Raw genomic sequence first — 113,578 nt, forward strand, 5'->3', positions numbered from 1 at the left:
ACTAAATTTACGCTTGGTTCGGTATTGCATACACTTCCTCACTCTGAAGAAGTGTCTACTTATTCGGGGCCATTCCAAGCAAAACACCGCGTTTGCAGGTTTGAGTATGGTTAACACTTAGCACCTTACGGTAATAATTTGCCGCTCAAAGCGCAAAGTGGTAGTGCTGGTTGGCTGCTATTTAGCTTGATGCTGAACGCTCGGCGCTATTATTGCCCCTCACATAATAATTATTAACAAGCGAGTAAAAAGAGATTTTCCACATTGCAAGATCTTAATGCTAGATCGAGTATTTTATTATAAGTGCATGATAAGTAAGATCTAATATTTTATTTTAGATCTTGCTCAGATCCGCTTTACACAGAGTTATCCACAGGCTAGGAAAGGCCTGCCGTGGTGTCAACGGCCTAGCTGTGGCATGCTATAGACAACGCATCAACGAGAACACACCATGGCTGCCCTTCCCAATAAACCCCTGATCCTAGTCGATGGATCTTCTTATCTTTATCGTGCCTATTTTGCCTCTTTAAAGGCGGATCTGCGCACCAGTGACGGCCGCCCCAGTGGCGCTATTCGTGTGGTCACTAATATGCTGCGTAGCCTGCACAAGCAGTTTCCCGACTCGCAAGTGACAGTGGTGTTTGATGCCAAGGGCAAGACCTTTCGTGATGATCTGTACTCGGAATATAAGGCCCAGCGGCCTTCAATGCCCGATGACTTACGCAGCCAAATAGAACCGATCCACAACATCATCAAAGCCATGGGCTTACCCCTGCTGATTGAGTCTGGCGTCGAAGCGGATGATGTAATAGGCACGCTCGCGCGCCAAGCGACAGAGCAGCAGTTGGACGTGGTGATCAGCACCGGCGATAAAGACATGGCGCAATTGGTGACCGATCATGTGTTGCTGATGGACACCATGAAAAATGAGTTTATGGACCGCGACGGCGTGATCGAAAAGTTTGGCGTGCCGCCCGAGCTGATTATCGACTTGTTGGCTTTAATCGGTGACAAGGTGGATAACATTCCGGGCATGCCGGGCGTAGGTGAAAAAACCGCGCTGGCCTTACTGCAAGGCTTGGGCTCGATTGAGCAGATTGGTACTCAGCTCGATAAAGTAGCGGCTCTTGGTTTTCGTGGATCTAAGAACTTTGCCGCTAAGTTCGTCGAACACAAGGAAATATTGGACTTATCTTACACCTTGGCGACCATTAAAACCGATGTGGAGCTGCACTGTGGCCCCGCCGATTTGCAGCAAACCCCGCCAGATACCGAAGCGTTGACAGCGCTTTATCAAGAATTTGAGTTTCGTAACCTGTTAGCCGAGCTGGATCCAGAGCTTGCCGATGTGCCAGCCAAGCCTGCTACACCGGCCATGGACGTGAACTATCAGACCATATTGACCGAAGTCGAGTTGCAAGATTGGGTAACACGCTTAGGCAAAGCGCCTTATTTCGCCTTCGATACCGAAACCACCAGCCTCAACTATCGCGATGCCCGAGTGGTCGGCGTGTCATTTGCCATAGAGGCGGGTGAAGCGGCTTATGTGCCCTTTGGTCACGACTACTTAGATGCGCCCGAGCAATTGAGTGAAGCCGTAGTGTTGGCGGCGTTAAAGCCGTTGCTAGAAGCAGAGCTACCAATAAAGCTCGGCCAAAATTTAAAGTACGATGCCAATGTGTTGAAAAACCACGGTATTCAGATGCGCGGCATGGGGCTGGATACCATGTTGGAATCGTATGTACTGAACTCGGTACAAACGCGCCACGACATGGACAGCATGGCCAACTTCTTCTTAAATCACGCCACTACGCCCTTTGAAGCCATTGCGGGTAAGGGCGCTAAGCAGCTGACCTTTAATCAAATTCCCCTAGAAGAAGCGGCTTTTTATGCGGCGGAAGACGCAGACATTACGCTGCGTTTACATCATCATTTAGCCGAGCAGCTGGCCGCCGAGCCGGTGCTGCAAAGTGTATTCACCGATATTGAAATGCCATTAGTGCCGATTTTGGCCGAAATGGAATACACGGGCGTGAAGATAGACAGCAAGCTGCTGGCCATTCAAAGCGATGAAATTGCCAAACGCCTTAAAGAGTTAGAGTTACAAGCTCATGAGTTAGCTGGCGAGCCCTTTAACTTAAGCTCGCCGAAGCAGTTGGGTGAAATCTTATTTACCAAGCTGGCTCTGCCCATTCTGAAGAAGACGCCTAAAGGTGCGCCTTCAACGGCCGAAGAAGTGTTGCAAGAGCTGGCGCTGGATTATCCACTGCCTAAATTACTGATGGAATATCGTGGTTTAAGTAAGCTCAAATCTACTTATACCGACAAGTTGCCGCTGATGGTGAATCAACACAGTGGCCGCATTCACACCTCTTATCATCAAGCCAATGCGGCCACGGGTCGCTTGTCATCCTCGGATCCTAACTTACAAAATATCCCGATCCGCACTCCAGAAGGGCGGCGCATTCGCCAAGCTTTTATCGCCGAGCCCGGTTATAAATTGGTGGCGGCGGATTACTCGCAAATTGAACTGCGCATCATGGCGCATCTTTCCAAAGATAAAGGCCTGCTCGACGCCTTCTCTAAAGGGTTAGATGTGCACAAAGCCACCGCCGCCGAGGTGTTTGGCGTGGCGTTGGACAGTGTGACCACAGAGCAGCGTCGTCGTGCCAAGGCCATTAACTTTGGCTTGATCTACGGCATGAGCGCCTTTGGTCTATCGCGCCAGTTAGGCATAGCGCGCCACGAGTCACAGACTTATATGGACATCTATTTTGAGCGCTATCCTGGTGTATTGAAATACATGGAAGACACCCGCGCGCAGGCCGCCGAAAAAGGCTACGTGGAGACCTTATTTGGTCGTCGTTTGTATCTTCCTGAGATTAACGCCAAAAATGGCGCGCGCCGCAAAGGTGCCGAACGTGCAGCCATCAACGCGCCTATGCAGGGAACCGCCGCAGATATCATCAAGAAGGCCATGATTAAGGTCGCCGCTTGGTTAAAGGATCAAGTAGACGGTGAAGTGCGCATGCTGATGCAAGTGCACGATGAATTGGTGTTTGAAATTCGCGAAGACAAGGTCGAAGAATTTAAGCTGAAAATCTGCGATTTAATGCAGCATGCCGCCAAGATCGATGTGCCATTACTGGTGGAAGCCGGTGAGGGCGATAACTGGAATCAAGCGCATTAGACATCGCTTTAAGTCGTAAACTGTAAACTGTAAGTTAAAGAAAAACCGGATTGAGAGATGCGGTTTTTTTATGGGTGATTTATAACTGATCGCTGACGGCTTACAGCTGACAGCTTTCCTTTCAAGAGTTAGCTCGCTATTATCGGATTTGTTAGTCGGGGAGCCTTAAGCAGGCTGAGACGGTAGATACCGGACCCGCTGTACCTGATCCAGTTAATACTGGCGTAGGAAACTAACAGGTAAATACCTATTTACCTGCAGGTCCTTCGCCCGAAGGAGCTTAATAAATGTCCACTCAGTTATCTGCTAATGCAGAACAGAATCAGCAACCTCAGCACCAAAAGCCCATCGTCCTCACCATAGCCGGCTCCGACAGCTGCGGTGGTGCTGGTATTCAAGCGGACATTAAAGCCATTTCTGCCACCGGCGGTTATGCTTGCTCCGTGATCACGGCACTGACTGCGCAAAATACCCAAGGCGTGACCGCCGTACATCCTACGCCGCAGACCATGATCCAAGCGCAATTAGATGCGGTATTTAGTGATCTCGCCATTACTTCGGTTAAAGTCGGCATGTTGGGCGACAGTGAAACCATTCGCACTGTGGTGGCGGCGCTGCGTCGTTATCAGCCTGCCCATTTAGTGGTAGATCCGGTCATGGTCACCGCCAATGGCGACATGTTGCTGGCGGAAGATGCGGTAAATTGTTTACGTGAAGAGTTGCTGCCGTTGGCGGATGTGATCACGCCAAACTTACCGGAAGCCGCAGCTTTATTAGGTGTGGCCATTCCTCGGCACTTGTCGGACGTAGAAGCCTTATTTGCTGGGTTACAGCAGTTAGATTGCAAGGCGGTACTGATCAAAGGCGGCTTCTTGCAACAAGAAGCGCGTAGCCCAGACTGGCTGTTGGTTGATGATCAAATACGCTACTTCGATACGCCGCGTATTATGACGTCAAATACCCATGGCACTGGCTGTACCTTGTCGGCGGCCTTGGCCAGTTATTTAGGTCAAGGCTTTAGCCTAGAAGAAGCGGTAGCGCGGGCTAAGCACTATATTGATCAGGCAATTTTGGCCGGCAGCCGAGTGCGAATCGGCCACGGCCGCGGCCCAGTAGAGCACTTCTTTAAGGCGCTAAGTAATTAAAGATATATCTGCAACGAAATCCGCACTCTTTGTTTACGATAAGCACGAAATTATAGTGATTAGGTCTGAAAGACATTATTGATAGTAAGAGCCAAATCCGAGCGCATGTGGGACAGCAATCTTACCCATTTTAAATCTTAATCATTTTCGATCTCATGTTCGTTTTTTGCGGGCTTAGTGGATTTCGTTGCAAAAATAGCTTTGGCTCTTTCTCGGTCGTAGGCTTCCGGCTTCAAGCTGACCGCTTACTGCTGCCTTCAGGGCTTTGATCCAGTTCGCGTTTTTTACATCTGGCGTGCTAAAAACGGTACCTTGCTTGCGTTTTACAAGGTCGACTTGTAGTATCTTCGAAAATAATAATATAAAAATAATCGATTAACTGTTTGATAAGCTAGATTAACTTTTCGAGAAGTTAATCGATAAATAAGCGAAATCATTCCTAACTATAGCCCCCGCACAGTGCCATTTCTCCCTCTATTTTTCGTTTATTCTATTGCCTGAACGGGCAAGGAAAGGAGACGTTTTTCCTATGCTTGTTGCCATTTTATTGGGCTTTGTTTTAGCCTTTTTGGTGCCACAACTATCCCGCGTTATGGGCGCGAAGATTGGTTGGTGCTTGTCGGTACTACCGGCGGCATTGTTTGGCTATTTTTTAACGTTTTGGTCAGCCGTGACGGGCGGCGAAGCCCTCTATTATCAATACGCTTGGATCCCGAGCCTAGATATTAACCTCAGTTTTATGGTTGACGGCCTGAGCTTAATGTTTGCCTTGTTGATCACGGGTATTGGTACTTTTATCTTTATTTATGCGGGCCGTTATCTGCATGGTCATAAAGATATACACAAACTATTGATGTATCTGTTGGCCTTTATGGCGGCCATGCTGGGCTTAGTATTATCCAGCAACTTGATTGCCATGTTTGTGTTTTGGGAGCTAACCAGCTTTACCTCTTATTTGCTGATCGGTTTTAATCACGAACAAGAAAAAGCGCGCAAGGCCGCCTTGCAGGGCTTTTTTATTACCGTGGCTGGCGGGCTGGCGCTAATGACGGGCTTAATTTTGCTCGGCACCATGGGTGGCAGTTTCGAGATGACAGAGCTGCTAGCTCAAGGCACTTCATTACAAGACAATCCATTATTTCTCGCCATGATGGGCCTGATTTTGCTGGGCGCCTTTACTAAATCCGCTCAAGCGCCATTTCATTTTTGGCTGCCTAACGCCATGGCGGCACCCACGCCTGTGAGTGCCTACTTGCACTCGGCGACTATGGTAAAAGCCGGTATTTATTTGATGGCGCGTTTGCAGCCTATGATGGCGGGCAATGAGGTGTGGATCATGACGCTGTCGTTATTTGGCGGCGTAACCATGACCTTGGGCGCCATTATGGCGGTGTGCAGCACAGATCTAAAACGTATTCTGGCTTATTCGACCGTGATGGCATTGGGCACGCTGACCATGCTGATTGGTGTGGGCACGCCTCATGCGTTAGAGGCGGCTATGGTGTTTTTGCTGGCTCATGCCTTATATAAAGGCGCGCTCTTTATGGCCGCTGGCACCTTGGATTACTCCACCGGCACCAAAGATGTACGGGATTTGTCGGGCTTGCGCATCTATATGCCGCACACTGCCATGTATACCAGTCTCGCGGCACTATCATTGGCGGGCATTCCGCCTTTGTTTGGCTTTATCGCCAAGGAGCTAATGTTTAGTGGTGCCTTAGGCAGTACTAAACTGGCTGGCTTATTAACCGTGCTGTGCGTTATTACCGCCATTTGCATAGTGGCGGCCAGTGCCCTAGTCGCCATTAAGCCCTTTTATGGGCCCTATAAAACCACACCCAGAATACCGGAAGAAGCGCACTGGGCGATGCGCTTAGGCTTTACCGTATTGGCGCTGCTCAGCTTGATCTTAGGCCTGGTGCCGAGTCTGGTCTCTCCACTATTACAAGCCGCGACGAATGCGATTCAAGGTTCTACAACACCAAGCGAATTAGATCTTGCCCTGTGGCACGGCTTTAATCTGCCGCTGTTACTGAGTGCGATAGCACTATTGTGTGGCGGCCTCTTATATAGCTACTGGAATCAGGTTCGCGAGCCGTTAACCAAGGCCATCGACTTCTTGGCTTATGGCCCCGAGCGTTGCTATGAGCGCATGATGCAAGGCTTGGTCTGGATTGCCGATAAGCAAACTCGTGTGCTGCAAAATGGCTACATGACTAATTATATTCTGACTATCTTGCTGACCACGATAGCGCTGCTTACCTATGTATTTTGGTCACGAGACGCCTTCGTCTATTCGCTCTCGTTTGCGGATGTGCACTTTTATGAGGTGGTGATAGCACTGTTAATGATGGTGTCGGCGATTTATGCCTGTGTCACCTGTTTGCGCTTAGGCTCGGTGGCGGCATTAGGCGTGTTGGGTTTCGTGATGGCCATGGTGTATGTGTTCTTTAGCGCGCCCGACTTAGCCATTACTCAGATCTTGGTGGAAACCCTAACCGTGATCATGCTGGTATTGGTCTTGTTCCGCCTGCCGCGCTTTCAAGAACTTTCTAGCCGCTGGGTGCGGGTGCGCGATGCAGCCGTGGCCGGTGCCTTTGGGGTGCTGGTGACTATGATGCTGCTGACGGTTAATCAAACAGCCATGCCTGGTGAGCGCATTTCAGATTATCTGGTTGCCAACAGCTATGTGCTGGCTCATGGCCGTAACATAGTGAACGTGATCTTGGTGGACTTTAGGGCGCTCGATACCTTAGGGGAAATTTTTGTGCTGGCGTTGGCGGCCATAGGCGTCAATGCCATGATCCGCTTTCGTGCGGAGGATCAGTCATGAGAACCGATACCTCGATAATCTTACAAACCGCCACCCGCATGCTGGTGCCGCTGTTATTGCTGTTCTCCATTTTCTTGCTGCTGCGCGGCCATAACGAGCCCGGTGGTGGTTTTATTGCCGGTCTGGTGGCGTCCTGTGCTTTTGGTCTGCATTTATTTGCCTTCGATGCGCGCAGTACTCGCGTGCTATTAAAGGTGGAAAGCCAGCATCTGATGGGCGTGGGCCTGTGTCTGGCACTGTTGAGCGGCATGGTGGGCGTACTTTTCAACGGTCAGCCGTTTCTCACCAGCCAATGGGTTCAGGTTTATCTGCCGGGCGTGGGTGAGCTCAGTTTAAGTACCCCCTTGTTGTTCGATATCGGCGTCTACTTGGTGGTAATCGGCGTGGTATCGACCATTTTACTGTCGCTCGATAAGTCGGAGGATTAATGGAAAACCTATTCGCATTTGTGATTGGCGGTCTGTATGCCACCGCCTTATTTATGATGCTCAGACGCAGCATAGTGAAATTGGTGATCGGGCTGATGATTTTATCTAACGCCGCTAATCTTTTGATCTTAACCGCCGGTGGCTTGGTGCGTGGCGCGCCCCCTTTGATCCCCGAGCATTTAGAGCGGGTGGCTGCGGCTATAGCTGACCCCTTGCCGCAGGCGCTGATCTTAACCGCTATCGTCATTAGCTTTGGGGTGCTGGCCTTCGCCGTGGTATTAATTCACCGCGCCTATGAGGTGATAGGCGCCGATGATTTGAATGAAATGAAGAGTACCGACTTGTGAATCTAGCCCTAGTGTTACCTATTTTTATTCCCATGCTGGCGGGTGCCTTAACGCTGGCCTGCTGGCAATGGCGCAACGTACAACGTTGGCTATCGGTGTTGTCTGGCGTGGGCCTGTTGCTGGCGGGTATTTCTCTGTTTAGCCAAGTGCGCGAGCAAGGCATCTTAGTCGCTTATATAGGCAACTGGGCCGCTCCTTATGGCATTACCTTAGTGGCGGATTTACTGAGCGCCATCATGGTATTGGTGACCGGTATTGTGGGTTTAAGCGTGGCCATCTATTCGCTGGCCACCATGAGCCGCAGGCATGAAGCCTTTGGTTATTATCCGCTGTTACATTTGATGCTGGCCGGCGTGGCCGGTGCCTTTTTAACCGGCGATATTTTTAATCTTTATGTGTGGTTTGAGATCATGTTGGTGGCCTCGTTTGGCCTAATGATCTTGGGTGGCGAACGGGCGCAAATGGAGGGGGCGGTCAAATACGTCACCTTAAATTTACTGTCTTCGGCCTTGTTCTTAACGGCGGTAGGTTTGCTCTACGGTTACGCGGGCACGCTGAATATGGCGGACTTGGCGGTTAAACTTGGCAGCGGCGAACAGCCGGGCTTAGTGACGGTCATCGCCATGCTGTTTATGGTGGCGTTTGGCATTAAGGCGGCGGCGTTTCCGCTGTTCTTCTGGCTGCCGGCGTCGTATCACACGCCACCGGTGGCGATTTCGGCGGTGTTTGCCGGCTTGCTGACTAAGGTGGGCGTTTACGCCCTGTATCGCGTGTTTAGCCTGATCTTCGTGCAAGATGTCGACTTAACCCACCACAACATTTTAATGGCCATGGGCATCTTTACCATGCTCACCGGCGTGCTGGGCGCGGCGGCGCAGTTTGAAGTGCGGCGTATTCTTTCGTTTCATATCGTCAGCCAAATTGGCTATATGCTGGTGGGTTTGGCGCTGTTTACGCCGCTGGCCATCGCCGGTGGCGTCTTCTATATTTTTCACCACATTATCGTGAAGACCAATCTGTTTCTGATAAGCGGCATCATGTATCGCTATCACGGCAGCTACGACTTAGCCAAGTTGGGTGGACTGTATCGCACCACGCCTTGGCTGGCCTTGTTATTCTTAATTCCTGCCATGTCGCTGGCGGGCATACCGCCGCTGTCGGGCTTTTTTGCTAAATATACGGTGATCAAAGCCGGCGTCTTAGAAGGCGCTTGGTGGATGGTGGGTATCGCCTTGTTAGTGGGCCTGCTGACCTTATATTCCATGGTGAAAATTTGGGCCGAGGCCTTTTGGAAGCCGCTACCCGATGAGGCGAAACCGCTGCGCGGCGGCGAAGACCCGCATCGTTATTTGTTGTATCTGCCGGTGGCAGTGTTGGCCGGCATGACGCTGACTATCGGCCTAAGCGCCGAGTGGTTTGTGCAATTAGCGCTCGATACCGCCGAGCAGTTATTAACGCCGAGCGGGTATATTGATGCGGTGTTAGGACCGCTTGAAACTAGGAGTCGCCCATGAAGGCCTTTGGCTGGAATATGATGTTGGCCCTGTGTTGGGTCATTTTATCGGGCAGTTACAGCATCACGAACTTGGTGGCCGGTATGGTGCTCAGTTATTTTGTGTTGGCCTATGTGGCGCGAGATAAGCCGGAATTTGCCAACTACTTTGGTAAGTTGCTGAATCTCATCGGCTTTGTCTTGTTTTTTATTTGGGATCTCACTAAAGCCAACGCTCGGGTTGCCTATGACGTACTTACGCCTACCCACTTGATGCGCCCCGCCGTGATTGCCATACCGCTGGATTTAAAAGACGATGCCGCTATTAGCTTATTTGCCAACTTGATTACGGTGACACCCGGCTCGTTGGCGCTGGACGTATCCAGCGATCGCAAGGTGTTGTATGTACATCTGATGTATCTGGATGACGAGGGTGCGCAGCTGGCGGAGCTAAAATCGTTAGAAGCCAGAGTGATGAATTTGTTGAGGTAAACCATGCTTGAGATTTCGATTACCATCTCTTTTATTTTTTTAAGTCTCGGTCTAGTGCTGGCCACCATACGCCTGTTACTTGGCCCCACACTGCCCGATCGGGTGGTGGCGTTGGAAGTGATCGCCTCCATGACTGTGGGTTTTATTGTGCTTTATAGCGTCAGCTATGGCGTGCCGGCGCTGATCGATGTGGCCTTGGTGCTGGCGCTGACCTCATTTTTAACGGCGGTGGCCTTTGCCCGTTATTTGGAGCGAGGAGCGCAACTGAATGATGACTGAACTCATAACCAGTTTCTTATTGTTGCTGGGCGCGTTTTTAATGCTGCTCTCAGGGATTGGCATTATACGCATGCCAGATTTATTAACCCGCATGCACGCCACCAGTAAGGCCGGTGCCTTAGGCATCGGCATTATGGCTTGTGGTTATATGGTGTTTTACAGTGCAGAAACCAGCTTAGTGGTACGCGCGCTTGCCATGATAGTGTTCGTAATAGTCACAGCACCCATAGCCGCGCATGTGTTGGCCCGCGCCGGTTATTTTGTGGGTATTGAGCTGTGGGATCGCACCGTTAAAGATGTGATCAAAGAACGCTACGACTTAAAAACACGCCGCTTAGGCAGCGCGCCTAAACTTAGGGATGATGAGGAAACTTATTAACAAGCTGGAAGCTTTAAGCGGTAAGCCGTAAGTGAACAGCTAAAAATAAGACATAGCGCCGAGCGCTAAGCAAAAAGCCGAACTCTATGAGTTCGGCTTTTTGCTTTCACTGACGGTCTTTCTGCGCTTGGTGCTCGGTGCTGTATTTTCCTCACGCCTCACTACTTACTGCTCTGCCAAATCGCTTTTACTTGCTCGGGCAACTTAATGGGATCGAAGGGTTTGGCGATGACATCTAGCGCCCCCAAGGCTTTGTAGGCGGCAATTTCTTGGGGCTGAATTTTTGCCGTCATAAAGGCGATGGGAATCTGAGCCAGCTCCGGATGTTGGCGAAGCGCGATTAAGGTGCTGGGGCCGTCCATACTGGGCATCATCACATCCAGCAAGATCAACTGGGGCGTAAAGGCGGGCGCTTGTAATAGCGCTTGCTCGCCACTGGTGCACAGTAACACCTCAAAGCCGCCGACCATTTCCAGTGCCAATTGGGCTATCTCGCGTATATCAGCATCATCTTCTACGTACAAAATTCGGCTTAGGGCTGGGTGGGGCATATTCGTTCCTAGTGGTCAGAAGATAAGGAAGGGGTCGTCAGTATGGGTTGATCTGGGGGGGCGGTGTCATTCGCTTTGGGCCACCATTTTTCTACTTCTAAGCCTGCTTGGCGCAGCATACGCAGCGCTTCTGGGGTATCTAAACGAGACGCCACTCTTAAGGCGGCCAAATGCATGATTAGTAAAGGTCGTTGCGTGGCATGGGTAGGCGCTTGGTGAATGGCGCCGATTAGCTCGCGCGTGGGCAATGGCAAGCCCCACTGTATTTTAAGTCGATTGCCATAATTCGGGCTCCATTCGGCAATTGCTAATGGCAGCTGTTCATCGGCTAACTTGCCGCCTTGGTTAATAAAATCTTGCAGGGCGCGCAGTACCGCTAGTTCCCCCACGCGACTTAAGAGGCCGGCGGTATAACAGCTGGCGCTGCTTAAGCCCACACTCATTGTCATGGCGCGCGCCAGACTGGCCACTTGTTCAGCCGTGGTGTGATAAAACTGTGCTTGCTCTAGCAGACGCGGGTCTTGCAGAGAGCCGCGAATATCCAGCGCCAGTGCCATGGCCGCCGCCAAAGCCATATCGATCCCTAGGGTGCTAATCGCCTCATCGACGCGACTAATGGGTTGGCCACTGCGTTTTAATGAGGCGCCATTGGCCAGATGCAGTAGGCGAGCCGTCAGCGGTATCTCATTTTGCCAAGCTCGCGCCAAGTCTTGTGCTGACAATTCAGCACTTTTCTCCAGCAAGGGCCATACGGCTTCCAGCGCTAGCTCGCTGGGTAAAGTCAGCTTGCCGGTTAACGTCTGGCTTAACCAAGAGCTTAAACAAACAGTGAGATCAGCTTGGCTCTGTTGTTGAATAAGGCGAGCTAACAGCGGCTCTAACCGTTGCTGCAACATCGACAGGTTTAACGGTTTGGCAATAAACTCGCTTACCCCACAGCGCGCCGCCGCGATCACCGCTTCTCGGTCGGAATGGGCACTGATCATGACAATTGGTAATTCAGGCGCTTGGCTGCGCACTAACTTTACCAAGTCTAGGCCTGAGCCATCCGTGAGCTGACGGTCGCAAATCAACAACTGCATGCTAGGTTGCCAGCTGGCTTTGGCCGCCGCCAAGGTGCTGCAGTGTTGCACTTGAGCATGGGGCACTAAATTGCCTAGTACCAATTCAATAAGCTCGGCCACTAGAGGGTCATCTTCTAACAGTAAAATATCCATGGTTAATCAGACGTATCCTGAGCTAAATTCGCGTCTCGGCCCAAGCGCGAGTGCTGATAACAAGTGACGCCATCGCGGCCGACACTTTTTTGCTGATACAGGGCCATATCTGCCGCGTTTAGAGCTTGTTCCTCATTGCTAAAATCATTGAGCTCGGCCAAGCCTACACTTACGGTCACGTTAAAGGTAGCGTCGCTGCCGATAAAGCTCAGCTGGGAAAAATGATAACAAATATCCTTAAACATCAGTTCGGCTTGGGCCAGTTTACAGTCGGGTAAGATCACCACAAATTCTTCGCCACCATAGCGGCCTAAATGGTCTGTGGTGCGTAGCCGTTGTTGTAATACTTGCGCCAAGGCCTTGATCACCAAGTCACCCACGCCATGGCCATGGTTATCGTTCACTTGCTTAAAATGATCTAAGTCTAAGATGGCGAGACTGGTGGGGTGGCCAATGCGCTGTACGCGTGCGTATTCATGAGTGAGCGCTTGCTTGATATGGGAGTGATTGAGTAGGCCAGTTAAGCCATCGCAAGATACTAACTTGGAGAGCTGGCGCGCGCGATAACAAAGGGTGCGTACCGTACGGATCAGCTGCTCATCGGAAATCGGCTTGGTGATAAATTCATCGGCGCCTTGGGCGAGGGCATTAATCTGTAAATCGCGGTCTTGCTCAGAAGATAAATAAATAATCGGTAAGCTTAGCCATTCGGGCTCTAGGCGGATCATGCGCGCCAAGGTTACGCCGGAATAAGGCGGCATATGCACATCTAACAGCACTATATCTGGGCGAAACTCTGCCAGCACAGTCAACAAACCTTCAGGCTCATGCATGACTCTGACATTCTTACCCGCGTGGCTGAGTACCAATCGATAGTGCTCGGTGAGCTCTTGATCGTCATCGAGCAGTAATACCTTACTGGCATGAGGTTTTTGTTGTTCGACTTTCAGTTGTTCTATGCGTTTGGCCAATTTAGGCACCTTGACCGGCTGCATAAATAGGCCATCGGCACCTTGTTCGGCCAAGGCATAACGAGCCTGAAAACTGTCGTCTTGGCCTATGCATAAAATGGGTGCCGGCGTGTGGTGTTGCTGCTGGGCTTGGTGCTTATTCCAGCTCACCACTTGGCTTAATAGCGCGGCAGGCGTGATGATAATGCTCGCTGGTAGCCAACACTGTTCACACTGGGTGGGTAGCTGCTCACAACGGCGTACCAGAAAACCATAGGTGACCAAGGCATCGGCGAGATCATTTAAAGCCGAGTCCAGCACTAATAATTGTGTTTTGTCACCTGTGGTGCCGGTTAAGTCCAAGCTTAGGTTTGCCGTGTTGGGAGCAGCTGCCGTGATTAACCATTGCGGTAGTTGGCCTAACCGTGCCAGCAGCTGCGGCGCAAGTGGGCTTGCATTAGCGGTATCATAGGAGGTTAATTCCTCTTTAATCAGTTGTGCTAAGGCTCCCGCTTCTTGGCCTAAAGCCTGAAAACCAAAGGTTCCGCTTGAGCCAGCTAAACGATGCAGTAACTGATCGAGAAACTGCAGCTCATCAAGAGGACACGGCTCTTGTTGCCATTTGGCTAATTTGGACACTAATTCCGCCAGTTGGGTCGCGGTGCGCCCAGCAAAGCGTTTTTTTAGTACTAGCAGATGGGTATCGAGAGCTGTGACTTCAGATGTCATGCCTATCCTCCAATAAAGTCGCGGCTAAGAGAAAGTTGCCAACCTGCAGTCACGCTCGTGGTGAACGAGACCCATATAAAAGGTCGATAATTAAAACCCAGTTTTATCGCTTAATGTTATCACGTTCCGTAATACACTAGCGGCTGCAATGTGCCATCACTAGGAAGAGTTGGATGCGCGTATCTCTCAAGGGGCGGATCGCCCTGATTATTTTAGTCGCCACTTTGGTGACCATACTCGCCGTACTACTCACTGGCTATCATATGTTGGTTAAGGACACCGAGCGTCAGTTGCGTGAACATCAAATGGCCGTTACCGAGCGGGCTGCTGAGCAAGTGGAGCATTTGCTGACGCTACGTTTGAACACCCTAGCCCATATCAGTGTGCAGTTGTCTAACGGTAAGCGTTTGCATTCTGCACCTGAGCTTAATCGAGAGCTGGCACGTCAACGCAGGCTTAATGGCTATGATATGTTTCCCGATGGCATAGTGGTGTTAGATAAAAACGCCGTAGCACAAGCTGAGAGCCTATTTGCAGCAGGTCGAGTGGGCACCAATTACGCGAACCTTCCTCATATACAGCAAGTGCTCCAAAGCAAGCAATTAGTTATTAGTCAGCCACTCATAGATCTGGTCACGGGCCAGCCCTTGATCAGCATGTTACAACCTATTCTTTCTGATGATGGTGAGCTGCAGGGTATTTTGCTGGGGGTTATTAATCTCACTCATGCTTCACTCTTACCCGAACAAAGTGTTGGGCAGGCGCGGCGCGAAGGCACACAGTTTAAGATTATTGACACTCATAACCAGCTGTATATCTACAATGGCGAGCATACTGAGCAATTAACTGAGCTAAAACCCTTACCAAAGCCATTAGTCGATCCCTTAGTAGACGCGGCTTTCTCTGGCTTCACCGTCGGTATTGCCGGTCAAGGCCCGAAAAAATGGGTATTTGCCAACACCCGACTCGATACTCTGGGTTGGGTGTTTGTCAGCGCCGTACCCTATGGCCAAGCCATAGCACCGGCGAAAGCCTTCTTTCTGCGCTTTGCCGGAATCAGCCTAGCAGTGGGGGTGCTCTTGTCGACCTTAGCATTTTGGTTGGTGTGGGCGGCAATAAGGCCGCTTGAAACCATGACCCAACAAATTCGCGACATGACCCGACAAGCGGGTGACAGTATGCCCTTATCGGAAACTGGCGTGAGTGAGGTGGCAAGCCTTGCCCAAGCTTTCAATCAGCTCACCAATGAGCGCAAGGCGCTGAGCGAAGTGAAAGATGATTTTGTGGCTGTGATAAGCCATGAGTTGCGCACACCCCTCACCTCCATTAACGGCGCCTTAAAGTTGCTGGGGTCAGGCTTAATCGGGCCGCTGCCGGAGAAGGCTGCACAGTTAGCCGGCTTAGCCTTACGTAACGGCGAGCGCTTACAGCTGATCATCAACGATTTATTAGACTTTAGTAAGCTGAGCTGCGGCAAGATGACGCTCACACCCATATCGCTTGAGCTGGGTGAGCTAATCGCGGAAGCCATAACCGCCAATCAGGTTATGGCCAGCCAGTATCAGGTGCAAACGCGCATGCGAGTGATTAAGCCATTAGCGGCGTGTTTGGATCCGCTGCGGGTGCGGCAAATCTTAGATAACTTGATCAGTAATGCCATTAAGTTTTCACCCCTACAGGGCAGGGTGACGGTACACGCCGAGCGCCTAAGCTCTGGAATGTTGCGTATCTGCGTGAGTGATCAAGGCCCGGGCATTCCCGCCGATTTTGCTCCCCAGCTCTTTGAGCGTTTTGTGCAAGCCGAGCATGGCACCATGCGCGCCAGCCAAGGTACAGGCCTGGGTTTAGCCATCTGTAAAGACTTGGTGAGCTTGATGCAGGGAGAAATCGGGTTTTATAACGAGGGGGGAGCCCATGTTTGGCTCGAACTGCCTTCAACACTTATGCCCACCGCCACAAATACCAGCTTAGACAAGGAGCCGCTTTAATGACGCCACCCCTGATCCCCGCTAATGAGTGGCAGCGCATGCAAGCGCTGTTAAAGACAGGCCTGCTCGATAGCCAGCCCGAAGCGGGCTTTGATCGGATAACCCGCATTGCTCAGCAGACCTTTGGGGTGGAGATCGCCTTAGTCTCTTTGATTGATACCGATCGGCAGTGGTTTAAATCTCGTCAAGGGTTGGCTGCCTGTGAAACCCACCGCAATCTCTCTTTTTGCGGTCATGCCATCTTAGATGAAGCGGTATTTATTGTGGAAGATGCGCTGCGTGACCCGCGCTTCGCCGATAATCCGCTGGTGCTCGATGCCCCTTATATTCGCTTCTACGCCGGTGCACCTTTGCATGACAGTGACGGCCACAGACTGGGCACCTTATGTATTATTGATCCCAAGCCGCGGGTGTTTAGCGAGCAAGATGCCCAGCTACTGCGTGAATTAGCGGATTGTGTAGAAGAGCAAATTCGCCAACGTCAATTGTTAGCGCTGAGTCAGGCGTTGGAAACAAGTGAAGCCAGAGCTCAGCTAGTTATTGCCAACGCCAGTGTCGGCACTTGGCAGTGGGATCTTCAGACTCAAGAGTGTGAGTTTAATGAGCGTTGGGCGCAGATGTTAGGCTATCAACTATTCGAGTTAACCCCCATCGACATCGAAACTTGGCGCAGTCGCTTGCATCCAAAAGATTCGCTTGAGTTGGCGAGTTTATTAACGCGCTATCTTGGTGGCCTTGAGCCCAAATATGAATACAAATATCGCATGCGCCATAAGGCTGGCCATTGGGTCTGGGTACAAAGCCATGGTCAAGTGGTAAGTCGAGACGCTCAAGGCCAAGCACTAAAAATGTATGGCTCGCACATGGATATTACTGCCGAACATCTGGCCTTGGTGCAGCTAGAGCGTAAAAACCAAGCGTTAGCGCTACTAAATTGCATCTCGTTTGAATTAACGGGCAGCCTAGATGAAAAAATTACGCAGGCGCTGACTTTAGGTTGTCATTTTTTAGCATTAGACATAGGGATTGCCAGCGAAATTATCGGTGATGTCTATGCCGTGCGCTGGGCCTCAGCCCCTCCTGAGATGGGCATAGTGCCAGGGCTGAACTTTGCGCTGGAGCAGACTTATTGCCAGTTATTGATGCAACAGACAGGGATATTGGGCATCAGTCACATGGGCGAGTCTGCTTTTAAGCATGAAGCTTGTTATCAGCAATTAGGGCTAGAAAGTTATCTGGCGATTCGCTTAGAGGTGGATGGTCAGTTGTTTGGCACCCTTAATTTCTCAGATACCCAAGTTCGAGAGCTGGCTTTTGATGACACCGACTCTATGTTTTTAGGGCTACTGGCACACTGGCTGGGCGAGATGCTGAGTACCAAGCTGCGTGAAGAACGCCTAACTAAGTTGCTCGATCAAATGCCCGGCATGTTGTTTCAGTACCGACAATGGCCAGATGGCCATATTAGCTTTCCTTATAGCAGCAGCGGCATTAAAAATTTTTATGGCACCACTCCCGCACAGGTGTTTCAAGATGCGGGTCAGATTTTTGACCGTGTCTATAAGCCTGATTTAGCACAAATACAGCAGTCGATTGCGCTGTCTGAACGCCAGCTCAGCACTTGGTATGACCAATATCGTATCGTGCAGACCGATGGCAGCTTGCGTTGGGTGGAGGGGCGTTCTCAACCGGAGCGCTTAGAAGATGGTAGCACCATCTGGCATGGTTATCTGGTCGACATTCAAGCCGAAAAAGAAGCCGAGCTGGCGCTGGCGGCGAGTGAGCAGCGGCTACGCAGTTTATTTGATCTGTCATCCATTGGTATCGCATTGAATGACTTTCAAACTGGCGACTTTATCGATGTAAATCAGGCGCTGCTCGACAGCTCGGGTTTTCAGAAAGAACAGTTGTTGGCCTTAGATTATCGGCAATTAACCCCAGTCGAGTATCAGTCTCAAGATAAACGCGCCTTAGCCGAGCTGCAGGTCTGTGGCCGTTGTACGCCTTACGAAAAAGAATATTTCCGTTGGGACGGCAGCCGCTTTCCAGTCCGCCAGCAAGGAGTCTTGGTCACCGAAGCCGATGGTCGCTCGTTATTATGGTCGTTGGTCGAAGATATTTCTGAACTGAAAAAAGTGGATCAGCTACAAAAAGAATTTGTGGCCACCGTTAGCCATGAATTGCGCACTCCCTTAACCTCTATCACCGGCTCCTTGGGGCTGTTAGTGCAAGGCGTGCTGGGCGAGTTGCCGGAGAAAGTGGTGCAATTATTGCGCGTGGCTTATCACAACAGTCAGCGCTTAAATTTATTGATCAATGACTTGCTCGATATTGAAAAACTGGCTGCCGGCAAGATGCCGTTTGATATGCAAAGCCATGATTTAACTAGTCTCGTAAACGCATCCATTCATTTGAATCAACCTTTAGGCAAGGAGCGATCTGTGCAATTGGCCCTTGTCGCCTATGTGCCCGGTGCTCGGGTACACACAGATAAAGACAGATTCTTACAAGCGCTCTCTAACCTACAGGCGAACGCCATTAAGTTTTCACCCAAAGGCGGGCACGTAACTGTGAGTATTGAACGCGCGGCTTTAGGTTATTGGCGAGTGCGAGTACAAGATGAAGGCGAGGGCGTGCCGTTGAGTTTTAAAGATCGAGTCTTTGAAAAGTTCGCCCAAGCCGATAGCTCAGACTCCCGTCAAAAAGGCGGCACCGGCTTAGGTCTTGCCATCACCAAGGAATTAATGGCGCGTATGCAGGGCCAAGTAGATTATGAATCCTTGCCCGGCCAAGGCGCTTGTTTTTGGTTGGAGGTACCTGCAGCGGGTGAGGCGTGAAGGGTGAGTGGTGAGGAGTAAAGAGCCATAAAAAAACCGAACCTGCTGGGTTCGGTTTTTTCTTGCGCTTGCCCTAAATGGATCGAGCAAATTTGTCAAACGACGCAGGTATAAGTAAAGGCGTTAGGCACCTCACTTTTTACACCTCATGCCTCACCCATAACTAAATCGACGCCACTTCTTCGGCAGTCAGGTAGCGCCATTGACCCTCGGGTAAGTCGCCCAGCACTATCTCAGCGACTTGCAGGCGGTGCAACGCCACCACAAAGTTACCGACGGCGGCAAACATACGCTTCACCTGATGATACTTACCTTCTTGTATGGTGAGTAACACACGAGTGGCAGTCACAGTCTCAAGCTGGGCAGGCAAGGTGGGCTTATCTTCGCCGTGTAGCATAATGCCCTCGGCAAACAGCGTCGCCACGTCCATGGCTAACGGCTCTGCTAAGTCTACCTGATAAACTTTTTTGCAAGCATGCTTAGGCGCACGCAAGCGATGGGACCATTGGCCATCGTCGGTCAGCAACAAGGCGCCGGTAGTGTCTACATCTAAGCGGCCGGCGCATTGAATGCCGCGGCATAGCTCGGGGGGCAGCAGTTGTAACACACAAGGATGAGCATCATCTTGGGTGGCACTAATAAAGCCTGCGGGTTTGTGTAATAACACATACCGCGCCTTAGGCTCGCCGAGTAAACGACCCTCTAAACACACTGCTTGACCATTAATTTGTTGGTCGCTTTTTTTTACTATTTCACCGTCTACGGTGACCTCGCCCCTGTGTAAGGCTTTTTTAACCACAGTACGGGTCTGGCCCGTGGCTTCCGCTAAGAATCGGTCGAGACGCATTAGGCCTTGTCACCTTGGTTAGCGAGAGTGTCACCTTGGTTAGCATCGGCATTATCTTCTGCAAATGCATCTTCGTTTAACCAGGCGTGGAGTACTTCTTTGGCTTTATCTACGCCTAAGCCTTTCAGTGAGCTAAAAGATTCGACGCGAATGTCGCCGCCAAACGCTTTTACCGCTTCACGCACGCGTAATACTTCGGAGTTACGCGGGCCGGGTTTGAGCTTGTCACTCTTGGTGAGCAGCGCCAGTACCGGTAAGTTACTTTCACTCGCCCACTGCAGCAGTTGTGTGTCTATGTCTTTTAGAGGGTGGCGAATATCCATCAGTACCACTAAGCCTTTGAGGCTATCGCGCTTTTGCAGATAAACGGATAAGGCCGCCTGCCATTTTAGCTTCATTTCTTGCGGTACTTTGGCGTAGCCGTAACCGGGCAAGTCGATTAAACGTTTACCTGGGCTAAGCTCAAACACGTTAATCAGCTGAGTACGTCCCGGTGTCTTACTGATGCGCGCCAAACTTTTCTGTTGGGTAATGGTATTTAAGGCCGATGATTTGCCCGCATTAGAGCGTCCTGCAAAGGCGATTTCTACGCCGGTATCGGCGGGCATTTGTGTAATATCAGGCGCACTGGTAATAAAGCGGGCGCTGTTAAAACTTATCTGTTTGTTATCCAATATGAATTCCTCTGGGTTCTGATGCCGCTTTACTTACTTTCTTGCAAATTAATTGTAGAATAGAGTCGTTTTTTGAATCGCATTGTAACATGCCCTTGTCGGTATGTGATCTGGAAGCTCTAACAACGAGAAGTCGCAACGTCATGAAAAAAATTGTTTTCACGCTAGTCTTAATGCTCGGAGTGGTTGGTGTCGCCCAAGCTCAGGGCGACGTAGAAGCAGGTAAAGCCAAGTCAGCCACCTGTGCTGCTTGTCATGGCCCTGATGGCAACAGCCCAATCGACATGTACCCTAAATTGGCGGGTCAGCACGCTTCTTATTTAGCTAAGCAATTAGCTAACTATAAGGCTGCTGCTACCGGTGGTGAAGGTCGTGCCAACGCCATCATGGGTGGTATGGCCATGCCTTTATCTGAACAAGATATGGCAGATTTAGCAGCTTACTTCGCCAGCCAAGCCATTACACCTATCGCAACCCCTGAAGACGTAGTAAAACAGGGTGCCGCGTTATACCAAGGTGGTGATATTGAACGCGGCGTAACTGCCTGTGTTGCTTGTCATGGCCCACGGGGCGAAGGCTTGGAAGCGGCTAAGTTTCCTAGTTTAACTGGCCAGCATCCTAAGTATATTGCTGAGCAGTTACATCTGTTTCGCACCGGTGAGCGTAATAACGATCCCAACGGTATGATGCGCAGCATAGCCGCTAAGCTGACCGATCAAGACATAGAAGTTTTGTCTAAGTACGTAGCTGGTCTGCATTAATAATGATATTTGGGGGCTTATGCCCCCAGTTTGCTTGGTTTCCTCCATGCCTGCCCTGTTGCACTACCTGAACCGCCTCTTTTGTTCTCATTCTGAATCGCCTTTATTTTGGCAAGATACCGTTGCGCTATGTTAGGTGAACGGGGTCGCGGCCTAATTTTTGTCGATCCTGACAAATGACAGAGGCAAGCGTCGCCGAATATGAGTAGGCTTGGTATACGCAGGCGGTAATCCAGCAGATAGGTGATCAAGGCGGCTTGGCTCACTGTTACTCACCACCAGATCCCTTTGAGTTCGCCTTTAGCCAGCTCATAAGACGACATAATTTTATACACCGGAGTCCATATGACACGCATTAAAAAAACCCGTACCCAGGGTCCAGCAGCTGGCTCTTCTCGCAAAGACAGCCGGGAAACGCCAGCGCAGGCTAAAGAGCGCCAGCGTAAGGCAGGACGTAAAGGGTTGGCAGCCGGTTCCCGCCAAAACGTACCCGAACTAAAAGCGCAGGCCAACGAACAGCAAGCGCCAAAAGATCCACGACATGGTTCTAAAAAGCCGGTGGCCTTAGGTGTGACTAACGAGCCGACCGCAGAGCAACTGCAAGCCGCCGCCGCTAAAAAAGCGGCTAAGGCCGCGAACAAAGCTGCGAATAAGGTTGCCGCTGAGCAAGCTAAGATAGCCAAAATTGAAGTAGTAGACGACGAAGCGCTGCCAGAGTTAACGCCTGAGCAAGAGTTAGAACAACTTGAGAACGACGACCGTTTAAATGGTTTGTTGGATCAAGTGGATGCAGGCAAAAAGCTTAGCAAAGCCGATGCCAGCTGGTTGGACAAAAGACTGGCTCGTCACCAACAATTGCTTGAGCAATTGGGCTTGCTGGACGACGAAGATGAAGAGTCGAACGAAGGCGATGACTTATGGACCCGCTTTATGGATGCAGAGTTTGATCCTGCGCAATATGAGGATAAGGAACATAAGTCATGATCCCAGCTTGGTTAATTGCCGCCCTAGTGGGCGGCCTTATCATCTTGGCCTTGGCCATTTACGCGGGTAAGTTACTGGCACAGGTGAAGTTACAACGCCTGCACCAAGCCCAAGCGGTGAGCGCACGCAACGAGCGTATTCTAGAAAGCATTCGCACCATAGCGCTGGCCGTTAGCCAAGAGCAGTGCAACGAATCAGAAGGCGCGATTCGCTTAACCAACCTGTTGAATGCGTTGCAATTTAGCGAGCCAAGAGACTTCGGTAGTGACTATCCGGCTTTGTATACGCTGTACGAAAAAGTAAAAGACATGCCGACCCATCAGGCTCGTCAAGAATTAAAGCGCAATGAAATCATGCGTTTAGATGTACAACGCGCCGGCTTTGAATTAGAGCTTGCAGCACAAATTAAAATAGAGGCAAAAGCGCTTGCGGGGTTAACACTGCCCGGCGCTTAAGCCGGGGAGAGTTTATGACAGCACAAATAGAGTGGGATCAGGCGCTGATCGAGAAATATAATTATTCTGGTCCGCGTTATACCTCGTATCCAACGGCGATGGAGTTTAGCGAAGACTTTGGTATGCCAGAGTTAGCAGTCGCCGCCGCGAGTTATCCTGAGCGCCCTTTGTCGCTTTATGTGCATATCCCGTTTTGCCATAAGCTCTGTTATTACTGTGGCTGCAATAAAGTCATTACGCGCCATCAGAGCAAAGCCGATCCTTATCTTGATTACCTAGAGCTAGAAATAAAACGCTTAGCGCCGCAGTTTGCTGGGCGTACCGTCACTCAGTTACATTGGGGCGGCGGCACACCGACATTTTTAACAGAGCCGCAAATTCGCCGTTTGAATAGCCTGTTGCGCGAGCACTTTAACTTTGCCGAGCAAGGCGAATACAGTCTCGAGATAGATCCGCGTAAAATTGAGCTGAGCCTATTAGACGTACTCAAAGACGTGGGTTTTAATCGTATTAGCTTAGGCGTACAAGACTTTAATAAAGCGGTGCAGCAAATGGTCAACCGGGACCAAGATAACGACTTTATTAAGGCACTCGTGTTGCGCGCCGCCGAGTTAGGTTTTAGCTCTACCAACCTCGATTTAATTTACGGCCTGCCACTGCAGACGCCGGAAAGTTTTCAGCACACCTTAAAAGAAATCGTGGCGCTAAAGCCTGCCCGTTTGTCGGTCTTTAATTATGCGCACCTGCCGAGCCGTTTTGCCGCCCAGCGTAAACTTAACACCGCCGATATGCCGAGTCCGGCCAATAAGCTGTTGATGCTGGAGCAAAGCATTAACTTCTTAACCGAGCAAGGCTATCAGTTTATCGGTATGGACCATTTCGCGCTGCCGGATGACAGCCTCGCCATTGCCCAGCGTGAGGGTAAATTGCATCGTAATTTCCAAGGCTACACCACCCAAGGCGAGTGCGATTTATTGGGCTTAGGCGTGTCGGCAATCAGTATGCTAGGTGATGCTTACTCACAAAATCACAAAGATTTAAAAGAGTATTACGCTCAGCTAGACAGCTTAGGCCATGCGCAAACAGTGGGTTACGCCTTAAATGAAGATGATTGTTTACGCCGCGACTTAATTAAAACGCTGATTTGTAACTTCGAGCTGGAATTTGCGCCACTCGAAGCCGAGTATCAGATTAGCTTTGCCGATTACTTCAGTGAGGACCTTAAGCTGCTACAAACCTTTATTGACGATGAACTGGTTACCATCAGCGATACGCACATTAAGGTGACGCTAAAAGGCGAGCTGCTGATCCGCAATATCTGTATGTGCTTTGACGTGCACTTACGCCGCGAAACCCGTATGCGTCAGTTTTCAAGAGTGATTTAAGAGCAGCGCCGAGCGCCCAGCACCAAGCTTAAACAAAAACACCGAGCCCAAAACTCGGTGTTTTTGTTTGGTAGGCCGTTTCAGCCAACCGGTTTTGCTTTTAGCTCGGCGCTTGGTGCGGGGCGCTGGGCGCTAATTTAGCTCTTTGCTCGTTACTGATAAACGCCATTGCTAGCGCATTTTCTTGGCAGCGGCGAAGGTGTGCGGGAGTTAAGCCGGCGGCTTTTGCGGCTTTGCCGTATTCGTGGCGCAGCTCTATGCCTTGCACCGCAGGATCGTCGGTATTCAAACAAACTCTAATATTGTGGGCCAAGAAGGCATGAATGGGGTGGTCGCTTAAATCAGAGACGGTACTGGTTTGCAGATTAGAGGTGAGGCAGGATTCTATGCCAATCTTATGCTCGGCTAAGTAATGCAGCAACGCTTGGTCGGTAATGGCGTTGACGCCGTGGCCGATGCGCTCGGCACCTAAGTCGTTAATGGCCTGCCAAATACTCTGACTGTCGGCGGCTTCGCCCGCATGCACGGTAATGCGCAGGCCTGCATCGCGCACTTTTTTAAAGTGCTCGACAAATAGCGCTCCCGGAAAACCCAACTCATCGCCGGCTAAGTCTATGGCCACTAATCTGTCTTTATGAGCCAAGCAGGCCGCCAGCTCTTGTTCACAAGCACCTTGGCCAAAGGTACGGCTCATAATGCCGATTAAATTCACCGGTATGCCAAAATCGCGGCTGCCCGCCGCCACGCCATCGAGCACGGCTTCCACTACGCCTTGTGGGTCTAGCTCGTGATGCATGGCCATATAAGCGGGGCTAAAGCGCAGCTCAGCATAATGAATACCGGCCAGATTCAAGTCTTCGACATTTTCATAAGCCAGCCGCCGACAGGCATCGTAATTACCTAATACCTTAACCCCCCAATCCAATTTGGCCAGAAAAGACAATAAGTCTGGTGCATTATCTTGCACCTGCACATGAGGTCGCAGCCCCGCCACGCTAGTGGCAGGCAGCGCCATATTAAATTGCCGACCCAGCTCTAAGATGGTGGCGGGGCGCACGTTGCCGTCTAAGTGGCGATGTAAGTCCAGTAACGGCAAGCTGTGGTCAATCATAACGGCAACTCCTTAAACAGATGAGGCGTGAATGGTGAGGAGTGAGGCGCAGCGCCAAGATCTGTAAACTCGGTGTTTAGCGCCTCACGCCTTTCGCTTCACTCTTCATCCTTCACATTCAATTTTCGCGTTAGCGTGTTGCGGCCCCAGCCCAATAATCTGGCGGCGTCTTGTTTATGGCCTTGGCTATGTTTGAGTGCACATTCGATCAACAGCTGCTCTACCTCAGGCAATACATCGGTTAACAGCGCCTCGCGACCTTGGCTAAATTCTTGCTCGGCCCAACGTTGTAAGTGTAAACGCCAATCTTGCACTTGCCCCTGTGATGCGGTTGCGGGAGTACTGGGTGACAATAAAGTAGGGGGTACGGCCTGTAACTCTTCGGGCAGATCGCCAAGTAGTACTTGTTGCGCCGATGCCATCACAGTCAACCAGCGGCAGAGATTTTCTAATTGGCGCACATTACCCGGCCAAGGTAGGGTTTGCAGGTACGCGACTGTGCTGGGATGTAAACTCTTTACCTCTACGTTTAGCTCACTCGCCGCTTGGGTGAGAAAATGCTGGGCTAACTGCGGAATATCTTGCGCGCGCTCCTTAAGTGCCGGCATCAAGATGCGGATCACATTGAGGCGATGGAATAGGTCTTCACGAAAATGATTCGCCGCCACCTTTAGCTCTAGGTCTTGATGGGTGGCGGCGATAATGCGCACATCGACTTTTAGCGCGGCTTGGCCACCGACCCGATAAAACTGACCGTCGGCCAGTACTCTTAATAAGCGGGTTTGCACCTCTAGCGGCATGTCGCCAATTTCATCGAGAAATAAGGTGCCGCCATGGGCTTGCTCGAAACGCCCTTGGCGCACACTGTTAGCGCCAGTAAAGGCGCCTTTCTCATGACCAAATAACTCTGACTCAATTAAATCTCTCGGAATGGCCGCCATGTTTAAGGCGATAAAAGGCCGGTTGGCTCGTGGGCTGTGTTTATGTAACGCCTTGGCTACCAGCTCTTTACCCGTGCCGCTTTGACCATTGATCAGTACCGCAATTGAGGAGCGAGCTAGGCGGCCAATGGCGCGAAACACCGCCTGCATAGCCGGAGCTTCGCCGATTATTTGCGGCGTCACGCTTTTTGCTGACTGCGGGGCCGAGTTAAAAGCGGGCGCTGGCTGGGCTTGAGCTTGGGCGATGGCTTTATGGGCTAGGCTAATCGCCTGATCGATGTCAAAGGGCTTGGGTAAGTATTCAAAGGCGCCCTGTTGGTAAGCCTGCACCGCGCTGTCGAGATCCGAATGGGCGGTCATAATAATCACCGGCAGATTAGGCGCTTGCTGGTTAATACGCGTTAACACAGCTAAACCATCTAAACCCGGCATGCGAATATCTGATATCACCACTTGCGGTGCATCTTGTACGAGTAGGGCTTGTTCGAGTGCTGCCAATAAGTTGTGGCCATCACTAAAACTTTTGCAGCTTAAACCGGCCGTGGCCATGGCTCGCTCCAATACCCAGCGAATGGCGCTGTCGTCATCCAGTATCCAGACTTGTTCCGTCATGAGCTCAGTTCCTAGTTCAATAAGGATCTAAATTAGTGCCGCAGGGGCAGGTAAATAATAAATTCTGTGTGTCCGGGGTGGCTCAAGGTTTCGATGCGGCCATTATGTTGCTGAATAATATCTTGAGCCAGCGATAGTCCTAGGCCAGTGCCGCCTTGGCGTCCCGTCACCATAGGATAAAATAAGGTCTCGCGTAGTAATTCCAGAATACCCGGGCCGTTGTCAATAATGCGGATCTCGGCGGTCTGGCGATAGAGTTTCCCTTGTAACAATACTTGGTGCGCGATACGAGTTTTTAGCACTATGCGTGCCGGCTCGTCGCTGAGCTCCCGTGTATCTTCGGTTAGCGCCTGTGCGGCGTTGCGCACTATATTGAGCAGCGCCTGCTCTATTTGCTCCGCATCCATCTCAAATTCGGGAATGCTGGGGTCATAGTCGCGCGCGAGCATTATTTGCGGTGGTAATTCGAGGGCCACGAGTTGGCGTACCCGCTCTAATACTGAGTGCACATTATCTGTTTGGCGCATGCCCAGTCGTTGTGGGCCTAATAAACGGTCGACCAAGTTAGAGAGTCGATCCGCTTGGGCAATAATTAACTGGGTAAATTCCTTAAGATCAGCGTGGTCTTGTTCTAGCTCTCGCTCCAATAATTGAGCCGCACCGCGTAGGCCACCCAGTGGATTTTTAATCTCATGAGCCAAGCCGCGCACCAGATCGCGCGCCACTTGCTGTTGGGTGCGCTGCTGCAATTCTTGGCTAATTTTTTTTTGCTGATCCACCAAATGCACTTCGACTAAGGCCAAGCCCGGATCGCCGGCTAACGGCGTCACGCTCACTTCTACCCAGTGCACTTGACCCTTGATGGCGAGCTGCACTTCACTGTCGGTAAAACTTTGCTCAGTGCTAATACAGTGACGAATACGTGCTAAATCCAGTGAGATATATAAGGCGAGATCGGCATCATGCAGATGCAGAGCGCCATTTTGTAAACGTCGAGGGCTGAGCGACAACAATTGCTTGGCGGCAGTATTGACAAAATGAACCAGCAGTTCGGCATCCACCACTAACACTCCTGTGAGTAAGTTATCCAAGATAGCTTGGGTCTCTAGTGGAAGCGGTACTGAAGTAGACGATGCAAAGAAGTGAGGCATAAGGTATTTTTTCGCTCGCGAGCCGGTTAGATAATTGCACCAGATTGGTGCGCTATTCTAAGCACATTTTCTACTGCTGTCGTCGTGCTATGGGCAAAAGGCGTATTTTTAGTCACGATAAAAAAGCCAAGAAAAAGTTTGTTCGATATAGATAGCAAGAATATAATTAGCATGCTAACTAATTTGGAGGTGCGAATGAAGACATTAGGCATGACGCTTTCTTGCTTAGTGCGCCAGTGGCGCGCGGTAAATGATGAAAGATTAAAACCCTTAGCGCTTACTCAAAGTCGATGGCTCACTTTGAGTCATCTAAAATATGAAGATGGCCTGTTACAGCACCAGCTGGCGCGCTTAGTGGGGGTGGAAAGTCCGTCTTTAGTGCGCACCCTAGATGGGTTAGAACAATTAGGCATGGTGGAACGTCGACCTTGTGAGAATGATAGACGCGGTAAAACTGTGCATTTAACCGAGCACGTCGGCGATATCATGAAGGAAATGGATAAGGTGTTAGACGCTACTCGCTCCCAAGTATTAGCCGGTTTAACCGAGCACGAGGTCGCCGAGTTTACCCGCTTGGCGGAGCATATTGCTGATAACCTACAGCGACTAACGGGCCATAAAGGTTAATTTACATTGAGGTACAAATGACACCAGAGCAAAGCTTTAGTCGTTGGGTAAAAATCGCATTAACCGCCTTTTTTGTGCTGTTTGGCTATTTTGTGATTGCCGATAACTACCTGCCCATGACCACGGAATCTCGAGTTCAGCGCTACGTTATTCCAGTATCGGCGCGGCTATCCGGCCAAGTAGACCAAGTTAAGGTGGTGAATAATCAAGAGGTGAAGCCGGGTCAGGTGTTGTTTACCTTAGATGATAAAGATTTTGCCTTAGCGGTACAGCGCGCTGAATTAACGCTCGCTCAAGCGAAATCCGAACAAATAAAATCTCATTCAGGTCTGGCGGAGCTAGAAGCCGAGCTGCATCAAAGTGAGCTGCAAGCCACTGAGCAAGGTCGAGAAGCGGCGCGAATTGCCCGACTATTTAAGCTGGGCCATGTGTCTAAGCAGCAACTGGAGCAGGTTAATACCAAAGTGAGCCTAGCCCGTGAAGCCAGCGCCGTGTCTCGCGCCCGACTGCAAGAGGTAAAGCAGGGGCAAAACGTGGCCAGCATCATGGTGCAGCAGGCCGCAGTGGCGCTGGAGCAGGCTAAGTTAAACTTAACGCGTACTCAAGTGCAGGCAGAAACTGCGGGTCGCATCGGTAACTTGCAGTTACGCCAAGGGCAGCATGCGAATGCCGGCCAGCCTTTGATGGCATTGATCTCAGAGCAAGGCTGGGTGAGTGCGGATTTACGCGAAAAAAGCCTGCGTCATGTTAAAACCGGCACGGCCGTTGACGTGGTGTTTGATGCGCTGCCCGGCCAAGTATTTAAAGGCCAGGTCACTAGCATCGAAAGCGGAGTGCGCGAAGGCCAAGAGTCGGCAGATGGCTTGTTGGCACAAACCGTGAGTTCGGATCGTTGGGTGCGTGATGCCCAGCGGCTGCGCGCCAATATTGAACTGGACCAAGCTTGGCCCGAATTGGCGACCGGTGCCAAAGCCACGGTACAGCTGTATCCGGTTGATAACTTCATACTGCATGCGTTGGCGGCGATGCAGATCCGTGTGGTCAGCGTGCTGCGCTACCTTTATTAGGCATAGTTGCACTACTTGTATTAAACAAGGGCTAAGCGTGAGCATCAAAAACCAAAACCAAAACCAAAACCAAAACTAAAACCAGCACACAGATTGTGTAGAGGCCGCTTTGAGCGCGCCGGTTTTGCTGCGCAAAACTTAAGTGCCGGGCGGAGAGCCAGCTATGGAGCTAACTCAGGACCAGTTATGGAATTGACCCAAGACAAGTTACGCATTTGTTTGCGTGTTGCCTTCGCCAGTGCCGCCGGCTTATTGCTGACTAAGGTACTGAATTTAAACTTTGGCGTATTTTTTACCGTTTACCCTATGTTGCTGCTGGGCATGATGCCCGTCTTAAACCGCTTTATCGCCTTGCAGTTTATTGGCTCCTCGGTACTGACTTCGCTTGAGATCATGATTTTGCCCAGCCTGCTGCATAACTGGCCACCGGCCTTTACTATTGTGGTGTTTTGTCTGTTTTTGGGCTTATTTTTGCTGATGGCTAAGGGGCCTATGCTGCTGTTTGGCGCGTCCGGCTGTGTAAGCTTAAGTATCATGCTGCACTTTTCCAGCTATGCGCACTTTAACCTCACCGACATGGCGGTCATGAATATTACCGCCTCGGTATTGTCGGTGGCCATGGCCTATATCGCCTATACTTTTTTGCCTAATAAAGAGCCACCCGTTGCGCGCGCAGCACCGGTAAAGAGCAATAACGTGATCCGCCATCAGGCCTTGCTGGGTGCCATAGTGGCGACCTTAAGCTTTACGGTATTTCAAACCGCAGACTTAGTGGACTCACTGTCGGCGCAAGTGGCCACCGTCTTGGTGTTATTCCCGATGAGTTTTATGGGGGCCGTGGAGTCAGGCCGTCAGCGCTGCATCGGCTGTTTATTAGGGTGCGCCTTAGGTCTTTCCACCCAGCTATTTTTATACAGCCATTACCATAATCTGGTGTTGCTCAGCCTGTCGTTTTGGCTGTGCGCCATGATATTTATGCGCTGGCATGTAAAAGAAGGCGTATCCGGTATCGGCTTTGCCGCGCTCACCACCACCGGCATCTTGTTCGGGCAATATATCTCGGCAGATCAAGACTTGGTGTATAGCGCCTTTTATCGCATGGGTTCTATGACCCTCGCCATCTTGGTCACCCTATGTTGCGTGTATTTGGTGCATAAAATCTTGAATCTGTTTCCCTCGACTAGGTATGAGATTGTGGGTTGATAAAAATATAACACCGAGCACCAAGCGCCTAGCTAAACAAAGAGCGCGCAAGAGAGACGGGATTAAAGATTTTTTGCCACGAAACGCACGGAAGAACACGGAAAAATAGTGATCAGATTTGAAAAAGCCAAAGCCTAGATAAAACTATTAAGGGGTAAGAGCCAAACACCCAGCCTGGACGAGGGGAGTCCTTACTATAAATAAGCCCTTAGGTTCTTGTCGCTTGTGAACTGTGTCCGTGCGTTCCGTGTTCTTCCGTGGCGAGAATAGCTTTTGTCAGTGGCTCTGCTCCTTGACCTGAAAATGCTCATTTTTACTTAGCGGGACATAAGTTGGTTCCCTTGATGACGAGCACTCAATAAAAAACCCCGAGCTTTTGGCTCGGGGTTTGTTTTTGTGCTCAGTTGCTCTTTAATTTCTAGCTTCTTAAACTGAATAGTAAAGATCATATTCCAGCGGATGCACAGCCATGTTCACGGTCTGAGCTTCGGCGCGCTTCAGTTTAACAAAGGCATCCAAAAATTCATCACTGAACACGCCGCCACGAGTTAAGAACTCACGGTCTGCATTTAGGCAATCCAACGCATTGTCCAATGACGTTGCCACGGTTGGAATTTCAGCCGCTTCCTCTGGTGGTAAGTCATACAAGTCTTTATCCATGGCATCGCCCGGATGGATCTTGTTTTGAATGCCGTCTAAGCCCGCCATTAACAGTGCAGAAAAGCACAGATAAGGATTGGCTGCCGGATCCGGGAAACGTGTCTCGATGCGGCGCGCTTTTGGCGAGTTCACCAAAGGAATACGAATGGACGCCGAGCGGTTACGGGCCGAATAAGCCAGCATTACTGGGGCTTCAAAGCCGGGTACCAAACGCTTATAGGAGTTAGTGGAGGGGTTGGTAATGGCGTTTAGCGCACGAGCATGTTTAATGATGCCGCCGATATAGAACAAGGCCATTTCTGAAAGACCGCCGTATAAGTCGCCGGCAAACAGGTTGACGCCGTTTTTGGCCAATGACTGATGTACGTGCATACCAGAGCCGTTATCACCTACAAGTGGCTTAGGCATAAAGGTGGCCGTTTTATTAAAGGCATGGGCCACGTTGTGCACTACGTATTTGTAGATTTGGATCTCATCGGCTTTCAGCGTCAGGCTGTTAAACTTACAGGCAATCTCGTTCTGACCGGCGGTGGCCACTTCATGGTGGTGGGCTTCAACCACTAAGCCCATTTCTTGCATTACTAAGCACATGGCAGAGCGAATATCTTGAGACGAGTCGATAGGAGACACTGGGAAGTAGCCGCCTTTCACGCCAGGACGATGCCCTTTATTGCCGCCCTCGTATTCTGTGCCTGAATTCCATTTGGCTTCAACGTCGTCAACCTTGAAGAAGCTGCCAGACATATCGGTGTGAAAACGCACGTCGTCGAATAAGAAGAACTCTGGCTCTGGGCCAATTAATACCGTATCGGCAATGCCAGTCGCTGTGAGGTATTCTTCGGCGCGGCGCGCAATAGAGCGCGGATCACGGTCGTAGCCGAGCATAGTGCCGGGTTCAAGCACGTCACAACGGATAATAAGTGTGGAATCGTCGGTAAAAGGATCTAAGACCGCAGTGCTAGGGTCGGGCATTAATAACATGTCTGACTCATGAATGGTTTTCCATGCAGCCATAGAGGAACCATCGAACATTTTTCCTTCTTCAAAGAAGTCGTCGTTTACCTGACCGACTGGAAAGCTGATATGCTGTTCCTTACCCTTGATGTCGGTAAAGCGTAAATCGATGAATTTAACATCGTGTTCCTTTATCATGTCCATTACGTTGTCTATTGACGCAGTCTTGTCGATTGACATGGATTTCGATCTCCAAAAATAATCATCTTATGATGTGATGGTGAGTTGAACCGACTCATTCATCCGTTGCCAGCTATAAATGAAACTTAGTGGCACAATTGAGTGCATAATCAGAACAAGCGAAATGTGTGCCACATTGTCAAACCCATAACATTATGTTGTTTACCCATTTTTGGGAGCAACCTAATGTGATTTTATGCACCAAACGGGTGCATGGTGGATCTTTTTAGTGCACTACACTGTGCTAAGGCGCACTCCCATCATGGTGTATTCGGCGTCACTTGGAAAGCGAGCTTAGAGTAATTTTCAATACTTCTAGGTAGATCAGCTGTTGCCGAGTAAAATGACAGACCATTTTTTACCCACTTCGGTATTTTGAGGCAGGAATGTTAGAAAATTTACGTAATATCGCAATCATAGCTCACGTTGACCATGGTAAGACTACTCTGGTAGACAAGCTGTTGCAGCAATCTGGAACCCTAGAGAGCCGCGGCGAAGCAGAAGACCGAGTCATGGACTCCAACGACATAGAGCGGGAGCGCGGCATTACTATTCTTGCCAAGAACACCGCTATTCGTTGGACTTCTCCTACCGACAATCAAGAATACCGCATCAACATAGTAGACACTCCAGGACACGCCGACTTCGGTGGTGAAGTAGAGCGCGTACTGTCTATGGTTGATTCCGTATTGTTGTTGGTTGATGCCCAAGAAGGCCCAATGCCGCAAACGCGCTTTGTAACTCAAAAAGCCTTTGCTCAAGGCCTGAAGCCTATCGTTATCATCAACAAAGTTGATAAGCCAGGCGCTCGTCCTGACTGGGTACTGGACCAAATTTTCGACTTGTTCGATAACTTAGGTGCGACCGACGATCAGCTGGATTTCCAAGTAATTTATGCTTCTGGTATCAACGGTTGGGCTTCCTTAGACGTGGACGCGCCAGAGCCAGACATGACCACGCTGTTCCAAACTGTTGTTGACCAAGTCCCGGTTCCTGATGCGAACCAAGACGGCACCCTGCAGATGCAAATCTCGCAAATCGATTACTCCTCTTATGTAGGCGTTATCGGCATCGGTCGTATCAAGCGCGGTACCGTTAAACCTAACCAGCAGGTCACCGTTATTGGTGCCGATGGCAAGACGCGTAATGGTAAAATCGGCTTGGTAATGGGCTATTTGGGCCTTGCACGCACCGAAGCGAGTGAAGGTACTGCCGGTGACATCATCGCCATTACCGGCTTGGGTGAGCTGAAAATCTCTGACACCGTATGTGCTGTGGGCGCCGTTGAAGCGCTGCCGCCATTGTCTGTAGATGAGCCGACCGTAACCATGACTTTCCAAGTAAACAACTCACCGTTTGCTGGTAAAGATGGTAAGTACGTGACTTCACGTAACATCATGGAGCGTTTGAACTCTGAGCTGGTACACAACGTAGCACTTCGCGTTGAGCAAGGTTCAGATCCAGATAAGTTCCGCGTATCTGGTCGTGGTGAGCTGCACTTAGGCATCTTGATCGAAAACATGCGTCGTGAAGGCTTCGAATTGGCAGTATCTCGCCCAGAAGTTATCTTGAAAACAGAGAACGGCGTCAAAATGGAACCGTTCGAAAACCTGACCGTTGATATCGAAGAAGGTAGCCAAGGCTCCGTAATGGAGAAGCTGGGCGAGCGTAAAGCTGAAATGACCGACATGGTGCCAGACGGTAAGGGTCGCGTGCGTATCGACTTTACTATTCCAGCCCGTGGTTTGATCGGTTTCCAAACCGAATTTATGACCCTGACCTCAGGTTCTGGTTTGATGAACCACAGCTTCGATCATTACGGCCCGCACAAAGGCGGCACCATTGGTGCTCGTACTAACGGCGTATTGATTTCTAACGCGACCGGCAAGGCATCTGCCTACTCATTGTTTAACATTCAGGAACGTGGCCGTTTGTTTATCGACCACGCTACCGAAGTGTACGAAGGCATGGTAATCGGTATTCACAGCCGTGCTAACGACCTGACTGTTAACTGCATTAAGGGTAAGCAGCTGACCAACGTACGTGCTTCTGGTACCGATGAAGCGCTGACGCTGGTTACGCCTATCAAGATGACCCTTGAGCAGTCTCTGGAATTCATCGGTGATGACGAGCTGGTTGAAGTGACGCCAAACTTCTTACGTATTCGTAAGCGCGGTTTGACTGAAAACGAGCGTAAGCGTTCTGGTCGCGATTAATTTCGACTTGTTTTAAGTTAAACTGGTTCAGCTAACGTAAAGGGCGCCTTAAGGGCGCCCTTTTTTATGCCCGAAGGGCAGCGGTACGCCATACGTTGAACGCCGTAAGTTAAAGACAAGCACCGCCCTTTGCAGTCTTACCGAACTTGCGACCGTATCTCGCACTGAAGCTTCAGGCCAAAAACGAGATCCTGATTTTCATCAGGAAGGCGGCTTAAATACAAAAAACACTAAGTTCTGTAGCCCTGCGCGTTAGCTGCAGGTGCTGCGCAGTAGATAGAATAGGGTGTTACGAACAACGTAAAGCGTACGGCGTACCGCGGTCTATTCACATAAACACATATCCGGCTGGCACTCATGATGTTTAATTTGCCACAATAAGAAACATTTACGGAAGAATTGAGGACCTTATGAGTCAAGTTATCGCGCAAATCCGGCATCGGTTGCACTTTATTCGCGATCATGGACTGGAGTTTGGTCGCTTCATGTTGCAGCGTATTCAACATGATCGCCTCCCCGTCACGGCCGGCTATTTAGCCTATATTACTTTGTTGTCTTTAGTGCCCATGCTGGCAGTGGTGTTTGCCATGATGTCGGCCTTTCCTATGTTTTCCGAGTTACGAGAAGTCATTCAGCAGTTCGTGTTTACCAACTTCGTGCCTGCCGCCGGCGACATAGTGCAAGAAAAAATCCAAGACTTTGTCGATAACGCCTCTAAAACGACGGCTATCGGTGTGGCCGCCTTGGCTGTTACTGCCATCTTACTGATTTCGGCTATCGATCAAAACTTCAATTACATCTGGCGGGTGAGTGACAAACGCCGCGCTTCCGTGGCGTTTGCTACTTACTGGATGATACTGACCTTAGGCCCTATTTTGGCTGGCGCCAGCTTAGTGCTGACCTCGTATATTACGACCATAAAACTGTTTAATAACGACTTACTAGGTATAGGATCGCACCTGTTATCTATGCTGCCGTTTATTCTATCGACCACGCTGTTTGTGGTGTTTTACATGGTGGTGCCGAACGTACGAGTGCGTTTTTCCTATGCCATCTGTGGCGCCATAGTGGCGGGTGTGCTGTTTGAAATTGCCAAGCGAGCCTTTGCGTTTTACATAGTGCAGTTCCCGTCTTACGAAGCGATTTATGGCACGCTCGCCACTATTCCCATTATTTTTGTCTGGGTCTATTTAAGCTGGATGGTGGCCTTGTTGGGTGCCGAAATTACCGCCGGGTTAGGCGAATTTGAGCGATTATTAGGTAAGCGTTTTAAAGACGTAAACTCAGAAGCCGCAGCGGCACAGGAGGATTAATGCGCACCTTGTATCCAAGCATAACGCCCTATCAAGAGCAAAGACTCGCGGTGTCAGAGCGCCATACCTTGCATGTGGAAGAGAGCGGCAATCCGTTAGGTATTCCCGTGCTACTGGTGCACGGTGGGCCGGGAGCGGGCACCAGTAGCGAACACAGACGATTTTTTGATCCCGAGTGCTATCGCATTATTTTGTTTGATCAGCGAGGCGCCGGTCGGTCTGAGCCTCATGCAGAATTAGCCGATAACAATACCCAGGCACTGATCGCCGATATGGAACAGATCCGTGTTGCCTTAGGGGTGGAGTCTTGGTTGGTGTTTGGTGGCTCTTGGGGCGCTACCTTAGCGCTGTGTTATGCCATAGAGCACAGCGAGCGAGTGTTAGGACTAGTGTTGCGAGGGCTGTTTTTAGGTCGCCAGCAAGACTTGGATTGGCTGTATCAGCCCGATGGTGGCGCGGCACAAGTTTTTGCCGATTATTATCAAGATTTTCTTAGCCCCCTAGAGGGTGAAACTCGCCACTTACTCAGCCACTATTATCGGCTGCTCACCGGTAGCAATGAGCTCGCCCGTCTTAATGCGGCGCGGGCGTGGGCGATTTGGGAAGGGCGTATTTCTACGCTTTTACCTCGCTCAGACGCGCTAGAGTATTACGGCCAAGCTCGCGATGCCTTGGCGCTGGCGCGCATTGAAAGTCATTATTTTATCAATCAGTGCTTTATCGAAGAAAACCACATTATTCGCCAAGTGGAGAAATTACGCGGTTTGCCTGCGGTATTAATCCACGGTCGCTATGATGTGATTTGTAAGCCAGCTGCCGCCTTTGAATTAGCGCACCATTGGCCTGAGTTAAATCTGCAAATCGTATCTGGATCAGGACATTCGGCCTTTGAACCGAGTAATATAGACGCCCTTATTAAAGCCACGGATCAGATGGCAAGGGAGTTGGCGAAAGTATGATAGCGCTTATTCAGCGAGTGAGTTCGGCGGCCGTTACGGTTGCGAATGAAGCTGTGGAACATGAAGCGGCGGAACATGAAACGGTAGGCGCCATAGGCCCAGGCCTGTTGGTGTTGCTTGGCATCGAAAAAGGTGACGACCAAGCCAAGGCCGACAAACTAGTGCGCAAAGTCTTAGCCTACCGGGTATTTAGTGACGCCGACGACAAGATGAATTTGAACGTGCAGCAAATTGGCGGCAGCTTGTTGGTGGTGTCGCAGTTCACCTTGGCGGCAGATACTAATACCGGCCTTAGACCCAGCTTTTCTAACGGTGCCAGCCATCAAGACGCCGAACACTGGTATCAGTATTTTGTGCAAGCCGCGCGTGCACAAGGCATGAATACTGAAACCGGCCGCTTTGCCGCCAACATGCAAGTGAGCTTGGTCAACGATGGGCCCGTCACCTTTTGGTTGCAGGCGTAATTTTTATCGATCTGAATTCTTAGCGTTTTTATCTTTCGCTTAGGGCTTATGCTGGGCTAGATTTGGCCAGCCAGCTTGGATTTAAGCGCATACCCACATTCATAAATATAGGAGCAGACCATGTATCATGTGGTCACCCCGCAAACGGAAGCGGAACTCGAGGCGTATTATCAGCTGCGTTGGCAATTATTGCGCAAGCCCTGGCAACAGCCTAGAGGCTCAGAGCGCGACGAATTTGATGAATATGCCCACCACAGAATGATGGTCGATAGCCAAGGCAAATTAGTGGCCGTGGGCCGCCTGTATGTAAGTGGCGACGAGGCGCAAATTCGCTTTATGGCGGTGGATGCAGATAACCGCGACCATGGCTTAGGTACGCGTATGGTACAGGCGTTAGAGCAGGTGGCTCGCCAGCAAGGCGTGCGGCGCTTGGTGATGAATGCCCGTGAAGAGGCGGTGTCGTTTTACAGTCGCTGCGGCTTTACCGTCGTCGGCGAAGGCCCCATTAGTTTTGGCAAAATTCCTCATCGGCAGATGATCAAGGCCCTAACCTCTATTCATCAAATTCGCCATTGCCCCGAGTTGTGTGATGCTTTGCAACGCGAGTGGCACAAACGCATCCCGATCACCGAAAAGATGGGCATTAAAATTATCCAATATACCGGCAGTCGGTTTAAGACCAAGGCGAATCTGACCGCCAATCTTAACCTGCATGATTCTATGTTTGCCGGCAGTATTTATAGCCAATGCGTACTCACCGGCTGGGGCTTGATCTGGTTACAAATGCAGGAGTTTGGTCTAACCGGCGACATAGTGCAGGGCAGCGGCGACATTAAATACCATAAGCCAGTATGGAACGAACCCACAGCTGAAGTGCGGGGCCGACTGCGCGAGCAATTATTGCCACTGCAAAGCGGCGAACGCGTCAGTGTGGCGCTGACGGTTACCTTATATAGCGGCGAACAAGCCGCCGCGACGTTTCACGGCCGCTATGTGATTTTGCCGCACTAGCGCCCGAAGCGCAGCATAAAAAAGCCGAGGCAGGATCTGCATCGGCTTATTCAATTTATTAGGCGTGACGCTCGCTAGCTATTACTGCTGGCGGTGGCGTAAAAAGGCCGGAATATCCAGCCCTTCGGGCATGGTTTCTTTATTCAGAGCCGATTCTGTCGCTTCAGGCTTAGCCTGTTGCGTAGGAGCTATGGTGGCTTGTTGCGGTTGTATGCCGGTCGCAATCATAGTGACTTGAATGGTGTCGACCAGATTAGGGTCTAAGCTGATACCAGAAACCACGGTGGCATATTCGCCAACGCACTCTGCAACCTGATCACCAATTTTTTGGAAATCGTCCAAGCCGATATCCATAGAGGCCACCACGTTGAGCAGCACACCACGGGCACGCTCTAATTCGACTCTTTCCAGTAACGGGTTATTTAGCGCCTGCTGGGTGGCGTCTTGTACTTTATTCTCGCCAGTGCCAATGCCAATGCCCATTACCGCCTTACCTTGCTGGCGCATAATAGTACGCACGTCGGCGAAGTCGATATTAATCAGGCCGGTTTGACCTATGATATCGGCTAAGCCCTTAACGGCGTTTTGGATCACTTTACTGCTTTCGGTAAACGCTTGCAGCAAGGGTGTTTTTGAGCCCAATACTTTCAGTAAGTAATCATTAGGTAACACCAAGAGCGCATCCGTATGCTCAGACAAGGCTTTAAGGCCGTCGTCGGCAGCCTTGGCGCGCAATTTACCTTCAAAACCAAAGGGGCGAGTGACGATAGCGACCGTCATTATGCCCAGTTCTCTGGCTGTTTTCGCGACTATAGGTGCCGCACCTGTGCCGGTGCCGCCACCCATACCCGCCGTTATAAAGCACAAATCCGCGCCTTGGAGTTGGGCACGGATTTCCTCAATACTTTCTTCTGCCGCTTGGCGGCCTACTTCTGCTTGCGCACCCGCACCTAGGCCACGGGTTAATAGCTTGCCCAATTGCAGTACATTCACGCGGCTTTGCTGCAGCGCTTTGGCGTCGGTATTCATGGCCACTATGTTGACGCGGTCGGGCAAGGCGCTATCTGCTAATAAATTGACGGTATTACCGCCGCAACCGCCTACACCGATAACGCCTATATTAATGACATCACATTCCGGCTCGGCAGGTTCAAAAAAGAGGTGGTCGCTCATCCGGGACTCCGTGGAAAAACAAAAGGGCTGAATAATCAGCCCTCGGATACAATATTTTACAAATAATATATTAGAAACAATATATCAGTATCGATAGGTTAACTGTTTTTCAATGATTCTGGGGCCAGTATTTCCACTTTTCCTGCCATATCTGTTAACCAGCGGCGAAATTCAGGCGAATCTTTGACTTCAGTTTCCACCATCATGCTCTGCTTGTCGTAACGGGTCAACCTAGGGTTGTTGCCCGGAATAGCCGTTTCAATCATGGCACGATTGGGGTTGGTAATTCGGCCCACAAATTGAATGGTGTCCGCTTCTTCGTGGTAGCCTTTTTCACGTATCAATTTATTGACGCTAAAGTCACGAGGCTGCGTCACAGGGCGACTGGTCAGCTCCACTTCTTTGATGTGCTCAAAAGAAATGCCGTAAACTTTTGGGTCCATATCAGACACTGTGCACAACAGCATGGTGCCGTCTTTACGTGCCACTATACCTAATGGATTCACTTGCTCGTAACGTAGCCACACGGTACGGCCTTTGATCACGCGGCGAATTTCGGCGCTAAATTTACGGCCACGCCACAGTGCATCACGAATAGTGGTCGCACGGCGAATTTCTGGGCTGCCGGCAAAGGGTTTAGGCAAGCTAACTACGTTTTCTACCCAGCGACTCGCCAGCTCGCTTTGGCTGTCTTTGATCACCTGATTGGCTTTATCAATAATAGGGTTTAGTTCGTTCAGCACACTGGCTGGCAGCAAATCAGCGGCCTGATCATTCCAGGTCTTAAGCGCCATCGCTAAGCCCAATGGCATAAAGTTAGCAAAGTCATTTAAGCCATTGCGTTCGAAGCACCAGCCGTGAGGTTTGCTGCGATCATCTGAGGTGAGATCAAACAGGCCCATGCCGGACATTTCTTCTAAGTCACGCTGTACGGTACGCAGACTTACCTGAATACCTTCTTCCTCTAACTTTTCTTGCAGCTGGCGCGCGGTCAGCTTATACGGACGGTATGGAACACAGCGCGCCAGGGTCAATTGTCTTAATAGCTTCTTACTCATGGTGATGCCCTCTTGCTTGGTATGATTCTATCCTAGTTTGAGGGTGTGACAACTTCTGTCGCAGCCTTTGTCGTCTAGAGTGTCGCTATTTTTCTACAACTTGGATTTTGTGGTCTGTTCCTGACGCGCATTAGTACTGGCTATGAGTGGTGTTATTAATATATAAGTAATTGAAATTAAAGTATCTTATTGGGATAATTATGAAAAAAATCATAATTTTTGTGCTGTTTTTTAGTGTGTTTGGTAGCGCACCAACCGTGTTTGCTGCGGCTTTAGCGTCAGAAAATAAACCGTTTTTAGCCAGTAGCGACACAATACATCAGCACTTATCTTCGCTTGCGACAGCCAATACCCAAGCCAAAATGGTCAATCTTGGCTATTCGGCCGGCGGTCGATCTATAGACGCGCTGCTGTTTTCCAATTCGCCGACCTTCTTAAGCAAGCCCTTGGCCCAAGCCGACAAAGTGACCGTAATGCTCTTAGGCGCACAACATGGCAATGAGCCTGCGGGCGCTGAGGCATTGTTACAATTAGCAAGTGAGCTGGCGGGCGGTCAGCATGAGGCGTTATTAGCGCGTCTTAATTTAGTGCTGGTGGTGCTGGCTAACCCTGATGGCCGTGATTTAGGGTCGCGCTATAACGCCGCTAAAGACAATACCAATATCGATTATGTGGCGCTGCAGGCTGGCGAAACGCAATTGTTGGTGGAGGCTTTGCAGCATTTTGATCCCGATGTGGTGTACGACGCCCATGAGTCGGGTATTTGGAAGCGCATTTTAACCAAAGAACAAGGCTGGATGACGGATGTAGAAGCCCAGTTTGATATGGGCAATAACCCCAATATAGATGCCAGCTTGCGCCAGTATACGGAGCTGCATTTATTGCCGACGTTGATTGAGCGGGTATCAAAGGCGGGTTTGCCGGCCAGTCGTTATCGCGGCGAAATCACTCGGCTTGGGCAAAGCGTCGCGCGCGGCGGTTTAGGTATTACTAATCTGCGTAACTATGCGGCGCTACAAGGGCGAGTGTCGATCTTGGTGGAAAATCGCTTAGACAATAAGCAAGGTGCTTATGCCACGCCGCGCAATATTGGTGAACGTACCCGTAAGCAACACTTAAGTATGCTGACTATGTTGCAGTTGGTGAGTGATGAAGCTGAATCCTTGTTGACCGTAGCACGCGCGGCACGCCAAGAGTGGCATTCTGGCGCTAATGGCGAGCAAGTGTTGGCCATGAAGGTAGGTTTTGACGTGAATCCCAATCAGCCGGTCGTCGAATTACCGCTGGTGCGCTTGGCTGATGGCCATCAAGCGTTACATAGCTTTGCTAATCACGAGGCCATAGTCCGCCAAGATCTGGTCGCCTTACCGGCAGCGTATGCGGTTACGCGTGAACGCGAGCGTATGGCTCGCTGGCTGACGCTGCATAATATCGATTTTATAACGCTGGCCGAGCCGAGCACGCTATTGGCTGCGCGCATTACTATCACTGAGTTAGCTCGCTTGCCTAAATCTCGGGTCGGAGTGCGAGAGAAAATCCAAGCTAAGGTAAAGGTAATTAAAACCGAAGCACATTTGCAGCCGGGTGACCTACTCGTACCCATGAGCCAGCCATTAGCGCCGTTGGCGGCGTTAATGTTGGATCCGCGCTCAGTAAATGCCGTGTACCAAGAACAGAACTGGGATTGGCTGGCGCTGGGTGAGTTTCCAGTCTTCCCTGTGCTTGAGTCCGAAATGACGTCTGCGGCCATACATCAGCCATAAAAAAACCGCCTTGCGTTGGCACGCGAGGCGGTTTAAAAGCGAACTCATTTAAGGCTGAGTTATAGCAGTATGCCTTACAGCGCCAGCCAAGATAGCGGCGACTTGCTGACGGCTGCGCCATAGATGTAGGCAAAAATCGCAATCGAGGCAAAGGTGGCGATCAAACGCTGATTGCGCGTCTTGCCGCGCTTGATAGCGATGGTGCCCACGACGATATACAGCACTAAGCCAATCACCTTGGCGGTGAGCCAAGGGCTGTTATCAAACGGGATCTGCTTACTTAACACCGCCAGCCATACGCCCATTGCCAGCAACAGGGTATCGATAATGTGGGGCAATATTTTTAGCAGCTTACTCTTGATGCGTTCTGGGGCGGGCAATGCCAGCCAAGCGCGCAGCATAAAGAGGGTAATACTGAGTAGCGCAAACATCATGTGCGCATGCTTAATGGCCACGTAAGGCATAATAACTCCAAGAAAGACGAACGAGACAACCATGATAGCAGGAACCGCTTTTGTGGTAGTGTGAAATACTGCTCTGCATCAAGGCGGTACGTTAAAAGCAGCGTTAAGTTAGCGGCCACCACACTCTTTAATTAGGAAAATACCCTTATTATGCTGAAAACTCTCATTTATGGCGGTTTTGCCGCACTATTGACCGGTCCGGTATTCGCCGCCTCGCTGACCGTTTACAAGTCTCCCACTTGTGGTTGCTGTGAAGATTGGGTTAGTCATATGCAAGAGTCGGGCTTTGAAGTAACAGTGATTGACCACGAGAATATGCAACCTATTAAACAGCGGGTCGGCGTAAAGCCAGAGCTGGCTTCTTGCCATACCGCTTTGATTGATGGCTACGTGATTGAAGGCCATGTGCCGGCTGCGGACGTGCGTCAGTTATTAGAACAAAAGTCCGCCGTGCGCGGTTTGACCATTCCCGGTATGCCACAAAGTGCACCCGGCATGGACATACCCGGTACGCCTTATGAAGTATTGAGTTTTGATAACGTCGGCAATACCCAGGTATTTAAGCGTTATCCTGGCTAGTTATTGGGTTGTTTTTGGGGTGTGGTGTTGGTGAGCGCTATCCGGTTCGAAAGCAATAAAGCGCGAGCCTTGAAAGACCAAGACACCGGTTTGCTCGGGCAGCAATTGTTCATAAAGAAGCCGGCTAACCTGAAACTCTTTTTCATCCGCCCCGGCTAGAGGCCGAAAAGTAACATAATAATTGACTCGGGGTGGTGGCGGCTCGGTTTGTTGTTGAGGGGGTAAGCCCATAAATTCCCGAGTCTGCTTAGCGGCGATTAATACCGGCAGGCTGTGCTGCGTTTGGGCATCATTAAAAAAATGCCCGCTCAAGCGCCGCCCCAGTACTAAGATGGCAATGAAAATAATTACCCAAAACACCAGTTTGCTCATCGCATTCCCCTTATGATGTCGTGCTGGTTAAGTGCCGCTTACTCTGGTTCAGTGCACTTCATTTGCGTCTGATGGAACATACGCCCATAAAGTAAATGAAGGTACATAAGCCCATGAAGTAAAGGAGGCCGTGAGTTAGCTAATGATACAAAGCATAGGTGTAGCGCTCGCTCTATTATTGTTGCTCAATAGTTCGGTTCATGCCTCGGCATGGTCGGAGGACGTTGTGTTTCAAAACGCGCTGTCTCAGGTAGAGATAAGCGTCGACCTGCATGCTGCGAGCGTCACCGCTTGCCCTAAAGAGCAGGCTAGTAAGCTCAGTCTCAGTCTGATTAACGGCCAAGTGCAGGGCCATTTGGCACAATTGAGTCTGGATTTAACCTGCTCCCAGAGTCGGCTGACCACTCGCCTTAATAGTAATGCCGAACCGGCCAATAAGGATGCTTTATCCTTACTGCTGACGCTGCCTGCCATCGACTTCACCATAGATACGCTGACCTTACAGTTACCAGAGGGGCGTTTTAGTGGGCCCGCCGAGCTTCACCATAAGGAGCAGCAATTAAATGTGGTTTGGCAGAGTAGTGCCGGTAATACCAAGCTTGCGATCACCCCCGACCGCCAAGGCTGGCGCTGGCAAGGTGAGCTGCCCGGGGCGTTATTTACCCCGAGTTTGCGCCAACCCTTTGGTATTAGCGGCGGCTGGCAACCCGAACAGCCGGTTACGCTTAATGTAAATGGCGCCTTACCTACGCCGTTAGTGGGAAATTGGCAGCTAGCCTTGATGGCTGAACAAGTCGGTGATGGCTGGCAGCTGTTACCCCGCTCTCGGCTCAGTGTGCCCAGCCTTAAATGGAAAGATCTGGTCCTTAATCAGCTCACGCTAACGCCAGAGCGTGCACTGGCACTCGATAAGCCGTGGCAGGCGAGCGTCAGTTGGCAGCCGGGAGTCTGGAAAAAACAGCCTGTTCCGGCGGCTAGCCTGCAACTGGAGGGCGCTAGCCTCGACAATTTACAAGGCCAAGTGCGAGCAGAGCTTGCGCCTGACCTGCAGTTAACTGGACATTGGCGTTATCACCAAGGCTTGGCGTTAACCGTGCCGGCGCAGAGTGTCTCTGCTGCCAGTACGTGGTCTTGGCTAACGACTTGGCTGAGACTGCCTGTGGCCTTAAACACAGAGGCAGGCCAATTACAGGTGTCCTTGAGCGCGGCCAATCTCTTAAATAATAAACAGCCGATTTTAGTCCACGCCCACCTCACCGACGGGCAGCTTAAGTATGGCGATATACAGCTCGAACAACTGGCGGCTAAGCTGAAACTTAGCTGGAATGGTCAACAGGGCTGGCGCAGCTTAGGCCCTCAGGCGATGTCAGCGGCTAAGTTAGCGCTGGGTGTGCCTGTTACCAATGTTCAGGGTGCATGGCGTTGGCAAGCAGAAGGCATAGAGCTTCAGGGGCTTACGGCACATTTACTGGGTGGTCAATTAGCGCTATCGCCCATGGCATTAACGCGTACTCCAACAGGGGAAGCTCACTTTAGTGATATTTCCCTCGAAAAACTGCTGAACTATGCCAGTGTGACTGGCCTGACCGGCAGTGGTCTACTTAAAGGACGGCTGCCTTTTGTGTATGACCAAGGGCTGAGCATAAAAAATGGCCGCGCCGAGAGCCATGATGGCTGGATCTCTTATCAAGCCAGCCCGCAGTTAATTGCGACCGGCGAGGCGAATATCTCCTTAGGCCTGACCTTAGGTTTGTTAAGTGACTTGCGCTACGACCGGCTCAGCGCCAATATTTCCATGGCCAAAACAGGTGAGGCCAACATTACAAGCCAGCTCATTGGACGCGCGCCTGTGAAGGGTAAATTACATGCCGTTAACTTCAATTATAACCATCAAGAAAACCTGTTACAGTTGCTGGCCAGTCTGCGTTTTGCTAAGGATTTAACTGAGCGATTGCCGGCTAACCTTCAGGGGGAGAGTGAGTAAATGATAAAATATGCGGCCATCGCTGGCCTGTTACTACTGAGTGGCTGCACGCCTCGGGTAGAAATAGTGGTGCCAGACAAGCCCATTACCGTGAATTTAAACGTCAAAGTCGACCATGAGATCCGCGTTAAAGTTGACAGAGAGCTGGAACAATTGTTTGAACAAGAAAAAGGCTTGTTCTAAGGAGTGACTATGCGTTGGTTAATTATCATGTTTGCGGCAGCGTTAAGCTTTTCAGCTTGGGCGCTCGACTTACAACAAGCTAAGCAGCAAGGGTTAGTGGGCGAGCAATTAAATGGACTAGTGGGCGTGGTGCGGGGCAGTGGTGAGGTGACGGCTGTCGCGAACGATATTAATCGTAAACGCTTGGCCAGTTATCAAGAGATTGCCCAGCGTACCGGCACTAGTTTGGCCATAGTGCAAAGCCGTGCCGGTCAGTACAACATAGAGCGCACTCAGGCGGGCTATTATATTCAGCTGGCAGACGGCAGTTGGCGCAAAAAGTAGCTGAAACAAGGTGAGGCGGGAGGGGTAATGGGTGAGGTGGACGAGAAAACCCCCGTCACCCGCCGCCCCTCTAGTCTGTGATCTTCTCTTTCTATCATGCTTCATCGGGTATTTATTTTTTAACTTGGCGCTCTGTTTTCGCCTCACTCCTCACGATTTACCCCTCCCGTATTCTCATAAAAAGGTTTTGATGTGTCTGTAACGCCACCATTTGCTCAAAAAATTCCTCATTTGTTGACTCAACATAACGACACTCGTATCGATCACTACCATTGGTTGCGTGATGACGAGCGCACCAGCCCCGAAGTGTTGGCTTATCTTGAGCAAGAAAACCACTATACAGAGCAGGCCTTAGCGCCGCTCGCAGCGTTGCAAGACACCTTGTACCAAGAAATGATTGCCCGGCTGCGCCCCGATGACAGCTCTGTGCCTTATCGTAAAAATGGCTACTGGTATCAGAGTCGCTATCAATCGGGCTTTGAGTATGCGCTGCTAGAGCGCTATCGGGATGGCCAGCCGGAGCAGGTAGAATTGCTGCTGGATGGCAACGAGCGAGCCGAGGGCCAAGATTATTACGATCAAGGCCAGTTAGCGGTTAGCCCTAATCAGCAACTGTTGGCCTTTGCCGAAGACTTTGTGTCGCGCCGTGAATATCAAATTCGTTTTAAACGCTTAAGCACAGGCGAGCTCTATGACGAAGTGCTAGAGCACACTTCGGGCAACTTGGTGTGGGCCAACGACAATCAGACGTTGTTTTATGTGCATCAAGACCCCGACACTCTGCTGCCGTATCGGGTCTATCGCCACACCTTAGGCACGCCGCAAAGCCAAGATGTCTTGGTGTATGAAGAAAGCGATCCCAGCTTTTATACCAGCATTTACAAGAGTCGCTCCACAGATTATGTGGTGATAGGTGCGTGGAGCACGCTGACTAGCGAAATTAGCTTAATCTCTGCCAACGAACCGACCCAAGCGGTACGGCTGTTTTTGGCGCGCCAACGGGGGCACGAATATGAAGTGGAGCACTATCAAGGCCAGTTTTATGTGCGTTCTAATAAAGACGGCGTGAATTTTGGTCTCTATCAAACGACAGCGAACGCCAGCTCTCCCGATCGTTGGCAAACGCGGGTGCCGGCTCGCGCCGAGGTGTTGTTCGAAAGTTTTACGCTGTTTAAAGATTGGTTGGTGTTAGAAGAACGCAGCCAAGGCTTAACCCAGCTGCGCCAATTGCATCACAGCCAAGATCTTGAACATCCGATAAGCTTTGATGACCCGACTTATGTTACTTGGCTGGATGTGAATGCTGAGGCCGACAGCCCTTGGCTGCGTTACGGCTATTCGTCTATGACGCAGCCCGTGACCTTGTATGAAGTCAATATGGATACTCAAGAACGCCGCGAGCTGAAGCAAGAATATGCCGGCGAGCAATTTAGCGGTGCAGATTATCGCAGTGAGCGCATCTGGGTACGCGCGCGCGACGGCGAGCAAGTGCCGGTCTCTTTGGTATACAAAGCTAACTTATTTAAGCGAGCGGCGAATAACACTACTAATCCCCTGCTGATCTATGGCTACGGCGCTTACGGTGCCAGCATGGACTCGGACTTTAGCGCCTCACGGTTGAGCCTATTAGATCGCGGCTTCGTCTATGCCATCGCCCACGTACGCGGCGGCGAAGAGCTGGGCCGAAACTGGTATGAGCAAGGTCGTTTACTCAGTAAGCAAAATAGCTTTAATGATTTTATCGATGTTACTCAAGCGCTAACGGCTCAGGGCTACGGGGATAAAAATAGGGTGTATGCGGCCGGTGGCAGTGCCGGTGGCCTGCTGGTGGCGGGTGTCGTCAATATGGCGCCGCAGTTATATCATGGCGTAGTGGCGGCGGTGCCGTTTGTAGATGTGGTCACGACTATGCTGGATGAGAGTCTTCCGCTCACCACAGGCGAGTTTGATGAATGGGGCAATCCGGCACAGGCGGAGTTTTATCATTACATTAAATCCTACAGCCCCTATGACCAAGTGCAGGCACAGGCTTATCCTCATCTATTGGTCACTACGGGTTTTCATGATTCTCAGGTGCAATACTGGGAGCCGGCCAAGTGGGTGGCCAAGCTGCGTGAGCTAAAAACTGACGACAATTTATTACTGCTGCATTGCGACATGGACACCGGCCACGGCGGTAAATCGGGGCGTTTTGAGGCCTATCACGAACTGGCTCGCGAATACGCCTTTTTGTTAGATTTGGCTAAACCGTAAGGGGTAAATAGTGAGGAGAGAGGCGATAGGCATCAGGCCGCAGTAGATGAGGTTTTTACCCATCACTCTTCACCCCTCCCGCCTCACATCCGTTAACTAAACGACTGCACTATCACCAGCAGCACTAATGCCGGGCAGACGAAGCGCACATACCAGGGCCAGATTTTCCAGAACAGGCCTTGGGCTAATTCTGGATTACCTTGTTGCATTTCGGTCAGTACCGCATTGCGTCGCCACACCCAACCGGCGTAAAGGGTAATACACATGCTCACCAAGGGCTGAGCATACTGAGTGGTAATGGTAATCACCAAACCAAACAAGCTGCCAAAGTTAAACACAATCACCACACTAAACAGCGTACACACGGCGGTCACCAACCAAGTGGCTTTAATGCGTGATAACGTTGACGACTCCAATACCAAGGATACTGGCGCCTCTAACATAGAAATCGCCGAGGTGAGCGCGGCCACTATCATGAGCATGAAAAAGGCGAAGGCGACCGGATATTGTGCCGCACCCATGGTGTTAAATAAGGCGGGCAATACAGAAAACACTAAGGTGTCTGAGCTCAGCAAGCTGCCGTCGTCGGCAAAAATAGTCACGCCGTTATGTTGTGCCACATACATAGCCGGTAAAATCAGCAAACCTGCCATAAAAGCCACGCCGGTATCGAGCAAGGTTACTTGCGCCGCCAGTGCAGGAATGTTCGCTTGGCGATTTAAGTAAGAACCATAAAGCATCATTACTGCAGCGCCTAAGGATAAGGAGAAAAAGCTTTGCCCCAGCGCGCCTATCAGCACCTCACGGCTGAGCACCCGATTAAAATCTGGCACTAAGTACACTTTTAAACCTTCGCTGGCGCCGGGTTGCAGCAACATATAGCCGGTGAGCACAAGCAACATTAAAAACAATAATGGCATCAGTCGCGTTGACCACTTCTCGATGCCTTGCTCAAGACCTCGGCTCACCACATACAGGCTAAGCAAGGCGAACAATAGAGTAAACAACAAGTTACGGGCGGTGGAAAATTCTGTCATCCACAAAGCTGAGCCGTCTGCGCCCACGAGGCTGGCGATGGGCTCAGCCGCAAAGGCCACAAACCAGCCGGAAACGATGGCATAAAAGGTAAAAATAAAACTGACGGTAAGAATAGAAGCCAAGCCCACGAAACCGGCGATCAGCTTACAGCTCTTATTGGCAGTGAGTTTTTGTAAGGCGCGAAAGGGGTTAGCTTGGCCATAACGGCCGATAGTGATTTCTGCGACCAACATGGGGTAGCCTAACAAGAAGATAAACAGCAGGTAGACCAACAAGAAGGCTCCGCCGCCATTACTGGCGGCTTGGGTGGGAAAACCCCAGATATTACCCACTCCGATGGCGGATCCGGCGGCGGCCATCACGAATCCGAGTTTACTGCTAAATTGTGCCCTTTTTTCCACGTCTTGCTGCTCCTGCTGGCTATTATATTTGGTGTATGCACTGCCCAATTAAAATTGTGCCAACTCGGGTGTTGGGCGGCGTTTCTGTCCGTGTGGGGGAGTTTGCTGAGGCAATATAGGTGATTGTTGGTGTTTTTTCAGCAAAAAATAAGGTGTTTAGCCTGTGAGTGCTGTCTTTGGCATAGCCTAGTTTAACCTTGGCGGAGAAATTAAGTACCTAATGCCTCAATCGGACCCTTTGGTTTACTGTCGCGACATAGCGGCGTGCACAGTAATCAAAAAATGACCAAACAGGGCTGACCAAATCTGCACAAAGGGGTATGATCAGCCTCATTAACAGGTTAGATTTTGGTGTGTCTTGGGTATTCGCGCTACACAAAAAGAAAAAACCCGTCGTACGCTCATTAATGCCGCTTTTAGCCAGCTGAGCGCCGAACGCAGTTTTTCGAGCCTAAGCCTCAGAGAAGTCGCGCGAGAAGCGGGTTTGGCGCCGACTTCTTTTTATCGTCACTTTAAAGATATGGAAGAGCTAGGGCTGACCTTGGTCGACGAGGGTGGCCTAACATTACGGCAATTGATGCGCCAAGCTCGTCAACGCATTGCCGATGGTGGTAGTGTTATCCAAATCTCGATAAAAACCTTTATGGAATTTATCGAGCGCAGCCCAGATGTGTTTCGCTTGCTACTGCGGGAGCGCTCGGGTACCTCGGCGGCCTTTCGCCAAGCCGTGGCCCGGGAAATTCAGCATTTTACCGCTGAACTCACAGATTATTTAGAAGAAAAGCAACAAACTAGCCGCAGCTATGCAGAAATGCAGGCCCAAGCTATGGTCACCATTGTATTTAGTGCTGGAGCAGAAGCGCTGGATATGAACGAGAGTGAGCGTGCGGCCTTGGCCGAGCGCATGACCTTGCAACTGCGAATTATTGCCAAGGGCGCAGATGCATACAATAAAGCAAAGCGGCTTTAGGCCCGATATTAGGAAGGATGACCATGTCAGTTACCAAGAATATTCGTCGCAAACCTATCTTATTAGCGCTACTTGTTGGCCTGTGCGGTAATGGCACATTGGCAGCGCTAAGCGTTAGCCAAGTAGCATTTTCTCTTTTTCCTATCATAGCCTTAGTACTAGCAGCTCGTCAGCTCTATCAGGAATACCTGACCGTGCCTATGGAAGGTGACACGCCACTTTGTACCTTACTCGCTTTTTTAATTGGCGTGTTTAGTTACTCGGCCATATTGCGTACCGAGTTTCCTGAAATGGGTACCAATTTTTTATCGGTGATGGTGACTTTGATTCTGGTGATTTGGCTGGCATTAAAAATGGGTGTGGCCGCACGTCCTGATGCCGCAGACGACGTTAAGTCTTAACACTCGCCTTAACTCTGATCTTAAAAACGACGATTAGCCCGCCATTTGGCGGGCTTTTTATTTGGGGCGTGAAACGTGAGTTGCGAATTATGAGGAGGAAATTCTGCCTGCGGTGAAATGCGAGAGCAAGCGTTCGCCTACAAAAACATGCCCTTTGCTTAGCTCGGCTATCACTTTCACGCCTCACTTCACTGCTTAATCCGTGACCACAGGTAAGTGCGCTGAACCGCCCCATTCGGTCCAAGAGCCGTCGTAAACTGCAACGTCTTTATGACCGGTGTGATAGGCGGCTAGCGCAATAATGGCGGCGGTCACGCCAGAGCCGCAGCTACAAATCAGCTTTTGCTCCGGGGTTAACAGTGGTGCTAAACGTGCGGCCAACTGCTCTTTGGGTAAAAACTGTCCCTGTTGCAGTAGCTCACCAAAGGGTAAGCACATAGCCCCCGGCATATGACCGGCGCGCACGCCCGCTCGCGGATCGGCGGCTTGTCCGCTAAAGCGCTCACGGCTGCGGGCATCTAAAATGCGGTAGTCAGCTTGGGTTAACGCCGCTTGTACTTGATGGGCGTCGGCGAGCCAGTTTGGTTGCAATTCTGCGATAAACTTACTGGGTACTGCCGGCGTTGGCGGCGTGTTATCCACGGGCAAACCAAGCGCCAGCCAGTTAGGCAAGCCGCCATCTAACACGGCGACCTGTTCATGCCCCATGGCTTTAAACATCCACCAAGCACGAGGGGCGGCAAAAATACCGCTGCTGTCGTAGATAACGATAGTTTGCTGATTGTTAATGCCGAGCGCCGATACTTGCTCAGAGAATTGTGCGGCGCTAGGCAGCATATGTGGCAAAGCGCTGCTGTGATCCGCTATCTCTTTGTCAAAGTCAAAAAAATGCGCCCCTGTAATGCGCTGTTGGCGCCATTCGCTCTCGCCTGAACGTTGTGCCGCTGGCATATGCCAACTAGCATCTAATACGACTAAATCGGGATTATCTAAGTGTGTCGCGAGCCAAGCTGCATCCACTAAGGCACCTGATAGTGATAAAGCTGTCATGTTTATTGCTCCTATTTTACCGATAATCTTATCCTAAGCGGCTCGTCCCGCGGAGCTACATTTTTATCAAACCTACCTTTGTAAGACATTGGCCATTGTTGGTGTGAGATTAATCTTAAGAGTGCGACAGTGAAAATGGATTTATGGCCGACGTTATAACTGTTAAAAATATCAAGTTTATTTAAATCAATAGATTACGATTATATGGATCATTTTTCGCAAATTGCACTTAGTTTTCTTATCTTGAGACGCGCATAAAAGCCTGTATAGTTACTCGTGCAGGGAGCAAGGAAGCCAGTTAGGAAGACAGGCTTGCCAAGTATGGCGAAAGGAATACCGCAGTAAGCGGCAAGGGACACCTCCAGGATGGAGACAGTCACGCAGCTCAGGATGAGTCGCAGTCAGGATGACACAGGACACGCCGACGGATCGGTATGAGGAAAGGCCTTAAGGATAAGGTAGTATGTCAAGGATTGCAGGGAGCAACATTGGTTTAAGGATTTGAGCCGAACGACAACCCAAAAGGGGATGACAACTGTCATCCCCTTTTTCTATTGTAAAATTCGCAATCTAAGACTGAATAAAGGTCGAACAAGCATGAGTCAGTGGCACGCTATTTATCAAGCTATCAACAGTTTAGAAGCGCACATGTTAAAAGGCGCCTTGGAAGTCTCTGGTATAGAGGTACAGCTAAAAGGCGAGGCACTCGCCGGCGCCTTGGGAGAGTTGCCCGTTAATGCCATAGAAGTGAGCATCTTAGTGAAACGCCACCAAGCAACCCAAGCTCAGCAAATTCTCTTAGACTACCAACAACAGAATAAACCGACTTGGTATTGCACTCACTGCAGCGAGCCTAATGCCGGCAGCTTTGAAATTTGCTGGCAGTGTGGCCAAGAGCCCACAACACCTGCTGACGACTAATCTTTAGACTGTGACTTTTTCTGACGGTTTTTCTCGTTGGTTTTCTTATTTTCTTCTGAAATTTCTTTGAGGCGCGCTCTGTGATGATTCATCGCAAACGAGCCAAATACCAACACCAATAAGTAGTCTTTGGCGGTTAAGTTTAAGAACTTAGACGCCTGCTTTAGCATCAGCATTTGTAAGATATGCATCACTAGCACTACCGCGCCCAAGATCAGCGGCATAGTGCCTACTTCCTTAAAGTCTGGGCCAACGATGGCATAAATAACGCCAAACCAAAATAACAACATAATTAAACGCATGGCTAGATTGATGATATTCATTGCACGGCTTCTCTTTGATAAAGTTGATAGGACACTTGGCCCGCCTGTTTATTTTTTAACAGCTGCCAATTTGTAGGTAATGATAAATCTGCTGTCTGTTCATGCTCGATATAAATCTTAGCGTGCTCACTCAGCCAGCCATTGGTTTCTAGTAATTGGCAGGCTTGCGACAGTAATTGCTGATGAAAAGGCGGATCTAAAAAAACCACCTCAAAGGCGCGGCCGGGGTTTTGTAAAAACGCTAAGGCATCTTGGTGGATGACGCGGCCAGGTGCGGCTGGCAAACTCGCTAAGTTTTGGGTTAACTGCTTGGCGACCTGCGCGTCTTTTTCTATTAACACCACCTCGGCGGCACCGCGAGACAAGGCTTCAAAACCCAAGCTGCCGCTGCCGGCGAACAAGTCTAAACACAGCGCTTCTCGAATATCGAACATCAACCAGTTGAATAAGGTTTCTTTAGTGCGATCACTGGTGGGCCTTAAGCCCTCACTGTTGAGCACGGGTAATTTTCGTCCGCGCCATTGGCCGCCAATCACACGAATTTGTCCCGTGGCTGCCGTGGCTTTTTTTACCGGTTTTCCTTTTGCCATCTCGTTTCGCCGTCTTTCAATAAAGTGCTAGTATGAGGGCTGTTTTGCACCCTCAAGGTGCTGTGTATTCTAAAGAAGGGACAGAGCCACGGCCAGCTCTAATCTCCCCCCGACATTTGTGAGTAATAACATAATGGCAAAAAAAGGTATTTTATCTTGGTTTGGCTTTGGCAAAAACAAAGAACAGCCAGCACCCACGCCAGAGCAGGCGGCAGAACAAACACGTTTAGCCGCCGAGGCCGAAGCCGCAGAGCAGGCACGATTACAGGCAGAAGTTGACGTCGCCGAACAGGCTCGCTTGGTAGCAGAGGCCGAGGCCGCGGAACAAGCTCGATTAGCACAAGCCGCTGCGCAAGCACGACTAGCGCTGGAAGCTGAAGCGGCAGAGCAAGCCAGATTGGCCGAAGTTGCCGAAGCGGCTGAACATGAGCGCTTGGCTGCAGAATTTAACGCAGCGGAGCAGGCACGACTAGCGGCTCAGGCTGACGCTGCTGAGCAAGCAAAACTGGCCGCTGCCGCCGAGGCTCAAGCAAAAGCCGCCGAACAGGCGCGCTTGGCAGACGAATTTGCAGCGGCGGAACAAGCTCGCTTAGCGGCCGCAGCCGAGGCGCGCTTGGTCGCCGAAGCAGCAGCCGAAACAGCGGAACAAGCCCGCTTAGCGGCAGCAGCCGAAGCGGCGGAACAAGCTCGTTTGGTAGCAGAAGCCGAAGCGGCAGAACAGGCTCGTTTGGCGGAAGAAGCCGAAGCGGCGGAACAAGCTCGCTTAGCGGCCGCTGCCGAAGCGGCAGAACAGGCTCGTTTGGCGGAAGAAGCTGAAGCGGCAGAACAAGCCCGCTTAGCGGCAGCAGCCGAAGCAGCGGAACAGGCTCGTTTGGCGGCAGAAGCTGAAGCGGCGGAACAAGCTCGTTTGGCGGCAGAAGCCGAAGCGGCAGAACAGGCTCGTTTGGCGGCAGAAGCACAAGCCGAAGCGGCGGAACAGACTCGCTTAGAGGAAGAAGTCGAGCGTCTTGCAGCAGAAGAGCAAGCCTTGGCTGTAGCAGCGCCTAAGAAGGGCTTTTTCTCTCGCCTCAAAAGTGGCTTACTGAAAACTCGTCAAAACTTAGGCTCTGGTTTTTTTGGTTTATTTAGTGGCAAGAAAATTGATGATGAGCTGTTTGAAGAGCTAGAAACTCAGCTGTTAACGGCAGATTTGGGCGTAGAAACTACGCTTTCGATTATTGATAATTTAACGCGCCAAGCCAGTCGTCGTCAGCTCAAAGACGGTGAAGCCCTGTATGAGCTATTAAAGGAAGAGATGGCGGGTATCTTGAGCAAGGTGGAGCAACCCTTGGTCATAGACAGCGCGCATAAGCCCTATGTTATTTTGATGGTGGGTGTGAATGGTGTGGGTAAAACCACCACCATCGGCAAGTTGGCTCGCCAGTTTCAAGCAGAAGGCAAGTCTGTGATGTTAGCCGCCGGCGATACCTTCCGTGCCGCCGCCGTCGAGCAGTTACAAATATGGGGTGAGCGTAACAAGATCCCCGTGATCGCTCAGCATACGGGTGCCGATGCGGCTTCTGTTATTTACGATGCGGTAGAAGCCGCCAAGGCGCGTAAGGTCGATGTGTTACTGGTCGACACCGCCGGCCGTTTGCAGAATAAAGCGCACTTGATGGATGAGCTGAAGAAAGTGGTGCGCGTGATGCAAAAGATTGATGGCGGCGCACCGCACGAAATTATGCTGACGCTAGATGCCGGCACCGGCCAAAACGCGCTCAGTCAGGCCAAGGTGTTTAATGAGGCGGTGCCCATTACCGGTATCGTACTGAGCAAGCTAGATGGCACAGCTAAAGGTGGCGTTATCTTCGCCGTAGCCGATAAATTTGGCATTCCAATCCGCTACATTGGGGTGGGTGAGCAAATTGATGATTTACGTCCCTTTGTTGCCCGAGAATTCATTGATGCGCTTTTCAGTCAGGACGAATAAATGATCCGCTTCGAGCAGGTAAGTAAGGTTTATAGTGGTGGTTTTCAGGCGCTGCAAAAAGTCAGTTTTAATCTTGGCAAGGGAGAGATGGCCTATTTGACCGGCCACTCGGGTGCCGGTAAAAGTACCTTACTTAAACTGATAAGCGTGATGGAAAGACCGACCGACGGCCAGGTGTTCTTTAATGGCCAAGATGTGAGCCGCATTCGGCGCGGCCATATTCCTTATGTGCGCCGCCGCATTGGCATGATCTTTCAAGACCATCATCTGATTAACGGCCGCACCGTGTTTGATAACGTGGCGCTGCCCTTGGTGATTGAAGGTTATAACCATAATGATATTCGTCGTCGCGTGTCGGCGGCGCTCGACAAGGTCGGCCTACTTGGCAAAGACCGCTACTTTCCGCCTATGTTATCCGGCGGTGAGCAGCAAAGGGTGGGCATAGCGCGCGCCATCGTTAATAAGCCGTCATTATTGTTAGCGGATGAGCCGACCGGTAACCTAGATCCCGCATTGTCGATGGAGATATTGCGCTTGTTTGAAGCCTTTAATAGCGTAGGTGTGAGCGTACTCATCGCCACCCATGATACGGGGCTGATTAATGCCCAGCGCCATCGTACCTTAACCTTAAGTGCTGGCCGACTGGTCGCGGAGGCTGAGCTATGAGCCGCCATAAGTTATCCGTGTTTCAGCGCTTGGCCATGTATGTGCTCGATCACGTACGCCAGTTATTTGCCAGTCTTGGGGAAATTTGGCGTACGCCGCTTAGCTCACTGATGACCATAGCCGTGCTGGGTGTGAGCTTGGCGCTGCCCGCTAGCTTTTACGTGTTACTGAAAAATGCCGAGTCGATCAGTGCCGTGTGGCAGAGCAAGGCACAAATCAGCCTGTATTTGCAGCAAAAGGCCGACGAAGCGCAAATCACCGAGTTACATAAGCGCTTAGCCAAGTCTGAGAATATCGCCAATGTGACCTACATTAGTGCCGAACAAGGCTTAAAGGATTTTCAGGGCGCGGCAGGTTTTTCTGAAGCGTTAGATTTATTAGCCGACAATCCCTTACCGGCTGTGTTGATCCTGAATTTATCGGAACAGGGCCGCACGCCCGATGCCGCCGAGTTGTTATTGGCCGATATGAACGCCGAGCCGATAGTGGAAAACGCACGCCTCGATATGGCTTGGTTGGCGCGCTTGTCTGGCATAGTAGATTTGCTGCGCCAAGCGGTAATGGGCATGGCGGCTTTGCTGCTGACCGGTGTGTTATTGGTGGTCAGTAACACGCTGCGCCTGAATATATTGAATAGCCGCTATGAGATTGAGGTGATGAAGTTGGTGGGAGCCACGGATCGCTTTATTCAGCGGCCATTTTTGTATGTGGGCTTGTGGTACGGCATTATAGGCGGCCTATTAGCGTGGTGGTTGACGCTGGTAATGGTATTTTGGGTGAGTCATAAAGTAACTTCTCTGGCCGACTTGTATCAGAGTGACTTTAACTTACTGGGTTTAAACCTAGAAGAAAGTTTACTGCTGGTGTTAACCGGCACCTTGCTTAGCTTGTTGGCGTCGGGTTTTTCGGTGCACCGTCACATTCGCGCCATAGAACCCAGCTGAACCACATAAGCGAGTTGAACTTTATAGGGCAAATATGGTCTTATATACGCCCTATAAAGCTAGATATTGGCTGTTTGGTTTAAATAAATACATTTTCCGCAGTGCAACGAGCAGTACTTATCCTATTACGCTAATCTAGAGCGTGTACTGCCGCAGCCTTAATACGGAGTCATGTAATAATGAATACGAGTGCAATGACTACAGATTTTCAGCGCCATTTTGCCTTGGTTCCTCAAGGTAGCCTGGAGGCCTATATTCAGGCAGTAAATACCATTCCCGTGCTCAGTGCCGAAGAAGAAAAATCACTGGCCGAGCGTTTATTTAACGATGGTGACTTGAGCTCGGCTCGCCAGATGATCATGTCCCATCTGCGTTTTGTGGTGCACATAGCCCGTGGTTATTCCGGCTATGGTCTTCCACAAGCGGATTTGATCCAAGAAGGTAATATCGGCCTGATGAAGGCGGTAAAGCGTTTCGACCCCAACGTGGGTGTGCGCTTAGTCTCTTTTGCCGTGCATTGGATTAAAGCCGAAATTCATGAATATGTGTTGCGTAACTGGCGCGTGGTCAAAGTTGCCACCACTAAGGCGCAGCGTAAGTTATTCTTTAATCTGCGTAAATCCAAAAAACGCTTAGGTTGGTTTAACCAAGCCGAAGTAGAAATGGTGGCTGAGAACTTAGGCGTGTTGCCCGCTGAGGTAGTGGAAATGGAGTCGCGGATGAGCGCTCAAGATCCCGCCTTTGACCTATCGTCAGATGACGACGACCGGGATACTAGCTTCTCGCCGGTGCAATATTTGCAAGATCATAGCTCAGATGTAGCGCGCCAAGTGGAAGCGGATAACTGGGAGCAAACCAGTAATCGCCGTCTGCGCGCCGCACTGGCCACACTCGATGAACGCAGCCAGCATATTATTCAGGCTCGCTGGTTAGATGAAGAAGAAAAAATTACCCTCCAAGTGTTAGCAGATGAGTATGGCGTTTCTGCCGAGCGCATCCGCCAATTGGAGAAAAGCGCACTCAAAAAATTAAAATCGGCCATGGATTCTTAAGTGATTACTTAGGTCACAGAAAAGGCCCTCAGGGGCCTTTTTTTCCGCCAATAATCTATTTCCAACAGAGAAAAAGCAGGAAACCCCATGAGAATACTCAAGCAGCTGTTTGACAATAACCAAGAATGGTCCGAGCGCATTAAGTCCGAAGATCCGGCATTTTTCGAGAAATTAGCGTTACAACAAGCGCCAGAATATCTGTGGATTGGCTGCTCCGACAGCCGAGTTCCTGCCAACCAGCTTACGGGCCTATTGCCGGGCGATGTGTTTGTGCATCGTAATGTGGCGAACCTGGTGATGCACACCGACTTTAACTGCTTGTCGGTGGTACAATATGCGGTTGAAGTGCTGAAAGTGAAGCACATTATTATTTGCGGACACTATGGCTGCGGCGGCGTAAAAGCGGCCATGGGCGATGCGGAGCTGGGCCTGATTGATAATTGGCTAGCCAGCTTAAAAGACCTATATCAGCGTTACCGTAAAGACCTGCTCAGCGTAGAAGATGAGCAGCGAAGAGAAGATGCCTTATGCGAGCTCAACGTGGTTGAGCAAGTCGCTAACCTGTGCCGCACCACCATAGTGCAGCATGCGTGGCAACGCGGCCAAGAGCTGTCGGTGCATGGCTGGGTGTACGGCATTCAAGATGGCCGTCTGCATGATCTCGATGTTTGCGTGTCGGAAAAAGAAGAAACCCCCGACGTCTATCGTATCTTGCAGCAGCGTATATTAGATAAGTGATTCGCTAAGCGAATGCTTGAACACTAGGAAATATCATGAGACGTGAATTAGCCATAGAATTTTCTCGGGTGACGGAAGCGGCCGCCTTGGCCGGTTACAAGTGGCTGGGAAGAGGCGATAAAAATATCGCCGATGGCGCCGCCGTGGCAGCGATGCGCCATGTACTGAACGAAATTAATATTAGCGGTGAGATCGTCATAGGCGAAGGCGAAATAGATGAAGCGCCTATGCTTTATATCGGCGAAAAAGTCGGTTTAGGTGGCGATGAAGTGGACATCGCCGTCGATCCTATCGAAGGCACACGCATGACGGCCATGGGCCAACCTAATGCCTTAGCCGTGATTGCCGTGGGTGAAAAGGGCGCATTTTTACGTGCCCCCGACATGTATATGGAAAAGCTGATCGTGGGCGCCGGCGCCAAAGGTGTGATCGATTTAAATAAGTCGATTGAACAAAATATTAAAGCGGTTGCCAAGGCGCTGAACAAGCCGCTGTCGCGTTTTACCGTGATCACCTTGGCCAAACCGCGCCACGATAAAATCATTAAAACCATGCAAGCCTTAGGCGTGCGCGTGTTTGCTATTCCCGATGGCGACGTAGCCGCTTCTATCTTGGCGTGTGTGCCAGAGAGCGAAGTGGACATGTTGTACGGCATTGGTGGCTCCCCGGAAGGCGTTATTTCCGCTGCGGCCGTACGCTCACTGGATGGCGACATGCAGGCGCGCTTGATGCCGCGTTATGAAGTAAAAGAGCCAACCCCAGAAAACCTGGCCTTAGGTAAAGCTGAAATCGCCCGCTGCGAAGAAATGGGTATTGAAGTGGGCAAGGTGTTGAAGCTGGAAGACATGGCGCGCACCGATAATGTTATGTTTGCCGCCACCGGCATTACCAAGGGCGACTTGCTGGAAGGTATCAGCAGTGATGGTATTTATGCCCACACCGAAACCTTAGTGATCCGTGGCAAGTCGCGCACCGTGCGCCGCATTCGCTCCACGCATATCTTATCTCGCAAGCGACAATCACTGCAGGATATTATTCTATAGGGCTGCGCCGGTGAGGGGTGAAGGGTAAAGCGTGAGGGGTAAATCCAAGCATGCTTCGCTGTTAACTGTTCGCTACTATCTAAAAAGGATGCCGAGGCATCCTTTTTTGTTATTTATGGTAGGTAAAGTGCACTATATTTTGCCTCACGCCTCACGCCTCACGCCTCACGCCTCACGCCTCACGCCTCACGCCTCACGCCTCACGCCTCAACGCGTTAACGCCGCCGGATCTAATAGCTTGCGCAGCTCTTCGAGCGGAATATCGGTATGCTCTTGCGCTACCTCTAAAATCGGCCTTTGTTCTTGATAAGCTTGTTTGGCAATTTTGGCGGCATTTTCGTAGCCGATCACTGGATTTAGCGCCGTCACTAAAATTGGATTTTTCGCTAAATTCTCATCGATATGCGCTTGGTTAACGGTAAAACCACCAATGGCCTCTGCTAATAAGGGCGCGCTCTTGCTAAGCAGCTGGGTCATGGTCAGCAGGTTATTGGCCACCAGCGGCAGCATGACGTTAAGCTGAAAATTGCCAGACTGACCGGCCACGGTATTGGCGGTGTCGAGACCAATAATCTGTGCCGCCACCATGGCAACGGCCTCCGGGATCACCGGATTGACCTTGCCCGGCATAATGGAAGAACCGGGCTGCAGGGCCGGCAGTTGAATTTCGGACAAGCCGGTCAGCGGGCCCGAGTTCATCCAGCGCAAGTCGTTGGCAATCTTCATTAACGCCACGGCCAAGGTTTTCAGCTGGCCCGAAAGTTCTACCGCAGTATCTTGGCAACTTAAGCTGTAAAAATAATCTTCCGCTGGGCAAAAGTTTAACCCAGTAGCTCGATTTAAATAATCGCAGGCCAATTGGGCTTGGCGCGGATCAGCATTAATGCCGGTGCCTATGGCGGTGCCGCCCAGCGCCAGCTGCTGCAGTCGGCTTTGCAGGCCATTTAAGCGGTGGCTGGCATAGCGCACTTGGGTAGCCCAGCCGCCCAGCTCCTGATCGAAGCGCAGCGGCATGGCATCCATAAGATGGGTGCGGCCGGTTTTAACTTGGTGTTGTAGCTGCTCGCCTTTGCTGAGCATGGCTTGTTCTAGTTCCAACAGTGCCGGCAGTAATTGCCGTGATAGCGCCAAGGCGGCACTCAGGTGCAGAGCCGAGGGGATCACATCATTGGAGCTTTGGCCCATGTTAACGTCATCATTGGCGCTGACCGGCGTGCCTAATTGTGCCGCCGCTAGGTGTGCCAATACTTCGTTGACGTTCATGTTGGTGCTGGTGCCAGAGCCGGTTTGATAAACATCAATGGGGAAAGCATCAGGATATTTACCGGCCATCACGGCTTCGGCGGCGCTAATAATGGCCGCACTCTTATGCGCAGCTAAGCGATTTAATTCACCATTGGCTTGGGCACAGGCCGCCTTTAGCAAGGCTACGGCACTAATAAAGGCTGCTGGTAGCGGTTGGCCGGAAATAGGAAAGTTATTGATGGCTCTTTGGGTTTGGGCGCCATATAAGGCGTCGACAGGCACGTTTATCTCGCCCATAGAGTCATGCTCGGTTCTCATCTTCATGCTATCTCCTTAAAATACTTAAGTAGGGCGGCATAACCGATATTAGGTACAGCGCCGAGCGCCCAGCTGCAAGCTATAGCAAATAAAAGACCGATGGCTGTTGGTGGCTGGACACGGTTAATATTTTTCAGCTTTATTCTAAATTACAGCTTAGCATTGCCGTCGCACCGTTAAAGCCTTGAGCTTGTAAAAACGCGTTCAATCCCGCTTGCTGTGGAGTTGGCGCTTGGGCGAGATCACAGTGCAGTTGAGTTAGGCCTGCGGCCTGAGTGTCTAACTTAATCTGGCGTAACAGCTCTTGGCCTATGCCACGGCGGCGCGTAATATCGCGCACGGCAATAAATTGCAGGTCTGACTGTAGACGCCATGCCAAGGCGACGGCTCTGTCATTAAAGGTGGCCAGATAAAACTCTGCCTGCTCGGGCAAGCTAGCGTCTTCTAAGATAAGCGCCACCTGCGCTTGATGCAGTGTCGGGATTTGGTTTAAACGATGTACAGTTAAGCGCATTATGAGTTCCTCAGAAAAACGCTAGTTTATCATGGCCTGCGGATAGCTAAAGATAGACACCTTGTAAAGAGTAAAGAGTGAAGGGCAAAGAGGACGACATTGGCCCCAAAATGCGCCATATCTTAAGACGAGTGTTTTCCCCTCACTCTTTACCCTCAACGCTTCACTGAGAGCATATGACCTTAGATACTCGCGGCCATAATGGCCAGATGACGCATTTTGACCAGCACGACTCGTTTTGGTTGTTTGGTTATGGCTCTTTGATCTGGAAGGCAGACTTTGCCTATCTGGAGCGAAAGCCTGCGTGGATTTTTGATTGGAGCCGGCGCTTTTGGCAGGGCTCCCACGACCATAGAGGCACGCCTCAAGCACCGGGCCGTGTAGTGACTTTGGTTGCCGAGCTGGGTGCGCGTTGCGCTGGCATGGCGTATCGCATCACGCCCGCCGTGTTAGCGCAGCTGGATATGCGGGAGAAAAATGGCTACTTGCGTGAATTAGTGCCGATTCACTTTGCGCTTGAACAAACGGCTATTGATAGCGCAACACAAGTGCCAGAGCAGAGAGTCGAAGGCTTAATTTACCTGGCTACGCCAGACAACGCCGCTTTTTTGGGTGAAGCCCCCTTGAATGACATGGCCGCGCAAATTGCTTATGCCACAGGGCCCAGCGGCAGTAATAGTGAGTATTTATTGAATTTAGAACGTGCGCTGCAAGAGTTGGGCGTAACAGATCTGCATGTGTCTGCCTTGGCGGCACTGGTTAAGCAAACGGCGTAAGAGATGAAGATGGAATGTCGCAGTGGTTGTGGGGCCTGTTGTATCGCGCCCAGTATTAGTAACGCCTTACCGGGCATGCCAAAGGGCAAACCTGCCGGTGTGGCGTGTTTGCATTTAATGAGCGATATGCGCTGTGCCATCTTTGGTCAGCCAGAACGGCCAGCGGTGTGCGCCAGTTTTAAAGCCATGAATGATGTATGTGGCAGCTCTAAAACAGAGGCAATGTGGTTGATTACCGAGCTGGAAATGGCGACTGGGTAGTAGCGCCGAGCGCCCGGCGCCAAGCTAAACAAAAGACATATCAGCAACGGAAGAATGCGAAAGAACACGGAAAAATAGAGAGCAGATCAGACAAAGCCGAGATAAAAGACTTAGATGGTAAGATCTAACGCCCATATCATCAAAGGGCGAGCTCTTTAGCATTAAGTGTCCTTGTCGCACGTGAACTGCGTCCGTGCCTTCTGTGTTCTTCCGTGGCAAAAATGGCACTGGTACTAGATCTGAAAGGGTTAAATATAGACACCCAGCTTGCAGGTTCGGTGTTTGGCTCTTACGCCACCCTCTTCCCACCTCACTATTTACTTCACTTTTTACATCAAGACTTCAACCAAGGTAGCGGATTGACGGCCGTGCCTTGGTAGCGAATTTCAAAGTACAGGCCAGACTGCTCTTGGCCGCCACTTTCCCCACTCAGTGCAATCGGCTGGCCGGCACTCACCTTATCGCCAGGGCTGCGCAGCAGGGACTGATTATGACCATAGAGGCTCATGTAACCTTTGCCATGATCGATAACCATCACCATACCAAAGCCGCTTAACCAATCGGCATACACTACCTGGCCGCTGGCGATGGACGTCACTTCGCGGCCGATAGGCGCGCCAATTAACACTCCTTTCCATGCCAGTTGGCTGGTACGAGCGCCACCAAAGCGGTGCACTAGCTGGCCACGCAATGGCCAAGGTTGAGCACCCTTGTTTAGGCCGGCAAAGTTGCCACTGGTTTTAGCGACCACAGGTTTTCTGGTGGGGCTGGGTGGCGGTGCAACTTCGCTAGGTCGGCTTGGCTCTCGGCCTGCAGCTCGGTCACGTTTTACCTGGGCTTGGTATTCTCGCTCTTCCCGTTCTACTCTGGCCTGATATTCACGGGCTTCACGCTCGGCGCGGGCTTTGGCTTCACGTTCCGCACGCGCGCGAGCTTCACGTTCGGCCTTTTCTCGGGCTGCTTGCTCGCGAGCCGCCTTTTCTATCGCCGCCTTAATTTGTTGCTCAAGGTTATTGGCCGATTGCTGCAAGCTGGCTAAACGCTGATTACTCTTGTCGAGGGTGCTATTGAGCTGCTTGGCGGTTTGGCTGCGCTTACTTTGTTGGTCTTTAAGCTTTTCTTGCTCGCTTTGCTGTTGCGCTAATAGCTGATTAAGCTGATTGCGACTTTGCTCCGCTTGGCGGCGGTTTTCTGCCAGCTGGTTAGCTGTTTGCGCCAATTCTTGCAGCGCTTGCGCCCGTACTTGGTTTAAATGCGCGTAATAATGCAGTAAACGATCGATTTCTGTGCTGTCTTGGCCATTGAGCAATAGCTTAAGATAGTCATGGCGACCATTTTGATAAGAGGCCCGCACTTGCTCGGCTAATAGCTGCTTTTGCCGCTCTGCTTGTTTAGTAAGCGTGGCATGCTCTGCATCTAATTTCGCCAGTGCGCTTTCGTTGGTTTTAAGCTGTTGTTGGGTCTGATTAAGCTGGCGAGCCTGATTAGAAATGGCTTTTTCATCATTGGCCAATTGCTGCTGCAGTTGGCTGAGCTGCTTTTTTTGCTGTGCTACGTCTTGTTGTTGGCTGCTGATCTGACCCTTAACATTTTTCAGCTCCTTGCGGTCGTCAGCCCAAGCGAAAGTACCGGCCAATAGACCGGTACTTAACAACACTAGTGCAGCGAACTGTCGCATCTTGCTCATGGCGGCGATTATTTCAGAACCATCAAAGGCTTACCAGTCATTTGCTCGGGGATTTCCATGCCCATTAAATTTAGCATAGTCGGCGCTAAATCAGACAAGCGCCCCTTAGCGACCGGCGTGGCATCGCGCCCCACATAAATCAGCGGCACCGGTAAATTGGTGTGCGCGGTTTGTACTTGGCCGGTAATGGGGTTAACCATTTGCTCCGCATTACCGTGATCTGCCGTTATTAACGCCTCACCGCCCACTTCTTTTAGTGCTGCCACCACGCGACCTACCGCCACATCTATGGCTTCACAGGCCTTTACCGCCGCCTCAAATACGCCGGTATGGCCAACCATGTCGCCGTTCGGGTAATTACAAATAATCACGTCAAAGGCTTGGCTGTTAATGGCGTCTACCAGTTTGTCGGTCAGTAATACTGAGTTCATTTCTGGTTGCAAGTCATAGGTGGCTACTTGCGGGCTGGCAATCATTTCTCTTTGTTCGCCCTCAAAACAGGCTTCACGACCACCATTAAAAAAGAAGGTCACGTGAGCATACTTTTCGGTTTCTGAAATGCGCAGCTGCGTTTTGCCGTGCGCAGATAACCATTCACCCAAGGTGTTGGGCAGGGCTTCTGGCGGATAGGCGCAAGCGGTCTTAATATCCGCCGCATATTCGGTCAACATCACAAAGTTACTGAGAGCGGGGCGAACTTGGCGCTCAAAGCCACTAAAGTCATCTTGCACGAAGGCGCGGGTTAGCTCACGCGCACGGTCGGCGCGATAGTTCATGAAAATCACCGCATCGCCGTCGCTAATGACCACCTGTTCACCTATGGTCGTCGCGGTAATAAATTCATCGTTTTCGCCGCGCTCGTACGCCGCTTTTAAGCCATCTAAGCCATTATCGGCATTAAATGTGGCCTTGCCTTGGGTGAGCAAGTCGTAAGCGATTTGCACGCGGTCCCAGCGGTTGTCGCGGTCCATGGCAAAATAGCGCCCCACGATAGAGGCGATGCGGCCCTTGCCTAGCTCAGAAAATAACTGCGTAAAACGCGCTAGCGGTGCATGTGCCGAACGAGGAGCTACGTCGCGACCATCGAGAAAGGCATGCAAATAAATCTGTTCGGCGCCGCGATCGGCGGCCATCTTGATCATGGTGGCAATTTGGTCTTCGTGGCTATGTACGCCACCGTCAGACAGCAAGCCCATAATATGCACGGCTTTACCCTGTGCTACGGCACCATCTACTGCTTGAGTGAGGGCTGGGTTACGAAAGAATTCACCGCTGCTAATGGCGTGGCCAATACGGGTTAACTCCTGATAAACAATGCGCCCAGCACCTATATTAACGTGGCCAACTTCGGAGTTGCCCATTTGGCCGTCAGGTAGGCCCACATCATACCCAGAGGTATAAAGCAGCATAGAAGGGTAGTCTTGCATCAAGCCATCGAGTACTGGGGTGTGAGCGGCGCGAATAGCATTATGCTCGGTTCTTTCACTATAGCCCCAGCCGTCCATAATGATGAGCACCAAGGGCTTTTTGGTTGAGTTCATAGTGTAAACCCTAAAGTTGTTATTGATTCGAGATGCCGTTATAAAAAGCAGTGCGTGCATGTTACTACAATTGCGCTTTTGGTCTCTAGCCAATTAGCAGCATAGATGGCCAAAGATTAGCACGAATTCACAAATGACAATAGTTATCATAAGCAGGCTACTGTTATTTGCCGATACCCCATGTATACTCGTTTTTTTCCGTATTTTGACGCTAAAGAAGTAATCGCATGCAAGAGTATCTGGATTTTTTCGCAAACAACACCCTATTGGTCGTGGCTTGGTTTGGTTTAGTGGCGGCGATAGTCGTGACCACGGTAATGGCTAAGCTGAGCAAGGTAAAAGTCATTCCAACCCAAGAAGCGGTATTGCTGATCAATAAGCAAGAAGCTGTGGTCATAGATGTGCGCAGCACCGATGATTTTCGCAAAGGGCACATCACGGGCGCCGTTAACCTGCCTGCCAGCCAAATTAAAGCGAATGACTTAAGCCAAATTCAAAAATATCAGCAAAAGCCGGTTATTTTGGTCTGTGATACAGGCATGACCACTTCGGGTCTTGGCCGGATCTTAACCAAGGCTGAATTCACGCAGGTCTATGCCTTGCGTGGTGGTATGGCTGACTGGCGCACGCAAAATTTACCGGTCGCTAAACGCTAATCTATTTAGGTTTTAAATAAGGATATCCTCATGACTGAAGCATTAAACGGCGCTGCCACTGAGACGCAAACCCAGAATCAGGTTGAATTTCAAATCCAACGCATTTATTTGAAAGACGTCTCTTTTGAAGCGCCGAGCACGCCGCTGGTATTTCAAAAAGAATGGCAGCCAGACGTTAAGCTGGACTTAGACACGAAAAGCACCCGTTTAGCGGACAACATCTTCGAAGTTATCTTAACTTTGACGGTTACCTGTGTGCTGGGCGAAAACGAAACGGCTTACCTGTGCGAAATCCAACAGGCGGGTATTTTCACTATCGGCAACATGGAAGACCAGCAACTGGCGCATTGTTTAGGTGCTTTTTGCCCGAATATTCTGTTTCCTTATGCCCGTGAAACCGTAGGCAGCTTAGTGGGTCGCGGCTCTTTCCCGCAGCTGAATTTAGCTCCGGTTAACTTTGATGCTTTGTTTGCCGCGCACATGCAGCGCGCGCAAGAACAGCAACAACAGCAGCAGGCTAATGCCTAATGGTTAAAGATGCCGCCATCTCAGTCTTGGGTGCTGGCTCTTACGGTACCGCTTTGGCCATTGCCCTGACGCGCAATGGCCATAAAACCTTGCTGTGGAGCCACAGAGCCGAGCAGGTAGCCACCTTGGCGGCGGACCGCTGCAACAAGGTGTTTTTACCGGACGCTATTTTCCCGGATAGCTTATTGCTCACCGCCGATTTACAAGAGGCGGTACAGGCCAGTCGCGACTTGCTGATAGTGGTGCCCAGCCATGTGTTTGGCGATGTATTGAGCCAAATAAAGCCCTTTTTGCGCCCCGACAGCCGAGTGGCTTGGGCCACCAAAGGCTTGGATCCTAACACTGGCGATCTGCTGCAAGTGGTGGCGCGGGATATGCTCGGCGAGCAGGTGCCGTTAGCTGTGTTGTCTGGCCCTACCTTTGCCAAAGAGTTGGCCATGGGCTTGCCCACGGCGATCTCTTTGGCCGCCACCGACGACGACTTTGCCAAAGAGCTCGGCGATCTCTTGCACTGTGGGCGTTCGTTTCGCGTTTATTTAAACGACGACATGATAGGCCTGCAGCTGGGTGGTGCGGTGAAAAACGTCATCGCTATTGGGGCCGGTTTGGCCGATGGTTTAGGCTTTGGCGCCAATGCCCGCACCGCGCTTATTACCCGTGGGCTGGCCGAGTTACAACGCTTAGGCGTGGCCTTGGGTGCCGAAGAAGACACCTTTATGGGCATGGCAGGCTTAGGCGACTTAGTGCTGACGTGCACCGACAATCAGTCGCGCAATCGCCGCTTTGGTTTGGCCCTAGGGCAGGGCAAAGATGTGCAAACCGCCATGACCGACATCGGTCAGGTGGTTGAAGGTTATCGCAACGCCGCCGAAGTGCAGCAGCTAGCGCAGCGTCACGGCATTGAAATGCCCATCTGCGAGCAGGTCTATCAAGTGCTGTATCAAGGTAAAAATGCCAAAGAAGCGGCCATTTCCTTGCTTAGTCGCGATAGAAAAGCGGAATGACAAAAGCAGCGCCTAGCGCCCAGCACCGAGCTAAAAATACCGACGCATAAAAAAGGGAACCGTTTAGGTTCCCTTTTTGTTTGCTCAGCATATTCTTTACTATTTATTGATAGTAAGAGTGCTCGCCACGTTCGTGATCGGTGGCATCGCGCACGCCGGTAATTTCGCCAGCAAACTGCTCCAGCAGCTGCTTCTCGATGCCGTCTTTCAGCGTCACGTCTATCATAGAGCAACCGTTACAACCGCCGCCAAACTGCAAGATAGCCAAGCCTTCTGGAGTGATTTCGGTTAACACCACTTGGCCGCCATGACTGGCTAAACCTGGGTTAATTTGTGACTGCAATAAGTACTCAACGCGATCCGCGAGCGGCGCGTCATTCGGTACTTGCGCCATCTTAGCGTTTGGCGCCTTTAGCGTGAGCTGTGAACCCATTTGGTCGCTCACGAAGTCGATTTCGGCATCTTGTAAGAAAGACACGCTTTGTTTATCGACTACAGCCTCGAAGCCGGTATAGGGCAGATGTAGATCATCATGCTCAACCGCATCCGGTGGGCAATAAGACACGCCGCACTCGGCGTTAGGGGTGCCCGGATTAACCACAAACACCCGAATGTTGGTGCCTTCTGGTTGCTGCGACAGCAATTTGCAAAAGTGTTCCTGGGCAGTTTCGGAAATCGTAATCATAGCTAACCTCATAAACCTGACTAAACAACTCAGGTAATCATACTCTTGTTGTGCGCACTTGAATAGCCGAGGGTACGTCATGGCCGCTCTCGATCCAAGGTGCGACAAGGCGCCCATACTTCGACCACCTCAACGCCTTGTGCATGCAATAAATTAGTCAGCTCTTTCATGGTGCTGCCGGTGGTGATCACATCGTCGAGCAGCGCCACATGGCGATAAGGCAGCGTTTTAGCCGTAAAAGCCTGATGCAGATTTTGCTGACGTTGGCGCCGTGTCAGCTGGGTTTGAGTCGCGGTGTGACGCTGCCTTTTAAGGCTGCGGGTGTCTATGGTGATGGGCAACATATCTCGCAGGCCAAGGGCAATTTCCTCCGCTTGGTTATAACCGCGGCGCATTTGTCGCCACCAATGTAAAGGCACCGGCAAGACAGCTTCTGGATAGGGTGGGCTAATGCTCTGCGCGAGTAACTGGCCTAGCAAGCGGCCATTAAGCCGCTGATGATGATATTTAAGGCCATGGATCAGGCCACTAAAGGGCGGTGCAAAATCCGCTAGCACTTGCATGCGCGCCCAAACTGGCCGCTCACGCTGGCAGCGGCCGCAGTGTGCATCATCGGTAGCCAGTGGAAAGGCGCAGTAGGTGCAAGGCTGAATGAGCTTGGGCAATTCATCTCGGCACTGATTACAAATTAAAGGCTGTTGCTGGCAATCGTGGCGGCACAGCAAACATTGGCCCCACCAGAGTGGGCCAGCTTGTACGTGAGTTTGTAAGTGAGTGAGCAGCCGTCTTATCATGAGCACTAGCCTCAACAGAGAAGAGTTATGAGTGTATACCTAGAAAGTCGCGGCCAAGGGCCAGATCTGGTGCTGGTGCATGGTTGGGGTATGAATGGCGCCGTGTGGCAGCCTTTGCTTGAACGGCTAGAGTCGGATTTTTGTCTGCATCTGGTCGACTTGCCAGGCTTTGGTCACAGCAAGCCACTGCCTGACGGCGCCCCATTATCGGATTGGTCGCAAGCTGTGTTGGATGCAGTGCCGCAACAGGCGGCTTGGTTGGGCTGGTCTTTAGGGGGCTTAATCGCCACCCAAGCGGCCTTGCAAGCGCCGAGTCGCGTTAGCCAATTACTGACCTTGGCTAGCTCGCCCTGCTTTGTGGCCAAAGATAATTGGCCGGGTATTAAGCCCGAGGTGTTAACGGCTTTTGCCGAGCAGCTGAGCGAAGATCATGAAGCCGTGATCAAACGCTTTTTAGCGCTGCAGGCCATGGGTAGCGAACACGCCAAGACGGATGTTCGCCAATTGCGGCACAGCCTCAATAATAAACCCAGCCCCCATGCCGATGCCCTGAGCGCAGGTTTAAACTTGTTGGCTGAGGTCGACTTGCGTGCGCAATTAACTGAGCTACAAATGCCGACCTTGCGTTTATATGGTCGACTCGATGGTCTAGTGCCTTATAAAGCCATTCCACTGGTAGAGGTTTTATTGCCGATCGCCAACCGACTGCAATATATAGAGGCGAAAGCCTCACATGCGGCTTTTATCTCGCATCCTGATTCCACCGCCGAGAAAATCCGCGCCTTTTTACAGCCTTGCTGTTAATGCGGGCGCGGCTTAACCCTTAACCGTGGCTTAATCAACGTTTAGATCTGGGGTAGCGCCAAAATGGCATCTGTCGTCTGCACGTCGGCAAAGGTATCGCTCAGTGTAACGAGCGACGCTTGATGCAAGAGGGCATGAGGTACCGTTTTGCCGTCTTCGCCAGTTAAATCGCGCGTGGCGCAGGCATCGTTGGCGACAATCACGTCATAACCGAGCGGTACGGCATCGCGTGTAGCGCCAGCTACGCAGGCGTGAGTCATCAGTCCGCTGATGATAAGCGTGGTAATACCTTTCGCCTTGAGTTGCGCGTCTATATCTGTGGTAGGAAATACGCTAACCGAAGATTTACGCACCACTAGATGATGACTGGCAGGCTGAATATCTGCATGAAAATCGACGGTTTCACCGTCTTCGGCAAAAATAGGGGTGCCGGCGGGAGTGACGTGCTGCACGTGAAATACCGGCATTCCCGCTTGATCTGCCATGGCAATCAGGCGCTTCGCGTTAGCGAGTGCAGCCTTACCGTCGGGAATGGGCATTTTGCCCTTGAAATACTCGTTTTGAAAATCGATCACCAGCAGTGCGGTATGCTTGGGGGTGATGCTGGCGGTGCGAGTGGCGCCGGTAAGCGCTCTAATAGTAGGGTGGCTCATCATGGTGATCCTATTGTGGGTGATATTAGTGAGCTCTCAGACCTTGGTGTAGGCCGCAGCGCTCTTGTGTCTCACCACTCTATAGCCTACCCTCGCTGCGCAATAGTGTCCCAAGTGACAATAATCGATGAGATCGGGCCAACATGATATCTGCACCAGAACACCGCATTGCCGTGATTGTTTTCGATGGCATCAGTCCCTTTCACCTCTCTGTGCCTTGTGCCGTTTTTGGTGATGATTTGGCCCAGCTTGGCGTGCCGCGTTACGATTTAGTGGTGTGTGCTGAGCAGATAGGCGTTATTCCTACGCTGTCGGGTTTTTCGATTAACGTGGCTCACGACTTGTCGGCAGTGTATAGCGCCGATACGGTGATTATTCCCGCGTGGTTCGATCCGGAACAACGGCCCTCCGAGGTACTGCTTAACGCTCTGCGGGCGGCTCATGCGCGCGGCGCACGTTTAGTGGGACTGTGTCTGGGCGCCTTTGTGTTGGCCGAAGCCGGTTTACTTGATGGCAGAACGGCGGCCACCCATTGGGTCTGGAAAGACGACTTCACGCGAAAATACCCTAAGGTTAATTGCGACTTCGACGTGCTCTATGTCGATGATGGCAATATTCTCACCTCAGCCGGTACCGCGGCCGCGATCGATTGCTGCATTCATCTGGTGCGGTGCGACCATGGGGCCGACGTGGCGAATCGTCTGGCTCGCCGTTTGGTAACAGCACCGCATCGTGGCGGTGGCCAGGCTCAGTATATCGAACAGCCGCTGCCTCAGTCTGTGGGCTGCGATCGCGTGGCTCAAGCCATGGCGTGGGCTGCCGATAACCTGACACAAGCGATCGGTCTGGATTTGATGGCCGAGCAGGCGGCAATGAGCCGTCGTAACTTTTCTCGTCAGTTTCGCAAAGCGACCGGCACTACGGTTAGTCAGTGGTTGCTGAGCCAACGACTGGCCTTGGCTCAGCGCCTGTTGGAAACGAGTGCACGTAATGTTGACCAAGTGGCTCATGACGCTGGATTTACCTCAACTGTGAGTTTTAGGCAGCATTTCTCGGCCACTTTCTCTATACCTCCCAGCGCCTACCGAAAACAGTTTCGTAGTTCAAGTCTCGCTGCTGCGGTAAAAAAGAGCGAATAATGCCATGCTAAGGTGCTCAGCAGCACCAATCTAAATGCCCTATTAATCAAGTGTTTGCGGTGAGTTAAGTAATAGATTACATCATCAATAAGCAGTGAGAGGTCTATCGCCGTGCGGCTTTGGCGGTCAGGTGTAAAAGAAGCCAAATTAACTCGCAGTAGCCATAATCAGATGATTTATGCAGGGAGGTTATGATGGCCATACCGGTAATATTACCTACGCTGGCGCCCAATGCCGCCGCTCCCACTACAGAAGCGGCGGCGGCCGATAAAGCACGTCGGCCGAGTATTGCGCAAATTACGGCGGTGCAGCCTTATGTAGCCATACGCCCCCGCCATCAAGACCGCGAGCGGGCTCGTCGACAGGCGGCATTGGAAGCTTGGCTTGGCATGCGTAAAGGTGAAGTGTGTTTGGTGGGAGCAAGCCCAGGTATGAGTCGGCGGATGCAGGTGATCAGTCGGCGTTATCAAAGCGGCGAAGATGAGGCCACGCTGGCACTGAATGTGGAAGTTTAAATGCAAGATGCACTACCTTTAAACTCTACGCAGCTTAAGCCGCATGAGTAAATAGTGGGGGCATATTATGGCTAAATATCAGTTACAGTTGACTCGCAAACAAACCGTGGCCGAAGGCACCATGGCCTTTTATTTTATTAAGCCCGACGGCTTTAGTTTTAAAGCCGGCCAGTGTGCGCAATTTACCTTAATTGATCCGCCGCAAACCGATGATGAAGGCAACAGCCGCTACTTTTCTTATGCCTCCACGCCCGATGAATCAGAGCTGATGATCGCCACCCGCATTAGAGATAGCGCTTTTAAACAAGTGTTAAGCCAGCTCGAACCCGGTAGCGAGCTAGTCATGAAAGGCCCGTATGGCGATTTTGTGCTGCCGGAGCAACGTAAGCGGCCTGTGGTGTTTATTACCGGCGGCATAGGTGTAACGCCGGTGCGCAGCATGTTATTGCACGCTATTCGTCATGAACAGTCATCCCCCCCGCAACAGCCGATCACGGTATTTTATGCCAATCGCCGCCCCCAAGATGCCGCCTTTTTGGATGAATTAACACTAGCCTGCATTAATAGCGCGAATACCAACTTAATCGCCACCATGAGTCAGCCCGACTCAGCCAACGCTTGGCCTGGCGAGCAAGGCTATGTTGATCACGCCATGCTAAAGCGTCATATCACCGACCTTAAGGCGCCTATGTATTATCTTGATGGACCGCCTGCATTAGTGGCGGCCATGAAAGCCATGCTGAGTAAGGTCGGCGTGGATGAAGAGCAAATACGCAGCGAGGAGTTTGCGGGTTACTAACAGCCAGCGCCGAGCTAGCCCAAGACGGTGTTTATCTTGATGCCGTCTTCCTGATGCACATCAGGATCTCGCTCTAGATTTTAGTGACTAAACCCTATTTGCCACGGAAGGCACGGACAAGTGAAGGAAAAATAGTGATCAGATCTGACAGTGATTATTAATGGTAAGAGCCAACCATCAAGTCATCAGTGGGCGAGCCCTTACCATTTAATATGTTAGTCCCTTGTCCCGTGAACTGCGTCCGTGCCTTCTGTGTTCTTTCGTGGCAAAAATAGCTCTTGGTTCTATGGCTCTGGCACTTAGCGCAGTCTTTGTGCTCCGGCAATAGATTTGGCGCCCTGCTGGGTGTAAAATTCGGCCACTTTGATGAACAGACCACTAACGAGAGCATCTCATGGGCAGAGCCTACGAAAACCGCAAAGATTCCATCTCCAAAACCGCGAATGCTAAGAGCAAAATCTATAGCAAATACGGCCGTGAAATTTACGTGGTCGCCAAGTCCGGCGGCGCCGACCCTGATGGCAACCTTAGCTTACGTGGTTTGATTGATCGCGCGAAAAAAGATCAAGTTCCTGCCCATGTAATTGAAAAAGCACTGCAAAAAGCCACCAGCGGCGCCGGTGAAGATTTCACGCCTGCCCGTTACGAAGGTTTTGGTCCCGGCAACTGTTTAGTGATAGTGGACTGCTTAACCGACAACCCTAACCGCACTATCGGTGACGTGCGCGTGTGCTTTAACAAAGTTAAAGCCAAAATCGGTACCTCGGGTACCGTGGGCCACATGTTCGATCATTGTGCCATTTTTGCCTTTGCCGGTGACGACGAAGACGCGATTCTGGACGTGTTAATGAGCGCAGATGTGGACGTGACCGATGTGGAATCAGAAGACGGCATGATTACCGTATTCGCGCCGCAAACTGAATATTTCAAAACCAAACAGGCGCTGCTTGAAGCTTATCCTGCTCTGGATTTTGAAGTAGACAGCATTCAGCATCTGGCGCAAAACACCGTGGAATTGGCAGGTGAAGACGTAGCCCTGATGGAGCGCTTCCTCGACATGCTGAACGACGTAGACGACGTACAAAACGTGTACCACAACGCGCAATTCTAAAGCGTCGGTATTCAGCGCCGGCGATTTAGGTTTCTAAAAACCCTCCGAACGGAGGGTTTTTTTATGATCTTCCTCACAATTTTGTTAACAAAAACAAAACAACTCGTTCATGATTAATCTGTGATCGTCAAATGTACGCTAATAATATTTTTTTATTTTGTTAATGATATCAGTATCTTGCTTTCTGAAATTTAACCTCGCCTCTCCTGTGCATCAAAAAATCATCTCTCAAGTCAGTATCGTTAGGGTAACTTTCGTATAGTTTATTGTTAACGATTAAGTTACATTTAAATCGTTAACAATAGATGTATTCTTTCGTAAACAAGGATAACCCGATGCGAATCAAGATTATCAACCCTAATACTACTCAGTCGTTTACCGATGCACTGCAGAAATTGGCGAATACTGTGTCTCGCCCTGATACCGAGATTCTCGCGGTCAGCCCAGCAAATGGCCCCGCGTCTATCGAAGGTTTTTACGATGAGGCCTTGTCGGTACCTGGCGTGCTGGACGAAATTACTAAAGGCGACAAGGAAGAAAATATCGACGCCTATGTGCTAGCTTGTTTCGGTGATCCTGGTCTGTATGCAGCTCGGGAGCTAACCGATAAACCTGTGCTGGGTATTGCCGAAGCCGCGTTTCACATGGCGGTGCTGAGCGGTGCCTGTTTCAGTGTAGTGACCACGGCGCCTAGAGTACGTTTCATGACCGAGCACTTGCTCAATCGCTACGGCTTTAGCGAACAGTGCAGAAATATCCGTACCACACCGATGAAGGTATTGGATTTAGCGACATCACCAGAAACTGCGATCGCAAAAGTAATTGCCGAATGCCTGTTAGCGATTAAAGAAGACCACGCCGAAGCAATAGTGCTAGGTTGTGCTGGTATGTCTCAGTATCGGGAGTATATCGAACAGCAAATTGGCATTCCGGTGATCGATGGCACGGTAGCAGCGGTCAAGCTGTGTGAGGCCATGGTGGATATGAAATTGGGCACCAGTAAAGTACTGACGTTCAACTGGCCACGACCAGAAATGGCTCCCCAAGGGCGCCAACTCAACATCGCCTGAGGCGATAACATGAGCACTGCACGGCTCATAGTGGCCGGCAGATGACGGGGAACTTAGCGCCCCGAGTAACGGAATACCGAGGATTTAACTATGGCTACTCAGAATATAAGCAATAGTGCCGCCATTCCCATGCAGGCAGGTAAGGCGAGGTCAGCAAAGGTGGTTGGAAGTAATGACAAGAAGGCAGGAGACGAGTCACTTGCGCCCCAGAAAAATAGAATTATGGGTAGAGTGTCTTATTTTCTAGCTTGGTTTGGTGGTTGTGTATCAATTGGCACCTTTACAATGGGGTCGAGTATTGTTGGCACGCTCAACTTGTTACAAGCTTGCATAGCGATCTCAATCGGTTGTTTTAGTATCGGTATCGCTCTAGCGTTGAACGGGGCTGCAGGTTATAAGTACGGCATTCCTTTTATGGTACAAGCTAGAAGTTCATTTGGCTTTGTCGGTACCCGTTTTCCAGGAATGGTACGAGCAGTACCGGCTATCGTATGGTACGGCTTTCAAAGTTGGATAGGTGCAGGGGCACTGAACGCAGCTTCAGCCGCCTTATTTGGCTTCGATAATCTAGTGTTGTTTTTCGTGGTATTCCAGTTTCTGCAGATTGGCCTGTCTATCCTCGGTTTTCAGGGTATTAAATGGTTAGAGAACATCGGTAGTGGCTTTATTCTAGTCGCGCTAGTTTATATGTTTTTCAGCGTGATAAATAAATTTGGTGATGATATAGCGACGAATTTGGTAAATGTTGAAGGCTCTTGGGGTTTACCATTTTGGGGAGCCACTATGCTGTTTCTAGGTGTTTACAGCACCATGATGTTGAATGTCAGCGATTACTCTCGTGAGCTAAAAGAAGGTACTAAGCCGGGTTGGTTAACGGTAATTTATTCCATGTCTATTCTGCCTTGTACTATTTTTATGGGGTTAATTGGATTGATGGTATCCGGCGCTACGGGTATATCTGATCCCATTCAGGTTTTCTCTAGCGCAGTTGATAATACACCGTTACTCGTTATTACTCTGTTATTTATTGCTTTTGCCCAAGTTACCACCAACGTACTTAATAACGTTATTCCACCCACCTATATCTTAATGGATGTGTTTAAACTGAAGTTTCGCACCTCGACCATTTTGGTTGGTTTGTTAGCTTTTTGTACTTTCCCTTGGAAGTTGGTACAGGAAGACTCGGCAGCAGGTTTACAGATTTTCGTACAAACGTACTCTGCATTCTTAGGTCCCATCTTTGCCGTCATGGTGGTGGATTACTTTATATTACGCCGCCGTAAACTGGAATTAGATAAGCTGTATGATGAAAATGGTCCCTATAGAGGTATCAACTATGGTGCTGTGATTGCGGTATTGGCTGGAGCTTGCGTAGCATTAACGTTCGTCTCTGTATCTTTGTATGCCAGTCTATTACCAGCCGGTATTGTTTATTACCTGCTAATGCAGTATTGGAAGCCCTGCCAGCGTTTCCGTTATTAATTCAGGTGGGGTCCGTTCAGCGGGCCCTATTTGTTTCAGACTCTGCTTATCTTTTAATATGCTTTCTGCAGCAATTGGTTGGAGTTTTATACTAAGGCAGAGCTGGTGCTGGGAGTCTCTCTGCATACAGACGCGATAGCGCAGTAACAGCCCGTTTAACTCGAATAAAACTGAACCGCGAAAGATCAACAGAACCTAGATAAGGAATACCGATATGGATGATCGCCTACTCGAAGTAAAAAGCCGAGATCCTTCTTTATATAACGAAGATTTAGCGCCCATTAAGCATAAAGACCGCAGTTGGGGTTGGTTTGAAATTTTTAACGTCTGGTCCAATGATATTCAGAGTTTGTTTGGTTACAGCTTAGCCGCGTCGCTGTTTTTGACTTACGGCCTAAATGGCTGGGCTGTGATGGCGGCCATTATTTTGGCCGGTTTTATTGTGATGATTTTGGTGAATCTGACCGGTAAGCCCAGCGTGAAATACGGTATTCCTTTTCCCGTGCTTATTCGATCTAGCATGGGTGTCAGAGGAGCGAACTTTCCGGCGCTGCTGCGTGCCATCGTGGGTATTTTCTGGTACGGCGTACAAACTTATTTTGCCTCGACGGCTGTGACGCTGTTGCTGACCGCATTGTGGGGGCCGAGTGAGGGCGCCGGCTTCCTCGGTATGTCGGCAACAGCTTGGTTGTCGTTTGTTATTGTCTGGCTGTTTCAGATTTTGCTGTTCTGGCAGGGTATCGACAAGATAAAGGTATTTCTCAATCTGGCAGGACCTTTGGTCTATCTGGTGATGATCGTGCTGATGGTGATCGTGTGGGTGCAGGCGGGCGACCAGTTACTGCCGGCAGTCAGTACCATATTCAGCAGTGATGGAAGTTATGACGGCAGCAGCCTGGCCGCATTCAGCGCCATTGTCGGCACCATGGTGGCGTATTTTGCCGCCGTAGTAATCAACTTCGGCGACTTTACCCGCTTCGTGCGCAGCGAACGGGAGATGAAAATCGGTAACCTGGTCGGCCTGCCGCTTAACGTCGCTTTTTTCTCTTTTATTGCCCTGATCATTACCGCTGGTACTCTGGTATTGTTCGGTGAGGCGCTGACCAATCCGGCCGATATTATCGAGCGAGTAGACTCACTGCCATTGACCATAGTCGCGGCGCTGACCTTCTTTGCCGCCACCGTGGGCATCAACCTAGTAGCCAACTTTATACCGCCTGCCTATGATCTGGCCAACCTGTTTCCAAAAGTGATCACCTTTCGGATTGGCGGCCTGATTACCGCCGTGATCGCCTTCTTTGTCGGTGCGTTCTGGGTATCTTTTATTAGTCAGATTGGTATTCCCGGTTTCGTGAACGCGCTGGGAGCCATAGTGGCACCTTTCTACGGCATCATAGTGGTGGATTACTATCTGGTAAAACGTCAGCAGCTGGATATGGAACAGCTATTTTCGTCTACTCCTACCGGTGCTTACTATTACCAAGGCGGCTGGAATATTAAGGCATTGCTGGCCTTTGGCATGGCAGCGAGCACGGGTTTAATATAATGCGCCCTAAACTATGACAGAGTACAACAGAAAGGGCTGCGGCCCTTTCTGTTTAACGAAAGCTACTATTATTGTTCACAATTTTACCTTGTGATAATCTAAGTTTGTTGTTTTTTTGACAAATGTGCAATTCTAGAGTCTGTCAGCTAGCTGACAGGGCCGTTAGCCAGACATTTGCTATTCATATCAAGGTAGCGCCATGCATAATAAAAACACAGAGCTGGATAAAGTTTATCAACGTATTTGGGAAGCAATAGTGGCCCACAAACTGCTGCCTGGCACTCGCTTGAAGGAAGATGAATTAAGTGAGACATTTGGTTTGAGCCGAGGGTTTGTGCGTAAGCTATTATTGCAATTGTCTTATCATAAATTAGTTAATTTGGTTCCTAATAGTGGCGCCTTTGTGGCCGAGCCTTCACCGGAAGAAGCGCGTGATATTTTTCAAGCTCGTCGCTTAATTGAAGCCGAGCTGGTGCGTGAGTTGGCAAGTAAGTGCACGGCACGCGAGAAAAAGCTATTGCAAGAGCACCTCGAGCAAGAACACAAGGCGATGGAGCGGGGCGACCAGAGTTTACGCATTCGTTTATCGGGTGAATTTCATCTGTTGATTGGTAAGCTGGCAAATAAGCCGGTGCTTACCTCTTTTCTTCATGAAATCATTCCGCGTTCTTCACTCATAGTGGCGCTCTACCAAGGGGCGGGGAAAGGTAAGAGTGGTCATGGTGGTTTGTCATGCAGTGAACATCATGCATTGTTAGAAGCAATTGCTAACCATCAAATAGAGCAAGCCGCACAGCTGATGATTGACCACCTCAACGAAATTGAAGCGCAATTACAGCTAGAACCTATTGTAGATAAGGGGGTTAACCTTAAACATATTTTCCCCGGCGTTTAATATCTCCTAAAGTAAGCAGCAAGAATAAATATCTACTAACTATGGAGTACTTTGGTTGATATTCGTTGTGCTAGTTTTAGGGCGACGAATATTAATATTTTTCTACAAGCTGTTTTTCACTAAGTAATAATTCATAACTTCTGTGGAGTTTTCTGGTTAGTTTGCTCTTTAAAAACGAAAGACTTTTTTGCCACGGAATCCACTGAAAAATAGTGATCAGATCTAAAAGTAGCTCTTATCCATCAACGGCTTTTGGGCTCTTGTCGCACGTGAACTGCGTCCGTGAGTTCCGTGTTCTTCCGTGGCAAAAAATATTTTTTTCATTTCCACATCTTTTATACCGATCTACTTATATAGCCAGCCTTAATACACATCTTCTCTATAGCGACCTTGGGTTTTAAGGTGTTGCACATCCAATTCAAGTGGCTCTAATATTTGCTCCAATGCCTCGGCGACGCTATTGGCCATATTACGCCCACCACATACCAACACCTGAGCGCCGGCCGCGATTAAGGCTTGTAGCTGCTCGCCATTGGCCGAAAGCTTATGTTGCACATAACTGCGATCCCCTACCCGAGAAAAGGCGGCATGCAGTTGCGTGAGCCTGCCATCATTCAAGTAGCCTTGCAGTTCGGCCTCGTATAAAAAGTCTGCCGCTGGATCTCGTCCACCCCAATATAAGTGGATTGGTCTGTGTTGCAGATTATTGCGAATAAAGCCCACCAGCGGCCCTATGCCTGTACCGGCGCCCACTAAAATTAGCGGCGTGTTGCCAAGCAAAGGCCTAAAAGTAGGATGCGGCTGAATAAAAGCGTCAATTGGTTCGCCCAGTTGTAAACCGTGCAAGAAGCTAGAGCACTCACCACCGGCATGTTTGCGCACACAAATTTCTAGCACGCCATCACTTGAAGCACAGGCTAGCGAATAGAGTCGTGCAACCGAGCTGTGTGGTGCATAAATGCCCACCAAGTCGCCAGCGAAAAAATGCGGTAAGCGAGCTGAGCGCCATAAACGTCGCCAAGCTGGGCGTGAGTTTGGCACTGCACCAAAGCGCAGCACACTGGTAGGGGTATCGCTGTGCACATCATAATCGACGCGTTCTACCAGTTGCAGCTGTGTAGTGGGTAGGCGCACGGCCTTATGCGCCAGCACTAACTCATGTCCTAACTTATGCCCCAATGCTTCACCTAGTCGGGTACCCCAGCGGGCGAAGGTTTGTGCCGATTGCCGATCAACCGTTTCTAGCGCTAATAAGGGCTGGCCACCACGCGCTAACATTGCCGCGTCTACGGCTTCGGCAAAGCGACAAAAATGGCAAAATTGTTGGTCACCAAAGCCTAATACCGCAAACCGCGCTATGGGTAGTTGTTTAAGGGTCGCCAAGCGATTTAAAAAATGACTAGCCGAGGCGGGTGCTTCGCCATCGCCATAGGTGGCGGTCAGCAGTAACAGCTGCTGCGCTTGGGGGTAGTGAGCGGCCAAGCTGTTCATGGCTGCGGTATGCACCTTATGGCCGTTTGCGGTGAGTACGTCATGCAAGGTGCGAGCAAAGCCCCAAGTAGTGTTAGCCTCGCTGCCCACCAAAATCACCGTATCTGCCGTCTTGGCTTGGCAATTATCCAGCAAAGAGGGCATGGCCTTGCGTCTTTGCCACCACGTTTGCAGGCCAGTTACGGCCAGAACCGGTACCGCTAAGGCGCTCAAGCCCAACCAAAGCCCTAACCACCAGAGTCCTTCTCCGGTATGCAGCTTGGTAATTAAGGCATAAATACCATGAGGCTTATCGTGAGCTGCAAAAGCCAGCTGCTCACCGTTATAAGGGTTTACAAAGCTGGCGCCCTGATGAGTGCGCAGTGAATAAACATCGCCCGAGTTATTAGGGTAGGGATAAATCAGCTCTTCTAACTCACTCACAGGCGTGGTTTGTAAGGCAGCTAAACTGCCGATGGGCAGGGTTTGGGCAAGAGCTTGGTTGGTGATTTGTGGAGGCTCGGGATCTGCCTGTGTGCCTTCAGGCACTAGCTCAAAAGTAACGGCAGACAAATAGAAGCCGGTAAGGGCGGATAATAGCAAGCCCAGCAATGCCACGCGGGCCAGCTCTGCGTGCCATCTTTTACTGCCGCTGCCCGCCAAGGGGCGCAGCACACGACGAAAACCACCTTGTTGGCGTGCCAAAAGCAAGGTGCCAGAGATGGCTAGCACCAACATCATAAAGGCGGCCACACCTACCGCTAAGCGACCTGGCGTATCCAGTAATAAAGAACGATGCAGATTTTTAAGCCAACGAAAAAAGGCTGACGGCTGATAGGGCGCAATCGCTTGTCCGGTAGAGGGGCTAACCCAAGCTACTTTCGCTTCTGTGGTTGGATTAGCCTCATTAGCTACATTTTCCTGATAATAAACCAAGATACCGCCTGAGGGCCGACGTTCAATTTGTTCCACTTTGGGGTAGTGTTGGGCGATACGCGCGCCCAGTTCTGCCACTGTTAATGGCCGACTGGCACTCAGCTCGGCACTGCTACGCTCTATGGCGGGCGCCAAAGACAGCAGAGCGCCGCTTAAGCTCAGTACCAACAGTAATAAGGTGGCCAGCCAGGCTGAGATGGAGTGGAGTTTTCTAAGCATGGCGAGCCTCCTAGGGCTGCATCGACTTAAACGGCGAAGCGCTAACGGTTAGGTCTTAACGAATAAAGCAGAGCTTATTGCAGCTGGTAAGTGAAAGACTTTACATAGCCTTTGCCTAGGGTGGCTTGGCCAGATCCTGCGCTAGTAAAAGGTGCTATCACTTCGGCTCTGTGTTCACGCTGATCTTCCACGGCCGTATCGATACGCAACTGGTAACCGGCATCTAGCCACTTATCAGGCACTTCAACTGTGGTGGTGAGCGTGTTGCCACTGGCGAGGCTGGCACCGGTTTTACCATCGTATGCCGCGGCTTTTAGGCCACTGCCGCGGGCCCAGTCACGCAAGTGCTTGTAATATTTCTTTTTGCCCCCGGCCACCCACAGCGTGTCTTGATACTGGCCGTTGGCGTCCGTGACATAAATCGCCACATAGGCACCGTCGCCTTTGTAGCCGTTTAACTCAGAGGTCAGGGTGACGGTTTTGGCCTGCGCCAGACTAGGCCAAGCAAGCAAGGCGGTGAGTGCGAGTAGTGCTGCTGTTTTTTTCATGATCAATCCCTCGTTATAACAAGTGTTGAGGCACCCCTCCATGACTGGATTTGGGGTGCCGACTCATGTTTAGGTGCTACATACTTAGGTGCTCGTGACCTTACTCATCATTAAGGCTGGGTGGGTGCGGTAGCCGGCAATGCGGGTACGGCAGGAGCGGGTGCTGCTACGGGTACTGCAGGTTGAATGGGTGCAGCAGCTACGGGCGCTGCTAACCCAGATACGGGCGCGGGCAGCATAGGGTAGCCAGAAATGTCGGCACCTTCGGCAAAGTCCACTTCAAAGCTGCGCACTTGTAAGGAGGCAGGTGAGAACTGGGCTTCAATGCGATTGCCGGCTTTATCCAAGCCTTTTACTTCATAACAACCGTCATCAACCTTGATACGATTCACTTGCCAGGCTTTGGCTTCTAACATTTGGCGCAGGGTTTCTTGTGGTTGCCAATTGGCGACCGCATCATAACAATCATCATCCGCATAGGCGTTGCTGGCGCCGAGGGCTAAGGCTAGGGTCGTGGCAGTCAATAATAAATGTTTCATGGGGGCACTCCTCTGTGGTTGAGCCTTAAGGATGACGCACTTTGCTGACAGCAAGCTGAACGACAACCTCAACTACAAAAAGAACGGCACAACAATATCAGCCTGCCTGAGACGAGTACCCAGCTTTGTAATGTTGCTATTCGATTGAGCACTGCCTATTCAGCTAGTTGTCAGCTAATCGGTTTAGTATTAAAGGCAAAACCAATGCGAGGAGCGGCAATGCGGATATTACTGATAGAGGACACCACAGATCTGGGCGAGGCGATTCGCGAACAAATTGCCGCTGATGGCCATGCGGTAGATTGGGTAACGCGCTTAAAGCAAGCCGATGCCTGCCTGCTTACCACGCCTTATGACTTAATTTTGCTGGATTTAATGCTGCCTGATGGCCGAGGCTTAGATTTTTTGCAACGGCTGCGGGCGGCGGATAACACGACGCCGGTAATTATTTTGACCGCCCTCGACCAAGTTTCAGATCGTATTGCAGGCCTCAATGCCGGTGCCGACGATTATTTGGTAAAACCCTTCGATTTAAGCGAACTCTCGGCGCGCTTGGCCGCCGTGGCGCGGCGCTATCAGGGCAATCCTAATCCTGTGTTAAAGGTGTGCGGGCTAGAAGTGGACTTGGTCAATCACGCCGTGCATAAAAACGGCCAAGCGCTCGATCTCACGGCTCGAGAATGGGCGGTGTTTGAAGCCTTATTACAGCGCCCCGGCACTTTATTATCTAAGACGCAGCTCGAAGATCGCCTCTATGAATTTGGTGCAGAAATCGAAAGTAACACCATAGAAGTGTATGTGAGCCGACTGCGCAAGCGCCTCGGCCGTGAAGTGATAGAAACCGTGCGCGGCATGGGCTATCGGCTGGCCCAATTATGAAACGACAGTCATGAGCAAGATAAAAGTCATGAGCGAGACGAGAGCCATGAGCGAGATAAAAGCCATGCAGTTTAAACGACTAGCGTTATGGATTAATAGCCTGCAAGGGCGGCTGGGTGTAGGGCTAACCTTAGGTGTCACTTTGTTATGGCTGGCCGCTACCTTGGCATCTGGCTTAGTGTTGCGCCATGAATTGTATGGGGCGTTTGATAGCGGACTAGAAGAAACCGCCCAGCGCATCTTACCGCTGGCGGTGACCGAAATTTTAAATCGCGACCCCTTAACGCCGCCCCAGCAGATTGCCGCCTTACGACCAAAAGTAACCGAGCGCGGCCGCCAAGAGCAGATTAGCTATGTGGTGCGTAGCAAAGATGGCACCTTGTTACTGCGTTCACACAATGTGGATTTAGCCTTGTTTACCGCCCAGCCCAGCTTAGGATTTAGTACCCAAGCCGGTTATCGGCTCTATGGTGAGGCGGCGGTGAGCGGCACTATTTTTATAGAAGTAGCCGAGCCACTGGGCCAACGTCAACAAGCCATGCATACCGCCATCTTGGCACTTTTGTTGCCACTGTTGCTGCTGATCCCGCTTAGCTTGCTGGGTATTTGGTTGCTGGTACGCTTAAACCTACGCAGCGTGTTGGCTTATAAAAATGCCATAGCCGCGCGCGGGGCGGGCGATCTGTCGCCCATAGTGACCACGCCTTTACCCAGCGAAATCGTGCCCGTGAGTGAGGCGGTAAATCAGTTACTGGAGCGGCTGCGCCGTGCGCTGGAGTCGGAGCGCAGTTTTACCGCCAACAGTGCCCACGAACTGCGCACGCCGTTAGCCAGTGCGCTGGCACAGGTACAACGCTTACAGCGCGCTACTACAGACTCAGCGCTACAAGAACGAGCGCGCCAAATTGAAAGCGCTTTACAACAATTAAGTCGACTGTCAGAAAAGCTGATGCAGCTAGCCAAAGCAGAGGGTGGCGCCCTAGTGGCGGCAGCGCCTTATGATGTGGTGCCGATATTAGGCTATTTAATCACTGAGTTAAGCCGTATTACCATTGGGTCTCGGCTGCAATTGCAGGTTCCCGAGACGGCGGTGCTGACCATTATGGATATGGATGCCTTAGGGATTTTACTGCGCAATTTAGTCGAGAACGCTTATAAATATGGCGCGCCCGAGGGCACCATTAACGTCAGCCTATCGAGTGCGGGCGTTTTGAGTGTGAGCAACGCAGGAGCCGTGTTATCAGCAGACGTTTTGTCGGGATTAACCGGGCGCTTTGTACGCGGTGCGGATGAGCAACCGCTTGCTAAACAAGGTGTCGGCTTAGGGCTCGCCATAGTGCAGGCTATAGCATTGGGCGCCGGCGGGCAGTTAACTCTACATTCTCCTGCAGTGGGTAAAACGGATGGCTTTGAAGTGAGGGTGCAGCTGCCTTTGGCATGAACGGCTGATTTATCTCTTTAATGCCAAATTTCTTAAGTAACTGAATATTATTAAGTTATCGGTTAGTATCTTGGCTGTAACCTTAGCCAGAGCGCTATATGTTTTTAGCATAAAAATGTTAACTGGAGACTGTAAATAATGTCGGATTTGGATTTTATTAAAACCACCATAGCGCTGGCACGTGATAACGTAGTGCGCGGCGGCCAACCCTTTGGTGCGCTGTTAGTGCGTGATGGTGTGGTGTTGGCCGAGGGCGTAAACGAAAGTTATATCGATCATGACTGCACCGCTCACGCGGAAATTCAGGCGATTCGCAATGCCGGCAAGCAGCATAAAACCAGCTCTTTTGCCGGCAGCACTATGTATGCCAGCGGCAAGCCTTGTGCCATGTGCATGGCGGCGATGATCCAAGCGGGCGTGGCTAAGTTGGTATATTGCGCCGATGACGATGTGGGCGAAAGCTACGGTTGGTCTACGCAATATTTATATGAGCGTATGCAGCGTGACTTTGGCAGCCAAGGCATTGAAACTACGCATCTGCCGCTAGATGAAAAAACTCAGGTGTTCGACCAATACCAAGCCAAAGTCGGCCAAGGCAGTAACGAGCAAATGAAAGGGTAAGGGCAGCGCCGAGCGCCCGGCGCCCAGCACCAAGCTAAACAAAGGGCGGTGTTTATGGTTAAGCCGTCATCCTGACGCACGTCAGGATCTCGGTTTAGGTCTTACTGACTAAAAGACAAATCTGCAACGCTTCTTTGTTACAGAGAGTCACGGCTCTCTGTCTACGATAAGCACGAAACAATAGTGATCAGATCTGACAAACCCAGAATAAGAGCTTTAAGGGGGAAAGGCTAAACACAGCTCCTTAACGAGGCGAGCTCTTACCATTAAATATGTTAATCCTTTTTCCGTGGGTTTCGTGGATTCCGTTGCAAAAATGCTCTTATCATTTGCTCTTTAGGTTTTAGCTAGGTACTGGGCGCCTGGCGCTGTTGCTACTTTAATCTTTTAAACGCTCATCCTTGAGGAGCTCACCATTAAACATCTGATCTTGATTAACCCTAACGGCAACAATGATGCCACGGCCGCCATGGTGGAGCAGGCACAAAATGTGTTGGGGCCAAACGTACGCGTGACCGGCAAAACCAATACTCAAGCGCCGTTATTATTGGCCACACCTGCCGATATGCAGCTCGCAGAGCAGGGCGTGTTAGCGTTAGGCTTGCAAGCTGCACAAGTGCTAACGGATTTAGAGAAAACCGACGCCATTATCATCGCGGCCTTTAGTGATCCGGGCTTGAACGCGTTGCGTGCGCAAGTATCGATGCCGGTATTGGGCATTGGTGAGTCGGTGTTTGTTGAAGCTGCAGGTTGTGAGCTTAATGCCGGCCGCCGTTTTGGCATCGTCACTATCACGCCAGACTTAGATCTGCTGGCCTCGTTTAGCGCACGGGCAACTGTGCTAGGTGTTGGCGATGAGTACTGCGGCGCGTGCGTCACCCAAGGCGATGCGCAGGCGTTATTGGCGAATCCAGCATTATTAGATGCGGCATTAAGCGCGGCTATTGCGGAGTCTATTAATGATGGTGCCCAAGCTATTATTCTTGGTGGCGGGCCACTTTCTGCGGCGGCCGAACGCTTACAAAGTCAGTTTGATATGCCATTGCTAAATCCGGTAGCCGCCGCCGCCCGAGCCGTGCTTAAGTTATGGTAATGAAAGGATATTAAGCACAAATGGGTCTAGTGGTAAGGATTGTTTCGGTTACCACTCAGCGTGCTAACTCAGGCCTTATCAGGTGTTAATCATGACTCAAACATATTCACGGCTGCGCTTAATTCTGGGTGACCAACTGAATGCCAGTCACTCTTGGTTTACCGAGCAGAGCTCGGACACGCTTTATTTAATCGCCGAGTTGGCGCAAGAAACCAATTATGTGCTGCATCATGTACAAAAAATATGTGCATTTTTTGCGGCCATGGAGCAGTTTGCCAAAGCCCTGCAAACGGCGGACTTTCAAGTGCTGCACTTAAACTTGGATGACACCCAAGCCTTCAATGATCTGCCGCAATTACTCCGTCATCTCATCGAAAAACACCAGATCCGGCAATTTGAATATCAACTACCCGATGAGTATCGGCTGCGCAAACAATTAGCCGATGTTAGCGCTCAATTAGCTATTCCCGCCCAAGCCGTGGGCACTTTTATCTGACCGATACCGAGCTGCCAACATATTTCACCGCCGGTAAGGCGCATCGTTTAGAGGCTTTTTACCGCAAGCTGCGTCAGAGCTTTCATATTCTTATCGATGCCGACGGTCAGCCCGAAGGTGGCCAGTGGAACTTTGATGCTAATAATCGTAACAAGCTTAAAGCCAGCGATTTAGGCTCAGTACCGGCTCCCTTGCTGTTTGCCAATGATGTGCGCGACATTTTAGCGCGCCTTAAACGGCATAATATCACCACCCTGGGCCGCGCCGAGTCGAACTTGCTGTGGCCGGTCAATCGCCAGCAAGCCAAACAGCTATTGGATTACTTTTGCCAATATGGTTTACCCCACTTTGGCACCTTTCAAGATGCCATGACCCGCCAGCTTGATCAGCCGTTGGATAATCGGCAATGGAGCCTATTTCACTCGCGCTTGTCCTTTGCCTTAAACAGCAAAATCATCAGCCCGCAGTTAGTGGTTAACACTGTGCTGGCTCATTATCGAGCTCAAGGCGCAGAACCCACCATTAGCATCGCTCAAGTAGAAGGCTTTGTTCGCCAAATTTTAGGCTGGCGCGAGTTTGTGCGCGGTCTTTATTGGGCCAATATGCCCGAGTATGCCAGCCTCAATGCACTGTCGGCGAGCCGTGAATTGCCCTCTTGGTTTTGGAACGGCAATACCAGGATGAACTGTCTAAAACACGCCATCGACCAGTCGCTCGATTACGCCTACGCCCATCATATTCAGCGCCTGATGATCACCGGTAATTTTTGCTTGCTGGCGGGCATAGATCCCGATGAGGTAGATGCTTGGTATTTAGGAATTTATATTGATGCCATCGAGTGGGTAGAGCTGCCTAATACTCGGGGCATGAGCCAGTTTGCTGACGGAGGATTAGTGGGCTCTAAGGCGTATGCGGCCAGCGGTAATTACGTGAATAAAATGAGCGACTACTGCGGCGCTTGTCATTACAAAGTGGCCGATATTACCGGCGCTAAAGCCTGCCCGCTTAACTCCTTGTATTGGCGCTTTATGCAGCAGCATAAAGTGGCGCTGGGTAATAACCCGCGCAACGCGTTTGTGTACGCCAATTGGCAGAAAAAATCCCCGGAGCAACAAGCGGCCATACTCGATTACGCCGAGCACTGTTTAGCTAATATTGAGCAGATCTGAATAAAAAATCGGTGAAGAGTGAAGCGTAAAGGGTGAAGAGGATGAGAAAAAACAGTGCCAAGCTAAACTCAGGGCGCTGTTTATGTTTACGCTGTCATCCGGTTGCACGTCAGGATCTCGCTTTAGATCTTAGCGACTAAGACCTATTTGCCACGGAAGGCACGGAAAAGTGAAGGAACAATAGTGATCAGATCTGAATAAAACCGGTGAGGGGTGAAGCGTAAAGGGTGAAGAGGACAAGCCAAAACGGTGCCAGCGGGCAGCGCCAAGCTGCCAGATAGCCCAACCACAAACAGTATTGATATCGGCATAGTGCACGAATGTAGTCGCGCGTTTTAACCGCGAAATGGCGCGTAGCGCCATCCAATACACTTATTCAGCAATCGCGTATCGAGTGCTGCGCCCGCCACCCGGCAGCTTAATTAGTACCTTCAGCTCAATCAGGGCGGCGAGGTGACGGGTGGCGGTGGCTTTACTAACCTTGGCTACCCGCTGATATTGGGTGGCATTAATACCTAGTGTAAAGTCACCATCCAGTAAGCGATTCACTACTTTACGCTGGGTTTCTAACAGCGGCTGGTCGCTATGTAGCTGCCAAAATTTAGCTTTCAATAGCGTGCGCTCAATTTTGTTGAGTGCATCATCTAACGCTGTGAGTAGCGCATCACAAAACCAACTGACCCACGGTGTGATATCCAGCCCACCTTTTTGCGTGGCTTCCAACACCTCATAATACTGACTGCGCTGTTTTAAGATGGCTTCGGACATGGCATATAAGCGGATGCTCTGCTGATCTGCCTGTGCTAATGCACGGTCGGTAAGTGCTCTAGTGATACGACCATTGCCATCCTCAAACGGATGCAGGGTTATAAACCACAGATGGGTAATGGCGGCGCGAGCAATCGGATCTAACAGTGGGTCCTGCAATGACTGATTAAACCATTGCATAAAAAGTTTGAGCTCTGCATCAATGTGCTCACGGGCTGGCGCTTGGTAATGAACTTTTGGCTTATGTATTTGTTCAGGATCTATTGGCGGACCAGACACTATTTGCATGGTTGCTTCGCCGCGCAAGGTGCCGCCCTCTATCGGGTGCATTAATGACGTTTGTCCCTGAAACAACCAGTAGTGCCATTGCAGCAGGATATTGAGCGTTAACGGCTGCCGCCATTCGGTCACGGCATCTTTTATCAGGCTTGCCACGCCAAAGGACTTATCAGAAACCGCGACCGGACTATCAATATTTATGCCCAACTGCCGCGCGAGCGATGAGCGCACGCCATAGATATCCAATTTTTCACTTTCAATCGCCGACGATGCAACAATATTGGCTAGCAAGGCATCTAGGCTAAACATGTCCTCGCCATCCACTAATGACGCTTTACCGCTCAATAATCCTAGGCAGTGATGCACAGCACGCAGCTTGGGCAGAACTACACTGTCTTGCCAAGTAAAATGCGGCCAGTCAGCCTGTTGCCAAAGCCACAGAGGTGTTGTCATCAGAGCCCTTAATATCGAATAAGCCAAGTGCGAGCCGATTACGCTTTTTATTCGGCTCATTAATTGAGCCGAAAGATAGCTTTATTCGGCTCAGGCTACAAGCCAAGTGGGGTGAGGTCGGTGTATATTCGTTAGCCGTCATCCGGTTGCACGTCAGGATCTCAGCCCCTTTGGGAAGCCGTAAGCGTAGGGTCGAATTTATTCGACCGCTCTAGATTTGTAGCCGCTGCTTTGAGCGTCGAAAACCTGCGCAGCAGGTTCTGGTGCACAGATCTAAAACAAGGTGCTGCTCTGTCTGGTGTGTAACAGCCGAACAAAGGGCCTACTCCTCCGACTCGCCGTGAATACCTCCATGTAGGCTCCGCCGCGCCGCGCCATCCTTGGCGCGGAGGGTCGGCTGAGCAGATCCCTTTATCCGGCTCTATGCAGCGGAGTTGCTGGTGGGCATTGTCTTGTATGCTGTTATCCTGAATTCGTTTCAGGATCTCGCTTTGGATTTTAGTGAGCCAAACCTATTTGCAACGGAAGGCACGGAAAAGTGAAGGAAAAATAGTGATCAGATCTGAAATAGATAAGGCCAAGATAAAAGCATTATGGGTAGGGGCCAGCTGAACAAGAGCGGGGTTTACAGCGGCACCAATATCTCAATGCTGCAGCAAAGCTGTTGCTTTGCGGTAGTCGCGCGCTTTAGCCGCGAAATGGCGCAAAGCGCCATCCCAACGCCATGTCTATCCCATTACACCCAATACCACCGCCCAACAATCACGCCAGTATCTACATACTGCAGGAATGTAGTCGTGCGTTTTAACCGCGAAATCCGCCAACGGCGGATCTGATGCACAAGGCTATAACAAGCCATATTGTTTCGGAGGATGCGTGCGAAGAGGCAACTGGGTAGCCTCCTCCGACACGCTAAACTGCATCCATGCGACGCTCAAACACATGACGTCCATGTCATGTGATGGTCGGCTGAGACTATCCCAGCCGCCTCTTTCTAAGCTGTGAGTGCCCTGTTTGTGTTGGCTATTGAGGGCAGAAAAGGGCGCCGAAGTACTTATTTTTATACTCCGTTACACTTATTTTTGTTTTTCAGAGAACGAAACGTTAAGAGAAGATGCTCTTACCTCATTCCTTTTTTAATCAACTTATAATTCGGTTCTGCGTGCTGTGTTGAGGACGTTATTTTACCTTTAAATATTTTTTTTGTTTCTTTTATAGGTATAAGCTGGCTCATTTTAATATTTAAACAGTCCGTCCAAAACTTTATACCGTTACTATTATCCACTTCATTTTTTTTGTAGATAATTCCTATACTATCTAGTTCTTCATAACCTATTGAGCCAACAAGATATGCGGAATGAAAGTCTATTATATTTCCACTTGCATTATTTTTATTTCTCTCTAAAGAAACAAATAAGAAATAGTCAGGTTTTTGGTGGGTGTGATTATAAAGAGGAGTAGAGTTATCAAAGTATTCTCTAGGAGGCACTGTCCTATCTTTGGTTTTTACTTCTATTGTTAAGTTATCATTCACTATGTAATCGTGAGTAGTTTCTTTTAAGGCGGGGGTAAATTTTATACCATTCTCACGCATCCAGTGCTCAGCAATTACCTCTCCTAAACATCCAATATTATTTGCTTGGTCTTTACGATGTGAGTTTAAAAAAACTGGCTGTTTTTTTGCGCGAGCTTTAGCTTCTTCATATATCCAGTTAGGTATATTACATAGTTTGGTGTATGTAGTGTTTCTTATTTTCATAGAAGAGTCTACTATAAAGTGTATTTAACAGGCTTTGGGAATAACAATTCTAAATCTCGTTTGTTTATTTTAAATAGTGGACCCTTTTCACTAACTCTACCTTTCTTGTTTCTTTTAATTAAATGATCCATAGTTACCACGCCGGACTCAATCAGTGGCATGAGCTGACTAAGAACCGGAGATTTAGTATGGGTTATGCTTATTAAGGTAAAGTGTTCTGTTCCATCAATTATTTTACTTGTAGCTTCAATCCAAAATGTTTCTGAATGCTTTTCTTTTAATCTGCTTCTAAGTATTGAGCCTGGCCAAACAGCAACTAAGTCCTTATTTATGTGCCACTCTTGTAGCACGTCATTTTTTTCATCATAGATAAAGTGCAAACCTTGAGAATTTTCTCTTTGCGTAGATAGTGTGCAGTAAAGCTTAAATTCATCATCTCGCTCGTAACCATATTTATTGAGAATTTCAGCGCTTCGTTTACAAGGGCTAATTGACCAGTCAGCTACTTGAGCAAACAATGTAGTTCTTGTTCTACTTCCTCTTCCTGATTTTATTTCTATGCCTTTATAGTCAGGAGCTTTACTTGAGTTCGCCTCTATGCCTAAGAGTTTCTCAATCGTATAACCAATACTTGTATCTCCTTTTTTAAGAGACCTAATTTTTGATTTAGAAATTTTTCTTATTTTTTGCAATAATTCATCAGCAATGCCACCCTCTAAAACAATATAATTATTTAGAAAGTTTCCTATTATAGATTTTCCGTTTTTTATACTTAACGCTAAGTTAGTAGTGCATAAATTAATAAGGTAGGCAGTATCGTCAGATATAATTATACCGATTATATCTTGAGCTGATGCCAGTGAGCTTAAATTTCTAAACCACATCCTCGGATCACCGTTTTTAGTCATCGGACGATATAAGCTGACTGTAGATTTTATTTCTTTATCCTCTAGCAAGAGGATCGACTTTTTTATTATTTTATGTTCTGGACCTTGCTGTTGAAGTTCGTAGTTATGAAAAACCTCTAGTTCGAAGTGCGTTCTTACTGTTTGAGTTGCATCTAAAATAGATTTTTTAAGACCAGTAATTGTTGGTTCGAACACTGAGAACTCTACGCCTAAACTTGCGAGTGTTTTTTTGTTTTCGATCACTAAGCTTTTAATATTTAAATCAAGGTCTGTATGGCGCTCTTGATCTAAAGTATCAAAATCTTCAACGGACATGTCCACATCTACATCCGCTGTAAAATTTAAGGACGGAAATGGGATTGCTAACTGCGCTTGTTCCCTAACGGTATAGGATTCTTGCAATTCTTTCCAAGAGGAAAAACCTTCCTCATAACTGATTGCTTTAAGGGCATCTGCGTGCTTTATGCCTAACTCTTTTTTTCGATCTTTGGCACGTTGTTTTAGACGGTTAAGGCTTACATCGGTAGCTTTTTTCATGACTATATACCAGATTCATTTCTGCGTAGAGATATTGAACATTTAGGGTACGCAATGGCGTTTATAAACAGGCTTCCCTTACAAGCCTTAACTAGCAGCTTTATAAGAGGCGTACGCAGAAAGAAACTACCTCTGATAAAACTAGGTAGATAAAAGGATGTGCCCGCAGAAACAAGGATGATAAGGCCCTGATCTGCAAATAACACAATGCACTGTTATCTACAGAGAGAACCTGAAGGGGTCTTCACGTTAGACGTAGGCGACTCTCACTTCGCCTAAGAATCGACCGTACTGTATTTTCGGGACTCATTCAAGTTTTTTTAAAAACTCCTGGATTTTCTACAAGCTACTCTTTACAATTAGCGCGTATTGATTTTTCCGGAGTTCATCAATGAACCATATCGAACTGTTTTCAGGCTGTGGCGGGCTTTCGCTAGGACTTCATGCAAGTGACTTTGAGCTGCTAATGGCCAACGAACTGTCGCCAATGGCGGCTGAATCATTTGCTTATAATTTTTTCAATGAAGACTTAGAAGCGCTAGCTAATGCTGGTAAAAATCCGGAGAGTACGATTTGGTTGAAAAGTAGACATCAAGAATTGAAGCCCCGCTTGCGCGAGAATCCATTTCATTTTCCGCCATTTGATGAAGATGGATATAGTGATATCCCTGTTGATAAAACAGAGTTACGTGGAAAGCTGTTGGTAGGCAGTATTGTAGAGTTGAACAGAATGTTGGAGTCTGATTTAGATTTCCGTAAAGTACTAAGAACAGGTTTTGGATCCTCCGAAGGTCTAGATTTAGTCTCTGGTGGACCTCCATGTCAAAGCTTTAGCATGGCAGGGCTACGGAAAAAAGATTGTGAAAAGAACACCTTACCGTGGGAGTTCGCAAAATTCGTCTCATATTCACAACCTAAAATTGCCATGCTAGAGAATGTCACTGGTATTCTCCGTGCATTTAAAGATGAAAATGGAAACAACTATCAAGCATGGTATGAAGTAGCTAAAGCTTTTGCATCGATAGATTACGTTCCTGTCTGTTTACATATTAATGCACGCTTAGCGGGAATAGCCCAGAATCGGCCACGTTTTATTATGCTGGCTTTTCGGCATGACTGCTATCTAAGTATCATGAAGAATATGAGTAAAGACTCTTCTTCATTCACTATGTTAGAACCGTCGGGTACGTTCTATGAGCTTGTTCAAAGTAAGGGAACGAGCCTAGAATCGGGTCATTTAGAATACTTCGATGCATCAAAGCCGCAACACCTGCAATTATTTGAGCAGTCTTTTTTCGCGCCGTTAGTCAATGGCGAGAATGTAAATGTTAAGGATGCTCTCGATGATCTTAAATTTACGAACCCTGCTAAACCATCTAAATATATAAGTAATTTAAATGATAAATTCAGATGGTTACCTAGTGATTTTAAATTGAAAAATCATGAGGCAAGAAGAAATAGTCCTATGGTGCAACGTCGTTTTAGACTTTATCAGGTTTTACAAAAAATTGATGATAGGTCAGTAACTAAAGACATATTCTCAGTTTTAAAAGGCGGAGCTAATGTTCTCAATGATAAAACTTGGGATGTATGTAAAGACTACGAATTCTTGCAAGAAAGTGGTGAGCTTAATTTTTTTGAGTCAGCTATAGATTTTATCCGATATTTAAGCGCACACCCTACAAAGAAGCAGACCCAAAAAGCTCTTAATCCTGATGCTCCTGCACCAGCTGCGCTATCGATCCCTGATGATGCCTGTCATTATGATGAGCATGAACTTAGAGTGTTAACAGTTAGAGAAATGGCCAGAATTCAATCTTTTCCTGATGACTTTGTTTTTCGTTCTAAAATTACTACTGGCGGTCAAATGAGAAAATTTGAAGTGCCGCAGTACACTCAAGTAGGTAATGCTGTGCCACCTTTATTAGGGCTTAAACTAGGGCTATGTATTGCAGATCTATTAAAGAAAATCTAGATAGGTGTATGGCATGAGCCCACAACATTTTATTAAAGCCGGCGTATCGCCGGTTCTGGCTTTGATTTGGCTTTTTTTATTGTACTTTCGTTAGGCAAGAGTCGGGTTCTATTGGCGCCGGTTTTGTTAGCTCATTAGTGCTGGCGAAAGGGGTAGGCCTGCTGTTTTTTACTCCCGATGTGCAAAGCTACGGGGTCCTTTTGCAGCACTTGCTGATTACTGACGTGATTTTTTACAGCTTTGTATATGTGCTGTTTCTGCGTAAGCCTAAGCTTAAGTAACACTTGGATACTACAGTATCCATTGTGGAGCTAAACAAGCTACAATAGACACTATAGTGTCTATTGTTGGTGGCTTATGACTCGTTTTTTACTCATTGATGATACGGATGTACAACACGCATTTGCGGCGCATTTGCGTGGCCTACGCGAACAAGCCAAGCTGTCTCGAGACGCCTTGGCTGAACGCAGCTGTGTACCGGCTTCGACCATCAAAAAATTTGAACTTACCGGGATTATCTCATTTCGCCAATTACTGCTCATCTGGCAGTGCTTAGACGATCTCAAACGCCTATACGAGCTAACACAAACTCCCGTGCCTAATAAAAGCATGCCCACGTCCATTGAAGAGGTACTAAAAGATGGATTTTAAGCCTATTCAAAAATTGACGATAACCAGAACGCTCGCTACGGGTGAAGCGGTATCGGTCGGGGTGTTGGCACAAAACCGACAAGATGTATTTTTTCAATATGATGCCAACTATTTAAAGCAGTTCGGTAACCTTTCACCCTTTATGATGCAAGGATCTACCGAGTTACAAGTTGCGCCTAAACAGCCTCATGGTGGCATGCATGGTTTATTTGCCGATAGTTTACCTGACGGCTGGGGATTGCTCTTACAAGATCGAGTCTTTCGTCAGCAGGGTATTCTGCCTGCTCAGATCACGGCCATGGACCGACTCGCGTTTGTTGGTCATCGAGGAATGGGCGCGCTAACCTTTGCTCCTGAGTCTGATTATCAAACCTCAGGCGATAATGAAATTGATTTAGCGACCTTAGGTCTAGAGGCGCAAGCACTATTTGATGGTCAGACCGAGGATGTATTGGCAGCCTTAGTGGCCGCTGGTAGTTCGGGTGGTGCTCGGCCTAAAGCTCAATTGTTCTTCTCGGTAGATAATCCAACTCAATGTCGAACTTATGCCGAATCAGGTGACCAAGCTTGGTTAGTAAAGTTTACCTCGCAAAATCTGGCGCTTGGCCATGAAGAAGGCGTGTGCGAGGCGGTTTATTTACAATTAGCGCAAATGGCGGCTTTAGATCCGCCCGCGTGGCAACTATTGGCTGCACCTGCTAAAAGCGGCGCTCGGTCTTGGTTGGCGGTAAAACGATTTGATTGGGTCGATAATTCAGCAAAGGTGCTCAGTCAGCCAGGGCGGTTACACATGCACAGTGCTTGTGGCTTGCTGAACGCGGATTATCGTACTCCGAGCCTAGATTATGAAGACCTGATTAAAGCCAGCCGTCAGTTATGTAAATCGCCATCTGCTGGTCAGCTACAATTTCGGCGTGCCATATTTAATCTGTTTGCCTGTAATCAGGACGATCACAGCAAAAACTGGGCTTTCTTACAGGATGATAATGGCCAGTGGTCTCCTGCACCGTTTTATGACGCTACTTTTAGCCCGCACCCCTTTAATGAGCACACCACCGCATTTGGTGGTTATGGCAAGCAGCCAGCGTTAAAGGTCATACAAAAATTGGCAGCCACCGCCGGATTTTCATCTTGGAAAGAGGCACAGCATCATATTTTAGAAACAGTTGATGTCATTAGTGATTTTGCTGGCCTAGCCAAAACACAGGGCGTAAAAAAAAGCACGATTGATATGATTATAAAAACCTTAGAGCAGCGTAGAAAGGAAAATAGCGCATTGCTTTGAATATTAGGCTGAAGATCAATGGTGTCGCGTAATACCAGTAGCTTACTACTGAGCGTTTACTACGGGGCTTTATTTCTAATTCGCTGCCGCTTAGCGCTCGCTTCATAGCGCATAAGATCATCTAAGCTGTCGACCTTGGGCTGAAATAGCACCTCTAGTTCTTTAACTCGACCTAATACCATGGCGATGCGGACGATAGTTTCGAAGCTGGTATTTTGACCATTCTCTAAGTTCTACCATCCTAAACAAAATAATGATCACTTTCAGATCTAGAGCCAGCGCTATTTTGCCACGGAAGAAAATCTGAACTCACGGAAGAGGTCACGTGCGACAAGGGACTAACATATTAATGGTAAGGGCTCGTCCGATGATGATCTGGTGGTTGGCTCTTAGCATTAATAGTCTTACCTCGGCTTTGGCTTTTTCGGATCTGATCACTATTTTTCCGTGTTCTTCCGTGCATTCCGTGGCAAAAATGTTCTTTAGTCTTTGTGTTACTGTCGGCAAATCTCATTGCAGGCGCTGATTAAGCGCTCGGCGAGAATTTTGCTGTGCGCCGAGAGTTTGTCTTGGGCGTGCAGCGTGAGCTCTAAATCCGGTACTGGGGGCAGGCCGTCTTGCTCGGTTAAGATGCGATGTTCAGCCGTGACTAAGCGGCGCGGTAGTAATGAAATACCAAAGCCGGCTTCTACCGCGCAACAGACGCCCGACAAACTGGTGCTTACATAAGCCAGTCGCCAGCTGCGGCCGAGGCGGTCGAAGGTGTGGGCCATTTCGCTGCGATATAAGCCGCCGATAGGAAAAGTCACCAGCGGGATCGGCTGGTTGTTGAGATTGTTGCTGTGCAGACTATCAATCCAGCACAAGGGCTCGGGCCAACTCACTAAACCGGGCACGCTGCCTTGGCGCTGTTTAACAAGAGCCAAATCCATATCGCCACGCTGAAATTCTCGCCAAATATCGCTACATAAGCCGCTTTTTACTTCTAGCCGAATGCCGGGATATTCATTAGAAAAGGCGGCTAGGGTGGGCATAATGGCGTGGGTGGCAAAGTCTTCGGGCACGCCTAAACGGATTTTTTGTTGCTCGGCGCTGACGCTGGTTTGCGCCACGGCTTCGTTCATCATCTGCAAAATGCGCCGCGCATAGCTAAGCACGCGCTCGCCCTCAAGGGTGGGTGTAATGTAGCGACCTTTACGGTGTAATAACTCGCAGCCAAATTGCGCTTCTAACTTGCGCACCTGTTGGCTGACGGTTGATTGGGTGAGGTGCGTGCTCTCTGCGGCGCGAGTAAAGCTGCCGGTATCGGCCACGGCAATAAAGCTGCGCAGTAAGATGGGATCTAGGGTGATGTTTAGGTTCATTAGGGCCTCGAAGTGCAGTAATGGGTGAAGCGTCATGTGTAAAGAGTGAAGGGGACTAGATAAGTGCCACACCCGCAAACCGAAGACCATTTTTGCCACGAAATCATGGGAAATTGCCGTGAAGGGTAAAGAGTAAAGAGGGCGAGATAACACAACTCAAATCGGTCTACCTATGGATTGCGGCGTCGCTGCGCTCCTCGCAAAGACCTCTTTTACTCAACATTCAGCACTAAAAATTCAACACTGTCCGGGGCTGCGTCTGTTACTTTTTCTTGGGTCTAGGCTCTTACCATTAATGATCCCTTTCAGATCTAATCTCTATTTTTCCGTGTTCTTCCGTGTTCTTCCGTGTATTCCGTGGCAAAAAATAAGTTTGGGGTAAGTATTTTGAACTTAGCGGTGATCGTCATCTTCACTCTTTACCCATCACTCTTCACTCACTAGCCAGTCAGTGGCTTAGCCACTAGTCTTCATTAAATTATTTAATTTATCAATCAAGATGGTTTGTTATACACTCGCTTGGTCAAAATTTAGATAGCTGTGCCTTTTTGGCGTGGCTTTTGTCGGCAGCAGCCGGCCCTCTCGTATTAAAGGACAGTATCATGGCCCGTAATACCTATTATGCTCCTAAGGGTGGCTTGCCACCTCAGACTCAGCTGATCCACGATCGCGCTGTGTTTACCGAAGCTTATGCCGTTATTCCTAAAGGCGTAATGAGCGACATCGTTACCAGCTTCCTGCCATTCTGGGATGCGACCCGTCTGTGGGTTATCGCGCGTCCGTTAAGCGGCTTCGCTGAGACTTTCTCTCATTACATCATGGAAGTTTCTCCAAAAGGCGGCAGTGACAAGCCTGAGTTGGACAAGGGCGCCGAAGGCGTGTTGTTCATCGTTGAAGGTGAAATGACGCTGACCTTGGAAGGCAAAGAGCACCAGATGGACTTAGGCGGTTACGCTTACCTGCCAGCTGGCACTAACTGGAGCCTGCGCAACAACAGCGACGCACCAGTACGTTTCCATTGGTTGCGTAAAGCTTACGAATTTGTTGACGGTATCGACGTACCAGAAGCATTCGTAACTAACGAAAATGACATTGCGCCTACGCCAATGCCAGACACCAACGATGCATGGGCGACTACTCGTTTCACAGATCCAACGGATCTGCGCCACGACATGCACGTAAACATTGTTACGTTCCAGCCAGGCGGCGTTATTCCATTCGACGAAACTCACGTTATGGAACACGGCCTGTATGTATTGGAAGGTAAGGCTGTTTACCACCTGAACCAAGATTGGGTTGAAGTAGAAGCCGGCGACTACATGTGGTTGCGCGCATTCTGCCCACAAGCTTGCTACGCTTCAGGCCCAACTCGCTTCCGTTATTTGCTGTACAAAGACGTTAACCGCCACATGGTGTTGAACGCGTCTCCTGCTTACCGCGGTAACCGCAAGTAAGTAGCAGCACTTAAACAGATGCTAAAAGGGCAGCCCACGGGCTGCCCTTTTTAATGCGTGTGAGGCGTGAGGAAAAAGCAAGATCTGTGTTATCAATCGTTTTTTGTAGGGGGCAATTTATTCGGTCCGGTTTAGTTTTTCGATTTTTAATACCAATCTAAGTAAAGATATGGCCTATCCCGTAATAATGTAGGTGGCAACTTGTTCGCCACGGTTTTGTATTTTAAAACAGCCAGCAAAGCTGGCCTGCCGAACAAGTTGGCAGCTACAAGGTCAAAACTAACAAAGCTTGACCAGTACAATGATCAGTTAGATTTCCAGAATGGTATAAAATCAAGATCCTGACGTGCGTCAGGAAGACGGCAAAAATAAACATCCATGCCCTGATAGCCGCCAATTTATTCGGCGGACCAGCGTAGCTGGATGTTAATTTCTAAAGCAAAAGGCCGAAGTCCTCTTCACCCCTCACCCCTCACCCCTCACCCCAACAACAACTTATGTAATTGCTGTAGTGAACTCACTTCATAGTGTGGGCGTATGCCCTCAGGTGTGGCGCGGCCGGCGCTGTTGAGCCAGCAGGTGTCTATGCCGGCGTTGAGGCCGCCTAAAATATCCGAATGCGGGTTATCGCCCACCATCAAAATTTGCTCTTTGGGCGGGTGGCCCATCAGCTCAAAGGCATGCTCAAAAATGCCGGCAGCGGGTTTGGCTATGCCTACTTGCTCGGACACCACTAGCGTATCGAAGGCTTGCTGCCAGCCAGCTTTAACTAAACGAGCCTGCTGCATGGCGCTAAAACCGTTAGTGATAATGCCGAGTTTAGCCTTGCCTTGCAGCGCCGAGATCAGCTCAGGCGCCCCCGAGAGCGGCGGCGAAACCTGGGCCATGGCCACTAAGTAATCACGGTTTAAAATCTCAGTGGCAACGCCTAAGCGCTCAGACCAAGTTTGAAAGCGAGTGTGCTGTAATTGAGCCGCACTAATGGCGCCGTTTTGATAATCCACCCACAGCGGCGCGCTTAAGGTGTGATACTGGCGATAATCTTCGGCGGTAAAATCCACACCAAAAGAAGCGAACATCAGCTTTAAGCCGGCAAAAGCATCGAAATGGAACAAAGTTTCGTCCGCATCAAATAAAATCCAAGAATAGCGCATGCTGATAGCTCCAATTTATTGGCGGTGTTATTGCCACATGTTGGTAGAAAAGAAGTTAGTGTAGGTGCTTAAACCGAGCAAATACCAGATTAAATCAATCTAAGCCGAGGTTTCTGCTGGCTGAGTCTTAATGTTAGCGACCCTTTACTTTAAAATAAGTATTTTACAGTACGAACTTTACAGTATTCGCACCTGACTGTTCACATCTAACAGTTCGCACCTGATAAGTCACAACCTCATGAGACACATTGATGGAATTTTCTAGCTGGCTGGCCTTAGTGGCCATTTGCGTGGTGGGCGCCATGAGCCCAGGCCCAAGCTTGGCGGTGGTGATGCGCAACACCATAAAAGGTGGCCGAAGCCACGGCGTGCTGACCGCCATTGGCCATGGCACGGGTGTTGGTTTATATGCACTGCTGACCGCCCTTGGTTTGGCGCTGATTATTGCCAACAATCCGCTGTTGTTTAATGTGATCCGCTACGGTGGCGCCGCCTTTTTAGCTTGGCTCGGTATTAAGGCGTTGTTGGCCAAGCCCAAGGGCATTGCAGCAGCCGAGACCCATCACATTGCCGGTCGCCAAGGTGCCTTCGAGGGTTTTATGGTGGCGTTTTTAAATCCACAGTTGGCGATTTTTTTCGTGGCGCTGTTTAGCCAGTTTGTACATACAGATACAGATTGGCAGCAAAGCTTGGTGATGATGGTGACCGCCGGTGGCATAGATGGCGCTTGGTATGTGCTGGTGGCCTTGGTGTTATCCCGCGGTCCGGTACTGGCGTGGCTGAATGCCAAGTCGGTGTGGTTAGATAGGCTTAGCGGTGTGGTGCTGTTAGGGTTGGCATTAAAGGTGGTGCTTTGATAGCTAGAGGCTGAAAGCGGGAAGAAAAGCGCGCTAAACATGGCGTTAAAACAGCTTATTTTTTGTGCTGATCGGTAGCTCAATGGTGGTAGACCAGTTGTGCGCTAGATCAAGTTTTGTTAGGATAAACAGGCAAATTAATACGATTTGTGTGATTTAACCGACATAACTCAAGTAATGTCATAAGAAATAACTTAAGCGTAACAAAACAGCTTAAGAGTAATGAAAGTGCTTAAACAGAACCTATAACAACTAAACAAGAAGCCCATTTTAGGGCCACTCGTTTCTCATCATTATGATTATCCGACTTATGGTTATCAGATAGGACCTAGCTGTTGAACCCTACTCCTTTTCTTACGCTGGCAGAGAGATGGCACGACTTAGCGTCGTTGTCACAACTCGGCGTGGATGGCGTAGGCTTAGTCAGCACGGTAATGATGTTAGAAGTGATCAGTGAATGGTTATTATCCTGGACCGGTTTGTCTGGCGATGTGTTTGAATATCAAGCTCAGCTTAGCGACTTACTGCCCGTAGAAACCATCAAATCTATTATTCTTACTAGCTTGCTGGTCTTTGTGCCCTTGTTGCTGCGGTGGTTATTGCTGCTGCTGTACCTGCTGTTGCAATCACTGTACTGGCCGCGCCTAACGCAAGTTAAGGCGATTTTTGACTCTCCTCTCCCGCAATACTGTGTACTGCGCACCGCTCACGGTTGCCGCGCTCCCCCTTTGGCCCATTCTGGGTTCTAACACTCTTTAGGCTCAAATAAGTACTGTTGCTGATGCTTGCTACTGATTTTTCAGCTAGTTAACGCAGTAAAGCCTTATTGACGCCCGTATTCGAGTGTTTGCCCCATGCTGGGTTCCGTGTGGTGCTGTTGGTTCGCTTTTATTAGGCTTTTGCCCCGCGAATTTTTCACGCTCAACCGCACGGTTACCCCTGATGGTCTTGTCGCTTAGCGGCAAGGTAATTCCTTAAGGAATAGGGGAAGGGTTCCTTGTTTATACAACACCTATCTATACAAAATCTGCTTAGTCGAAACCTGCTTAGTCGAAACCTAAGTGGTCTGAGTCCGGTATTTCGCCATCTAAAAACCGCGCTCTTGGCCGGTGCTAGCGCCTTGCTGTTGGCCGGTTGCCAAGGCGGCATACTTGATCCTAAGGGCCAAGTTGGCGTCGATGAAAAGAACCTGATCGTTATCGCCACGCTCTTGATGTTGATTGTGGTGGTGCCGGTTATTTTTATGACGCTGTTTTTCGCGTGGAAATATCGCGAAGGCCGCACTCAGGAAATCTATGCACCTAAGTGGTCGCACTCCACCAAAATCGAGTTAGTGGTGTGGATTATTCCCATCATTATTGTGGTTATTTTGGGCGTCATTACTTGGCGTTCAACTCACGATCTGGATCCATATAAGCCCTTGGCTCATGAGAAAGATCACATAGTGGTAGAAGTGGTGTCACTGAACTGGAAGTGGTTATTTATCTATCCAGAGCAGGGCGTGGCCTCCATCAATGAGTTGACGTTTCCGACCGATGTACCGGTGGAATTTAAGATAACCTCCGACACCACCATGAACTCCTTTTTCATTCCGCAACTGGGTGGCCAAATTTATTCGATGGCCGGTATGGAAACCCAACTGCACCTAATTGCCAATGAAGCAGGCACCTACGATGGCTACTCTGCTAACTACAGCGGCGAAGGCTTTACTGGCATGCAATTTAAAGCCATAGCCACCCCCGATGAGGCCGGTTTTGATGCTTGGGTTAATAAGCTCAAACAGTCATCCGACACCTTAAGCCCTGCCACTTATGAGCAGTTGGCTAAGCCGAGTGAAAATAATCCGGTGCAATATTTCGCACATGTGAGCTCGGGTATGTTCCACCACATCTTGCATCAGTTTATGCCCGATATGCCCGGCAATATGCACGACAGCGAAACAGCCGTTGCCGACGAGCATAGCGCGCATGCCTCGCACGATATGAGCGATGAGATGACCATGGAGACTGAAAAATAATGTCCTTACTAGGAAAACTCACATTAGACGCCGTGCCGTATCATGAGCCTATTATCATGGTCACGCTGGGCGTGGTGGCAATCGCCGCCTTGGTGATTGCCTTTTTAATCACCAAATATAAGAAATGGACTGTGTTATGGCGCGACTGGATCACCTCGGTGGACCATAAGCGTTTAGGTATTATGTATATCATTTTGGCGTTCGTGATGTTGGTGCGCGGCTTTGCCGATGCCCTTATGATGCGGGCCCAATTAGCGCTATCGACCAACGGTGCCGATGGCTACTTGCCGCCTGAGCATTACGACCAAATCTTCACCGCCCACGGTGTCATTATGATCATCTTTATGGCCATGCCATTTATGATTGGTTTGATGAACATAGTGGTGCCCTTGCAGATTGGTGCGCGCGATGTGGCCTTTCCGTTTCTGAATAACCTCAGCTTTTGGCTGGCGGTGTCGGGCGCGGTACTGGTCAACATTTCACTGGGCTTGGGCGAATTCGCCAAAACAGGTTGGGTGGCATATCCGCCGCTCTCCGAGATGGACTTTAGTCCGGGTGTGGGGGTGGATTATTACCTCTGGGCCTTGCAGATTTCTGGTATCGGCACCTTGCTGACCGGTGTCAACTTCTTGGTCACTGTATTCAAGATGCGCACCCCTGGCATGAAGCTGATGCAAATGCCGATTTTCACTTGGACCTGTACTTGGGCCAATATTCTGATAGTAGCGTCCTTCCCTATCTTGACCGCCGTGCTGGGTATGTTGACCCTAGACCGTTATTTAGACTTCCACTTCTTCACCAATGAAGGCGGTGGTAATGCCATGATGTACATCAACCTGTTCTGGGCTTGGGGTCATCCCGAGGTGTATATCTTAGTGCTGCCCGCATTCGGTATTTTCTCAGAAATCATCTCTACCTTTACCGGTAAGCGCTTATTTGGTTACACCTCCATGGTTTATGCCAGTGGTGCCATTTCGATCTTGGGCTTCGTGGTCTGGCTGCATCACTTCTTTACCATGGGCTCCAGCGCCAACGTGAACGCCTTCTTTGGCGTGATGACCATGATTATTGCGGTGCCCACTGGCGTTAAGTTATTCAACTGGTTGTTCACCATTTACCGTGGCCGCCTGCGTTTAACCGTGCCTGTGTTGTGGACCTTAGGCTTTATGACCACCTTCACTATCGGTGGTATGACCGGCGTATTGCTGGCCTTGCCCGGTGCCGACTTTGTGCTGCATAACAGTCTGTTTTTGATAGCTCACTTTCATAACACCATTATTGGTGGTGCCGTGTTTGGTTACCTGGCCGGTTTTGCGTTCTGGTTCCCGAAAGCCATGGGTTTCCACCTGGATGAAAAGCTGGGCAAGATTTCCTTCTGGTGCTGGCAGATTGGTTTCTATGTGGCCTTTATGCCGCTGTACGTGCTCGGCTTTTTGGGCATGACGCGTCGTTTGAACCATACCGACAATCCTGCTTGGAACTTCTGGCTGTATCTGGCCGCCGTGGGTGCGGTGTTTATTCTGGTGGGCATAGCCGTGCAGTTCTATCAGCTGTACAAAGCCTTCCGTGATCGCGAGCTGAACCCTGATGTTACGGGCGATCCTTGGAATGGTCATACGCTGGAATGGTCTACCTCTTCACCGCCGCAGTTCTATAACTTTGCCGAGCTGCCAATGGTAGAAGACATAGACGCCTTCACCGACATGAAAGAAAAGGGCACCGCCTATCAGGCACAAGCTCAGTATCAACCCATCCATATGCCAAAAAACACCAGTACTGGTGTGCTGATTGCCGCAGCAATAACCGCCGCGGGCTTTGGCGCTATTTGGCACATTTGGTGGTTGGTGATTGCGAGTTTGATCGCCAGTTTCGTGATTTTCTTGTGCCGCGCTTATGACAATGACACCGACTATTACGTACAGCCTGCAGAGGTTGAGCGTATCGAGTCGGCGCATATACGCAGCCAAATTAAGGAGGCCTGATGCAAGCCGTAGCGATTGATCTAAACCAAGTGCAGCAATATGAGCACTCACATGAACACCATGAGCACGAGCATCACGACACCAGCAGCAATACGCTGTTTGGGTTTTGGCTCTATTTAATGACCGACTGTTTGTTGTTTGCCTCCGTGTTTGCCACCTACGCGGTGTTGTATATGAACACGGCTGGCGGCCCGTCTGGTAAAGACTTGTTCGACTTAAACTTTGTGCTGGTGGAAACCGGCGTGCTGCTGGTCAGCAGTATTACTTATGGCTTTGCCATGTTGGCCGGTCATCAGCATAAGCGCGGCTTAACGCTGTTGTGGTTATTGGTGACCTTCGCACTGGGCGCCACCTTTATCGCCATGGAGGTGTATGAGTTTCAGCACCTGTTTGCTGAAGGTGCTGGCCCACAACGTAGCGCCTTTTTGACCTCTTTCTTCACCTTAGTCGGCATGCACGGTTTACACGTAACCGCCGGTTTGGTGTGGATGCTGGTGCTGATGATAGAGCTGGTGGTTAAAGGCACGCAGCCCCGTACCCTGACGCGTTTAAGCTGCCTGAGCATGTTCTGGCACTTCCTCGATGTGGTGTGGATTTGTGTGTTTACCGTGGTCTATTTATTGGGAGCGATGGCATGAGCAATCACATGAGCAGTCACGATACAGCAGCCGATCACGGCAGTGTGTCTTCATATCTCAAAGGCTTTGTGCTGTCGATTCTGTTAACCGCCATTCCGTTTTGGGCGGTGATGACCGGGCAGATGAGCAAAGGCCAAACGCTGTTGGTGGTGGTGGGTTTGGCGATAGTACAAATCTTTGTTCACCTTAAGTACTTCTTGCACCTGAGCTTTAAGCCCAACAGCCGCGCCAATACGGTGGCGTTCGTGTTCTCCGCCTTGATTATCATCATGGTGGTGGGTTTGTCGGTGTGGATCATCATTAGCTCTAACGAAATGATGATGTAAAACTAATAGAGGCCGCGTGGCGGCCTCTACTTATTGAATAATCACTTGCTGACCTTTGCTATGCCAAGTGAATTAAATAACGGCTCGCTTTGAGCGCTGAATATACGAGGCACCACAGCTGCCTCCCTCGACACGCCGCTTAATGGGACACTCGTCTTTTCTGCCTGCTGCGAATATTCACTGGATGTTCGGTCAGGCATAAACGACTCGTCACGGCGAGCTAGCTCGCCCCATTGAGGCTCGGACATGCTATCTGACCGCCAAGGATGGCGGAAATGTCGAAATGGCAGGAGCATTTTTCGAGCCTGGCATTTCATGGTCGTTGGAGCCAGTCTCTGTTGCCTCTTGCTGAGCTCGGAATTAGCTGTAAGTAGCATCAGCAGTCAACTCATGATCACAGGGGCGGATAAAGAGGGCTGATCCTCCGACCATCACATAACAGGGATGTTATGTGCTGAGCGTTACAAGGATGTACTTGAAGCGTGTCTGAGGATCAGACTCTTGGTCCGACGTTTATGAAGCAATCAAACGCTGTTTTTAAGAAGTTGGTGTTTTCTGTTTTAGACACTGAGGCAGCGGGTGAATACATAACGGGATAGCTATCCCGAGGGGATTTTATGATCCGACCTTATTTAAAGGTAACCAAACCCGGCATCATCATGGGTAACCTGATATCCGTTGCGGGAGGCTTTTTTATGGCCGCCCGTGGCCAGATTGACTGGTCCTTGATGTGGGCAACCGTGCTCGGTTTATCGCTGGTGGTGGCGTCTGGCTGCGCCATTAATAACTGTATAGATCGCGATATAGACGCGCGCATGCAGCGCACGCGTAGTCGAGTCACGGTAACCGGCGAATTGTCGGGCCGCGCCGCTTTTATCTACGGCCTGGTGTTAGGCGTCATCGGTTTTGCCATCTTGGCGATATTCACTAACGCGGTGGCGCTAAGCTTTGGCGTGCTGGGTTATGTGGTGTATGTGGGCCTATACAGCTTATATATGAAGCGCAAATCTGTGTACGGCACGCTGGTTGGCAGTTTGTCGGGTGCCGTGCCACCGGTAGTGGGTTATTGCGCCGTAACTGGCCAGTTTGATGCGGGTGCCGCCATCTTGCTGCTGATGTTTAGCTTGTGGCAGATGCCCCATTCTTACGCTATCGCCATTTTTCGCTATAACGACTACGCGGCGGCCAATATTCCGGTGCTGCCGGTGGCCGAGAGCATTGCTAAGGCCAAGCGCCAAATCGTGCTGTATATAGCGGTGTTTTGTTTGGTGACTACCTTATTGCCCTTGAGTGGCTATACCGGATTGACCTTTATGGCGGTATCTTGCGCCACCAGTTTATGGTGGTTGGTGATGGCCTTTAACGGCTTTTACCGCGGCGCAGAAGAAAAGGGCTGGGCGCGCCGCGTGTTTGTGTTGTCCATTATCACCATCACCGCCATTAGCGTGACCATGGCCTTAGACTTTAAGGCCGTGCCCGAGGCTTTGCTTGTTTTAAATAGCTGAACGGCTAAAGAGTTAAATAGCTAAATAGCGGTTTAGCTATGTAGTTCAGTTTTTTCATGTTTCTCCCTTTTAGCCAAAGTCGTTCATCCAGCGGCTTTGGCTTTTTTTATGCGGCTAGCTCACAGTGAAACCTTAGGTTAGCGCATAGAGTGCAGACCTATCATATTGCCTTCACTATCCTCGGCCAGCGCGATAAAACCGTAGGGGCCAATCGCAAACTTTTCGCGCATCACTTGGCCTCCGTTGGCCAATACTCGCCCTGCCTGCTTGGCACAGTCATCACAGCTAAAATACACCAAAGTACCGCCACCGCCCGGCGATACGCCGTCCATTTTTACCAGCGCACCGCTGGCGCCACTGGCATCATCTTCGCCCGGAAACATCCACATTTCTGGCCAGTCACCTTCCATTTTTTCTGCTGGTTCCAGCGTGACCTGCAACACGGCTTCGTAGAAGGTGCGCGCCCGCGCCATGTCGGCCACATAAATTTCAAACCACACTACTGCATTCGTTTTCATGATGTTTACTCCTTTGCCGTGGTATTTAATGCGACTAGTGCTAACTATAGTCGGGCAAAAGTGTTGGCCAACAAAAAACGCCGCAGCGGTTAAGCTGCGGCGTTTTAGTTAGTGCCCTGTTCCAGGGTCAACAGGCCTAGGCAAAAGTTTAAGCGTGCTTATTAAGCAGTAGATTGCTCCATTAGGGTAGCTTGGCATCACCTGCGGGATCGTCGGTTTCACTGTGACGCTCTTTATGCGGCACTATGCCTTGCTCATACGCCATAATGTGCGCCACTTTCGGCCCAGTCCATAACACAGGTAACAAGAGTAACGACACCGGAGCGGCGGTAATCACAATAAAGGATTGCAGGGCGTTAATGCCCCCTTCGCCCATGCGCAGTAACACGGCGGCGACTAAGCCCATGGTCAGTGCCCAAAAAATACGGTCACGGGTGCGCGGTGTGTGGCTACCACTAATGGCCATGGCAATGGCGTAGGCCATAGAGTCACCGGTCGTGGCCACAAACACCACTGTGAGCACTAAGAAGGCGGGCACCATAAACTCGGCAAACGGCAATTGTTGGGTAATGCCCAATAAGGCGGCCGGTAAACCACCGGCGTTTAGCGGCTCAGAAATCAAACCCGGTACTGATTCTTCATAGAAGATGCCGGCGCCACCTAAGGCGGCAAACCAGAAGTTAGTCACTAAGGGTGCCATAATCGCCACCGCCACCACCAATTCACGCAAAGTACGGCCACGAGAAATACGGGCAATAAACAGTGCCATCATAGGGCCGTAACCAATAAACCAACCCCAGAAGAACAGCGTCCACCAACCCATCCATTCGTTATCGTGGCGAGTGAGGGCCATTGGCATAAAGTCTTTTAAATAAAGACCCATGGCATTGAGGAAAGAGTCGATAATAAAACCGCCCGGACCAAACAGTAATATGATACCAAGCAACACGATCGCCAATACCACGTTGGCGCTGGATAACCACTGAATGCCTTTTTCAATGCCGGTAGAGGCGGAAATGGTATAGATCAAGACCAAGCCGCCCAAAATAGCTAGCTGCAAGGTATAGTTATTTTCCCAACCCAGCAGCGCTTCAAAACTAAAGCCCAGCTGGGTGGCCAAGAAGCCAATCGGACCTATGGTACCCGCGGCCACCGCAATAATAGACACCACATCGGCTACCGTACCCAACCAGTGGGTTTCTATTTTTTTACCAAAAATAGGATACAGCAAGGTGCGCGGGCGCATCGCCAAGCCTCGGTCGTAGTGCGCATGCACCACCACTAATGCGGACAGCGTGCCCAGTGCGGCCCAAGCCAAAAAGCCCCAGTGCATAAAGCTTTGCGCAAGTCCGGCAGAAATGGCAGAAATGCCCGCTGGCGCCTCTTCAAATACCGGCGGGGTACTTAAATAGTGATACATAGGCTCGGCTGCGGACCAAAACACACCGCCGCCGGCCAGTAAGGTACACATAATGACGGCCAGCCAGCGAAAGGTGGAACTATCAGGGCTCACATGACCACCTAGTCGGATGTCGCCATAGCGCGTAAAGCCCAGCACCAGCGCAATCACTAAGTTGGCGAGCATCCAGACTTGCCAGAGCGGGCCAAACACATCGATCACCCAAGAAAAACTGACGTTTATCCATTGGGTCATTTGTTCTAGGTCAATTAGGGCGAGTATTACGAAGAGCAGGAGGAAGCCGCCGCTAAGGCTGGCCACGAGACGTTTGTCATTCGTTCGGGGTGCTGAAGGTTTCATCGGTTCACTTTATTCAATGCATGAACGCACCAAGTGTACATAAATAGCACTAAAATGTGAAGTTAAAGGGTTTTTTAGCCGTAAATAGCGCCGGTTAGCTAAAAGTTGGCGAGAAGCGCGCCAGTGGCTTCTGCTAAGATGGGCGTCTTATGCTCATGTGGTTAAGGTTGTAAACGTTATGCTTCGCCCTCGAATAGCGCCCCATCAATTAGTGCACCAAGGCCAGCCCTTGGATGACAATGAGCTGGGCATTATGTGTTGGAACACGCAAAAGCTGACTTTGAGCCCGGAGTTTCAATTGTGTTTAAGCGAGCTGCTGAGACAATTTCCGACCAGTTTGTTGCTGTTACAAGAAGCCAAGCTGGCGCTGAGTCAGCGTCTGCAATTAGACGGCTGGTCTTATGCTGTGTCGCCTAACATTCAAACCCAGTCGCACTTATTTGGTGTGCTCACCGCCGGCCAATGTGCCTTTGACGATATAACTACTGTGCTCAGTAAAGGCCGTGAGCTGACCTTTGCTACCCACAAGAGCCAAGTGATTACCCTGCACCCCTTGCGTGGCGGCGAGACCTTATTGGTGGCCAATATTCACGCCATTAACTTTGTGCGTCACGGCCAGTTTCATCATGAAATTGCTGTCTTGCGCCAAGTGTTGCTGCAACATAAAGGGCCATTAATAGTGGCAGGGGATTTTAACGTGTGGAGCCGTTCTCGCCGCCTGTATTTGGCGCAGTTTTGCCGCGCCATGGGTTTAAAAAAAGCCGGTATGGAAGACTCGCAATTCATTAAAATGTATCGCAAGCAGCCACTCGACTTTATTTTTTACCGCGACTTAACGCTGCGCTCGGCCATTGCCATCAACACGCCCACCGTTTCTGATCACAACCCGATTTACGCGCAGTTTACGCGTTGACGGCTGAGCTGAAAGCTTGAAGCTGAGAGCTGGAAGTAAGTACCCAGCTCAGCAGATTAGTGTTTAACTTCTAGCTTCTAGCTTCTAGCTTCTAGCTTCTAGCTTCTAGCTTCCGGCTGCATCTCCGCCACCTGCTTGGCCAGTTTTACTAATTCCTCGCTATTAGCTAAACCATCGATAAAGCGCTGCGGTATACCCGATAAGCCCACTTGTGCACCTACTAAGGCGCCGGTGAGCATGGCGCGGGCCATATTGTGGCCGCCGCCATTAATGGCGTGTAATACCGCCGAC

At 50.1% G+C, this 113,578-nt stretch carries 105 protein-coding genes and 1 riboswitch (1 of these 106 cut by a window edge); of the genes, 70 read left to right on the plus strand and 35 right to left on the minus strand.

What is annotated here, in order from left to right; all coding sequences use genetic code 11:
* Nucleotides 1–451 precede the first annotated feature (451 nt).
* The 9 genes from polA (at nucleotide 452) to mnhG (ending at nucleotide 10,585) form a co-directional block, all read left to right on the plus strand.
* On the plus strand, nucleotides 452–3,190 hold the full coding sequence (gene polA, locus ACEN2G_RS04090) for a DNA polymerase I (RefSeq protein WP_442020193.1): 2,739 nt from the start codon (nucleotides 452–454) through the stop codon (nucleotides 3,188–3,190).
* A gap of 146 nt (nucleotides 3,191–3,336) precedes the next feature.
* Nucleotides 3,337–3,438, plus strand: a riboswitch (TPP riboswitch).
* A gap of 39 nt (nucleotides 3,439–3,477) precedes the next feature.
* Nucleotides 3,478–4,335 carry a bifunctional hydroxymethylpyrimidine kinase/phosphomethylpyrimidine kinase gene (thiD, locus tag ACEN2G_RS04095; RefSeq protein WP_442020194.1) on the plus strand — a complete coding sequence of 286 codons (858 nt, stop codon included), beginning with the start codon at nucleotides 3,478–3,480 and terminating at the stop codon, nucleotides 4,333–4,335.
* Nucleotides 4,336–4,864: 529 nt separating this feature from the next.
* On the plus strand, nucleotides 4,865–7,168 hold the full coding sequence (locus ACEN2G_RS04100; protein WP_442020195.1) for a putative monovalent cation/H+ antiporter subunit A: 2,304 nt from the start codon (nucleotides 4,865–4,867) through the stop codon (nucleotides 7,166–7,168).
* Complete coding sequence (locus ACEN2G_RS04105; RefSeq protein WP_442020196.1) at nucleotides 7,165–7,596, plus strand: Na+/H+ antiporter subunit B; 432 nt, start codon at nucleotides 7,165–7,167, stop codon at nucleotides 7,594–7,596. Before ACEN2G_RS04100 ends, ACEN2G_RS04105 begins: the two co-directional genes overlap by 4 nt.
* A complete protein-coding gene (locus ACEN2G_RS04110) occupies nucleotides 7,596–7,943 on the plus strand; it encodes a Na+/H+ antiporter subunit C (RefSeq protein ID WP_442020197.1) in 348 nt (115 codons plus the stop codon). The genes ACEN2G_RS04105 and ACEN2G_RS04110 overlap by 1 nt, the downstream gene beginning before the upstream one ends.
* Entirely contained in the window at nucleotides 7,940–9,457 is a 1,518-nt protein-coding gene (locus ACEN2G_RS04115) for a Na+/H+ antiporter subunit D (RefSeq protein ID WP_442020198.1), read from the plus strand. Before ACEN2G_RS04110 ends, ACEN2G_RS04115 begins: the two co-directional genes overlap by 4 nt.
* Nucleotides 9,454–9,927, plus strand: coding sequence for a Na+/H+ antiporter subunit E (locus tag ACEN2G_RS04120; protein ID WP_442020199.1), 474 nt, complete (start codon nucleotides 9,454–9,456; stop codon nucleotides 9,925–9,927). The genes ACEN2G_RS04115 and ACEN2G_RS04120 overlap by 4 nt, the downstream gene beginning before the upstream one ends.
* 3 nt (nucleotides 9,928–9,930) lie before the next feature.
* The gene (locus ACEN2G_RS04125; RefSeq protein ID WP_442020200.1) at nucleotides 9,931–10,206 is read left to right on the plus strand and encodes a monovalent cation/H+ antiporter complex subunit F; all 276 of its coding nucleotides are present in this window, start codon (nucleotides 9,931–9,933) and stop codon (nucleotides 10,204–10,206) included.
* Entirely contained in the window at nucleotides 10,196–10,585 is a 390-nt protein-coding gene (gene mnhG / locus ACEN2G_RS04130) for a monovalent cation/H(+) antiporter subunit G (protein ID WP_442020201.1), read from the plus strand. The genes ACEN2G_RS04125 and mnhG overlap by 11 nt, the downstream gene beginning before the upstream one ends.
* 161 nt (nucleotides 10,586–10,746) lie before the next feature.
* Here mnhG and ACEN2G_RS04135 read toward each other — a convergent pair whose 3' ends face one another.
* The 3 genes from ACEN2G_RS04135 to ACEN2G_RS04145 are packed head-to-tail and all read right to left on the minus strand — an operon-like array spanning nucleotide 10,747 to nucleotide 14,032.
* Nucleotides 10,747–11,136, minus strand: coding sequence for a response regulator (locus ACEN2G_RS04135; protein ID WP_442020202.1), 390 nt, complete (start codon nucleotides 11,134–11,136; stop codon nucleotides 10,747–10,749).
* 8 nt (nucleotides 11,137–11,144) lie between these two features.
* Nucleotides 11,145–12,353 (minus strand): HDOD domain-containing protein, encoded by a 1,209-nt coding sequence (locus ACEN2G_RS04140; protein WP_442020203.1) that lies wholly within the window; start codon nucleotides 12,351–12,353, stop codon nucleotides 11,145–11,147.
* Between the two features lie 2 nt (nucleotides 12,354–12,355).
* Nucleotides 12,356–14,032, minus strand: a complete 1,677-nt coding sequence (locus ACEN2G_RS04145; protein WP_442020204.1) for a diguanylate cyclase — start codon at nucleotides 14,030–14,032, stop codon at nucleotides 12,356–12,358.
* A gap of 173 nt (nucleotides 14,033–14,205) precedes the next feature.
* Between ACEN2G_RS04145 and ACEN2G_RS04150 the strand changes: the two genes are divergently transcribed.
* Complete coding sequence (locus ACEN2G_RS04150) at nucleotides 14,206–16,020, plus strand: sensor histidine kinase (RefSeq protein ID WP_442020205.1); 1,815 nt, start codon at nucleotides 14,206–14,208, stop codon at nucleotides 16,018–16,020.
* Nucleotides 16,020–18,857 (plus strand): PAS domain-containing protein, encoded by a 2,838-nt coding sequence (locus tag ACEN2G_RS04155; protein ID WP_442020206.1) that lies wholly within the window; start codon nucleotides 16,020–16,022, stop codon nucleotides 18,855–18,857. The genes ACEN2G_RS04150 and ACEN2G_RS04155 overlap by 1 nt, the downstream gene beginning before the upstream one ends.
* 163 nt (nucleotides 18,858–19,020) lie before the next feature.
* Here the strand turns inward: ACEN2G_RS04155 and ACEN2G_RS04160 are convergent, their stop codons facing one another.
* Both ACEN2G_RS04160 and yihA read right to left on the minus strand, forming a co-directional pair.
* Complete coding sequence (locus ACEN2G_RS04160; protein ID WP_442020207.1) at nucleotides 19,021–19,704, minus strand: pseudouridine synthase; 684 nt, start codon at nucleotides 19,702–19,704, stop codon at nucleotides 19,021–19,023.
* Nucleotides 19,704–20,378 (minus strand): ribosome biogenesis GTP-binding protein YihA/YsxC, encoded by a 675-nt coding sequence (yihA, locus tag ACEN2G_RS04165; RefSeq protein ID WP_442020208.1) that lies wholly within the window; start codon nucleotides 20,376–20,378, stop codon nucleotides 19,704–19,706. The genes ACEN2G_RS04160 and yihA overlap by 1 nt, the downstream gene beginning before the upstream one ends.
* A 143-nt stretch (nucleotides 20,379–20,521) precedes the next feature.
* Here yihA and ACEN2G_RS04170 point away from each other — a divergent pair, with 143 nt between their 5' ends.
* From ACEN2G_RS04170 to hemN, 4 genes are all read left to right on the plus strand, one after another.
* Nucleotides 20,522–21,139: a c-type cytochrome gene (locus ACEN2G_RS04170; RefSeq protein WP_442020209.1), complete on the plus strand. Its 618-nt coding sequence runs from the start codon at nucleotides 20,522–20,524 to the stop codon at nucleotides 21,137–21,139.
* Between the two features lie 345 nt (nucleotides 21,140–21,484).
* The gene (gene yihI / locus ACEN2G_RS04175; protein WP_442020210.1) at nucleotides 21,485–22,123 is read left to right on the plus strand and encodes a Der GTPase-activating protein YihI; all 639 of its coding nucleotides are present in this window, start codon (nucleotides 21,485–21,487) and stop codon (nucleotides 22,121–22,123) included.
* Nucleotides 22,120–22,578, plus strand: a complete 459-nt coding sequence (locus ACEN2G_RS04180) for a DUF2489 domain-containing protein (protein WP_442020211.1) — start codon at nucleotides 22,120–22,122, stop codon at nucleotides 22,576–22,578. The genes yihI and ACEN2G_RS04180 overlap by 4 nt, the downstream gene beginning before the upstream one ends.
* A gap of 14 nt (nucleotides 22,579–22,592) precedes the next feature.
* Nucleotides 22,593–23,963, plus strand: coding sequence for an oxygen-independent coproporphyrinogen III oxidase (gene hemN, locus ACEN2G_RS04185; RefSeq protein WP_442020212.1), 1,371 nt, complete (start codon nucleotides 22,593–22,595; stop codon nucleotides 23,961–23,963).
* 100 nt (nucleotides 23,964–24,063) lie between these two features.
* On the opposite strand, the gene add is transcribed toward hemN, so the two are convergent.
* The 3 genes from add to glnL all read right to left on the minus strand — a co-directional run bounded on the left by add (nucleotide 24,064) and on the right by glnL (nucleotide 27,778).
* Nucleotides 24,064–25,074 (minus strand): adenosine deaminase, encoded by a 1,011-nt coding sequence (gene add / locus ACEN2G_RS04190; RefSeq protein WP_442020213.1) that lies wholly within the window; start codon nucleotides 25,072–25,074, stop codon nucleotides 24,064–24,066.
* A gap of 98 nt (nucleotides 25,075–25,172) precedes the next feature.
* A complete protein-coding gene (glnG, locus tag ACEN2G_RS04195; protein ID WP_442020214.1) occupies nucleotides 25,173–26,627 on the minus strand; it encodes a nitrogen regulation protein NR(I) in 1,455 nt (484 codons plus the stop codon).
* A 32-nt stretch (nucleotides 26,628–26,659) separates the two neighbouring features.
* Nucleotides 26,660–27,778, minus strand: coding sequence for a nitrogen regulation protein NR(II) (gene glnL / locus ACEN2G_RS04200; RefSeq protein ID WP_442020215.1), 1,119 nt, complete (start codon nucleotides 27,776–27,778; stop codon nucleotides 26,660–26,662).
* Nucleotides 27,779–27,973: 195 nt separating this feature from the next.
* On the opposite strand from glnL, the gene slyA reads away from it, so the two are divergent.
* The 3 genes from slyA (at nucleotide 27,974) to ACEN2G_RS04215 (ending at nucleotide 30,675) form a co-directional block, all read left to right on the plus strand.
* A complete protein-coding gene (slyA, locus tag ACEN2G_RS04205) occupies nucleotides 27,974–28,405 on the plus strand; it encodes a transcriptional regulator SlyA (protein ID WP_442020216.1) in 432 nt (143 codons plus the stop codon).
* 17 nt (nucleotides 28,406–28,422) lie between these two features.
* Complete coding sequence (locus ACEN2G_RS04210; protein ID WP_442020217.1) at nucleotides 28,423–29,472, plus strand: HlyD family secretion protein; 1,050 nt, start codon at nucleotides 28,423–28,425, stop codon at nucleotides 29,470–29,472.
* Between the two features lie 186 nt (nucleotides 29,473–29,658).
* On the plus strand, nucleotides 29,659–30,675 hold the full coding sequence (locus tag ACEN2G_RS04215) for a DUF2955 domain-containing protein (protein WP_442020218.1): 1,017 nt from the start codon (nucleotides 29,659–29,661) through the stop codon (nucleotides 30,673–30,675).
* Nucleotides 30,676–31,101: 426 nt separating this feature from the next.
* On the opposite strand, the gene glnA is transcribed toward ACEN2G_RS04215, so the two are convergent.
* Nucleotides 31,102–32,529 (minus strand): glutamate--ammonia ligase, encoded by a 1,428-nt coding sequence (gene glnA / locus ACEN2G_RS04220; RefSeq protein ID WP_442020219.1) that lies wholly within the window; start codon nucleotides 32,527–32,529, stop codon nucleotides 31,102–31,104.
* Nucleotides 32,530–32,915: 386 nt separating this feature from the next.
* Here glnA and typA point away from each other — a divergent pair, with 386 nt between their 5' ends.
* From typA to ACEN2G_RS04245, 5 genes are all read left to right on the plus strand, one after another.
* Entirely contained in the window at nucleotides 32,916–34,745 is a 1,830-nt protein-coding gene (gene typA, locus ACEN2G_RS04225; protein WP_442020220.1) for a translational GTPase TypA, read from the plus strand.
* A gap of 410 nt (nucleotides 34,746–35,155) precedes the next feature.
* Entirely contained in the window at nucleotides 35,156–36,058 is a 903-nt protein-coding gene (locus ACEN2G_RS04230) for a virulence factor BrkB family protein (RefSeq protein WP_442020221.1), read from the plus strand.
* A complete protein-coding gene (gene pip, locus ACEN2G_RS04235; RefSeq protein WP_442020222.1) occupies nucleotides 36,058–37,017 on the plus strand; it encodes a prolyl aminopeptidase in 960 nt (319 codons plus the stop codon). The genes ACEN2G_RS04230 and pip overlap by 1 nt, the downstream gene beginning before the upstream one ends.
* Nucleotides 37,014–37,481 (plus strand): D-aminoacyl-tRNA deacylase, encoded by a 468-nt coding sequence (gene dtd / locus ACEN2G_RS04240; protein ID WP_442020223.1) that lies wholly within the window; start codon nucleotides 37,014–37,016, stop codon nucleotides 37,479–37,481. Before pip ends, dtd begins: the two co-directional genes overlap by 4 nt.
* Nucleotides 37,482–37,601: 120 nt before the next feature.
* The gene (locus ACEN2G_RS04245) at nucleotides 37,602–38,492 is read left to right on the plus strand and encodes a bifunctional GNAT family N-acetyltransferase/hotdog fold thioesterase (RefSeq protein WP_442020224.1); all 891 of its coding nucleotides are present in this window, start codon (nucleotides 37,602–37,604) and stop codon (nucleotides 38,490–38,492) included.
* 81 nt (nucleotides 38,493–38,573) lie between these two features.
* Here ACEN2G_RS04245 and ftsZ read toward each other — a convergent pair whose 3' ends face one another.
* Both ftsZ and ACEN2G_RS04255 read right to left on the minus strand, forming a co-directional pair.
* Complete coding sequence (gene ftsZ / locus ACEN2G_RS04250; protein WP_442020225.1) at nucleotides 38,574–39,665, minus strand: cell division protein FtsZ; 1,092 nt, start codon at nucleotides 39,663–39,665, stop codon at nucleotides 38,574–38,576.
* Between the two features lie 98 nt (nucleotides 39,666–39,763).
* Nucleotides 39,764–40,723 (minus strand): helix-turn-helix transcriptional regulator, encoded by a 960-nt coding sequence (locus ACEN2G_RS04255; protein WP_442020226.1) that lies wholly within the window; start codon nucleotides 40,721–40,723, stop codon nucleotides 39,764–39,766.
* 200 nt (nucleotides 40,724–40,923) lie between these two features.
* Here ACEN2G_RS04255 and ACEN2G_RS04260 point away from each other — a divergent pair, with 200 nt between their 5' ends.
* On the plus strand, nucleotides 40,924–42,486 hold the full coding sequence (locus ACEN2G_RS04260; protein ID WP_442020227.1) for a M14 family zinc carboxypeptidase: 1,563 nt from the start codon (nucleotides 40,924–40,926) through the stop codon (nucleotides 42,484–42,486).
* 74 nt (nucleotides 42,487–42,560) lie between these two features.
* Here ACEN2G_RS04260 and ACEN2G_RS04265 read toward each other — a convergent pair whose 3' ends face one another.
* The gene (locus tag ACEN2G_RS04265; RefSeq protein WP_442020228.1) at nucleotides 42,561–42,950 is read right to left on the minus strand and encodes a SirB2 family protein; all 390 of its coding nucleotides are present in this window, start codon (nucleotides 42,948–42,950) and stop codon (nucleotides 42,561–42,563) included.
* 150 nt (nucleotides 42,951–43,100) lie between these two features.
* Here ACEN2G_RS04265 and ACEN2G_RS04270 point away from each other — a divergent pair, with 150 nt between their 5' ends.
* A complete protein-coding gene (locus ACEN2G_RS04270) occupies nucleotides 43,101–43,529 on the plus strand; it encodes a DUF411 domain-containing protein (RefSeq protein WP_442020229.1) in 429 nt (142 codons plus the stop codon).
* Here the strand turns inward: ACEN2G_RS04270 and ACEN2G_RS04275 are convergent, their stop codons facing one another.
* Nucleotides 43,530–43,901, minus strand: coding sequence for a DUF2500 domain-containing protein (locus tag ACEN2G_RS04275; RefSeq protein ID WP_442020230.1), 372 nt, complete (start codon nucleotides 43,899–43,901; stop codon nucleotides 43,530–43,532). It lies immediately after the preceding gene.
* Nucleotides 43,902–44,043: 142 nt separating this feature from the next.
* Here ACEN2G_RS04275 and ACEN2G_RS04280 point away from each other — a divergent pair, with 142 nt between their 5' ends.
* The 4 genes from ACEN2G_RS04280 to ACEN2G_RS04295 all read left to right on the plus strand — a co-directional run bounded on the left by ACEN2G_RS04280 (nucleotide 44,044) and on the right by ACEN2G_RS04295 (nucleotide 48,645).
* Complete coding sequence (locus ACEN2G_RS04280) at nucleotides 44,044–45,885, plus strand: intermembrane phospholipid transport protein YdbH family protein (protein ID WP_442020231.1); 1,842 nt, start codon at nucleotides 44,044–44,046, stop codon at nucleotides 45,883–45,885.
* Nucleotides 45,886–46,068, plus strand: coding sequence for a YnbE family lipoprotein (locus ACEN2G_RS04285; RefSeq protein ID WP_442020232.1), 183 nt, complete (start codon nucleotides 45,886–45,888; stop codon nucleotides 46,066–46,068). It abuts the gene before it with no gap.
* A 9-nt stretch (nucleotides 46,069–46,077) separates the two neighbouring features.
* Complete coding sequence (locus ACEN2G_RS04290) at nucleotides 46,078–46,392, plus strand: YdbL family protein (RefSeq protein ID WP_442020233.1); 315 nt, start codon at nucleotides 46,078–46,080, stop codon at nucleotides 46,390–46,392.
* 192 nt (nucleotides 46,393–46,584) lie between these two features.
* A complete protein-coding gene (locus tag ACEN2G_RS04295; protein ID WP_442020234.1) occupies nucleotides 46,585–48,645 on the plus strand; it encodes a S9 family peptidase in 2,061 nt (686 codons plus the stop codon).
* A 92-nt stretch (nucleotides 48,646–48,737) separates the two neighbouring features.
* Here ACEN2G_RS04295 and ACEN2G_RS04300 read toward each other — a convergent pair whose 3' ends face one another.
* Nucleotides 48,738–50,084, minus strand: a complete 1,347-nt coding sequence (locus ACEN2G_RS04300) for a sodium-dependent transporter (protein ID WP_442020235.1) — start codon at nucleotides 50,082–50,084, stop codon at nucleotides 48,738–48,740.
* A gap of 358 nt (nucleotides 50,085–50,442) precedes the next feature.
* Here ACEN2G_RS04300 and fabR point away from each other — a divergent pair, with 358 nt between their 5' ends.
* Both fabR and ACEN2G_RS04310 read left to right on the plus strand, forming a co-directional pair.
* Nucleotides 50,443–51,054 (plus strand): HTH-type transcriptional repressor FabR, encoded by a 612-nt coding sequence (fabR, locus tag ACEN2G_RS04305; protein WP_442020236.1) that lies wholly within the window; start codon nucleotides 50,443–50,445, stop codon nucleotides 51,052–51,054.
* Nucleotides 51,055–51,077: 23 nt separating this feature from the next.
* Nucleotides 51,078–51,455: a YijD family membrane protein gene (locus ACEN2G_RS04310; RefSeq protein ID WP_442020237.1), complete on the plus strand. Its 378-nt coding sequence runs from the start codon at nucleotides 51,078–51,080 to the stop codon at nucleotides 51,453–51,455.
* A gap of 195 nt (nucleotides 51,456–51,650) precedes the next feature.
* Here the strand turns inward: ACEN2G_RS04310 and ACEN2G_RS04315 are convergent, their stop codons facing one another.
* Complete coding sequence (locus tag ACEN2G_RS04315; protein ID WP_442020238.1) at nucleotides 51,651–52,505, minus strand: sulfurtransferase; 855 nt, start codon at nucleotides 52,503–52,505, stop codon at nucleotides 51,651–51,653.
* Nucleotides 52,506–53,102: 597 nt separating this feature from the next.
* Between ACEN2G_RS04315 and ACEN2G_RS04320 the strand changes: the two genes are divergently transcribed.
* Nucleotides 53,103–53,426, plus strand: coding sequence for a putative signal transducing protein (locus ACEN2G_RS04320; protein WP_442020239.1), 324 nt, complete (start codon nucleotides 53,103–53,105; stop codon nucleotides 53,424–53,426).
* On the opposite strand, the gene ACEN2G_RS04325 is transcribed toward ACEN2G_RS04320, so the two are convergent.
* Both ACEN2G_RS04325 and rsmD read right to left on the minus strand, forming a co-directional pair.
* Entirely contained in the window at nucleotides 53,423–53,749 is a 327-nt protein-coding gene (locus ACEN2G_RS04325) for a DUF1145 domain-containing protein (protein ID WP_442020240.1), read from the minus strand. The two genes, ACEN2G_RS04320 and ACEN2G_RS04325, sit on opposite strands and share 4 nt — an antisense overlap.
* On the minus strand, nucleotides 53,746–54,339 hold the full coding sequence (gene rsmD, locus ACEN2G_RS04330) for a 16S rRNA (guanine(966)-N(2))-methyltransferase RsmD (RefSeq protein ID WP_442020241.1): 594 nt from the start codon (nucleotides 54,337–54,339) through the stop codon (nucleotides 53,746–53,748). The genes ACEN2G_RS04325 and rsmD overlap by 4 nt, the downstream gene beginning before the upstream one ends.
* A 133-nt stretch (nucleotides 54,340–54,472) precedes the next feature.
* Here rsmD and ftsY point away from each other — a divergent pair, with 133 nt between their 5' ends.
* The 6 genes from ftsY (at nucleotide 54,473) to glpX (ending at nucleotide 60,751) form a co-directional block, all read left to right on the plus strand.
* Entirely contained in the window at nucleotides 54,473–56,308 is a 1,836-nt protein-coding gene (gene ftsY, locus ACEN2G_RS04335; RefSeq protein WP_442020242.1) for a signal recognition particle-docking protein FtsY, read from the plus strand.
* Nucleotides 56,309–56,974, plus strand: coding sequence for a cell division ATP-binding protein FtsE (ftsE, locus tag ACEN2G_RS04340; protein WP_442020243.1), 666 nt, complete (start codon nucleotides 56,309–56,311; stop codon nucleotides 56,972–56,974).
* Nucleotides 56,971–57,918: a permease-like cell division protein FtsX gene (gene ftsX / locus ACEN2G_RS04345; protein WP_442020244.1), complete on the plus strand. Its 948-nt coding sequence runs from the start codon at nucleotides 56,971–56,973 to the stop codon at nucleotides 57,916–57,918. The genes ftsE and ftsX overlap by 4 nt, the downstream gene beginning before the upstream one ends.
* A 194-nt stretch (nucleotides 57,919–58,112) precedes the next feature.
* Entirely contained in the window at nucleotides 58,113–58,970 is an 858-nt protein-coding gene (gene rpoH / locus ACEN2G_RS04350; RefSeq protein WP_442020336.1) for an RNA polymerase sigma factor RpoH, read from the plus strand.
* 87 nt (nucleotides 58,971–59,057) lie between these two features.
* The gene (gene can, locus ACEN2G_RS04355; RefSeq protein WP_442020245.1) at nucleotides 59,058–59,708 is read left to right on the plus strand and encodes a carbonate dehydratase; all 651 of its coding nucleotides are present in this window, start codon (nucleotides 59,058–59,060) and stop codon (nucleotides 59,706–59,708) included.
* A gap of 35 nt (nucleotides 59,709–59,743) precedes the next feature.
* Complete coding sequence (glpX, locus tag ACEN2G_RS04360; RefSeq protein ID WP_442020246.1) at nucleotides 59,744–60,751, plus strand: class II fructose-bisphosphatase; 1,008 nt, start codon at nucleotides 59,744–59,746, stop codon at nucleotides 60,749–60,751.
* Between the two features lie 207 nt (nucleotides 60,752–60,958).
* On the opposite strand, the gene ACEN2G_RS04365 is transcribed toward glpX, so the two are convergent.
* On the minus strand, nucleotides 60,959–62,320 hold the full coding sequence (locus ACEN2G_RS04365; protein WP_442020247.1) for a class II fumarate hydratase: 1,362 nt from the start codon (nucleotides 62,318–62,320) through the stop codon (nucleotides 60,959–60,961).
* Nucleotides 62,321–62,453: 133 nt separating this feature from the next.
* Nucleotides 62,454–62,828, minus strand: a complete 375-nt coding sequence (locus ACEN2G_RS04370) for an acetyl-CoA sensor PanZ family protein (protein WP_442020248.1) — start codon at nucleotides 62,826–62,828, stop codon at nucleotides 62,454–62,456.
* A 176-nt stretch (nucleotides 62,829–63,004) separates the two neighbouring features.
* Here ACEN2G_RS04370 and ACEN2G_RS04375 point away from each other — a divergent pair, with 176 nt between their 5' ends.
* Together ACEN2G_RS04375 and ACEN2G_RS04380 are read left to right on the plus strand one after the other, a co-directional pair.
* Complete coding sequence (locus tag ACEN2G_RS04375; RefSeq protein WP_442020249.1) at nucleotides 63,005–63,604, plus strand: gamma-glutamylcyclotransferase; 600 nt, start codon at nucleotides 63,005–63,007, stop codon at nucleotides 63,602–63,604.
* A 9-nt stretch (nucleotides 63,605–63,613) separates the two neighbouring features.
* Complete coding sequence (locus ACEN2G_RS04380; protein WP_442020337.1) at nucleotides 63,614–63,865, plus strand: YkgJ family cysteine cluster protein; 252 nt, start codon at nucleotides 63,614–63,616, stop codon at nucleotides 63,863–63,865.
* 334 nt (nucleotides 63,866–64,199) lie between these two features.
* On the opposite strand, the gene ACEN2G_RS04385 is transcribed toward ACEN2G_RS04380, so the two are convergent.
* A complete protein-coding gene (locus ACEN2G_RS04385; RefSeq protein WP_442020250.1) occupies nucleotides 64,200–65,543 on the minus strand; it encodes a peptidoglycan DD-metalloendopeptidase family protein in 1,344 nt (447 codons plus the stop codon).
* A gap of 17 nt (nucleotides 65,544–65,560) precedes the next feature.
* A complete protein-coding gene (gene gpmM, locus ACEN2G_RS04390; RefSeq protein ID WP_442020251.1) occupies nucleotides 65,561–67,093 on the minus strand; it encodes a 2,3-bisphosphoglycerate-independent phosphoglycerate mutase in 1,533 nt (510 codons plus the stop codon).
* A gap of 227 nt (nucleotides 67,094–67,320) precedes the next feature.
* Here gpmM and ACEN2G_RS04395 point away from each other — a divergent pair, with 227 nt between their 5' ends.
* Genes ACEN2G_RS04395 through gpsA form a run of 3 tightly spaced genes read left to right on the plus strand, consistent with a single transcriptional unit; the run spans nucleotide 67,321 to nucleotide 69,281 of the window.
* Complete coding sequence (locus ACEN2G_RS04395; RefSeq protein WP_442020252.1) at nucleotides 67,321–67,749, plus strand: rhodanese-like domain-containing protein; 429 nt, start codon at nucleotides 67,321–67,323, stop codon at nucleotides 67,747–67,749.
* Between the two features lie 30 nt (nucleotides 67,750–67,779).
* Nucleotides 67,780–68,277 (plus strand): protein-export chaperone SecB, encoded by a 498-nt coding sequence (gene secB / locus ACEN2G_RS04400; RefSeq protein ID WP_442020253.1) that lies wholly within the window; start codon nucleotides 67,780–67,782, stop codon nucleotides 68,275–68,277.
* Nucleotides 68,277–69,281, plus strand: coding sequence for an NAD(P)H-dependent glycerol-3-phosphate dehydrogenase (gene gpsA, locus ACEN2G_RS04405; RefSeq protein ID WP_442020254.1), 1,005 nt, complete (start codon nucleotides 68,277–68,279; stop codon nucleotides 69,279–69,281). The genes secB and gpsA overlap by 1 nt, the downstream gene beginning before the upstream one ends.
* Nucleotides 69,282–69,384: 103 nt before the next feature.
* On the opposite strand, the gene nfuA is transcribed toward gpsA, so the two are convergent.
* Complete coding sequence (gene nfuA / locus ACEN2G_RS04410) at nucleotides 69,385–69,966, minus strand: Fe-S biogenesis protein NfuA (protein ID WP_442020255.1); 582 nt, start codon at nucleotides 69,964–69,966, stop codon at nucleotides 69,385–69,387.
* A 77-nt stretch (nucleotides 69,967–70,043) separates the two neighbouring features.
* On the minus strand, nucleotides 70,044–70,760 hold the full coding sequence (locus ACEN2G_RS04415) for a phosphoribosyltransferase family protein (RefSeq protein WP_442020256.1): 717 nt from the start codon (nucleotides 70,758–70,760) through the stop codon (nucleotides 70,044–70,046).
* Between the two features lie 27 nt (nucleotides 70,761–70,787).
* Between ACEN2G_RS04415 and bioH the strand changes: the two genes are divergently transcribed.
* On the plus strand, nucleotides 70,788–71,564 hold the full coding sequence (bioH, locus tag ACEN2G_RS04420) for a pimeloyl-ACP methyl ester esterase BioH (protein WP_442020257.1): 777 nt from the start codon (nucleotides 70,788–70,790) through the stop codon (nucleotides 71,562–71,564).
* 41 nt (nucleotides 71,565–71,605) lie between these two features.
* Here the strand turns inward: bioH and ACEN2G_RS04425 are convergent, their stop codons facing one another.
* The gene (locus tag ACEN2G_RS04425) at nucleotides 71,606–72,217 is read right to left on the minus strand and encodes a cysteine hydrolase family protein (protein WP_442020258.1); all 612 of its coding nucleotides are present in this window, start codon (nucleotides 72,215–72,217) and stop codon (nucleotides 71,606–71,608) included.
* A gap of 143 nt (nucleotides 72,218–72,360) precedes the next feature.
* Between ACEN2G_RS04425 and ACEN2G_RS04430 the strand changes: the two genes are divergently transcribed.
* The 8 genes from ACEN2G_RS04430 (at nucleotide 72,361) to ACEN2G_RS04465 (ending at nucleotide 80,774) form a co-directional block, all read left to right on the plus strand.
* The gene (locus tag ACEN2G_RS04430) at nucleotides 72,361–73,356 is read left to right on the plus strand and encodes a GlxA family transcriptional regulator (protein WP_442020259.1); all 996 of its coding nucleotides are present in this window, start codon (nucleotides 72,361–72,363) and stop codon (nucleotides 73,354–73,356) included.
* A gap of 194 nt (nucleotides 73,357–73,550) precedes the next feature.
* A complete protein-coding gene (locus ACEN2G_RS04435) occupies nucleotides 73,551–73,871 on the plus strand; it encodes a hypothetical protein (protein ID WP_442020260.1) in 321 nt (106 codons plus the stop codon).
* Between the two features lie 67 nt (nucleotides 73,872–73,938).
* Entirely contained in the window at nucleotides 73,939–74,670 is a 732-nt protein-coding gene (locus tag ACEN2G_RS04440; RefSeq protein WP_442020261.1) for a ferredoxin--NADP reductase, read from the plus strand.
* Nucleotides 74,671–75,064: 394 nt separating this feature from the next.
* Nucleotides 75,065–75,781: a YebC/PmpR family DNA-binding transcriptional regulator gene (locus tag ACEN2G_RS04445; protein WP_442020262.1), complete on the plus strand. Its 717-nt coding sequence runs from the start codon at nucleotides 75,065–75,067 to the stop codon at nucleotides 75,779–75,781.
* A gap of 335 nt (nucleotides 75,782–76,116) precedes the next feature.
* Nucleotides 76,117–76,851, plus strand: a complete 735-nt coding sequence (locus tag ACEN2G_RS04450; RefSeq protein ID WP_442020263.1) for an aspartate/glutamate racemase family protein — start codon at nucleotides 76,117–76,119, stop codon at nucleotides 76,849–76,851.
* A gap of 90 nt (nucleotides 76,852–76,941) precedes the next feature.
* Nucleotides 76,942–78,333 carry an NCS1 family transporter gene (locus ACEN2G_RS04455; RefSeq protein ID WP_442020264.1) on the plus strand — a complete coding sequence of 464 codons (1,392 nt, stop codon included), beginning with the start codon at nucleotides 76,942–76,944 and terminating at the stop codon, nucleotides 78,331–78,333.
* 214 nt (nucleotides 78,334–78,547) lie between these two features.
* Nucleotides 78,548–79,879 carry an NCS1 family nucleobase:cation symporter-1 gene (locus tag ACEN2G_RS04460; RefSeq protein ID WP_442020265.1) on the plus strand — a complete coding sequence of 444 codons (1,332 nt, stop codon included), beginning with the start codon at nucleotides 78,548–78,550 and terminating at the stop codon, nucleotides 79,877–79,879.
* Between the two features lie 199 nt (nucleotides 79,880–80,078).
* The gene (locus tag ACEN2G_RS04465; protein WP_442020266.1) at nucleotides 80,079–80,774 is read left to right on the plus strand and encodes a GntR family transcriptional regulator; all 696 of its coding nucleotides are present in this window, start codon (nucleotides 80,079–80,081) and stop codon (nucleotides 80,772–80,774) included.
* Nucleotides 80,775–81,137: 363 nt separating this feature from the next.
* Here ACEN2G_RS04465 and ACEN2G_RS04470 read toward each other — a convergent pair whose 3' ends face one another.
* From ACEN2G_RS04470 to ACEN2G_RS04480, 3 genes are all read right to left on the minus strand, one after another.
* Nucleotides 81,138–83,399: a PepSY domain-containing protein gene (locus ACEN2G_RS04470; RefSeq protein WP_442020267.1), complete on the minus strand. Its 2,262-nt coding sequence runs from the start codon at nucleotides 83,397–83,399 to the stop codon at nucleotides 81,138–81,140.
* Between the two features lie 74 nt (nucleotides 83,400–83,473).
* The gene (locus ACEN2G_RS04475; protein WP_442020268.1) at nucleotides 83,474–83,947 is read right to left on the minus strand and encodes a DUF2271 domain-containing protein; all 474 of its coding nucleotides are present in this window, start codon (nucleotides 83,945–83,947) and stop codon (nucleotides 83,474–83,476) included.
* A gap of 110 nt (nucleotides 83,948–84,057) precedes the next feature.
* Nucleotides 84,058–84,486: a PepSY domain-containing protein gene (locus ACEN2G_RS04480; RefSeq protein WP_442020269.1), complete on the minus strand. Its 429-nt coding sequence runs from the start codon at nucleotides 84,484–84,486 to the stop codon at nucleotides 84,058–84,060.
* 219 nt (nucleotides 84,487–84,705) lie between these two features.
* On the opposite strand from ACEN2G_RS04480, the gene ACEN2G_RS04485 reads away from it, so the two are divergent.
* From ACEN2G_RS04485 to ACEN2G_RS04510, 6 genes are all read left to right on the plus strand, one after another.
* Nucleotides 84,706–85,365, plus strand: a complete 660-nt coding sequence (locus ACEN2G_RS04485; RefSeq protein ID WP_442020270.1) for a response regulator transcription factor — start codon at nucleotides 84,706–84,708, stop codon at nucleotides 85,363–85,365.
* Between the two features lie 28 nt (nucleotides 85,366–85,393).
* Nucleotides 85,394–86,806 (plus strand): sensor histidine kinase, encoded by a 1,413-nt coding sequence (locus ACEN2G_RS04490; RefSeq protein WP_442020271.1) that lies wholly within the window; start codon nucleotides 85,394–85,396, stop codon nucleotides 86,804–86,806.
* A gap of 138 nt (nucleotides 86,807–86,944) precedes the next feature.
* A complete protein-coding gene (locus tag ACEN2G_RS04495; protein WP_442020272.1) occupies nucleotides 86,945–87,427 on the plus strand; it encodes a nucleoside deaminase in 483 nt (160 codons plus the stop codon).
* A gap of 430 nt (nucleotides 87,428–87,857) precedes the next feature.
* The gene (locus ACEN2G_RS04500) at nucleotides 87,858–88,520 is read left to right on the plus strand and encodes an aspartate/glutamate racemase family protein (protein WP_442020273.1); all 663 of its coding nucleotides are present in this window, start codon (nucleotides 87,858–87,860) and stop codon (nucleotides 88,518–88,520) included.
* Nucleotides 88,521–88,611: 91 nt separating this feature from the next.
* A complete protein-coding gene (locus tag ACEN2G_RS04505; protein WP_442020274.1) occupies nucleotides 88,612–89,016 on the plus strand; it encodes a cryptochrome/photolyase family protein in 405 nt (134 codons plus the stop codon).
* 11 nt (nucleotides 89,017–89,027) lie between these two features.
* Nucleotides 89,028–90,185: a cryptochrome/photolyase family protein gene (locus ACEN2G_RS04510; RefSeq protein WP_442020338.1), complete on the plus strand. Its 1,158-nt coding sequence runs from the start codon at nucleotides 89,028–89,030 to the stop codon at nucleotides 90,183–90,185.
* 372 nt (nucleotides 90,186–90,557) lie between these two features.
* Here the strand turns inward: ACEN2G_RS04510 and ACEN2G_RS04515 are convergent, their stop codons facing one another.
* From ACEN2G_RS04515 to ACEN2G_RS04525, 3 genes are all read right to left on the minus strand, one after another.
* Nucleotides 90,558–91,685, minus strand: a complete 1,128-nt coding sequence (locus tag ACEN2G_RS04515) for a Fic family protein (RefSeq protein WP_442020275.1) — start codon at nucleotides 91,683–91,685, stop codon at nucleotides 90,558–90,560.
* Between the two features lie 1,120 nt (nucleotides 91,686–92,805).
* Nucleotides 92,806–93,444 carry a hypothetical protein gene (locus ACEN2G_RS04520; protein WP_442020276.1) on the minus strand — a complete coding sequence of 213 codons (639 nt, stop codon included), beginning with the start codon at nucleotides 93,442–93,444 and terminating at the stop codon, nucleotides 92,806–92,808.
* Between the two features lie 11 nt (nucleotides 93,445–93,455).
* Nucleotides 93,456–94,889, minus strand: coding sequence for an MvaI/BcnI family restriction endonuclease (locus ACEN2G_RS04525; RefSeq protein WP_442020277.1), 1,434 nt, complete (start codon nucleotides 94,887–94,889; stop codon nucleotides 93,456–93,458).
* 391 nt (nucleotides 94,890–95,280) lie between these two features.
* Here ACEN2G_RS04525 and ACEN2G_RS04530 point away from each other — a divergent pair, with 391 nt between their 5' ends.
* The 3 genes from ACEN2G_RS04530 to ACEN2G_RS04540 all read left to right on the plus strand — a co-directional run bounded on the left by ACEN2G_RS04530 (nucleotide 95,281) and on the right by ACEN2G_RS04540 (nucleotide 98,800).
* Entirely contained in the window at nucleotides 95,281–96,864 is a 1,584-nt protein-coding gene (locus ACEN2G_RS04530) for a DNA cytosine methyltransferase (RefSeq protein WP_442020278.1), read from the plus strand.
* Nucleotides 96,865–97,221: 357 nt separating this feature from the next.
* A complete protein-coding gene (locus ACEN2G_RS04535) occupies nucleotides 97,222–97,515 on the plus strand; it encodes a helix-turn-helix domain-containing protein (protein WP_442020279.1) in 294 nt (97 codons plus the stop codon).
* Complete coding sequence (locus ACEN2G_RS04540) at nucleotides 97,505–98,800, plus strand: type II toxin-antitoxin system HipA family toxin (protein WP_442020280.1); 1,296 nt, start codon at nucleotides 97,505–97,507, stop codon at nucleotides 98,798–98,800. Before ACEN2G_RS04535 ends, ACEN2G_RS04540 begins: the two co-directional genes overlap by 11 nt.
* A 494-nt stretch (nucleotides 98,801–99,294) precedes the next feature.
* On the opposite strand, the gene ACEN2G_RS04545 is transcribed toward ACEN2G_RS04540, so the two are convergent.
* Nucleotides 99,295–100,164 carry a LysR substrate-binding domain-containing protein gene (locus ACEN2G_RS04545; RefSeq protein WP_442020281.1) on the minus strand — a complete coding sequence of 290 codons (870 nt, stop codon included), beginning with the start codon at nucleotides 100,162–100,164 and terminating at the stop codon, nucleotides 99,295–99,297.
* A 602-nt stretch (nucleotides 100,165–100,766) separates the two neighbouring features.
* Between ACEN2G_RS04545 and ACEN2G_RS04550 the strand changes: the two genes are divergently transcribed.
* Nucleotides 100,767–101,618 (plus strand): bifunctional allantoicase/(S)-ureidoglycine aminohydrolase, encoded by an 852-nt coding sequence (locus tag ACEN2G_RS04550; protein ID WP_442020282.1) that lies wholly within the window; start codon nucleotides 100,767–100,769, stop codon nucleotides 101,616–101,618.
* 479 nt (nucleotides 101,619–102,097) lie between these two features.
* On the opposite strand, the gene yjjG is transcribed toward ACEN2G_RS04550, so the two are convergent.
* Nucleotides 102,098–102,772: a pyrimidine 5'-nucleotidase gene (gene yjjG / locus ACEN2G_RS04555; protein ID WP_442020283.1), complete on the minus strand. Its 675-nt coding sequence runs from the start codon at nucleotides 102,770–102,772 to the stop codon at nucleotides 102,098–102,100.
* A gap of 251 nt (nucleotides 102,773–103,023) precedes the next feature.
* Between yjjG and ACEN2G_RS04560 the strand changes: the two genes are divergently transcribed.
* The 7 genes from ACEN2G_RS04560 (at nucleotide 103,024) to cyoE (ending at nucleotide 110,097) form a co-directional block, all read left to right on the plus strand.
* Nucleotides 103,024–103,629, plus strand: coding sequence for a LysE family translocator (locus tag ACEN2G_RS04560; RefSeq protein WP_442020284.1), 606 nt, complete (start codon nucleotides 103,024–103,026; stop codon nucleotides 103,627–103,629).
* Between the two features lie 335 nt (nucleotides 103,630–103,964).
* Entirely contained in the window at nucleotides 103,965–104,378 is a 414-nt protein-coding gene (locus ACEN2G_RS04565) for a hypothetical protein (RefSeq protein WP_442020285.1), read from the plus strand.
* A 248-nt stretch (nucleotides 104,379–104,626) separates the two neighbouring features.
* Nucleotides 104,627–105,646, plus strand: coding sequence for a ubiquinol oxidase subunit II (gene cyoA / locus ACEN2G_RS04570; RefSeq protein WP_442020286.1), 1,020 nt, complete (start codon nucleotides 104,627–104,629; stop codon nucleotides 105,644–105,646).
* Nucleotides 105,646–107,628 (plus strand): cytochrome o ubiquinol oxidase subunit I, encoded by a 1,983-nt coding sequence (gene cyoB / locus ACEN2G_RS04575; protein ID WP_442020287.1) that lies wholly within the window; start codon nucleotides 105,646–105,648, stop codon nucleotides 107,626–107,628. The genes cyoA and cyoB overlap by 1 nt, the downstream gene beginning before the upstream one ends.
* The gene (cyoC, locus tag ACEN2G_RS04580; RefSeq protein WP_442020288.1) at nucleotides 107,628–108,266 is read left to right on the plus strand and encodes a cytochrome o ubiquinol oxidase subunit III; all 639 of its coding nucleotides are present in this window, start codon (nucleotides 107,628–107,630) and stop codon (nucleotides 108,264–108,266) included. The genes cyoB and cyoC overlap by 1 nt, the downstream gene beginning before the upstream one ends.
* Nucleotides 108,263–108,592 (plus strand): cytochrome o ubiquinol oxidase subunit IV, encoded by a 330-nt coding sequence (gene cyoD / locus ACEN2G_RS04585; RefSeq protein ID WP_442020289.1) that lies wholly within the window; start codon nucleotides 108,263–108,265, stop codon nucleotides 108,590–108,592. The genes cyoC and cyoD overlap by 4 nt, the downstream gene beginning before the upstream one ends.
* Nucleotides 108,593–109,209: 617 nt before the next feature.
* Nucleotides 109,210–110,097 (plus strand): heme o synthase, encoded by an 888-nt coding sequence (gene cyoE / locus ACEN2G_RS04590; protein ID WP_442020290.1) that lies wholly within the window; start codon nucleotides 109,210–109,212, stop codon nucleotides 110,095–110,097.
* 137 nt (nucleotides 110,098–110,234) lie between these two features.
* Here the strand turns inward: cyoE and ACEN2G_RS04595 are convergent, their stop codons facing one another.
* Entirely contained in the window at nucleotides 110,235–110,615 is a 381-nt protein-coding gene (locus tag ACEN2G_RS04595; RefSeq protein WP_442020291.1) for a VOC family protein, read from the minus strand.
* A gap of 181 nt (nucleotides 110,616–110,796) precedes the next feature.
* Nucleotides 110,797–112,374 carry a BCCT family transporter gene (locus ACEN2G_RS04600; RefSeq protein ID WP_442020292.1) on the minus strand — a complete coding sequence of 526 codons (1,578 nt, stop codon included), beginning with the start codon at nucleotides 112,372–112,374 and terminating at the stop codon, nucleotides 110,797–110,799.
* Nucleotides 112,375–112,552: 178 nt separating this feature from the next.
* Here ACEN2G_RS04600 and ACEN2G_RS04605 point away from each other — a divergent pair, with 178 nt between their 5' ends.
* Complete coding sequence (locus tag ACEN2G_RS04605; protein WP_442020293.1) at nucleotides 112,553–113,287, plus strand: endonuclease/exonuclease/phosphatase family protein; 735 nt, start codon at nucleotides 112,553–112,555, stop codon at nucleotides 113,285–113,287.
* 98 nt (nucleotides 113,288–113,385) lie between these two features.
* Here the strand turns inward: ACEN2G_RS04605 and ACEN2G_RS04610 are convergent, their stop codons facing one another.
* Nucleotides 113,386–113,578 carry the final stretch of an ADP-ribosylglycohydrolase family protein gene (locus ACEN2G_RS04610; protein ID WP_442020294.1) on the minus strand. The gene runs 923 nt beyond the window's last position, so 193 of the gene's 1,116 nt are visible here — the last part of the coding sequence; its start codon lies off the right edge, out of view; it ends in the stop codon at nucleotides 113,386–113,388.

The sequence above is a fragment of the Oceanisphaera sp. W20_SRM_FM3 genome (genome assembly GCF_052119705.1).
In the GTDB taxonomy this organism is placed as follows: domain Bacteria; phylum Pseudomonadota; class Gammaproteobacteria; order Enterobacterales; family Aeromonadaceae; genus Oceanimonas.

What these genes read in the sequence shown, in the direction of transcription:
- ACEN2G_RS04525 (WP_442020277.1), bottom strand. Translation starts at nt 94,889, where the DNA reads ATGAAAAAAGCTACCGATGTAAGCCTTAACCGTCTAAAACAACGTGCC.
- ACEN2G_RS04535 (WP_442020279.1), top strand. Translation starts at nt 97,222, where the DNA reads ATGACTCGTTTTTTACTCATTGATGATACGGATGTACAACACGCATTT.
- ACEN2G_RS04100 (WP_442020195.1), top strand. Translation starts at nt 4,865, where the DNA reads ATGCTTGTTGCCATTTTATTGGGCTTTGTTTTAGCCTTTTTGGTGCCA.
- ACEN2G_RS04545 (WP_442020281.1), bottom strand. Translation starts at nt 100,164, where the DNA reads ATGAACCTAAACATCACCCTAGATCCCATCTTACTGCGCAGCTTTATT.
- ACEN2G_RS04550 (WP_442020282.1), top strand. Translation starts at nt 100,767, where the DNA reads ATGGCCCGTAATACCTATTATGCTCCTAAGGGTGGCTTGCCACCTCAG.
- hemN (WP_442020212.1), top strand. Translation starts at nt 22,593, where the DNA reads ATGACAGCACAAATAGAGTGGGATCAGGCGCTGATCGAGAAATATAAT.
- ACEN2G_RS04120 (WP_442020199.1), top strand. Translation starts at nt 9,454, where the DNA reads ATGAAGGCCTTTGGCTGGAATATGATGTTGGCCCTGTGTTGGGTCATT.
- ftsX (WP_442020244.1), top strand. Translation starts at nt 56,971, where the DNA reads ATGAGCCGCCATAAGTTATCCGTGTTTCAGCGCTTGGCCATGTATGTG.
- glnL (WP_442020215.1), bottom strand. Translation starts at nt 27,778, where the DNA reads ATGCCTCACTTCTTTGCATCGTCTACTTCAGTACCGCTTCCACTAGAG.
- ftsE (WP_442020243.1), top strand. Translation starts at nt 56,309, where the DNA reads ATGATCCGCTTCGAGCAGGTAAGTAAGGTTTATAGTGGTGGTTTTCAG.
- ACEN2G_RS04465 (WP_442020266.1), top strand. Translation starts at nt 80,079, where the DNA reads ATGCATAATAAAAACACAGAGCTGGATAAAGTTTATCAACGTATTTGG.
- ACEN2G_RS04495 (WP_442020272.1), top strand. Translation starts at nt 86,945, where the DNA reads ATGTCGGATTTGGATTTTATTAAAACCACCATAGCGCTGGCACGTGAT.
- ACEN2G_RS04600 (WP_442020292.1), bottom strand. Translation starts at nt 112,374, where the DNA reads ATGAAACCTTCAGCACCCCGAACGAATGACAAACGTCTCGTGGCCAGC.
- ACEN2G_RS04560 (WP_442020284.1), top strand. Translation starts at nt 103,024, where the DNA reads ATGGAATTTTCTAGCTGGCTGGCCTTAGTGGCCATTTGCGTGGTGGGC.
- ACEN2G_RS04370 (WP_442020248.1), bottom strand. Translation starts at nt 62,828, where the DNA reads ATGCGCTTAACTGTACATCGTTTAAACCAAATCCCGACACTGCATCAA.
- ACEN2G_RS04380 (WP_442020337.1), top strand. Translation starts at nt 63,614, where the DNA reads ATGGAATGTCGCAGTGGTTGTGGGGCCTGTTGTATCGCGCCCAGTATT.
- ACEN2G_RS04150 (WP_442020205.1), top strand. Translation starts at nt 14,206, where the DNA reads ATGCGCGTATCTCTCAAGGGGCGGATCGCCCTGATTATTTTAGTCGCC.
- yihI (WP_442020210.1), top strand. Translation starts at nt 21,485, where the DNA reads ATGACACGCATTAAAAAAACCCGTACCCAGGGTCCAGCAGCTGGCTCT.
- thiD (WP_442020194.1), top strand. Translation starts at nt 3,478, where the DNA reads ATGTCCACTCAGTTATCTGCTAATGCAGAACAGAATCAGCAACCTCAG.
- ACEN2G_RS04485 (WP_442020270.1), top strand. Translation starts at nt 84,706, where the DNA reads ATGCGGATATTACTGATAGAGGACACCACAGATCTGGGCGAGGCGATT.
- glnG (WP_442020214.1), bottom strand. Translation starts at nt 26,627, where the DNA reads ATGACGGAACAAGTCTGGATACTGGATGACGACAGCGCCATTCGCTGG.
- ACEN2G_RS04425 (WP_442020258.1), bottom strand. Translation starts at nt 72,217, where the DNA reads ATGAGCCACCCTACTATTAGAGCGCTTACCGGCGCCACTCGCACCGCC.
- cyoE (WP_442020290.1), top strand. Translation starts at nt 109,210, where the DNA reads ATGATCCGACCTTATTTAAAGGTAACCAAACCCGGCATCATCATGGGT.
- ACEN2G_RS04275 (WP_442020230.1), bottom strand. Translation starts at nt 43,901, where the DNA reads ATGAGCAAACTGGTGTTTTGGGTAATTATTTTCATTGCCATCTTAGTA.
- ACEN2G_RS04145 (WP_442020204.1), bottom strand. Translation starts at nt 14,032, where the DNA reads ATGACATCTGAAGTCACAGCTCTCGATACCCATCTGCTAGTACTAAAA.
- yjjG (WP_442020283.1), bottom strand. Translation starts at nt 102,772, where the DNA reads ATGCGCTATTCTTGGATTTTATTTGATGCGGACGAAACTTTGTTCCAT.
- ACEN2G_RS04455 (WP_442020264.1), top strand. Translation starts at nt 76,942, where the DNA reads ATGGCTACTCAGAATATAAGCAATAGTGCCGCCATTCCCATGCAGGCA.
- slyA (WP_442020216.1), top strand. Translation starts at nt 27,974, where the DNA reads ATGAAGACATTAGGCATGACGCTTTCTTGCTTAGTGCGCCAGTGGCGC.
- ACEN2G_RS04215 (WP_442020218.1), top strand. Translation starts at nt 29,659, where the DNA reads ATGGAATTGACCCAAGACAAGTTACGCATTTGTTTGCGTGTTGCCTTC.
- ACEN2G_RS04460 (WP_442020265.1), top strand. Translation starts at nt 78,548, where the DNA reads ATGGATGATCGCCTACTCGAAGTAAAAAGCCGAGATCCTTCTTTATAT.
- cyoC (WP_442020288.1), top strand. Translation starts at nt 107,628, where the DNA reads ATGCAAGCCGTAGCGATTGATCTAAACCAAGTGCAGCAATATGAGCAC.
- gpmM (WP_442020251.1), bottom strand. Translation starts at nt 67,093, where the DNA reads ATGAACTCAACCAAAAAGCCCTTGGTGCTCATCATTATGGACGGCTGG.
- ACEN2G_RS04540 (WP_442020280.1), top strand. Translation starts at nt 97,505, where the DNA reads ATGGATTTTAAGCCTATTCAAAAATTGACGATAACCAGAACGCTCGCT.
- ACEN2G_RS04230 (WP_442020221.1), top strand. Translation starts at nt 35,156, where the DNA reads ATGAGTCAAGTTATCGCGCAAATCCGGCATCGGTTGCACTTTATTCGC.
- secB (WP_442020253.1), top strand. Translation starts at nt 67,780, where the DNA reads ATGACTGAAGCATTAAACGGCGCTGCCACTGAGACGCAAACCCAGAAT.
- ACEN2G_RS04480 (WP_442020269.1), bottom strand. Translation starts at nt 84,486, where the DNA reads ATGAAACATTTATTATTGACTGCCACGACCCTAGCCTTAGCCCTCGGC.
- ACEN2G_RS04490 (WP_442020271.1), top strand. Translation starts at nt 85,394, where the DNA reads ATGAGCGAGACGAGAGCCATGAGCGAGATAAAAGCCATGCAGTTTAAA.
- ACEN2G_RS04170 (WP_442020209.1), top strand. Translation starts at nt 20,522, where the DNA reads ATGAAAAAAATTGTTTTCACGCTAGTCTTAATGCTCGGAGTGGTTGGT.
- ACEN2G_RS04160 (WP_442020207.1), bottom strand. Translation starts at nt 19,704, where the DNA reads ATGCGTCTCGACCGATTCTTAGCGGAAGCCACGGGCCAGACCCGTACT.
- ACEN2G_RS04285 (WP_442020232.1), top strand. Translation starts at nt 45,886, where the DNA reads ATGATAAAATATGCGGCCATCGCTGGCCTGTTACTACTGAGTGGCTGC.
- bioH (WP_442020257.1), top strand. Translation starts at nt 70,788, where the DNA reads ATGAGTGTATACCTAGAAAGTCGCGGCCAAGGGCCAGATCTGGTGCTG.
- ACEN2G_RS04105 (WP_442020196.1), top strand. Translation starts at nt 7,165, where the DNA reads ATGAGAACCGATACCTCGATAATCTTACAAACCGCCACCCGCATGCTG.
- typA (WP_442020220.1), top strand. Translation starts at nt 32,916, where the DNA reads ATGTTAGAAAATTTACGTAATATCGCAATCATAGCTCACGTTGACCAT.
- ACEN2G_RS04385 (WP_442020250.1), bottom strand. Translation starts at nt 65,543, where the DNA reads ATGCGACAGTTCGCTGCACTAGTGTTGTTAAGTACCGGTCTATTGGCC.
- ACEN2G_RS04530 (WP_442020278.1), top strand. Translation starts at nt 95,281, where the DNA reads ATGAACCATATCGAACTGTTTTCAGGCTGTGGCGGGCTTTCGCTAGGA.
- cyoD (WP_442020289.1), top strand. Translation starts at nt 108,263, where the DNA reads ATGAGCAATCACATGAGCAGTCACGATACAGCAGCCGATCACGGCAGT.
- ACEN2G_RS04395 (WP_442020252.1), top strand. Translation starts at nt 67,321, where the DNA reads ATGCAAGAGTATCTGGATTTTTTCGCAAACAACACCCTATTGGTCGTG.
- ACEN2G_RS04270 (WP_442020229.1), top strand. Translation starts at nt 43,101, where the DNA reads ATGCTGAAAACTCTCATTTATGGCGGTTTTGCCGCACTATTGACCGGT.
- ACEN2G_RS04375 (WP_442020249.1), top strand. Translation starts at nt 63,005, where the DNA reads ATGACCTTAGATACTCGCGGCCATAATGGCCAGATGACGCATTTTGAC.
- can (WP_442020245.1), top strand. Translation starts at nt 59,058, where the DNA reads ATGAGAATACTCAAGCAGCTGTTTGACAATAACCAAGAATGGTCCGAG.
- ACEN2G_RS04260 (WP_442020227.1), top strand. Translation starts at nt 40,924, where the DNA reads ATGAAAAAAATCATAATTTTTGTGCTGTTTTTTAGTGTGTTTGGTAGC.
- ACEN2G_RS04470 (WP_442020267.1), bottom strand. Translation starts at nt 83,399, where the DNA reads ATGCTTAGAAAACTCCACTCCATCTCAGCCTGGCTGGCCACCTTATTA.
- ACEN2G_RS04365 (WP_442020247.1), bottom strand. Translation starts at nt 62,320, where the DNA reads ATGAAGATGAGAACCGAGCATGACTCTATGGGCGAGATAAACGTGCCT.
- cyoB (WP_442020287.1), top strand. Translation starts at nt 105,646, where the DNA reads ATGTCCTTACTAGGAAAACTCACATTAGACGCCGTGCCGTATCATGAG.
- ACEN2G_RS04125 (WP_442020200.1), top strand. Translation starts at nt 9,931, where the DNA reads ATGCTTGAGATTTCGATTACCATCTCTTTTATTTTTTTAAGTCTCGGT.
- ACEN2G_RS04210 (WP_442020217.1), top strand. Translation starts at nt 28,423, where the DNA reads ATGACACCAGAGCAAAGCTTTAGTCGTTGGGTAAAAATCGCATTAACC.
- ACEN2G_RS04180 (WP_442020211.1), top strand. Translation starts at nt 22,120, where the DNA reads ATGATCCCAGCTTGGTTAATTGCCGCCCTAGTGGGCGGCCTTATCATC.
- ACEN2G_RS04110 (WP_442020197.1), top strand. Translation starts at nt 7,596, where the DNA reads ATGGAAAACCTATTCGCATTTGTGATTGGCGGTCTGTATGCCACCGCC.
- add (WP_442020213.1), bottom strand. Translation starts at nt 25,074, where the DNA reads ATGATTGACCACAGCTTGCCGTTACTGGACTTACATCGCCACTTAGAC.
- ACEN2G_RS04290 (WP_442020233.1), top strand. Translation starts at nt 46,078, where the DNA reads ATGCGTTGGTTAATTATCATGTTTGCGGCAGCGTTAAGCTTTTCAGCT.
- ACEN2G_RS04430 (WP_442020259.1), top strand. Translation starts at nt 72,361, where the DNA reads ATGATATCTGCACCAGAACACCGCATTGCCGTGATTGTTTTCGATGGC.
- ACEN2G_RS04450 (WP_442020263.1), top strand. Translation starts at nt 76,117, where the DNA reads ATGCGAATCAAGATTATCAACCCTAATACTACTCAGTCGTTTACCGAT.
- ACEN2G_RS04320 (WP_442020239.1), top strand. Translation starts at nt 53,103, where the DNA reads ATGAGTCAGTGGCACGCTATTTATCAAGCTATCAACAGTTTAGAAGCG.
- ACEN2G_RS04245 (WP_442020224.1), top strand. Translation starts at nt 37,602, where the DNA reads ATGTATCATGTGGTCACCCCGCAAACGGAAGCGGAACTCGAGGCGTAT.
- ACEN2G_RS04265 (WP_442020228.1), bottom strand. Translation starts at nt 42,950, where the DNA reads ATGCCTTACGTGGCCATTAAGCATGCGCACATGATGTTTGCGCTACTC.
- glpX (WP_442020246.1), top strand. Translation starts at nt 59,744, where the DNA reads ATGAGACGTGAATTAGCCATAGAATTTTCTCGGGTGACGGAAGCGGCC.
- ACEN2G_RS04315 (WP_442020238.1), bottom strand. Translation starts at nt 52,505, where the DNA reads ATGACAGCTTTATCACTATCAGGTGCCTTAGTGGATGCAGCTTGGCTC.
- gpsA (WP_442020254.1), top strand. Translation starts at nt 68,277, where the DNA reads ATGGTTAAAGATGCCGCCATCTCAGTCTTGGGTGCTGGCTCTTACGGT.
- ACEN2G_RS04435 (WP_442020260.1), top strand. Translation starts at nt 73,551, where the DNA reads ATGGCCATACCGGTAATATTACCTACGCTGGCGCCCAATGCCGCCGCT.
- ACEN2G_RS04310 (WP_442020237.1), top strand. Translation starts at nt 51,078, where the DNA reads ATGTCAGTTACCAAGAATATTCGTCGCAAACCTATCTTATTAGCGCTA.
- ACEN2G_RS04255 (WP_442020226.1), bottom strand. Translation starts at nt 40,723, where the DNA reads ATGAGTAAGAAGCTATTAAGACAATTGACCCTGGCGCGCTGTGTTCCA.
- mnhG (WP_442020201.1), top strand. Translation starts at nt 10,196, where the DNA reads ATGATGACTGAACTCATAACCAGTTTCTTATTGTTGCTGGGCGCGTTT.
- ACEN2G_RS04520 (WP_442020276.1), bottom strand. Translation starts at nt 93,444, where the DNA reads ATGAAAATAAGAAACACTACATACACCAAACTATGTAATATACCTAAC.
- ACEN2G_RS04415 (WP_442020256.1), bottom strand. Translation starts at nt 70,760, where the DNA reads ATGATAAGACGGCTGCTCACTCACTTACAAACTCACGTACAAGCTGGC.
- ACEN2G_RS04595 (WP_442020291.1), bottom strand. Translation starts at nt 110,615, where the DNA reads ATGAAAACGAATGCAGTAGTGTGGTTTGAAATTTATGTGGCCGACATG.
- ACEN2G_RS04135 (WP_442020202.1), bottom strand. Translation starts at nt 11,136, where the DNA reads ATGCCCCACCCAGCCCTAAGCCGAATTTTGTACGTAGAAGATGATGCT.
- ACEN2G_RS04605 (WP_442020293.1), top strand. Translation starts at nt 112,553, where the DNA reads ATGCTTCGCCCTCGAATAGCGCCCCATCAATTAGTGCACCAAGGCCAG.
- dtd (WP_442020223.1), top strand. Translation starts at nt 37,014, where the DNA reads ATGATAGCGCTTATTCAGCGAGTGAGTTCGGCGGCCGTTACGGTTGCG.
- rpoH (WP_442020336.1), top strand. Translation starts at nt 58,113, where the DNA reads ATGACTACAGATTTTCAGCGCCATTTTGCCTTGGTTCCTCAAGGTAGC.
- nfuA (WP_442020255.1), bottom strand. Translation starts at nt 69,966, where the DNA reads ATGATTACGATTTCCGAAACTGCCCAGGAACACTTTTGCAAATTGCTG.
- ACEN2G_RS04325 (WP_442020240.1), bottom strand. Translation starts at nt 53,749, where the DNA reads ATGAATATCATCAATCTAGCCATGCGTTTAATTATGTTGTTATTTTGG.
- ACEN2G_RS04140 (WP_442020203.1), bottom strand. Translation starts at nt 12,353, where the DNA reads ATGGATATTTTACTGTTAGAAGATGACCCTCTAGTGGCCGAGCTTATT.
- rsmD (WP_442020241.1), bottom strand. Translation starts at nt 54,339, where the DNA reads ATGGCAAAAGGAAAACCGGTAAAAAAAGCCACGGCAGCCACGGGACAA.
- ACEN2G_RS04440 (WP_442020261.1), top strand. Translation starts at nt 73,939, where the DNA reads ATGGCTAAATATCAGTTACAGTTGACTCGCAAACAAACCGTGGCCGAA.
- ACEN2G_RS04475 (WP_442020268.1), bottom strand. Translation starts at nt 83,947, where the DNA reads ATGAAAAAAACAGCAGCACTACTCGCACTCACCGCCTTGCTTGCTTGG.
- ftsY (WP_442020242.1), top strand. Translation starts at nt 54,473, where the DNA reads ATGGCAAAAAAAGGTATTTTATCTTGGTTTGGCTTTGGCAAAAACAAA.
- ACEN2G_RS04515 (WP_442020275.1), bottom strand. Translation starts at nt 91,685, where the DNA reads ATGACAACACCTCTGTGGCTTTGGCAACAGGCTGACTGGCCGCATTTT.
- ACEN2G_RS04280 (WP_442020231.1), top strand. Translation starts at nt 44,044, where the DNA reads ATGATACAAAGCATAGGTGTAGCGCTCGCTCTATTATTGTTGCTCAAT.
- ACEN2G_RS04155 (WP_442020206.1), top strand. Translation starts at nt 16,020, where the DNA reads ATGACGCCACCCCTGATCCCCGCTAATGAGTGGCAGCGCATGCAAGCG.
- ACEN2G_RS04445 (WP_442020262.1), top strand. Translation starts at nt 75,065, where the DNA reads ATGGGCAGAGCCTACGAAAACCGCAAAGATTCCATCTCCAAAACCGCG.
- polA (WP_442020193.1), top strand. Translation starts at nt 452, where the DNA reads ATGGCTGCCCTTCCCAATAAACCCCTGATCCTAGTCGATGGATCTTCT.
- pip (WP_442020222.1), top strand. Translation starts at nt 36,058, where the DNA reads ATGCGCACCTTGTATCCAAGCATAACGCCCTATCAAGAGCAAAGACTC.
- ACEN2G_RS04505 (WP_442020274.1), top strand. Translation starts at nt 88,612, where the DNA reads ATGACTCAAACATATTCACGGCTGCGCTTAATTCTGGGTGACCAACTG.
- ftsZ (WP_442020225.1), bottom strand. Translation starts at nt 39,665, where the DNA reads ATGAGCGACCACCTCTTTTTTGAACCTGCCGAGCCGGAATGTGATGTC.
- glnA (WP_442020219.1), bottom strand. Translation starts at nt 32,529, where the DNA reads ATGTCAATCGACAAGACTGCGTCAATAGACAACGTAATGGACATGATA.